This is a genomic window from Streptomyces sp. NBC_00083, from assembly GCF_026343295.1.
Classification (GTDB): domain Bacteria; phylum Actinomycetota; class Actinomycetes; order Streptomycetales; family Streptomycetaceae; genus Streptomyces.
This window is the reverse complement of sequence record NZ_JAPELY010000004.1, coordinates 229,574-343,450: the sequence shown is the minus strand read 5'-3', so window position 1 is coordinate 343,450 and position 113,877 is coordinate 229,574. Positions and strand designations below refer to the sequence as shown.

At 71.4% G+C, this 113,877-nt stretch carries 94 protein-coding genes, 6 tRNA genes, 3 rRNA genes and 1 riboswitch (2 of these 104 only partly in view); of the genes, 49 read left to right on the top strand and 54 right to left on the bottom strand.

Annotated elements, in window-relative coordinates; genetic code table 11:
- On the top strand, window positions 1–313 hold the 3' portion of the coding sequence (locus OOJ98_RS31665) for an MFS transporter (RefSeq protein WP_267058543.1). It extends 980 nt beyond the left edge of the window; only the last 313 of its 1,293 coding nucleotides appear in the window; its start codon lies beyond the left edge, outside the window; the stop codon is at window positions 311–313.
- Between the two features lie 49 nt (window positions 314–362).
- On the opposite strand, the gene OOJ98_RS31660 is transcribed toward OOJ98_RS31665, so the two are convergent.
- A complete protein-coding gene (locus OOJ98_RS31660) occupies window positions 363–872 on the bottom strand; it encodes a YbjN domain-containing protein (RefSeq protein ID WP_267058542.1) in 510 nt (169 codons plus the stop codon).
- Window positions 873–920: 48 nt separating this feature from the next.
- Entirely contained in the window at window positions 921–2,264 is a 1,344-nt protein-coding gene (gene mshA / locus OOJ98_RS31655) for a D-inositol-3-phosphate glycosyltransferase (protein ID WP_267058541.1), read from the bottom strand.
- Window positions 2,265–2,542: 278 nt separating this feature from the next.
- Between mshA and OOJ98_RS31650 the strand changes: the two genes are divergently transcribed.
- The 3 genes from OOJ98_RS31650 to OOJ98_RS31640 all read left to right on the top strand — a co-directional run bounded on the left by OOJ98_RS31650 (window position 2,543) and on the right by OOJ98_RS31640 (window position 6,103).
- On the top strand, window positions 2,543–3,340 hold the full coding sequence (locus OOJ98_RS31650; protein WP_267058540.1) for a class I SAM-dependent methyltransferase: 798 nt from the start codon (window positions 2,543–2,545) through the stop codon (window positions 3,338–3,340).
- Window positions 3,341–3,614: 274 nt separating this feature from the next.
- Entirely contained in the window at window positions 3,615–4,667 is a 1,053-nt protein-coding gene (locus tag OOJ98_RS31645) for a C40 family peptidase (RefSeq protein WP_267058539.1), read from the top strand.
- Window positions 4,668–4,852: 185 nt separating this feature from the next.
- Window positions 4,853–6,103 (top strand): PP2C family protein-serine/threonine phosphatase, encoded by a 1,251-nt coding sequence (locus OOJ98_RS31640; RefSeq protein ID WP_267058538.1) that lies wholly within the window; start codon window positions 4,853–4,855, stop codon window positions 6,101–6,103.
- Window positions 6,104–6,130: 27 nt separating this feature from the next.
- Here the strand turns inward: OOJ98_RS31640 and OOJ98_RS31635 are convergent, their stop codons facing one another.
- The 4 genes from OOJ98_RS31635 to OOJ98_RS31620 form a co-directional block, all read right to left on the bottom strand.
- Window positions 6,131–6,475, bottom strand: coding sequence for a DUF2516 family protein (locus OOJ98_RS31635; protein WP_267058537.1), 345 nt, complete (start codon window positions 6,473–6,475; stop codon window positions 6,131–6,133).
- Window positions 6,476–6,646: 171 nt separating this feature from the next.
- On the bottom strand, window positions 6,647–7,273 hold the full coding sequence (locus OOJ98_RS31630) for a hypothetical protein (protein WP_267058536.1): 627 nt from the start codon (window positions 7,271–7,273) through the stop codon (window positions 6,647–6,649).
- Window positions 7,274–7,295: 22 nt separating this feature from the next.
- Window positions 7,296–7,733 carry a helix-turn-helix domain-containing protein gene (locus OOJ98_RS31625; protein WP_267058535.1) on the bottom strand — a complete coding sequence of 146 codons (438 nt, stop codon included), beginning with the start codon at window positions 7,731–7,733 and terminating at the stop codon, window positions 7,296–7,298.
- A gap of 134 nt (window positions 7,734–7,867) precedes the next feature.
- The gene (locus tag OOJ98_RS31620) at window positions 7,868–8,836 is read right to left on the bottom strand and encodes an Lrp/AsnC family transcriptional regulator (protein ID WP_267058534.1); all 969 of its coding nucleotides are present in this window, start codon (window positions 8,834–8,836) and stop codon (window positions 7,868–7,870) included.
- Between the two features lie 116 nt (window positions 8,837–8,952).
- Here OOJ98_RS31620 and OOJ98_RS31615 point away from each other — a divergent pair, with 116 nt between their 5' ends.
- On the top strand, window positions 8,953–10,470 hold the full coding sequence (locus tag OOJ98_RS31615) for an FAD-dependent monooxygenase (protein ID WP_267058533.1): 1,518 nt from the start codon (window positions 8,953–8,955) through the stop codon (window positions 10,468–10,470).
- A gap of 41 nt (window positions 10,471–10,511) precedes the next feature.
- Here OOJ98_RS31615 and OOJ98_RS31610 read toward each other — a convergent pair whose 3' ends face one another.
- The 3 genes from OOJ98_RS31610 to OOJ98_RS31600 are packed head-to-tail and all read right to left on the bottom strand — an operon-like array spanning window position 10,512 to window position 13,414.
- Window positions 10,512–11,771, bottom strand: a complete 1,260-nt coding sequence (locus OOJ98_RS31610; protein WP_267058532.1) for a GNAT family N-acetyltransferase — start codon at window positions 11,769–11,771, stop codon at window positions 10,512–10,514.
- Between the two features lie 25 nt (window positions 11,772–11,796).
- A complete protein-coding gene (locus OOJ98_RS31605; RefSeq protein WP_267058531.1) occupies window positions 11,797–12,762 on the bottom strand; it encodes an asparaginase in 966 nt (321 codons plus the stop codon).
- A gap of 58 nt (window positions 12,763–12,820) precedes the next feature.
- Window positions 12,821–13,414 (bottom strand): ABC transporter substrate-binding protein, encoded by a 594-nt coding sequence (locus OOJ98_RS31600; protein ID WP_267058530.1) that lies wholly within the window; start codon window positions 13,412–13,414, stop codon window positions 12,821–12,823.
- Between the two features lie 169 nt (window positions 13,415–13,583).
- Here OOJ98_RS31600 and dtd point away from each other — a divergent pair, with 169 nt between their 5' ends.
- Entirely contained in the window at window positions 13,584–14,009 is a 426-nt protein-coding gene (dtd, locus tag OOJ98_RS31595; protein ID WP_267058529.1) for a D-aminoacyl-tRNA deacylase, read from the top strand.
- A 54-nt stretch (window positions 14,010–14,063) separates the two neighbouring features.
- On the opposite strand, the gene OOJ98_RS31590 is transcribed toward dtd, so the two are convergent.
- The 3 genes from OOJ98_RS31590 to OOJ98_RS31580 are packed head-to-tail and all read right to left on the bottom strand — an operon-like array spanning window position 14,064 to window position 16,066.
- Window positions 14,064–15,029: a folate-binding protein YgfZ gene (locus OOJ98_RS31590; protein ID WP_267058528.1), complete on the bottom strand. Its 966-nt coding sequence runs from the start codon at window positions 15,027–15,029 to the stop codon at window positions 14,064–14,066.
- A 10-nt stretch (window positions 15,030–15,039) separates the two neighbouring features.
- On the bottom strand, window positions 15,040–15,477 hold the full coding sequence (locus OOJ98_RS31585; protein WP_267058527.1) for a Fur family transcriptional regulator: 438 nt from the start codon (window positions 15,475–15,477) through the stop codon (window positions 15,040–15,042).
- Between the two features lie 16 nt (window positions 15,478–15,493).
- Complete coding sequence (locus OOJ98_RS31580; RefSeq protein ID WP_100577809.1) at window positions 15,494–16,066, bottom strand: FABP family protein; 573 nt, start codon at window positions 16,064–16,066, stop codon at window positions 15,494–15,496.
- Between the two features lie 351 nt (window positions 16,067–16,417).
- Between OOJ98_RS31580 and OOJ98_RS31575 the strand changes: the two genes are divergently transcribed.
- The 3 genes from OOJ98_RS31575 to OOJ98_RS31565 all read left to right on the top strand — a co-directional run bounded on the left by OOJ98_RS31575 (window position 16,418) and on the right by OOJ98_RS31565 (window position 18,035).
- Entirely contained in the window at window positions 16,418–17,284 is an 867-nt protein-coding gene (locus OOJ98_RS31575) for a helix-turn-helix transcriptional regulator (protein ID WP_267058526.1), read from the top strand.
- Window positions 17,281–17,601 carry a DUF397 domain-containing protein gene (locus OOJ98_RS31570; protein ID WP_267058525.1) on the top strand — a complete coding sequence of 107 codons (321 nt, stop codon included), beginning with the start codon at window positions 17,281–17,283 and terminating at the stop codon, window positions 17,599–17,601. The genes OOJ98_RS31575 and OOJ98_RS31570 overlap by 4 nt, the downstream gene beginning before the upstream one ends.
- 68 nt (window positions 17,602–17,669) lie before the next feature.
- The gene (locus tag OOJ98_RS31565) at window positions 17,670–18,035 is read left to right on the top strand and encodes a DsrE family protein (protein ID WP_267058524.1); all 366 of its coding nucleotides are present in this window, start codon (window positions 17,670–17,672) and stop codon (window positions 18,033–18,035) included.
- An 18-nt stretch (window positions 18,036–18,053) separates the two neighbouring features.
- On the opposite strand, the gene OOJ98_RS31560 is transcribed toward OOJ98_RS31565, so the two are convergent.
- From OOJ98_RS31560 to OOJ98_RS31530, 7 genes are all read right to left on the bottom strand, one after another.
- Complete coding sequence (locus OOJ98_RS31560) at window positions 18,054–18,314, bottom strand: DUF3099 domain-containing protein (protein WP_267058523.1); 261 nt, start codon at window positions 18,312–18,314, stop codon at window positions 18,054–18,056.
- Window positions 18,315–18,463: 149 nt separating this feature from the next.
- Window positions 18,464–18,751 carry a DUF1416 domain-containing protein gene (locus OOJ98_RS31555; RefSeq protein ID WP_030362227.1) on the bottom strand — a complete coding sequence of 96 codons (288 nt, stop codon included), beginning with the start codon at window positions 18,749–18,751 and terminating at the stop codon, window positions 18,464–18,466.
- A gap of 51 nt (window positions 18,752–18,802) precedes the next feature.
- Window positions 18,803–19,648, bottom strand: coding sequence for a sulfurtransferase (locus tag OOJ98_RS31550; protein ID WP_267058522.1), 846 nt, complete (start codon window positions 19,646–19,648; stop codon window positions 18,803–18,805).
- A gap of 945 nt (window positions 19,649–20,593) precedes the next feature.
- Entirely contained in the window at window positions 20,594–21,343 is a 750-nt protein-coding gene (locus OOJ98_RS31545) for a DUF2993 domain-containing protein (protein WP_267058521.1), read from the bottom strand.
- A gap of 104 nt (window positions 21,344–21,447) precedes the next feature.
- Window positions 21,448–22,785, bottom strand: a complete 1,338-nt coding sequence (locus OOJ98_RS31540) for a hypothetical protein (RefSeq protein ID WP_267058520.1) — start codon at window positions 22,783–22,785, stop codon at window positions 21,448–21,450.
- 10 nt (window positions 22,786–22,795) lie between these two features.
- The gene (locus OOJ98_RS31535; protein ID WP_100577815.1) at window positions 22,796–23,050 is read right to left on the bottom strand and encodes a MoaD/ThiS family protein; all 255 of its coding nucleotides are present in this window, start codon (window positions 23,048–23,050) and stop codon (window positions 22,796–22,798) included.
- Window positions 23,051–23,083: 33 nt separating this feature from the next.
- Window positions 23,084–23,902 carry an alpha/beta hydrolase gene (locus tag OOJ98_RS31530; protein ID WP_267058519.1) on the bottom strand — a complete coding sequence of 273 codons (819 nt, stop codon included), beginning with the start codon at window positions 23,900–23,902 and terminating at the stop codon, window positions 23,084–23,086.
- A gap of 243 nt (window positions 23,903–24,145) precedes the next feature.
- Here OOJ98_RS31530 and OOJ98_RS31525 point away from each other — a divergent pair, with 243 nt between their 5' ends.
- The 5 genes from OOJ98_RS31525 to OOJ98_RS31505 all read left to right on the top strand — a co-directional run bounded on the left by OOJ98_RS31525 (window position 24,146) and on the right by OOJ98_RS31505 (window position 29,703).
- The gene (locus OOJ98_RS31525) at window positions 24,146–24,910 is read left to right on the top strand and encodes a response regulator transcription factor (RefSeq protein WP_267058518.1); all 765 of its coding nucleotides are present in this window, start codon (window positions 24,146–24,148) and stop codon (window positions 24,908–24,910) included.
- Between the two features lie 100 nt (window positions 24,911–25,010).
- Window positions 25,011–26,033 (top strand): LacI family DNA-binding transcriptional regulator, encoded by a 1,023-nt coding sequence (locus OOJ98_RS31520; RefSeq protein WP_267058517.1) that lies wholly within the window; start codon window positions 25,011–25,013, stop codon window positions 26,031–26,033.
- 120 nt (window positions 26,034–26,153) lie between these two features.
- Window positions 26,154–27,455, top strand: a complete 1,302-nt coding sequence (locus OOJ98_RS31515) for a S1C family serine protease (protein ID WP_267058516.1) — start codon at window positions 26,154–26,156, stop codon at window positions 27,453–27,455.
- A gap of 122 nt (window positions 27,456–27,577) precedes the next feature.
- Window positions 27,578–28,309: a response regulator transcription factor gene (locus tag OOJ98_RS31510; RefSeq protein WP_267058515.1), complete on the top strand. Its 732-nt coding sequence runs from the start codon at window positions 27,578–27,580 to the stop codon at window positions 28,307–28,309.
- A 26-nt stretch (window positions 28,310–28,335) separates the two neighbouring features.
- A complete protein-coding gene (locus OOJ98_RS31505) occupies window positions 28,336–29,703 on the top strand; it encodes a cell wall metabolism sensor histidine kinase WalK (protein WP_267058737.1) in 1,368 nt (455 codons plus the stop codon).
- A gap of 593 nt (window positions 29,704–30,296) precedes the next feature.
- Here the strand turns inward: OOJ98_RS31505 and OOJ98_RS31500 are convergent.
- Entirely contained in the window at window positions 30,297–32,111 is a 1,815-nt protein-coding gene (locus OOJ98_RS31500; protein WP_267058514.1) for a bifunctional UDP-sugar hydrolase/5'-nucleotidase, read from the bottom strand.
- Between the two features lie 182 nt (window positions 32,112–32,293).
- On the opposite strand from OOJ98_RS31500, the gene mshD reads away from it, so the two are divergent.
- The 8 genes from mshD (at window position 32,294) to pstB (ending at window position 42,087) form a co-directional block, all read left to right on the top strand.
- Entirely contained in the window at window positions 32,294–33,217 is a 924-nt protein-coding gene (gene mshD / locus OOJ98_RS31495) for a mycothiol synthase (protein ID WP_267058513.1), read from the top strand.
- 680 nt (window positions 33,218–33,897) lie between these two features.
- Entirely contained in the window at window positions 33,898–36,123 is a 2,226-nt protein-coding gene (locus OOJ98_RS31490) for an RNA degradosome polyphosphate kinase (protein ID WP_267058512.1), read from the top strand.
- A gap of 4 nt (window positions 36,124–36,127) precedes the next feature.
- Entirely contained in the window at window positions 36,128–37,129 is a 1,002-nt protein-coding gene (locus tag OOJ98_RS31485) for a CHAD domain-containing protein (protein ID WP_267058511.1), read from the top strand.
- A complete protein-coding gene (locus OOJ98_RS31480) occupies window positions 37,126–37,554 on the top strand; it encodes an NUDIX hydrolase (RefSeq protein WP_267058510.1) in 429 nt (142 codons plus the stop codon). Before OOJ98_RS31485 ends, OOJ98_RS31480 begins: the two co-directional genes overlap by 4 nt.
- A gap of 277 nt (window positions 37,555–37,831) precedes the next feature.
- Window positions 37,832–38,977 carry a phosphate ABC transporter substrate-binding protein PstS gene (gene pstS, locus OOJ98_RS31475; protein WP_267058509.1) on the top strand — a complete coding sequence of 382 codons (1,146 nt, stop codon included), beginning with the start codon at window positions 37,832–37,834 and terminating at the stop codon, window positions 38,975–38,977.
- A 137-nt stretch (window positions 38,978–39,114) separates the two neighbouring features.
- On the top strand, window positions 39,115–40,113 hold the full coding sequence (gene pstC, locus OOJ98_RS31470; RefSeq protein WP_267058508.1) for a phosphate ABC transporter permease subunit PstC: 999 nt from the start codon (window positions 39,115–39,117) through the stop codon (window positions 40,111–40,113).
- A 43-nt stretch (window positions 40,114–40,156) separates the two neighbouring features.
- Complete coding sequence (gene pstA / locus OOJ98_RS31465) at window positions 40,157–41,233, top strand: phosphate ABC transporter permease PstA (protein ID WP_267058507.1); 1,077 nt, start codon at window positions 40,157–40,159, stop codon at window positions 41,231–41,233.
- 77 nt (window positions 41,234–41,310) lie between these two features.
- A complete protein-coding gene (pstB, locus tag OOJ98_RS31460) occupies window positions 41,311–42,087 on the top strand; it encodes a phosphate ABC transporter ATP-binding protein PstB (RefSeq protein ID WP_267058506.1) in 777 nt (258 codons plus the stop codon).
- A 725-nt stretch (window positions 42,088–42,812) separates the two neighbouring features.
- Here the strand turns inward: pstB and OOJ98_RS31455 are convergent.
- Together OOJ98_RS31455 and OOJ98_RS31450 are read right to left on the bottom strand one after the other, a co-directional pair.
- Entirely contained in the window at window positions 42,813–43,811 is a 999-nt protein-coding gene (locus OOJ98_RS31455) for an inorganic phosphate transporter (protein ID WP_267058505.1), read from the bottom strand.
- Window positions 43,812–43,818: 7 nt separating this feature from the next.
- The gene (locus OOJ98_RS31450; RefSeq protein ID WP_053729022.1) at window positions 43,819–44,439 is read right to left on the bottom strand and encodes a DUF47 domain-containing protein; all 621 of its coding nucleotides are present in this window, start codon (window positions 44,437–44,439) and stop codon (window positions 43,819–43,821) included.
- Between the two features lie 296 nt (window positions 44,440–44,735).
- Here OOJ98_RS31450 and OOJ98_RS31445 point away from each other — a divergent pair, with 296 nt between their 5' ends.
- Window positions 44,736–45,107, top strand: a complete 372-nt coding sequence (locus OOJ98_RS31445; RefSeq protein ID WP_267058504.1) for a metal-sensitive transcriptional regulator — start codon at window positions 44,736–44,738, stop codon at window positions 45,105–45,107.
- A 408-nt stretch (window positions 45,108–45,515) separates the two neighbouring features.
- On the opposite strand, the gene OOJ98_RS31440 is transcribed toward OOJ98_RS31445, so the two are convergent.
- A complete protein-coding gene (locus OOJ98_RS31440; RefSeq protein WP_267058503.1) occupies window positions 45,516–45,707 on the bottom strand; it encodes a hypothetical protein in 192 nt (63 codons plus the stop codon).
- A 155-nt stretch (window positions 45,708–45,862) separates the two neighbouring features.
- Entirely contained in the window at window positions 45,863–46,654 is a 792-nt protein-coding gene (locus OOJ98_RS31435; protein ID WP_267058502.1) for a hypothetical protein, read from the bottom strand.
- A gap of 113 nt (window positions 46,655–46,767) precedes the next feature.
- On the opposite strand from OOJ98_RS31435, the gene OOJ98_RS31430 reads away from it, so the two are divergent.
- Window positions 46,768–47,061 (top strand): hypothetical protein, encoded by a 294-nt coding sequence (locus tag OOJ98_RS31430; RefSeq protein WP_267058751.1) that lies wholly within the window; start codon window positions 46,768–46,770, stop codon window positions 47,059–47,061.
- Between the two features lie 109 nt (window positions 47,062–47,170).
- Window positions 47,171–48,742 carry an FAD-binding oxidoreductase gene (locus tag OOJ98_RS31425; protein WP_267058501.1) on the top strand — a complete coding sequence of 524 codons (1,572 nt, stop codon included), beginning with the start codon at window positions 47,171–47,173 and terminating at the stop codon, window positions 48,740–48,742.
- 58 nt (window positions 48,743–48,800) lie between these two features.
- Here the strand turns inward: OOJ98_RS31425 and OOJ98_RS31420 are convergent, their stop codons facing one another.
- From OOJ98_RS31420 to OOJ98_RS31410, 3 genes are all read right to left on the bottom strand, one after another.
- Window positions 48,801–49,505, bottom strand: a complete 705-nt coding sequence (locus OOJ98_RS31420) for a phosphatase PAP2 family protein (RefSeq protein WP_267058500.1) — start codon at window positions 49,503–49,505, stop codon at window positions 48,801–48,803.
- 202 nt (window positions 49,506–49,707) lie between these two features.
- The gene (locus OOJ98_RS31415; RefSeq protein WP_267058736.1) at window positions 49,708–50,700 is read right to left on the bottom strand and encodes a bifunctional lytic transglycosylase/C40 family peptidase; all 993 of its coding nucleotides are present in this window, start codon (window positions 50,698–50,700) and stop codon (window positions 49,708–49,710) included.
- Between the two features lie 196 nt (window positions 50,701–50,896).
- On the bottom strand, window positions 50,897–51,838 hold the full coding sequence (locus tag OOJ98_RS31410) for a serine protease (protein WP_267058499.1): 942 nt from the start codon (window positions 51,836–51,838) through the stop codon (window positions 50,897–50,899).
- Window positions 51,839–52,254: 416 nt separating this feature from the next.
- Here OOJ98_RS31410 and OOJ98_RS31405 point away from each other — a divergent pair, with 416 nt between their 5' ends.
- The 6 genes from OOJ98_RS31405 (at window position 52,255) to OOJ98_RS31380 (ending at window position 59,600) form a co-directional block, all read left to right on the top strand.
- A complete protein-coding gene (locus tag OOJ98_RS31405) occupies window positions 52,255–52,563 on the top strand; it encodes a hypothetical protein (RefSeq protein WP_053729027.1) in 309 nt (102 codons plus the stop codon).
- A gap of 174 nt (window positions 52,564–52,737) precedes the next feature.
- Window positions 52,738–53,601, top strand: coding sequence for a hypothetical protein (locus OOJ98_RS31400; protein WP_267058498.1), 864 nt, complete (start codon window positions 52,738–52,740; stop codon window positions 53,599–53,601).
- Window positions 53,591–54,958: a hypothetical protein gene (locus tag OOJ98_RS31395; RefSeq protein ID WP_267058497.1), complete on the top strand. Its 1,368-nt coding sequence runs from the start codon at window positions 53,591–53,593 to the stop codon at window positions 54,956–54,958. Before OOJ98_RS31400 ends, OOJ98_RS31395 begins: the two co-directional genes overlap by 11 nt.
- A complete protein-coding gene (locus OOJ98_RS31390; protein ID WP_267058496.1) occupies window positions 54,955–56,502 on the top strand; it encodes an SCO6880 family protein in 1,548 nt (515 codons plus the stop codon). Before OOJ98_RS31395 ends, OOJ98_RS31390 begins: the two co-directional genes overlap by 4 nt.
- Before the next feature lie 19 nt (window positions 56,503–56,521).
- Window positions 56,522–57,949 carry an ATP-binding protein gene (locus OOJ98_RS31385; RefSeq protein WP_267058495.1) on the top strand — a complete coding sequence of 476 codons (1,428 nt, stop codon included), beginning with the start codon at window positions 56,522–56,524 and terminating at the stop codon, window positions 57,947–57,949.
- A 1-nt stretch (window position 57,950) separates the two neighbouring features.
- Window positions 57,951–59,600 carry a type VI secretion protein gene (locus OOJ98_RS31380; RefSeq protein ID WP_267058494.1) on the top strand — a complete coding sequence of 550 codons (1,650 nt, stop codon included), beginning with the start codon at window positions 57,951–57,953 and terminating at the stop codon, window positions 59,598–59,600.
- Between the two features lie 27 nt (window positions 59,601–59,627).
- Here the strand turns inward: OOJ98_RS31380 and OOJ98_RS31375 are convergent, their stop codons facing one another.
- From OOJ98_RS31375 to OOJ98_RS31355, 5 genes are all read right to left on the bottom strand, one after another.
- On the bottom strand, window positions 59,628–60,179 hold the full coding sequence (locus OOJ98_RS31375; protein WP_267058493.1) for a GNAT family N-acetyltransferase: 552 nt from the start codon (window positions 60,177–60,179) through the stop codon (window positions 59,628–59,630).
- A gap of 138 nt (window positions 60,180–60,317) precedes the next feature.
- A 5S ribosomal RNA gene (gene rrf, locus OOJ98_RS31370) occupies window positions 60,318–60,434 on the bottom strand.
- 89 nt (window positions 60,435–60,523) lie between these two features.
- Window positions 60,524–63,651 (bottom strand): 23S ribosomal RNA (locus OOJ98_RS31365).
- A 284-nt stretch (window positions 63,652–63,935) separates the two neighbouring features.
- A 16S ribosomal RNA gene (locus OOJ98_RS31360) occupies window positions 63,936–65,461 on the bottom strand.
- Together the 16S, 23S and 5S rRNA genes form the textbook arrangement of a ribosomal RNA operon.
- A 712-nt stretch (window positions 65,462–66,173) precedes the next feature.
- Complete coding sequence (locus OOJ98_RS31355; protein ID WP_267058492.1) at window positions 66,174–66,740, bottom strand: MarR family winged helix-turn-helix transcriptional regulator; 567 nt, start codon at window positions 66,738–66,740, stop codon at window positions 66,174–66,176.
- Between the two features lie 195 nt (window positions 66,741–66,935).
- On the opposite strand from OOJ98_RS31355, the gene OOJ98_RS31350 reads away from it, so the two are divergent.
- A complete protein-coding gene (locus OOJ98_RS31350) occupies window positions 66,936–68,216 on the top strand; it encodes an MFS transporter (RefSeq protein ID WP_267058735.1) in 1,281 nt (426 codons plus the stop codon).
- A gap of 25 nt (window positions 68,217–68,241) precedes the next feature.
- Here OOJ98_RS31350 and OOJ98_RS31345 read toward each other — a convergent pair whose 3' ends face one another.
- Together OOJ98_RS31345 and OOJ98_RS31340 are read right to left on the bottom strand one after the other, a co-directional pair.
- Window positions 68,242–69,885 carry a SpoIIE family protein phosphatase gene (locus tag OOJ98_RS31345; protein WP_267058491.1) on the bottom strand — a complete coding sequence of 548 codons (1,644 nt, stop codon included), beginning with the start codon at window positions 69,883–69,885 and terminating at the stop codon, window positions 68,242–68,244.
- Between the two features lie 137 nt (window positions 69,886–70,022).
- Window positions 70,023–71,381 carry an NAD(P)/FAD-dependent oxidoreductase gene (locus OOJ98_RS31340; RefSeq protein ID WP_267058734.1) on the bottom strand — a complete coding sequence of 453 codons (1,359 nt, stop codon included), beginning with the start codon at window positions 71,379–71,381 and terminating at the stop codon, window positions 70,023–70,025.
- Between the two features lie 338 nt (window positions 71,382–71,719).
- Here OOJ98_RS31340 and OOJ98_RS31335 point away from each other — a divergent pair, with 338 nt between their 5' ends.
- Window positions 71,720–72,550, top strand: a complete 831-nt coding sequence (locus OOJ98_RS31335; RefSeq protein ID WP_267058490.1) for a TetR/AcrR family transcriptional regulator — start codon at window positions 71,720–71,722, stop codon at window positions 72,548–72,550.
- A gap of 213 nt (window positions 72,551–72,763) precedes the next feature.
- A complete protein-coding gene (locus tag OOJ98_RS31330; protein ID WP_267058489.1) occupies window positions 72,764–74,848 on the top strand; it encodes a sigma-70 family RNA polymerase sigma factor in 2,085 nt (694 codons plus the stop codon).
- Between the two features lie 15 nt (window positions 74,849–74,863).
- Here the strand turns inward: OOJ98_RS31330 and OOJ98_RS31325 are convergent, their stop codons facing one another.
- Window positions 74,864–78,034 (bottom strand): BTAD domain-containing putative transcriptional regulator, encoded by a 3,171-nt coding sequence (locus tag OOJ98_RS31325; RefSeq protein WP_267058488.1) that lies wholly within the window; start codon window positions 78,032–78,034, stop codon window positions 74,864–74,866.
- Window positions 78,035–78,105: 71 nt separating this feature from the next.
- Window positions 78,106–80,244 (bottom strand): asparagine synthase-related protein, encoded by a 2,139-nt coding sequence (locus OOJ98_RS31320; protein ID WP_267058487.1) that lies wholly within the window; start codon window positions 80,242–80,244, stop codon window positions 78,106–78,108.
- Between the two features lie 795 nt (window positions 80,245–81,039).
- On the opposite strand from OOJ98_RS31320, the gene OOJ98_RS31315 reads away from it, so the two are divergent.
- From OOJ98_RS31315 to OOJ98_RS31300, 4 genes are all read left to right on the top strand, one after another.
- Window positions 81,040–82,455, top strand: coding sequence for an MFS transporter (locus OOJ98_RS31315; protein ID WP_267058486.1), 1,416 nt, complete (start codon window positions 81,040–81,042; stop codon window positions 82,453–82,455).
- A 110-nt stretch (window positions 82,456–82,565) separates the two neighbouring features.
- On the top strand, window positions 82,566–83,771 hold the full coding sequence (gene lhgO, locus OOJ98_RS31310; RefSeq protein WP_267058485.1) for an L-2-hydroxyglutarate oxidase: 1,206 nt from the start codon (window positions 82,566–82,568) through the stop codon (window positions 83,769–83,771).
- A gap of 316 nt (window positions 83,772–84,087) precedes the next feature.
- A complete protein-coding gene (gene trmB, locus OOJ98_RS31305) occupies window positions 84,088–84,915 on the top strand; it encodes a tRNA (guanosine(46)-N7)-methyltransferase TrmB (protein WP_267058484.1) in 828 nt (275 codons plus the stop codon).
- A 47-nt stretch (window positions 84,916–84,962) separates the two neighbouring features.
- A complete protein-coding gene (locus OOJ98_RS31300; protein WP_267058483.1) occupies window positions 84,963–86,435 on the top strand; it encodes a PrsW family intramembrane metalloprotease in 1,473 nt (490 codons plus the stop codon).
- Here OOJ98_RS31300 and OOJ98_RS31295 read toward each other — a convergent pair.
- The 7 genes from OOJ98_RS31295 to arsM all read right to left on the bottom strand — a co-directional run bounded on the left by OOJ98_RS31295 (window position 86,427) and on the right by arsM (window position 93,322).
- A complete protein-coding gene (locus tag OOJ98_RS31295; protein WP_267058482.1) occupies window positions 86,427–87,371 on the bottom strand; it encodes an aldo/keto reductase in 945 nt (314 codons plus the stop codon). The two genes, OOJ98_RS31300 and OOJ98_RS31295, sit on opposite strands and share 9 nt — an antisense overlap.
- Before the next feature lie 306 nt (window positions 87,372–87,677).
- Window positions 87,678–88,727, bottom strand: a complete 1,050-nt coding sequence (locus OOJ98_RS31290; RefSeq protein WP_267058733.1) for a M23 family metallopeptidase — start codon at window positions 88,725–88,727, stop codon at window positions 87,678–87,680.
- 94 nt (window positions 88,728–88,821) lie between these two features.
- A riboswitch (cyclic di-AMP (ydaO/yuaA leader) is annotated at window positions 88,822–88,959 on the bottom strand.
- Window positions 88,960–89,349: 390 nt separating this feature from the next.
- Window positions 89,350–90,471: a PP2C family protein-serine/threonine phosphatase gene (locus OOJ98_RS31285; protein WP_267058481.1), complete on the bottom strand. Its 1,122-nt coding sequence runs from the start codon at window positions 90,469–90,471 to the stop codon at window positions 89,350–89,352.
- Window positions 90,472–90,890: 419 nt separating this feature from the next.
- Window positions 90,891–91,676: a MerR family transcriptional regulator gene (locus OOJ98_RS31280; RefSeq protein WP_267058480.1), complete on the bottom strand. Its 786-nt coding sequence runs from the start codon at window positions 91,674–91,676 to the stop codon at window positions 90,891–90,893.
- Between the two features lie 109 nt (window positions 91,677–91,785).
- Window positions 91,786–91,859: transfer RNA gene (locus tag OOJ98_RS31275), tRNA-Met, on the bottom strand.
- Window positions 91,860–91,905: 46 nt separating this feature from the next.
- The gene (locus tag OOJ98_RS31270; RefSeq protein ID WP_267058479.1) at window positions 91,906–92,127 is read right to left on the bottom strand and encodes a hypothetical protein; all 222 of its coding nucleotides are present in this window, start codon (window positions 92,125–92,127) and stop codon (window positions 91,906–91,908) included.
- Window positions 92,128–92,461: 334 nt separating this feature from the next.
- Complete coding sequence (gene arsM, locus OOJ98_RS31265; RefSeq protein WP_267058478.1) at window positions 92,462–93,322, bottom strand: arsenite methyltransferase; 861 nt, start codon at window positions 93,320–93,322, stop codon at window positions 92,462–92,464.
- A gap of 106 nt (window positions 93,323–93,428) precedes the next feature.
- On the opposite strand from arsM, the gene OOJ98_RS31260 reads away from it, so the two are divergent.
- The 3 genes from OOJ98_RS31260 to OOJ98_RS31250 are packed head-to-tail and all read left to right on the top strand — an operon-like array spanning window position 93,429 to window position 95,330.
- Entirely contained in the window at window positions 93,429–93,833 is a 405-nt protein-coding gene (locus tag OOJ98_RS31260) for a helix-turn-helix transcriptional regulator (protein ID WP_267058477.1), read from the top strand.
- Entirely contained in the window at window positions 93,830–94,921 is a 1,092-nt protein-coding gene (gene arsB, locus OOJ98_RS31255; protein WP_267058476.1) for an ACR3 family arsenite efflux transporter, read from the top strand. Before OOJ98_RS31260 ends, arsB begins: the two co-directional genes overlap by 4 nt.
- Window positions 94,914–95,330, top strand: a complete 417-nt coding sequence (locus tag OOJ98_RS31250; RefSeq protein ID WP_267058475.1) for an arsenate reductase ArsC — start codon at window positions 94,914–94,916, stop codon at window positions 95,328–95,330. The genes arsB and OOJ98_RS31250 overlap by 8 nt, the downstream gene beginning before the upstream one ends.
- 186 nt (window positions 95,331–95,516) lie before the next feature.
- On the opposite strand, the gene OOJ98_RS31245 is transcribed toward OOJ98_RS31250, so the two are convergent.
- Window positions 95,517–96,518: an SGNH/GDSL hydrolase family protein gene (locus tag OOJ98_RS31245; RefSeq protein WP_267058474.1), complete on the bottom strand. Its 1,002-nt coding sequence runs from the start codon at window positions 96,516–96,518 to the stop codon at window positions 95,517–95,519.
- Between the two features lie 344 nt (window positions 96,519–96,862).
- Here OOJ98_RS31245 and OOJ98_RS31240 point away from each other — a divergent pair, with 344 nt between their 5' ends.
- Window positions 96,863–97,363 carry a peptidylprolyl isomerase gene (locus OOJ98_RS31240; RefSeq protein ID WP_323177954.1) on the top strand — a complete coding sequence of 167 codons (501 nt, stop codon included), beginning with the start codon at window positions 96,863–96,865 and terminating at the stop codon, window positions 97,361–97,363.
- A gap of 559 nt (window positions 97,364–97,922) precedes the next feature.
- Here the strand turns inward: OOJ98_RS31240 and OOJ98_RS31235 are convergent.
- The 5 genes from OOJ98_RS31235 to OOJ98_RS31215 all read right to left on the bottom strand — a co-directional run bounded on the left by OOJ98_RS31235 (window position 97,923) and on the right by OOJ98_RS31215 (window position 103,386).
- Window positions 97,923–97,995 (bottom strand) — tRNA-Lys (locus tag OOJ98_RS31235).
- Between the two features lie 135 nt (window positions 97,996–98,130).
- The gene (locus OOJ98_RS31230) at window positions 98,131–99,642 is read right to left on the bottom strand and encodes an amino acid permease (protein WP_267058473.1); all 1,512 of its coding nucleotides are present in this window, start codon (window positions 99,640–99,642) and stop codon (window positions 98,131–98,133) included.
- Window positions 99,643–99,825: 183 nt separating this feature from the next.
- A complete protein-coding gene (locus OOJ98_RS31225; RefSeq protein ID WP_267058472.1) occupies window positions 99,826–102,126 on the bottom strand; it encodes a DEAD/DEAH box helicase in 2,301 nt (766 codons plus the stop codon).
- A 198-nt stretch (window positions 102,127–102,324) separates the two neighbouring features.
- A complete protein-coding gene (locus OOJ98_RS31220; protein ID WP_267058471.1) occupies window positions 102,325–102,867 on the bottom strand; it encodes a hypothetical protein in 543 nt (180 codons plus the stop codon).
- 168 nt (window positions 102,868–103,035) lie between these two features.
- Window positions 103,036–103,386 (bottom strand): metallopeptidase family protein, encoded by a 351-nt coding sequence (locus OOJ98_RS31215; protein WP_267058470.1) that lies wholly within the window; start codon window positions 103,384–103,386, stop codon window positions 103,036–103,038.
- Between the two features lie 157 nt (window positions 103,387–103,543).
- On the opposite strand from OOJ98_RS31215, the gene OOJ98_RS31210 reads away from it, so the two are divergent.
- The 3 genes from OOJ98_RS31210 to OOJ98_RS31200 all read left to right on the top strand — a co-directional run bounded on the left by OOJ98_RS31210 (window position 103,544) and on the right by OOJ98_RS31200 (window position 103,832).
- Window positions 103,544–103,616, top strand: a tRNA-Glu gene (locus tag OOJ98_RS31210).
- Between the two features lie 38 nt (window positions 103,617–103,654).
- A tRNA-Asp gene (locus OOJ98_RS31205) sits at window positions 103,655–103,729 on the top strand.
- Between the two features lie 26 nt (window positions 103,730–103,755).
- Window positions 103,756–103,832 (top strand) — tRNA-Phe (locus OOJ98_RS31200).
- Window positions 103,833–104,244: 412 nt separating this feature from the next.
- Here the strand turns inward: OOJ98_RS31200 and OOJ98_RS31195 are convergent.
- The 3 genes from OOJ98_RS31195 to OOJ98_RS31185 form a co-directional block, all read right to left on the bottom strand.
- Window positions 104,245–105,084 carry a cytochrome c biogenesis CcdA family protein gene (locus OOJ98_RS31195; RefSeq protein ID WP_267058469.1) on the bottom strand — a complete coding sequence of 280 codons (840 nt, stop codon included), beginning with the start codon at window positions 105,082–105,084 and terminating at the stop codon, window positions 104,245–104,247.
- Complete coding sequence (locus tag OOJ98_RS31190) at window positions 105,081–105,884, bottom strand: thioredoxin domain-containing protein (RefSeq protein ID WP_267058468.1); 804 nt, start codon at window positions 105,882–105,884, stop codon at window positions 105,081–105,083. The genes OOJ98_RS31195 and OOJ98_RS31190 overlap by 4 nt, the downstream gene beginning before the upstream one ends.
- 85 nt (window positions 105,885–105,969) lie before the next feature.
- Window positions 105,970–106,392 carry a hypothetical protein gene (locus tag OOJ98_RS31185; protein WP_267058467.1) on the bottom strand — a complete coding sequence of 141 codons (423 nt, stop codon included), beginning with the start codon at window positions 106,390–106,392 and terminating at the stop codon, window positions 105,970–105,972.
- A gap of 84 nt (window positions 106,393–106,476) precedes the next feature.
- On the opposite strand from OOJ98_RS31185, the gene hrpA reads away from it, so the two are divergent.
- From hrpA to OOJ98_RS31170, 3 genes are all read left to right on the top strand, one after another.
- Window positions 106,477–110,397, top strand: a complete 3,921-nt coding sequence (gene hrpA / locus OOJ98_RS31180) for an ATP-dependent RNA helicase HrpA (RefSeq protein ID WP_267058466.1) — start codon at window positions 106,477–106,479, stop codon at window positions 110,395–110,397.
- A 90-nt stretch (window positions 110,398–110,487) separates the two neighbouring features.
- Window positions 110,488–110,562, top strand: a tRNA-Asp gene (locus OOJ98_RS31175).
- A gap of 218 nt (window positions 110,563–110,780) precedes the next feature.
- Window positions 110,781–110,954, top strand: coding sequence for a DUF6274 family protein (locus tag OOJ98_RS31170; protein WP_267058465.1), 174 nt, complete (start codon window positions 110,781–110,783; stop codon window positions 110,952–110,954).
- A gap of 390 nt (window positions 110,955–111,344) precedes the next feature.
- On the opposite strand, the gene bldC is transcribed toward OOJ98_RS31170, so the two are convergent.
- Together bldC and OOJ98_RS31160 are read right to left on the bottom strand one after the other, a co-directional pair.
- Window positions 111,345–111,551, bottom strand: coding sequence for a developmental transcriptional regulator BldC (gene bldC / locus OOJ98_RS31165; protein WP_003949541.1), 207 nt, complete (start codon window positions 111,549–111,551; stop codon window positions 111,345–111,347).
- Window positions 111,552–112,037: 486 nt separating this feature from the next.
- Window positions 112,038–112,880: a hypothetical protein gene (locus tag OOJ98_RS31160; protein ID WP_267058464.1), complete on the bottom strand. Its 843-nt coding sequence runs from the start codon at window positions 112,878–112,880 to the stop codon at window positions 112,038–112,040.
- Window positions 112,881–113,046: 166 nt separating this feature from the next.
- Between OOJ98_RS31160 and OOJ98_RS31155 the strand changes: the two genes are divergently transcribed.
- Window positions 113,047–113,877 carry the 5' portion of a Glu/Leu/Phe/Val dehydrogenase dimerization domain-containing protein gene (locus OOJ98_RS31155; protein ID WP_267058463.1) on the top strand. Its footprint extends 258 nt past the window's final position, so only the first 831 of its 1,089 coding nucleotides appear in the window; the start codon lies at window positions 113,047–113,049; its stop codon lies beyond the right edge, outside the window.

The following is a 113,877-nucleotide window of genomic DNA, read 5'->3' as shown; positions in this document are numbered from 1 at the left end:
GACCCAGACCGGCCTGATCGTCCGCCTCTCCCCCACCCACGGCCGCGGCCGCTACCAGGGCGTGTACACGATGTCGTGGTCGGTGGCGGCGCTGGTCGCTCCGCTGATGTCGGGTTACGTCATCGACCACTTCGGCGCGGCGTGGCTGTGGGGCGCGTGTGCGGTGCTGGGGACGGGAACGGCGGTGGGGTACTGGGCCCTGATGCGGGGCCTGCCGACCGACCCCCAGGTCACCAAGGCCTCGCTGCCGGCGGTGAGCGAGGACGCGGAGAGCGCGGGGGCGGCGGAGCGCCGTACGGGTTCAGCGGTGTGACCCCGGGGAGCTGGGCAACTCCGCCCCGGGCAAGGGGGCGGGGCCCCGCTCAGCCCTGGCCCGCACCCTCCGCGGAGCCCTCCCCCGTCAGGTGCCCGAACGCGTCGAGGTTCCGCGTGGACTCCCCCCGCGACACCCGCCACGCGTACTCCCGCCGAATGGCAGCCGCGAACCCCATCTCCAGCAGGGTGTTGAAGGAGCCGTCCGCCTCTTCCAGGACGACACCGAGCAGGCGGTCGAGCTCCTCCGGGGTGACCGAGGCGAGGGGGAGTTTGCCCGCGAGGTAGACGTCGCCGAGCCTGTCGACCGCGTAACTCACGCCGTACAGACGGAGGTTGCGTTCGAGGAGCCAGCGGTGGACGGCCGGCGCGTTCTCGTCGGGGTGGCGCACCACGAACGCGTTCACGGAGAGGGAGTGCCGCCCGACCCGCAGCGAGCAGGTCGTGGAGAGTTTGCGGGTGCCCGGCAGCGTCACCACGTACGCGCCGGGTTCCGGGGACTCCCACGAGAGCTCCGCGTCCTTGAGCGCCGCTTCGATGACCTGCCGCACGTCAGCCATGCCGCGAGCCTACGCGAACCCCCGCCCCGCCCCGGGCGGACCCGGCGCTCACCCGTGGTGGGACCGCACCCGCCGCCGGTGCTCCTGCATCGCCGCCATGTACACGTCCGCCGTCGCCGACGCCGCCGTGCCCCAGCCGAAGGACCGCGCGTGCCGGGCCGCCGCGCCGCCCATGCGCTCCACCAGCGCGGGCTCCGCCACGAAGCGGTGGAGCGCGGTCGCGTAGTCCCCGGGGTCGTGGCCCTGGACGAGGAACCCGGTCGAGCCGTCCCGTACCGCCACCGGAAGCCCTCCGACGGACGCCGCGACCACCGGTGTGCCGGCCGCCTGTGCCTCTATGGCGACCAGACCGAACGATTCGCTGTACGACGGCATGACCAGCACGGACGCTGCCCGGAACCAGTCCGCTAGCCGGTCCTGGCCGACGGGCGGCTTGAACCGTACGACGTCGCTGATGCCGAGCTTGGCCGCGAGCTTCTGCAGCCCTTCCGGCTTCGCCAGGCCGCTGCCGGAGGGCCCGCCGACGACGGGCACGATCATCCGCGAGCGGAGCGACGGGTCCCGTTCGAGGAGGTCGGCTGCCGCGCGCAGCAGGATGTCCGGCGCCTTGAGGGGCTGGATGCGGCCCGCGAAGAGCGGTACGAACGCGTCGTGCGGCAGCCCCAGCCGGTCGCGCGCGGCGGCGCGGCCGTCCGCCGGGCGGAACCGGTCGAGGTTCACACCGGGGTGGACGACGGCGACCTTGCCGGGGTCGGCCTCGTAGAAGCGGACCAGTTCGTCGGCCTCTTCGGCGGTGTTGGCGATGAGCCGGTCCGACGCGTTCACGATCTGCGTCTCGCCGATGACCCGCGCGGCCGGCTCGGGGGTGTCGCCCTCGGCGAGCGCCGCGTTCTTGACCTTGGCCATGGTGTGCATGGCGTGGACGAGCGGCACTCCCCAGCGCTGCGCGGCGAGCCAGCCGACGTGGCCGGAGAGCCAGTAATGGGAGTGGACCAGGTCGTAGTAGCCGGGCCGGTGGCGCGCCCAGGCCGTCATGACCCCGTGCGTGAAGGCGCAGAGCTGGGCGGGCAGCTCCTCCTTGGCGAGGCCTTCGTACGGGCCCGCGTCGATGTGCCGGACCAGCACGCCGGGCGACATCTCCACGGTCGGGGCGAGCCCGCCCGTGGTGGCCCGCGTGAAGATCTCGACCTCGATGTTGATCGCGGCGAGGCGCTTGGCGAGCTCGACGATGTAGACGTTCATGCCGCCCGCGTCGCCCGTGCCGGGCTGGTGCAGCGGGGAGGTGTGGACGCTGAGCATGGCGATCCGGCGCGGCTTGCGGTGGCCGCCGGGCAGCCGGAGCCGGGGCGGCCCCGCCAGGGTGCCGGTGAACCGGGACACGTACTGGCTCACGTCGGGGCCCTCCTCGGCTCGGGGCGCTGCCTCTGGACGCGGAGCGGGCATGCGGGCACGCCACTCCAATGCCCCGAACATCGGAACCCGTCCATTCATTTCCACTTTGCCAAAAACTTGCCGGACACGCCGAACGGGGTGCCCGGCACGAGGCTCCCCGCCGGCGCGTGGGCCTTGCCCCGGCCGGCCCGGCGGGTGAGCGGGCCGTGCCGCCGCGCCGGCTCCGGCGGTGTCCCGCCCCGGCTCGGCGGGCCCGTACCGCCGCCTACTCTCGTCCTATGGCTCCACCCGCCCCGCCCGCGAAGCGCCCCGTCGGCACCGTCACCCGCGGCACCACCAACCCGAACCGGCTGCGCCGCATGGACCGCTGGATCGCCGACGCGCACGGGGCCGCGCTGCGCCGCGCGGACGCCCCGCTCGCCGTCGACCTCGGGTACGGGGCCGCCCCCTGGACCGCCGTCGAGCTGCTCCAGCGGCTGCGTACCGCCGCGCCGGCCGTCTCGGTGGTCGGCATCGAGATCGAGCCCGCCCGGGTCGCCGCCGCCAAGCCGTACGAGCGCGACGGGCTCACCTTCCGCCACGGCGGCTTCGAGGTGCCGCTGGACGGGCCGCCGGCGCTGATCCGCGCGGCGAACGTGCTCCGTCAGTACGACGAGGGCGAGGTGGCCGCCGTCTGGGCCCGCCTGTGCGCGCGGCTCGCGCCGGGCGGGCTGCTCGTCGAGGGCACCTGTGACGAGATCGGGCGCCGCCACGTCTGGGTCGGGCTCGGCCCCGAAGGCCCTCGCACGGTCACCTTCGCGACCCGGCTCGGCTCCCTGGAGCACCCCTCCGACCTCGCCGAGCGGCTGCCCAAGGCGCTGATCCACCGCAATGTGCCGGGCGAGCCGGTCCACGCCTTCCTGCGCGACTTCGACCGGGCGTGGGCGACGGCCGCCCCGTACGCCTCGCTCGGCGCGCGCCAGCGCTGGATCGCGTCGGTGCGCGCCCTGTCCGCCGACTGGCCCGTCATCGACGGCGTACGACGCTGGCGCCAGGGCGAGGTCACGGTGGACTGGGCGGCGCTCGCGCCGCGTTGAGGCCTGTCAGCGTCGTCCAACGAGTGAACTCCCGTGGCGGGCGGAACGCGTGGCGCTCGCGGTTCGTCAGACGGGGCGGGTCGGACGGAGGAACGCATCAGCGCGCGTGCCCCTTCCGGTGTCCGGTGCCTCTGTCGTTTTGGCCGGGGCCGTGGCAGCATCGCGGACATCGGTGTGATGTTACTGACGGTAAATCACATCTGGAGTGCCCGGTGTTCCGGTATGGGTCCGGAGTTGGCTGGAGGGGGAGTTCTCAGTGCCGAAGCAGCGCCGCTTGGCTGCCGCGATCACCTTGGTGTGCGCCTTGACCGCATGGGCCGCGCCGGGCACGGCGTTCGCCGCGCCCGCGCCGAACCCGACACCGACCCCGTCCGCCACCGCGTCCGGCGCTCCCCCGACCCTGGAGGAGGTCGGCGCGCAGATCGACGACCTGTACCGGCAGGCCGCCGTGGCCACCGACGCGTACAACCTCGCCGAGGAGCAGACCAAGGCGCAGTCCGAGCAGATCGTGAAGCTGGCCCAGGAGATGGTGAAGGGCCAGGAGAAGATCAAGCGCCTGAAGGACCAGGCGGGCGCCACGGCACGGATGCAGTACCGCAACGGCGGCCTCCCGCCCGGCGCGCAGTTGATGCTCAGCGGCGACCCCGACGGCTTCCTCAACGGCGCCGATCTGCTGCGCCAGGGCCAGCAGGCCGCCCAGGGCCTGCTCGGCGAACTGAACAGAACCCAGGCCGACTTGGCGGCGTACAGCAAGGACGCCACGGCCCAGTGGAAGAACCTGGAGGCCAACCGGGTCAAGAAGGAAGCCGCGAAGAAGGACATCACGGCGAAGATCGCGGCGGCCGAGAAGCTCCAGGCCGACCTGAAGGAGCAGGAGCGCGAGCGCCTGGCCGAGCTGGAGCGCAAGAAGGAGTTCGACGCGCAGACGGCCTGGCTGAGCACGGGCGTCCTGAAGGACATCAGCACCTCCGCGAGCGAGCAGGGCAAGAAGGCCGTGAAGTTCGCCACCGACCAGATCGGCAAGCGGTACGTGTGGGGCGCGGCCGGCCCCGACACCTTCGACTGCTCGGGCCTGACCTCCCAGGCGTGGATCGCGGCGGGCCGGGGCATGCCGCGCACCTCGCAGGAGCAGTGGGCCCAGCTGCCGCACGTCGCGATCAAGGACATGCGCCCCGGCGACCTCATCATCTACTTCGCCGACGCCAGCCACGTCGGCATGTACATCGGCGACGGAGCGATCGTGCACTCCCCGCGCCCCGGCCGGACGGTGACGATCACCGGAGCGGGCACCATGCCGATACTCGGCGTCGTCCGCCCCGACAAGTAGCCCACGGAGCAACTTCCTGGGGCCCCGACAAATCGGGCATGCGGCATATGCCAACCGGCTGCCAGTGATGAACGACCCATCGCCATTCCGCCGCGCGGGTGGATGACGCTAGGGTCCCGGCTGGTGGGGCGCCGACCGGCGTCCCTCCGCGCCCTCGGGGGGAGGGAAGGAATCCGGAACCGACGATGCCCGCATCCCAGCACGTACCCGTACCGCACCAGCGAGCCGCCCCGGAGGCCCAGACGGGCAGCGCCGACAGCCCGCTCAACCTGCTGGTCATCGAGGACGACCCGGCGGGCACCTTCACCGTGCACGAACTCCTCGACGAGGCCGGCACCCGGGTCCGTATCCGCACCGCCCGCAACCTCACCGAGGCCGAGCGGCTGCTCACCGACGACATCCACTGCATACTCCTGGATCTGGCGCTGCCCGGCCGCGACCCCGACGACGAGCTGGCCGCCCTGCGCCACCTGCTCCGCCTCGCCCCGCGCCACGCCGTGCTCGCCCTCACCCCGTCCACGCACGCGGAGCGCGCGGCGGAGGCGGTCCGGGTCGGCGCGCAGGACTACCTCTTCCGGGACGAGCTGGACGGCAGGCTGCTGAGCCGCGCCATCCGGTACGCGGTGGAGCGCAAGCGCGCGGACACGGCCCAGTACAAGCTGGCCGAGTCGCGGCTGCGCGCGCAGGAGAACGCCCGCCTGGAGCGTGGGCTCCTGCCGACACCGCTGCTCGACGGCTCGGACCTGCACTTCGCGGCGCGCTACCGCCCCGGCCGCTCCCGCGCGCTGCTCGGCGGCGACTTCTACGACACGGTGCGCACGCCCGACGGAACGGTCCACGCGATGATCGGCGACGTCTGCGGCCACGGCCCGGACGAAGCGGCCCTCGGGGTCGAACTCCGCATCGCCTGGCGGGCGTTGACCCTGGCGGGGCTCTGCGGCGACGAGCTGCTCTCCACCCTCCAGGAGGTCCTGGAGCACGAGCGCGACAGCGAGGAGATATTCGCGACGCTGTGCACGGTCGACATCGCGCCCGACGGCCGCAGGGCCGGCCTCTGCCTGGCCGGCCACCCCTCGCCGCTGATCGCCCTGAACGGCCGCGCCCAGCTGCTCCCGTACGAGAACAGCGGCCCCGCCCTGGGCCTGCTGCCGCGTGCCCGCTGGCCGCGCCGCCAGGTCGAACTGGGCCGGGAATGGGGCCTGTTGATGTACACCGACGGCCTGATCGAGGGCCGCACCGGCGAGGGCAGCGGCCAGCGCCTCGGGCAGGACGGCATGCTGGAGATGATCAACGGTCAGCTGGCGTCCGGGCTGCGCGGCGACGCGCTGCTGGAAGCGGCGGTCACCCGGGCCCGCGACATGAACGGCGGCGAGCTGACGGACGACGTGGCGGTACTCCTCCTGGAACGCAAGCGCCCCGAGGCCCGGGAGGCCTGAGCCGCCCCGGGCGGGCTGCCCGGCGGTTCAGCGGCCGCCGTTGTACGGCCCGTACGGTCCGTCGCTGCTGGAGCCGCCGCCGCGGCGGCCGCCCCGGCCGCCACCGGAGACCTGCCGCAGCGCGGGACGCACGTCGACCATGAACACGATCGAGGCGACGAGCCCGGCGAGCTGCAGGAAGAGCATGGGCACGAACAGGTTCACCACGACGGTGATGCCGAGGATGACCAGCCAGAACGGCTTGGTCTTCTTGTCGGCCGCGCGGTAGGCGTCCTCGCGGGCCAGGGCGGCGAAGACCAGCGCCACCACGGCGATGACGAGCATCGCGAGATAGAGCAGCGAGGTGAGAAGGCTGAATCCCGTGAGCAACATGCCGTGCACCGCCTAGTGAGTCCTGCTGGATAACGGTCGGATCGTGGATGTGAAGAGCGTGGAGAGCGCCTCGCGGCCAAGGTACTAGGACAACGGGGCGAGCACCGAGAAGGTGCCCGCCCCGCAATCCGCCCTGCCGCTGGGCCGCTCCAGGGCTGTCCCGCTACTCCACTATTCCGCGGACTTGGGCGCGGCCTTCTTCGCCGTGGTCTTGCGCGGGGTGGCCTTCTTGGCGGGCGCGTCCGCGGCGACGGCGGGCTCCGCCGGCGACGGGACCGGGGCCGCGGCCGCGGCCGGGGTCACGTCCTTGACCAGGGGCTCGCGCGGCGCGGCCGGGGTCTCGCTCGTGGGCTCGACGGCGCCGGCGAGCTCGACGATCTCGTCGGCGGCCTCGCCGCGCCACTGCTTGAAGACGTCCTGGCCGTGCTCGGCGACGGAGTCGTAGCCCTCGCGCGCCTTGACGGCGTACTCGGCGAGGACGCCGACGCCGCGCAGTGCCAGGTCCTGGGCGTTCTCGCCCAGCTTCTTGAAGTCGCCGTCGATGGCGCCGAAGAAGTCGGTGGCGCGGGTCGTGACGGCGGCCTGGACCTCCTTGACGCGGGCGGCGGCCTTCTCCTGCACGGCCTTCGGGTCGGTGCGGCGCACGGCCTCGATGCGCTCGGGCGCCTCGGACTGGATCTTCTCGATCAGGGCCGGAACCTTCTTGGCCTGCTGCCCCGCGAGGTCCGCCGTACCGGCGAGGAAGTAGAGGGGGGTGGGGTCGGTGAGGGTCTTGCGCAGGTCATCGGTGATGGCCATGTCTGTCCTCCCGGATCAGTACTCAGTTGCTCGCTTGAGGGTGGTCGGCATCGCTGCCGCCGGCGGCGCCTTCGGTGCCCGTGTCCGTACCGGCGTCGGTGTCCGCGGCCGTGTCGAGCCCGTTCTCCTTGCGGAAGGACTCGTAGATCTGGAGCAGGACCTGCTTCTGACGCTCGTTGAGCGAGGGGTCGGCGAGGATGACGCTCCGCGTCTCCGCGGCCTCGGGCGACCTCTCGTCGAGGATCCCGGCCTGCACGTACAGCGTCTCGGCGGAGATCCGCAGCGCCTTCGCGAGCTGCTGCAGAATGTCCGCGCTCGGCTTGCGAAGGCCGCGCTCGATCTGACTCAGATACGGATTGGACACCCCGGCGGCATCGGCGAGCTGCCGCAGCGACAGCTGCGCGGTGCGCCGCTGCTCGCGCAGGTACTCGCCGAGATTGCCGACGTTGAGCGATGCCATGCCCCGAGAGTGCACCATCCCCGCTAACTTTTGCAAGCAGACGCTTGCAAAAGTGTGCCACGCCACGAAGCCCCGTCCCCGCTGCGGCCCGCCCGCGGGGACGCCGTGCGAGCCCGCGGCGCCCCGGCCCGCACCTACCGGTGATGGCCCGCCTGTTTGACCGTCTTGATCACCGGGGCCGTTTCGATGTGGGTGATGGCCGGGAGCGCGGCGATCCGGGTGGTCAGATAGCGGTACAGCTCCCGCTGGCCGGCGCAGAGCACGCTCGCGTACAGGTTGGTCCTGCCGGTCGTGGCGGCGGCGAACGCGACCTCCGGGTGCTCGGCCAGCGCCCGGCCGGTCTCCTCCAGGTGGGCCGGGGCGACCGAGAGCCACAGCAGGGTCCGGGTGGTCACGCCGAACATGCGCCAGTCGACGTCGAGGTCGAGGTAGAGCAGGCCGTGTTCGCGCAGCTCCCGCATCCGGCGCCGGACCGTCGTCGGCGACCAGCCCGTCGCCTCGGCCAGCTCATCCAACCCCGCCCGGCCGTCGGTGGCGAGCACGGCCAGGAGTCTGCGGTCGCCGTCGCCGAGCCGCACCGGGCCCTCCCTGTGCGGCAGCGCGGGCGGGGTCAGCCGCTCGATCGCCGCCGCGTCCAGTGAGCCGAGCTTGCCGATCAGGCTGTCCGGGCCGCCGTAGAAGGCGTGCAGCACGCAGTGCGCGGTGACGCCCTCCACGCGCGGGGTGCGCGGGAGTTTGGCGAGCAGGAGCTCCTCGCTGTCCGCCTCGGTCGCCGTGCGGACCACGGCGGTGAGTTCGGTGCCGCCCGAGCTGAGGCTCACCCACGACGTGTCGGGCCGCCGGGCCAGCGCCTCGGCGACCGCGAGCGACGCGGCGGGTGCGCAGCGCACCCGCAGCATCCAGGGGACGGAGCCGAGCACCTCCGGGGCGATGCCCCCGAGCACCCGGACCGCGCCGGCCGACCGGAGCCGGGCGTACCGGCGGGCGACGGTGCGATCCGACACCCCGAGAGCCTCGGCGATGGTGCTGAACGGAGCGCGGCCGTCGATCTGCAGGGCGTGCACGAGCCGCCGGTCGAGATCGTCGTAGTCGTCGGATTCCACCGGACCGAGGCTATCCGGTGTCAAGTCCCGGCGGAAACAGGTGAGTTGCTGGCCGCGGCCGACCGGCCGGCGCGAGCGTTGCCCTTGCCCCGATCGGGACGAACAGAGGAGAACCCATGGACACCCCGGGCACCCCGGGCACCCCGAACGCCCAGGACGCCGAAGGCACCCCCGCACCGATCGACGTCCTCGTCGTCGGCGCAGGCCCCACCGGCATGACGCTGGCCAATGAACTCCTGACCGCGGGGGCGTCCGCCGTCCTCGTCGACAAGCTGGCGCGGCGCAGCGAGTTGTCCAGGGCGGGCGGCGTGCAGTCGCGCACCCTGGAGGCTTTCGACCAACGCGGGCTTCTGGAACCGCTGTTGGCCACCGGCGACCATCCCACCGCCACGAGCCACTTCGCCGGCATCCCGCTCCCGGACGTTCCCGACCGGCACCGGCTGCCCTGGCGGTCCGTTCCGCAGGTGACGATCGAGGGCTTCCTCGAGCGCCATCTTTCCGCGCGCGGCCTGCGCGTCCGGCGCGACCGGGCCCTGGTGGGCCTCGCCCAGGACGACGACGGGGTCACCGCGGCCTTCGCCGACGGCGCCACCCTGCGCGCCCGGTACCTCGTCGCCGCAGACGGCGCCCACAGCACCGTACGGTCGCTGCTGGGCGCCGCGTTCCCCGGCGAGCCCGGCACGCTGACGATCGTCGCCGCCGATGTGCGGCTCGGCGGCGACGAACCCGCCGCGTCCCACACCTGGGCCGAGGGCGGGCACTGGGCGGCGCTGTTCCCGCTCGGCACCGACACCGAGGGCAGGCCGCTGCGCCGGCTGGTCCTGGGCGGGCCGGAGCAGTCGCTGCTGCCCCGGGAGACACCGGTCACCGAGGACGACGTACGCCGGGGCCTGCACACCGTGTTCGGCGCGCGCACGCACCTGGTCGAGCTGCGCTACGCCCGCCGCATCACCAACGCGTCGCGGCAGGCGGAGCAGTACCGGCACGGGCGGGTCTTCCTCGCCGGGGACGCCGCCCACGTGCACCTCCCGCTCGGGGCGCAGGGCATGAACACGGGCATCCAGGACGCGTTCAACCTGGGCTGGAAGCTCGGCGCGGCGGTGCGCGGCCGGGCCCCGGCCGGCCTGCTCGACACGTACCACGCGGAACGCCATCCGGCCGGGGCCGCGGTCCTGCGCAACGTGCGGGCGCAGAGCCTCCTCATGGACTGGGCCGGCACCCGCGACCCCGGGGTCGTCGCCACCCGCGCGATCTTCACCGATCTGGCCCAACTGCCGGACGTACGGCGCCATCTCGCCGACCTCATGTCCGGAATGGCCACGCGCTACCCGATGCCCGGCACCGAACTCCACCCGCTCATAGGCCTGCCCGTACCGGACCTGGACCTCGGCGCGGGCGGCCGGCTGCACCCGCTCCTGCGCTCGGGCCGCGGCATCCTGCTGGACGCGGACGGCAGGTACGCCAAGGCCGCCGCCCCCTGGTCGGACCGGGTGGACCACGTCGCCCCGGCCGAGGGATCCCACCGGGGTGCCGACGTCGAGCCGGTGCTCGTCCGCCCGGACGGATACGTGTGCTGGGCACCCCCCGCCGCCCTGGAGCCGACCCTCACCCACTGGTTCGGCCAACCCCACTGAGGCAGGGATTCAGCGCGCCGCCCCGCCCGAACCCGCCCCGCTCAGAACATGTCCGGGCACCATGGGCGGGCGTTCGTGCGGAACAGGGTGTCCAGGTGGGCCGCCGCGCCGGGCCGCTCCTCGGTGAGCCGGTCGAGCGCCAGCAGCCTCGTCGCCGATTGGTCGCCGAGGTAGAGGGAGGACAACTCCCTTATGTGCAGGGTGAGTTCGGCGGTGCGGGTAGTGGGGGTGCAGCTCGCGCCCGCGGGGTTCGCCTCCAGGAGGTAGCGGCCCCCCGCCGGGCCCGATTCGTCCTCGATCTCCAGGACGAGGGCGCCCTCGGCGGCGTACGTGCGTGCTTCCAGGGCCCGCACGACGTCGAGCAGCCGCAGCCACAGGAAGTCGGCGTGGGTCACGATCCCGGCGGCCCGCGGGTTCGGGAGGTAGTGCGGGAGCAGGTCGTCGGGGGCGCGGTAGCCGGTGCGCACGCGGCGGATCCAGTCGATGGAGCACAGGTAGTGCCACAGGGCGCGGTCGGCCTCGGGGGTCAGCCCGATCAGGCCCTGCACCGTCGCCGTGTTCTCGGACAGCTTGGCGTCGCTCCACCGGTCGTCGGCCGTGTACGCGACGAGGCCGGCCGGGTCGCCGTCGGTGGTGCGGTACACGGCGAAGAAGGGCTCGGTCCAGGGGCCGTCGCGGCGGGAGGCGCCGGTGGCCAGGTCCCACCAGCGCCGGTCACGGCTGATCGCGCCCGCCCGTGTTGGCCGGAACTGTTCGAACACCTCGGTGCCGATCTTCGCGGCGTCGGCCGGGCTCACCAGATCGATGCGGCCGCCGTCGGCCGGGCGGGACCACTTCGGGTCGAGCCCGGCGCGGGCCACGTCGATCTCCCACTCGGTGAGCCAGGTCGCGGGACCGAACCCGTACCGGCCGTAGATCGGGTACTCGGCGGCGATCAGCGTGGACGCCACCTCGCCGCGCTCCCGGGCCGCCGCGAGGTCGGCCGCCATCATGCGGGTGAGCAGGCCGCGCCTGCGGTGCGTGGGCGCGACGGTGACCGCGCTGACCGCGCTCACCGGCAGCGCGGCGCCGCCCGGCACGGTCAGCTCCTGCGCGAAGGACCGGTAGGTGGCCACGCACCGGCCGTCGTCGAAGCCCGCGAGCACCCGCCCGAGATCGCTGTTGGCGCGCAGGTCACGGGTGTACTGCTCGCTCACCACCGGCGGCCGCAGGAACCCCAGCTGCACCGCCTTGATCCAGTCGGCGAACTCGGCTTCGGTGACGGCGCGGACGTCGACGTCGGGCGCGGCGGGGGTGCTCATGGCGGTCACGCTAGGCGGGCCGCGCTCAGAATGTCGCGCGAATTTCGCCGACCTCTGCGGCCCCGCCGAACAGCGGCGCGCGGCCGATCCGGTCCACCACGGGAGCGTCCACCCCCATCAGCCGCAGCGCCCGCGCCAGGATCGGGCCGAGCGAGCGGATCGCGCCGTCGTCGACCTTGAAGGCGAGCGCGCGGCCGTCGGCGAAGGCCACCGCCTGCACGGCCTCGGCGCCCATCTTCGACAGCGTCCCCGGCACCTCGCGCATCAGCCAGGTGTCGGGCCGCCGCGTGCCGGCCACGTACTCGGGGTGGGCGCGCATCGCCTCCGCGACCCGGCCCTCGACCGAGCCCGGCTCCGCCGTCGCGAAGGTACGGAACGCGCGGGCGAGCCCGGTGAGACTGATCGCCATCAGCGGCGCCCCGCAGCCGTCGGTGCCGACCGAGGCGACCGGCTCGCCGGCCGCGGCCTCGACGCTCTCGTGGACCAGGCGCTGCAAAGGGTGCGCCGGGTCGAGGTAGCCGGCGAGGTCCCAGCCGTTCTGCTTGCAGGCCGCGAGCATCGCCGCGTGCTTGCCCGAGCAGTTCATCGTGAGCCGCTCGCGGACGTGGCCCGCGGCCAGGTACGTCTCGGCCTCCGCGGCGTCGAGCGGCAGGTCGGGCGGGGTCTGGAGGTCGTCCACGGTCAGGCCGTGCTCGGCGAGCATCTTGCGGACGAGGTCGAGGTGGAAGCCCTCGCCGGAGTGGCTGGCCGCGGCGATGGCCAGGCGCTCACCGGACAGGTCGAGCCCGGCGCGCAGCACGGCGGCGGCCTGCATCGGCTTGTTGGACGAGCGGGGGAAGACGGGCGCCGCCGGGTCGCCGAGCGAGAACTCGACGCTGCCGTCGGCCGCCAGCACTACCAGCGAGCCCCGGTGATGGCCCTCGACGAATCCGGAACGGACGACTTCGGCGAGGACCGGGGGTATCGGGGACGTCGAGGACACGGCGGTCATGGGGTGCGGCCTTCCGGACGGGAGCCCCGCCCCGGAGGGATCGCTTCCGGTCGGCGGGTCAGATGAGCAAATCGTCTACTTGTGCTTCCCCATCACGGTACCTGCGGGCGATCTCCGCGCTGCAATCGTCGGCGGTCCGCTGGACCTCCTTGCGGCGCCGCGAGACCTGCTGTTCGTAGCGGATCAGGCGCCCCGTCGCGGTGTGCAGCTCTTCGTCCGTACGGGCGGACAGGTCGGACAGCTCGACCTCCGCGTCCATCTCGGCGGCGAGGACCCGGTACTCCTCGTTGCGCGGCGCGGACAGCGTGACGTGGCGGGCCGACGCCCGGTGCGAGGACGGGGCGTCGGTGAGGATCTCGGCGAGCCGCTCCACGACCGGCGCCTGCGGCCCGGTGCGCCGGGCCAGCTCGGCCCGCAGGATGTCGATCCGGCCGTGCAGGAGCCGCCGTACGTAACTGAGGTCGGCCTCGTCGCTCTGCGACTGCCGGCGCACCGCGCGCAGCTCCGCGAGCCGGAGCGCGGCCAGGTCGTGGGCGCGCTGAGGCGGCAGGGCGCCGCCGGCCCACCGCACGGCGGGTCGTACGGCGGTACGCGGGCTGGTCCGGGTCAGCGATACGGGACCGGGCGACTGCCCGGCGCCTGGTGCATTCATGCGTCTTTCCGTCCCCTCGACCGGTGCATGGGGTCTCCCCCGGGCCCGAAGGGCGTGGGGGAAGCACCGCCTGTACGCATCGTGCCACTCCCGGTACGGCACGTGCAGGTGCACTGCACCCGTTCAGCCGCTCGGAATCCGGACGCACCGGTGGCATAAGTTGGGGCCCATGCGAGCGGTGGTGCAGAGGGTGGACGGCGCGAAGGTCGTCGTGGCGGGCGAGACGGTCGGGGAGATCATCGGCGAGGGGCTCTGCGTCCTGGTCGGGGTCACCCACGGTGACACTCCCGAGAAGGCGGCACAGCTCGCCCGCAAACTGTGGTCGGTGCGCATCCTGGAGGACGAGAAGTCCTGCTCGGACCTGGCCGCGCCGCTGCTGGTGATCTCGCAGTTCACGCTCTACGGAGACGCCCGCAAGGGCCGCCGCCCCACCTGGAACGCGGCCGCGCCCGGCGAGGTCGCGGAGCCCCTCGTCGACGAGGTGGTGGCTCAGCTGCGCGCCCTTGGCGCCCACGTGGAGACGGGCCGCTTCGGCGCGGACATGCGGGTGTCCCTCACCAACCACGGCCCGTTCACGCTGCAGATCGAGGTCTGAGCAGGGGTCGAGCAGAGATCCGAGCACCCGGCGACGAGGCCGGGCGCCCCGCCCCTACGGCTCGACCACGACCTCCTGGGCCGCCGCCGTGTTCCCCGCGAGCAGCGCCGCGTCGACCGGCACGTTCCGCTTCACCAGGGCCAGCGCGATCGGGCCCAGCTCGTGGTGGCGGGCCGACGTCGTGATGAAGCCGAGCTGACGCCCCTCGGCCCCGTCCGCCGCGAGCCGCACCGGCGTACCGGAACCGGGCAGCAGCACCTCGCTGCCGTCCAGGTGCAGAAAGACCAGGCGGCGCGGCGGCTTCCCCAGGTTGTGGACGCGCGCGACCGTCTCCTGGCCCCGGTAGCAGCCCTTCTGGAGGTGGACGGCCGGGCCGATCCAGCCCACCTCGTGCGGGATCGTCCGGTGGTCGGTCTCGAAGCCGAGCCGGGGCCGGTGCGCCTCGACCCGCAGCGCCTCGTACGCCAGGATCCCGACGAGCGGCCCCGCCTGCGCCGCGTACTCCTCCAGATCGGCGCGCGGCAGGAACAGATCACGGCCGTACGCCGTCTCGCGCACCGCCACGCCGTCCGGCACCTCGGCGATGGAGCCGGCCGGCAGGTGCACGACCGCGAACTCCTCGGTGCGGTCGGCCACTTCGACCCGGTAGAAGAACTTCATCGACTCCAGGTAGGCGATCAGCTCGCCCTGGGTGTCGGGCTCGACGTGGATCCACACCGTGGTGCCGTCGTCCACCAGGTACAGGGCGTGCTCGACGTGTCCGTTCGCGGACAGGATCAGTGCCTCGGTGGCCTGCCCGGCGGGCAGGTCGCTCACGTGCTGGGTGAGGAGCAGGTGCAGCCAGCTCAGCCGGTCGTCACCGGTGACCGTGAGGACCCCGCGGTGCGAGAGGTCGACGAGACCGGTGCCGCCGGCGAGCGCGCGCTGCTCACGGAACAGGTCGCCGTAGTGCGCCGCGACACCTTCGTCGCGCCCTTCGGCGGGGACGGCGCCGGCCTGGGACAGCAGAGGGCTCTTCATGCAGGCAAGCCTACGACTCGGCGCCCGAAGCCTTCTTGGCGCACTGCGCACAGCGACCGAAGATCGCGAAGTGCTTCATGTCCGTCTCGAAGCCGAAGGTGTCCCGCAGCTTCGCCGTGAAGTCGGCGGCCACGGACACGTCGGCCTCGATCACCTCGGTGCAGTCCCGGCAGACCAGGTGGATGTGGTGGTGCCGGTCGGCCAGGTGGTAGGTGGGGGCGCCGTGGCCCAGGTGCGCGTGCGAGACGAGACCCAGCTCCTCCAGGAGCTCCAGGGTCCGGTACACGGTGGAGATGTTCACGCCGCCCGCCGTCTTCCGCACCTGGGTGAGGATGTCGTCGGGCGTCGCGTGCTCCAGTACGTCCACGGCCTCCAGGACGAGCTGTCGCTGGGGCGTCAGGCGGTAGCCGCGCCTGCGGAGGTCGCTCTGCCAGTCGGTGGTCACCACGCCCCCAGCGTAAGACCTACTTGAAGAAGGCGATCCCGTCGTCCGGAAGATCACCGAGTCCGCGGGCCATGTCCGCGACCTCTTCCGGCGTGACGACCTTCTTGAGGTGCGCCGACATGTAGGGGCGCAGCTCGACCTCGGGGGTCGCCTTCTCGCCGACCCACATCAGGTCGCTCTTCACGTAGCCGTACAGCCGCTTGCCACCGGTGTACGGGCCGGAGGCGGCGGTGCGCGCCACGGCGTCCGTCACGAGGTCGATCTGCGGCTTCTGGTGGGCGAGCTCGCCGTACCAGATCTCGACGATGCCCTGGTCACGGACCATGACGACCTCGACCTTGCGGTCCTTGTCGATGCGCCAGTAGCCCGACTCGGACTCCAGCGGCTTCACCTTGTTGCCCTCGGCGTCCAGGATCCAGGAGTGCGAGACGTACTCCAGGAAGTCACGGCCGTCGTGGGAGAAGGTCACGGACTGCCCGAAGTTCGCCTTCTCGGCACCCGGGAAGTCGGTGACGCCGGCGCCCTCCCACGTACCGAGGAGGAAGACCAGGGGAACCAGGTCGGGGTGGAGGTCGGACGGAATCTCGATCATGAGGCTGCGATCTCTTCGTTAACGACGGAGGGGGGTCAGCGCTGGCCCTGGTACAGCTTCTTCACGGTCAGGCCGGCGAAGGCGAGGACGCCGACGCAGACCAGGACAAGGAGGGTGGAGAAAACAGCCTCAAGCACGGGGGGCTCCTCGCATGAGCGGTATAGGGCGGTCAGGGCCGCCCCCCAGCCTAATGGGTGGGGACGGCCCGCTCTCTGTGAGGTAGGCCGCCGGTGGCACGGGCGCGTGCCGGGGGTGGTCCGCCCCGGCCCCGTCACTCGTTGTACGCGTACGAGTGCGGGCTGTACGCACAGGATCCGTGACCGTCGAGGGCGCCGGGGCAATGGGGTGGGCATGAGCGAAGAAGCTGAGACGGAAGAGCCGGAGACGGGGACGGAGCCGGAGGAGGGGGAGGGGGCCGAGTCGGGTTCGGGCGTACCGCACATCTTCGGGCGGCAGCTGAAGCGGTTCCGGGTGCGGTCCGGCATGGATCGCGCCCAACTCGGCGTCCGCACCGGGTACTCGGCGTCGACGATCGCCTCGTACGAACAGGGCCGACGCATTCCATCGGGGCAGTTCATCACGCTGGTGGACCAGGTGCTCGGCGCGGATGGGGTGCTGGCCGAGCTGATCGAGGAGATGGAGAGGGCGCAGTATCCGGCGTTCTTCCAGGATGCGGCGGCGCTGGAGAAGAAGGCGGTTGAGTGGCATGTGTACGACACGCTCGTGATCAACGGCCTGTTGCAGACCGAGGACTATGCGCGGGCGGTGTTCGCCTCCTGGCGGCCCGTGCTGGACCACGAGACAATCGAACAGCGCGTGGCGGCACGACTTGTTCGACAGCAAATCTTCGCGCGGAAGCCAGTGCCCACCATCAGCTTCGTGATGGAGGAGTCAGTGCTGCGTAGGCGGCTGGGCGGATTGAGCGTCTGGCGGGGCCAGTTGGAGCAGATCCTGCTCGTTGGGCAGCGGCGTAATGTGGAGATGCAGGTCATGCCGAACAATCGCGAGGAGCATGCCGCGCTCTCCGGTCCGTTCACCTTGATCGAGACGGCGAAAGGACGGAGGATCGCCTACGTACCGGCGTACAAGGCCAGCCGCCTCTTCACCGACCGGCCGACGGTCAGGGAACTGGAGGACCAGTACGGGCTCTTGCGCGCCCAAGCGCTTACACCGCGCGAATCACTGGCCTTCGTAGAGCAGTTGCTGGGAGAGACATGAGCGTCGAAAAGTCGACCGAGCTGACGTGGTTCAAGAGCAGCTACAGCACGGGCCAGGGAGGCGAGTGCATCGAGATCGCCCTCACCTGGCGCAAGTCTAGCTACAGCAGCGGCGACGGCGGGCAGTGCGTCGAGGTCGCCCTCCCTTGGCGCGCGTCCAGTTACAGCAGTGGCGACGGCGGCGAATGCGTAGAGATCGCCGCCTGCCCCACCACCATCCACATCCGTGACTCCAAGCAGCCCCCCGCCACCGCCCCCACCCTCGCGGTCCCTGCCGCCGCCTGGGAGTCGTTCGTCGGGTTCGCCGCTCGGACGTGATCCCGACCGGTGCGCACAGCTGTCCCGCTGAGCGCACGCCCGTCATCGCTCGGCATACAGTTCCGCATATGCCCAACCAGAAGCTCGTGATCAAGGTGACCGCGGGGGCCGACGCGCCCGAGCGGTGTTCGCAGGCCTTCACCGTGGCGGCGGTGGCCGTCGCCAGCGGGGTGGAGGTGTCGCTGTGGCTGACCGGTGAGGCGTCCTGGTTCGCCCTGCCGGGGCGGGCCGCGGAGTTCGCCCTGCCGCACGCGGCGCCGCTGCCCGACCTCATCGAGTCGGTCCAGGCGGGCGGCCGGATCACGCTGTGCACGCAGTGCGCGACCCGCCGCGAGATCACGGAGGGGGACGTCCTGGAGGGCGTGCGCATCGCGGGGGCGCAGGTCTTCGTGCAGGAGATCATGGCGGACGGCGTGCAGGCGCTGGTGTACTGAGCCGCTTCCGGCCGGGGTTCAGCGGCGGCGCTTCTTGCCGTCCAGCTCGTCCCACCACTCGTCCGACTTCGGGTCGCCCGACGGGTCGTCCCACCAGCGGTCGTCGGGGCCGCGCCGGTTGGCGACCATCGCGGCGACCGGCGGGATGACCATGGCGACCACGCACATCGCGACGGCCGCGGGGACGGACCACAGGCGCACGAATCCCCAGGCGGACACGAAGAGCAGGATGCAGCCGCCCATCATCCAGAAATAGCCGCGCCGACGCCGGGCCAACATGAATCCAGCGTACGGCCAAGGGGCCCGGCCCGATACGCCGGAGCGGGCCCGGTCCCGCACGGCGCGGAGGGCCGCACCCCATCTCCAAGGCGTCCAACCCCGGGGTGCGGCCCTCCGGCCGGTACAGCGGTGGTGCGGTGTGCCGTCGGTCAGACGGCGATGGCGACCTCGGCGAGGCCACCGGTCTGGGCGACGACCGTACGGTCCGCGCTGCCGCCCGGCACCAGGGCGCGCACGGTCCACGTGCCCTCGGCCGCGTAGAAGCGGAACTGTCCGGTGGCCGAGGTCGGGACCTCGGCGGTGAACTCGCCGGTCGAGTCGAGCAGGCGCACGTAGCCGGTGACGGGCTCGCCGTCGCGGGTCACCTGGCCCTGGATCGTGGTCTCACCGGGCTTGATCGTCGAGGCGTCGGGGCCGCCGGCCTTCGCTCCACACATGGGTTCTTCCTTACGGTCTACGGTCTGGTGGGGTGTGCGGGCTGTGCGGAACTACTTGTTGGCGCCGAGCTCGATCGGCACGCCGACGAGGGAGCCGTACTCGGTCCACGAGCCGTCGTAGTTCTTGACGTTCTCCTGGCCGAGCAGCTCGTGCAGCACGAACCAGGTCAGGGCCGAGCGCTCACCGATGCGGCAGTACGCGATGGTGTCCTTCGCCAGGTCGACCTGCTCGGCCTCGTAGAGGGCCTTGAGCTCGTCGTCCGACTTGAAGGTGCCGTCGTCGTTGGCGTTCTTCGACCACGGGATGTTGCGGGCCGACGGGACGTGGCCCGGACGCTGCGACTGCTCCTGGGGGAGGTGGGCCGGGGCGAGCAGCTTGCCGGAGAACTCGTCGGGCGAGCGCACGTCGACGAGGTTCTTGGTGCCGATCGCGTCCACGACGTCGTCGCGGAAGGCGCGGATCGAGGCGTCCTGCGGCTTGGCCTTGTACTGCGTGGCCGGGCGGCTCGGGATCTGGTCGCCGTCGACGAGGTCGCGGGAGTCGAGCTCCCACTTCTTGCGGCCGCCGTCGAGGAGCTTGACGTCCTGGTGACCGTAGAGCTTGAAGTACCAGAAGGCGTACGACGCGAACCAGTTGTTGTTGCCGCCGTACAGGACGACGGTGGTGTCGTTGCCGATGCCCTTGCCGGAGAGGAGCTTCTCGAAGCCCTCCTGGTCGACGAAGTCGCGGCGGACCGGGTCCTGGAGGTCCTTGGTCCAGTCGATCCGGATCGCGTTCTTGATGTGGTTCTTCTCGTAGGCCGAGGTGTCCTCGTCGACCTCGACGATGGCGACCTTCGGGTCGTCGATGTGGGCCTCGACCCAGTCGGCGTCTACCAGGACGTCACTGCGGCTCATGTTCTTCTCCTCCGGGGCAGTCTGCGGGGGCGGCGATGCAGGGTGCGGGTACGCGTCACTGCGGCTCGCGTACGCGGCGCGGGGTGGGCCGGGGCGGCCTTCGGGCGGCCAAGTGGCCCGGGAAACGCGGGAGTTGAGCGTCCCGCTCAGAAGGGGCGACAGAGCATGGCGGCGACGCGGCACAGGTCTACTGCCCGCCGCTTCGTGAGGTCCGCCTGTCGCTTCATGCGTCCGATCGTAGGGACGCGTGAGGGGTGTGTCACCGGCGTGTCGCATGCTGAGACTCGATCATCCGCATGCTGATACGCATCCCGCTTCCAGGGGCTGTCCGTCTCCGCCGGGGGCGCCCCTCGCCCACCCCGCATCTACGGACCGGACACCCCTGTCTCACCATCCGGTCCCAGCCCCCCGAAAACCCCCTGGGCTCCGCCCCGGACCCCGGAGATCCGGCCCCACCCCGCCCCTTCCTGAAACCCTCCGGGGCCAAGAAAGACCTCCTGGGGACGCGCATGCCGCCCGGCACCGATCCCGCCAGGGGCGCGGGCACGGTCCGCAGCCGAAGGGGGGTTGCTGGGGCTAGTCCTCAATCGCCGGACAGGCTGGCTATGCCAGTACCGGGCGGCACCAGTGCCGCTGAGGGGCGCGGGGAACTGCGCGAGACGCGGGCACGGTCCGCAGACGAAAGCGGGGTTGCTGGGGCTCCGCCCCAGACCCCGTTCGCGCCTGAAGGGCGCTCGTCCTCAAACGCCGGACGGGCTGAGGTGGCCCGCACGGGCCGGGGGCGAGCAGCCGAACATGCTGAGGTGGCCGCAGGGGCCGGGGTCGAGCAGCCGAACAGCCTGAGGTGGCCGCATGGGCCGGGGTCGAGCAGCCGAACAGGCTGAAGAGGCCGAGACTCGGCACCCTGCCAAGGGCAGCCCACCCAGGGGCGCGGGGTGGTGGGGGTCAGCCCGCCAGGCGGACGTCCGTGCCCTTGCCCGAGAAGCGCAGCCCCGTCTCCGACGCCGTCACCTTGTCCAGCTTGATGCTCGACGGCATCCCCTCGATCTTGAGGTCGTAGTCGACCGCCTTGCGCAGCCGCTGGTCGAACCCCGGCACCGGCAGCTTCGGCAACGCCTCCGCGCGCAGCTGCACCGCCCCCGACCCGTTCAGCGCGACCGTGCTGTACGCCGACACCGTCCGCCCCTGGAGCAGCGCCTTGACCGCGGACGGCAGCGCCACGCCCTGGCCCTCCAGGAGGTCGGTGAGCGGGCCCGATACCTTCACCTGGCCCTTCGCGGCGCGCTCGGCGCCGGCGTAGCCCACCGTCGCCCCCTTGGGCGCCGCCTTCGACAGGTCCGCGTACGAGATGTTCGCCGCGCCCTCGCCGCGCCCCGCCACCACCGACGAGAAGCTGCTGTCGATCCGTACCGCGTACAGCTCGGCCGTCACCTCGGTGACGTTGACCGAGTGGCCGCCCGCCGTCGCCGTGACGCCGGAGAGCGACACGTCGACCTCGTCCAGCTCCTTGGCGAGGACCTGCGTCAGGAAGGGGAAGCCCTTGATGTCGACGTCGGGGGACGAGCTCAGCCGCTGACTGCTCTGGATCTTGTCGGCGGCCTTCGACTCGGCGATGTTCACCGCGATGCGGTCCACGGCGACGAAGATGCCCCCGAGGACGATCGCGATGATCAGAAGTATTCGCAGTGCGCGCATTGCCTACGTGTCCCCCGCCAGTCGGCCGCCGACTCTCGATGTCATCGTTGTCACGCTCGTCATGGATCTTCATCCATGACGAGCGCGAGCCTAGCTCCGGTTCCCTACGCCACGGCCCGCCCGATGAGATACAGCACAGGAACCGCCGCGGTGAGCGGCAGCGCCACACCCGCCGTCATGTGCACGAACCGGGACGGATAGTCGTACGAGGCCACCCGCAGCCCGATCAGCGCGCACGCGCCGGCCGCCAGGCCGAGCAGCGCGCCGGACGCGCCGATGCCGGTCAGGCCGCCGACCGCGATGCCGGCGCCCGCAGCCGCGAGCAGCGCCACCGCCACGGAGGCGGGCGCCGGCAGGGGCAGCGCACGGGCGAGCACGGCGACCGCGACGGCCGCGGCGCCGACCGAGACCGCGTGCGGCGGCGCGGCGAGGGCGCCGCCGGCCAGGATCGCGAGCGCCGCGGAGGCGACCGTCGCCATCAGGCCGTACATCCGCTCGTCGGGGTCGGCGTGCGAGCGGAGTTGCAGCACGAGCGTGAGCAGCACCCAGGCGCCGAGCGTGCCGAGGATCGCGGCGGGACCGTTCTCCCGGCCGAGCGCCAGCAGCGCGACGTCGGCGACGAGGCCGCCGGCGAAGGCGAGCGCGATGCCCTGCCGGGCCGGCCACATGCCGTTCAGGCGGAACCAGCCGGCCGCCGTCACGGCCTGGAGCAGGACCACCGGCACCACCAGGGCGTACGGGCCGACCGGTGCCGCGACGGCGAGGAGCAGGCCCAGCACGGCGGTCAGCGCGGCGGGCCGCATGCCGGGCGCGATGATCGGCGAGCGCCCCTCCGCGCGGGCCCGCTGGGCGTCGGTGATCCGCGCGTTGCCGACCGTGGTGGGCGGGTTGTACGCGGGCCCGGCGGCGCCCCCGGCCGGTGTTCCGGCGGATGCCTCGGCCAGGTACGGATTCGGGTTCGCCTGCGGGGCCGCAGGAGAGGCCGAGTGCGCGGCCGGGTTCGGCGTCGCCGCGGGCTCGTACAGCGGAGCCGCGGCCTGCGCCGACGCCATCGGCATCTCGGGCGGCAGCGGCACGGACGTCGTCCCGTACGGCTCACCCGAGCCGGACGCGGGCGTCCCGTACGGAGCCCCGCCGGGCGCGTCGTACTGCGCTCCCCCCTGCGGCGGCAGGTACGCCGTCTCCGGCGCGCCCTCCTGCCACGGCTGGGCGTGGCGCGGCCGGTAGGGGGCGGGCTCCGGCGGCCGGTGCTCGGCGGGCGGGATGGTGGGCTGGTACTGGGTGTCCCAGGTCTGGCCCTCCCAGGTCTGCGTGTACTGCTGCTGGTCCTGGTACGGCTCGTACGGGAACGGCGGCTGCGGCTCGGACGGCTGCGGCACGGGCTGCCCGTACTGGTCGTACGGGGGCTGCTGCTGATGGTGGTACGGGTACTGCTCGCTCATGACGTGGGGGTCACCCTCCTGCGAACGGCGGGAGCACCTCGACCGTGCCGCCCTCGGCAAGCCGTACGGTCTCATGCTTCCGCTTGCCGACGGGGTCACCGTCGACCAGGAACGAACACCGCTGGAGTACGCGCGTCAGCTCGCCGGGGTGCCGTTCGCGCACCGCGTCGAGCGCCTCGGCCAGCGTCCGGGCGGCGTACGGTTCCTCGGCGACGCCCGCCGCCGACTTGGCCGCGGCCCAGAAGCGGATGGTTCCCGCTGCCATGGTGGGGCTCCTTTCCTCGCCCTCCATGATGGGCTACGCGGCGGGCCGCGCGGCGATCAGCCAGTCGCCGATGCGCCCCAGGAGCGCGTCCCCGGCCGCGTTCTCGGCGTGGCCCATGCCCTCCTCCAGCCACAACTGCGCAGGTCCGGCCGCCGCCAGCATCAGCGGATGGTCGACCGGGAAGTACGGGTCGCGGTCGCCGTGCACGATGAGCAGCGGCGTGGGCGCGATCAGCGGGACCGCCTCGACGGGCGAGAGCGGCACCGGGTCCCAGTCCTTGGTGTGGATGCGGGTGGCGAAGCCGAGCCGGCTGACCAGGCGACCGGTACGCCGGGTCACCAGCCAGTGGACCCGGCGCATCGCGGGCGTGCCCCGGTAGTACCAGCGGGCGGGCGCGCTGACCGCCGCCACTGCTTCCGTGCGCCCCCGCCCGCTCCCCCGGTGGGTCGCGGCGTGCCGGAGGACCACCGAGCCGCCCATCGAGAAACCCACCGTCACCACCCGCTCGTACCCGAGTGATCTCGCCCACTCGACGGCCGCCGCGAGGTCGAGCACCTCGCGGTCGCCGACGGTCGAGCGTCCGCCGGACTTTCCGTGCCCGCGGAAGGAGAAGGTGATCACGGCCGCGTACTGGGCGAAGACCCCCGCCGCCCGGCGTACGGCGGGCTTCGTGGCTGCTCCGGTGAAGCCGTGCGCGACCACGATCGCGGTGTCCGCCGGCCCCTTCGCGCAGGGGTCGTGAACCGCCTCGATCCGGACACCGTCGGCGGTACGCAGGGTGGCGCGCCGGGGGCCCGGAGTGATCGAGGAAACATCCGGAGTGTGAAATCGGCCCTCTGTCTCGCCCTTCATGTGGGCTATTCTCCAGGGCAGAGGATCCGGGCAACGTAGCCCCCGGGTCCTTTTGTGTTTTCCCGTCGTTGTTACGGACGGGTGAACAAACGCTCACGAAAGGGCCCGCGCCGCGGGCCCCGGCCGGACCGTACGAAGCAGTGCCGCAACACCCCCGAGCTCTCACCGAGCAGGAGGAAACGACGTCATGGGCCAGCGAACCGGACACGATACGAAGCGGACCATCCGGGTAGGAGGAGAGCGATGAGCTCCCTACTGCTCCTGACCAATGCCCTCCAGCCGTCGGCGGAGGTGCTCCCCGCCCTCGGCCTGCTCCTGCACAGCGTGCGCGTGGCGCCCGCCGAGGGCCCCGCCCTCGTCGACACCCCCGGCGCCGACGTCATCCTGATCGACGGCCGCCGCGATCTGCCGCACGTGCGGTCGCTCTGCCAGCTCCTGCGCTCCACCGGCCCCGGCTGTCCGCTGGTCCTGGTCGTGACCGAGGGCGGCCTGGCCGCCGTCACCGCGGACTGGGGCATCGACGACGTGCTGCTGGACACCGCGGGCCCGGCCGAGGTCGAGGCCCGGCTGCGGCTCGCCACCGGCCGCGCGCAGGCCGTCTCCGACGACTCCCCGATGGAGATCCGCAACGGCGACCTCTCGGTCGACGAGGCGACGTACAGCGCCAAGCTGAAGGGCCGGGTCCTCGACCTGACCTTCAAGGAGTTCGAGCTCCTGAAGTACCTCGCCCAGCACCCGGGCCGCGTCTTCACCCGCGCCCAGCTGCTCCAGGAGGTGTGGGGCTACGACTACTTCGGCGGCACCCGCACGGTCGACGTCCACGTACGGCGGCTGCGGGCCAAGCTCGGGCCCGAGCACGAGTCCCTGATCGGCACCGTACGCAACGTCGGCTACCGCTTCGTGACGCCCGAGAAGCCCGAGCGTTCCAAGGAGGACGCCAAGGCGAAGGCGGTCGTGGACGCGGCGACCGCCGAGACGAAGGAAGCGGCGGCCCGCTCCCAGCGGTAGGCCCCGGCCGGCCTCTGGGCCATGCGGGTACATCACGCATGGGGCACGACCTGCGATATGCCCTGCCCAGAGGCAGGTCACCCCGCGTAGACTGCCGCGCGTGGCCAAGGTGACGCGGGACGACGTGGCACGACTTGCGGGTACTTCGACCGCCGTCGTCAGCTATGTCATCAACAACGGACCCCGGCCGGTCGCCCCGGCCACGCGCGAGCGTGTCCTCGCCGCGATCAAGGAACTGGGGTACCGGCCCGACCGGGTGGCCCAGGCGATGGCGTCGCGGCGCACCGATCTCATAGGAATGATCGTCCCGGACGCGCGCCAGCCGTTCTTCGCGGAGATGGCGCACGCCGTCGAACAGGCGGCGTCCGAGCGCGGAAAAATGGTCCTGGTCGGCAACTCCGACTACGTCGACGACCGTGAGGTCCACTATCTTCGGGCCTTCCTCGGCATGCGGGTCTCCGGGCTCATCCTGGTCAGCCAGGGCATGAGCGAGCGCGCGGCCTCCGAGATCGAGGCCTGGGACGCCCGCGTGGTGCTGCTGCACGAGCGGCCCGAGGCCATCGACGACGTCGCGGTGGTGACCGACGACATCGGCGGCGCCCAGCTCGCCACCCGCCACCTCCTGGAGCACGGCCATGCGTACGTGGCCTGCATCGGCGGCGTGGAGAACACCCCGTCCGTCGGCGACCCGGTCGCCGACCACGTCGAGGGATGGCGGCGGGCCATGCTCGAATCCGGGCGCTCCATCGAGGGCCGGCTCATCGAGGCCCCGTACAACCGGTACGACGCCTACGAGGTCGCCCTCGGGGTGCTGGCCAGGCCCGACCGGCCGACGGCCATCTTCTGCGCCACCGACGACCAGGCGATCGGCGTGCTGCGGGCCGCCCGCGAGCTGCGCATCGACGTGCCGGGCGAGCTGGCCGTGGCCGGCTTCGACGACGTCAAGGAAGCGGCCCTGACCGACCCGCCGCTGACCACGATCGCCTCCGACCGGCCGGCGATGGCGCGGGCCGCGGTGGACCTGGTCCTCGACGACGGGCTGCGGGTCGCGGGCTCGCGCCGCGAACGCCTCAAGCAGTTCCCCTCGCGGCTCGTCGTGCGCCGGTCCTGCGGCTGCGGCTGACCCGCCGGAGTCGTCGTGCCGGACGCCGCGAGGCGTCTTTATTTCGGGCAAACGAGGTTCTGCCGGGCTTCTTACCCCGTCCTCAGGCTGCTCTCATCAACGGTGGCGAAGGTCATAGACATGACCGAGAGCCCCCGCCACAGCGGCGAGTACCCCGAGCAGCAGCCGATCCACTCTGACGAGTCCTGGCAGCGAGCCAAGGACGACGCCCGGCGAGAGGCCGAGGCCCACGCGGCCGCCTATCCCCCGCCTCCCCCCTACCAGCCGGCCACCCCGCCCGCCCCGGCGGCCACGGGCCCCGGCACCACCGGATGGCCGGGCGCCCAGGCCGAGCCCGCGACCGGTGCCTTCCACGACGGCGGTCACGGCGGCGGATACGGCGGCGGTCACGGCGGCGCCCACCTCGCCGGCGGGGAGGCGGACGCCCCGAAGCCGCGCCGCGCCAAGCGTTCGGTCGGCCTCGTCGCCGCCGTCGCCATCATCGCCGCGGCGATAGGCGGCGGCACCGCGAGCCTCGTCGAGCACTACGTCGGCAGCGACACCGCCTCCGTCAGCTCCGGGGTGAGCGGCACCAACGCCTCCAACAGCACCAACGGCACGGTCTCCGGCGTCGCGAAGGCCGTCATGCCGAGCATCGTCGAGATCAACGCGACGTCGGGCTCGGGCGAGTCGACCGGCGCGGGCGTGATCGTCACCGCCGACGGCCAGATCATCACCAACAACCACGTCATCTCGGGCTCGACCTCCGTCAAGGTGAAGCTCAGCAACGGCAAGAGCTACACCGCGAAGGTCGTCGGCACCGACCCCGACAAGGACCTCGCGCTGATCAAGCTGAACGGTGCGAGCGGCCTGAAGCCCGCGTCCCTCGGCGACTCCAGCAAGATCGCCGTGGGCGACCAGGTCGTCGCCATCGGCTCCCCCGAGGGCCTCACCGGCACCGTCACCTCCGGCATCGTCTCCGCGCTCGACCGCGACGTCACCGTCGCCAAGGAGCAGGGCGACCAGGGCCAGGGCCAAGGACAGGGCCAAGGACAAGGGCAGGGACAGGGGCGCGGCAGTGGCGGAGGCGGCTGGCCGTTCGAGTTCGGCGGGCAGCAGTTCAACGGCGACACCGGCTCGTCGAAGACCACGTACAAGGCGCTCCAGACCGACGCCTCGCTCAACCCGGGCAACTCCGGCGGCGCGCTCATCGACATGAACGGCAACATCATCGGCATCAACTCCGCGATGTACTCGCCCAGTTCGAGCAGCGCGAGCGGTTCGTCGGCCGGCAGCGTCGGGCTCGGCTTCGCCATCCCGGTCAACACCGTCAAGTCCGACCTCGCCAGCCTGCGCAGCGGCGGCAGCGGCGGCGCCGACACCGGCGGCAGCGCCAACCAGGGCGGCGACAGCTCGGGCGGCGCCTTCAGCGGCAGCTACTGACCGGCAGTCACCGACACCGATGACACCGCACGGCGCGGGACCGCGAGCCGTCCCGCGCCGCACCGTCCGCGTGCGAGGCTGAGGGTCCGAGCCGGCAGAGAGACAGAAGAAGGAACCCGCTCATGAGCCCCGCCGAGGACGAACCGCAGCGCATTCTGATCGTCGACGACGAACCCGCCGTCCGCGAGGCGCTGCAGCGCAGTCTCGCCTTCGAGGGATACGGCACCGAGGTCGCCGTCGACGGCCTCGACGCCCTCACCAAGGCGGAGGCCTACCGGCCCGAGCTGATCGTCCTGGACATCCAGATGCCGAGGATGGACGGTCTCACCGCGGCCCGCCGGCTGCGCGCGGCCGGCTCCACCACGCCCATCCTCATGCTGACCGCGCGCGACACGGTCGGCGACCGCGTCACCGGGCTCGACGCGGGCGCCGACGACTACCTGGTCAAGCCCTTCGAACTCGACGAACTCTTCGCCCGCATCCGGGCGTTGCTGCGCCGCAGCTCGTACGCGGCCGACGCGGGGGCCGCCGGCCAGGACACCGGGAACGTGCTGACCTTCGCCGACCTGAGGATGGACCTGTCCACGCGTGAGGTCACCCGCGGCAACCGGCTCGTGGAGCTGACCCGCACCGAGTTCACGCTCCTGGAGATGTTCCTCGCCCACCCCCGCCAGGTCCTCACCCGCGAGCAGATCCTCAAGGCGGTGTGGGGCTTCGACTTCGAGCCCTCCTCCAACTCCCTCGACGTGTACGTCATGTACCTGCGGCGCAAGACCGAGGCGGGCGGCGAGCCGCGGCTCGTGCACACGGTGCGGGGCGTGGGGTACGCGCTCCGGCCGGGCGGCGCGGAGTGAACCGACTGGTCCGCCGCTACCGCGCGATGCCGCTCCGCTCCCGCCTCGCCATGCTCGTCGCCACGGCGGTCGCGGTGGCGGTGGCGGCGGTCTCCGTCGTGTGCTGGCTGCTGACCCGCGCCCAGCTGGGCGCCGAACTCGACACGACGCTGCGCAACACCGGCGCGCCCAGCAGCCTCGTCCAGGGCGCGCTCCAGTCCTGCGTGTCGGAGAGCAACCTCCCGCCGGGGCAGAAGCCGTTCGCGTACATCCAGGTCGTGCTGCCCGACGGAACCCGCTGCGTGGCCCCGGACTCGCCGCCGGTACGGGTCACTCCGCAGGACATCGCGGTGGCGCGCGGGACCAAGGCGGAGAGCCTGCACAGCAGCACCACCGACGGCGGCATGGACGTACGGGTGCACACCCAGCGCCAGGAGTTCGCCGGCCGCTGGGCCACGGTCTCGCTCTCCCGCCCGCTCACCGAGGTCGACTCCGCCCTCAACCGGCTCGCCCTGCTGCTCACCGGGCTCGCCGGCATCGGTGTCCTCGCGGCCGGCGCGGCGGGCCTCTGGGTCGCGCGGACCGGGCTGCGGCCCGTCGACAAGCTGACCGGGGCCGTCGAGCACGTGGCCCGCACCGAGGACCTGACGGTCCGCATCCCGGTCGAGGGCGAGGACGAGATCGCCCGGCTCTCCCGCTCCTTCAACGCGATGACCGCGGCGCTCGCCTCCTCGCGTGACCGGCAGGCACAGCTCATCGCGGACGCCGGGCACGAGCTGCGCACGCCGCTCACCTCGCTGCGCACCAACATCGAGCTGCTCGCCCGGAGCGAGGAGACGGGGCGGGCCATTCCGCCCGCCGACCGGGCGGCCCTGATGGCGTCCGTCAAGGCGCAGATGTCCGAACTGGCCGCGCTCATCGGGGACTTGCAGGAGCTGTCCCGGCCGGACGCGGTGCGCGAGGGGCCGTTCGAGGTGGTGGGCCTGCACGACATCACGCGGGTCGCGCTCGACCGGGCCCGGCTGCGGGGGCCCGAGCTGACCATCACGGCGGACCTCGCGCCCTGGTACGTACGGGCCGAGCCGGCCGGGCTGCAGCGGGCGGTGGTGAACGTCCTGGACAACGCGGTGAAGTTCAGCCCGCCGCGCGGGGCGGTCACGGTCGTCCTCGACCGGGGGGTGCTGACCGTACGCGATCAGGGGCCCGGCATTCCCGCGGAGGACTTGCCGCACGTCTTCGAGCGGTTCTGGCGTTCGCCGTCGGCGCGGGCGTTGCCGGGGTCGGGGCTCGGGCTCTCGATCGTGGCCCGCACGATCCGCCATGCGGGGGGTGAGGTGGGGCTCGCCCCGGCGGAGGGCGGCGGCACCCTGGCCACCATCACCCTCCCGGGCGCCCCCACCCCACCCCCGGCGTGACCTCCTGGGGCTCAGCCCGGACCCCGTTCGCGCCTGAAGGGCGCTCGTCCTCAAACTCCCCCAAGGCCTTAAGGGCCAGGGGGGACCCCCATGACGGGCTGAACATGTGCATGCCGCCCGGCACCGATCCCGCCAGGGGCGCGGGCCTGTGTCTTCTGCGCGGCTCCGTCGCGGTGGGCGCGGGTGGCGGGCTCGGTGCCGGGTCACCTACTAGGGGCGCGGGGCTGTGCCCTCTGCGCGGCTCCGCCGCGGTGGGCGCGGGTGGCGGGCTTGGTGCCGGGTCACCTACTAGGGGCGCGGGGAACTGCGCGACCAGCCCCGCACGGTCCGCACCCGACGGCCGGGGGCCGGGAGGATGCCCCCACCCCGCCCCTTCCCTAAACCCTCCGGGGGCGGGAAAGGGGGGCTGGGGTTCAGGACCTGGGGCTCCGCCCCAGACCCCGTTCGCGCCCGAAAGGCGCTCGTCCTCAAACGCCGGACGGGCTGAGGCGGCCGCGACCAGGCGCCCTGCCAAGGGCACGCGAGGATGCCGAGACTGGGCACCCCGCCAAGGGCAACCCGCCCAGGGGCGCGGGGAACTGCGCGGGGTCGTTCTACTTCAGGACCGTGATCCGGCCCGGGGCCGGCGGCTGGAGCGGGGTGGACGCCGAGGAGTTCGACGCGAGGTACGCGTCGAAGACGTCCAAGTCCGACGCCCCGACCAGCTTGTTCGTGCCGACCAGCGCCGGGAACCCGTCCCCGCCCCCCGCCAGGAACTCGTTCATCGCCACGCGATACGTCGCGGCGGGATCGATCGCCGCCCCGTTCAGCCGCACGGAGTCGACGAGCACCCGCGCCGCCCCCGACTTCGTCAGGTCCAGCGTGTACGTGAGGCCCTTCGAGACCTGGAGGATCTTCGGGTCGGCCTCGTTGGGCCCGCTCACCTGCTGCTGGAGTGCGGTCAGCAGCTGCGCCCCGGTCAGGTCGACCACGTTCATCATGTTGGTGAACGGCTGGACGGTGAACGCCTCGCCGTACGTCACCACCCCGTCCCCCTCGCTCCCGCTCGCCTTGTACACGAGGTCGGAGCGGATGCCGCCGGGGTTCATCAGGGCGAGCTGCGCCCCGCCCTTGTCGGGTGCGGACAGGCCCGCCAGCTGCGCGTCCGCGATCAGGTCGCCGAGCGGCTTCTCGGGCGCGTCCGAGCCGCGCCCGTTGATGTCACCCGCGATGTAGCCCTGCGGCCGGCTGGACACCGGCGCCGCCAACGCGCCCCAACGGGCGATCAGCCGGGTCATGTCGGGGGCCTTGGCCTGGTCCCGGCTCACGATGTGGTTCGCGGACTTCGGCGACCGTACCGCCGTACGCACGATGTCGTTGGTGCGCCGGTCGTACGTCAGCGTCGTGTCCGTGTACAGCTTGCCGAACGACGCCGCCGAGGTGACCATGCGCGGATTGCCCGCCGGGTCCGGGATGGTGCAGACGTACGCCTGGTGGGTGTGGCCGGTGATCAGCGCGTCGACCTTGGGCGTGATGCCCTTGGCTATGTCGACGATCGGGCCGGAGATCCCGCTGCCGGGGCCCTGGCTGTCGCACCTGTCGTTGTACGCACCGCTGGAGGGCATGCCGCCCTCGTGGATCAGGGCGACGATGGACTTGACGCCCTGGCGGTCCAGCTCCTTGGCGTACTTGTTGATCGTCTCGATCTCGTCGGCGAACTTGAGGCCCTTGACGCCGGACGCGGTCACGACGTTGGGGGTGCCTTCGAGCGTCACCCCGATGAAGCCGATCTTGACGCCGTTCTTCTTCCACACCGTGTACGGCTTGAGGATCGGCTTGCCGGTCTTCTCGTTCGTCACGTTGGCCGCGAGGTAGGGGAAGTCCGCGCCGGGGAACTTCCTGCCCTTCTCGTAACAGCCCCCGGTCGGGTGGCAGCCGCCGTTCTGCATGCGCGCCAGCTCGGTGGTGCCCTCGTCGAACTCGTGGTTGCCGACGGCCGTGACGTCCAGCTTCAGCTTGTTGAGCGCCTCGATGGTCGGTTCGTCGTGGAAGAGCCCCGACAGCAGCGGGCTCGCCCCGATCATGTCGCCGCCGGCCGCGGTGATCGAGTACGGGTGGCCCTTGCGGGCGGTACGCAGCGAGGTGGCGAGGTACTCCATGCCGCCGGCCGGCACGGACTTGGTGGTCCCGTCCGCCTGACGCTCCGTCACCGCGCCGGCCGAGCCCGCCGGGGGCTCCAGGTTGCCGTGCAGGTCGTTGAAGGAGAGCAGCTGCACGTCGACGGTCGGGTCCGGCTTCGGGTGGTGTCCGTGACCGCGGTCGTGCGCGGTGGCGGGCATCGCGGCGACGAGCGCCCCGACCGTGGCAAGTCCCGCGGCGCCCGCCCATATCCGGGTGGCGGCACGCTTCCTGTGGGGTTTCGCTGGCATGGCGTCTTTGAGTCCCCTGTGAGGTTCCGGTGAGGTTCCGGCGCAGCCTATGGTCAACGCGCGTAGCGCAACAGGGGTCCGCGGGTTACGAGCTGGTTGCCGTGGCCCGGCCGCGGACGGCTCACGGCACCCCGGTCCGCGTGCGGCCGGGCTCGCGGGGTGCCCGCCGTACCCTCGTATCCATGACAGACGCAGCCGCCCCCACTCCGTCCTCCCGCTCCATCCAGACGCTCGACGAGCTGAGCCCCGCCCAGGCGCAGGCCGTCCTCGACCTCATCGCCGAAGCAGCCCGCACCGACGGGCAGCAGGCCGTGTCCGAGCAGGGGCGGCTGCGGCTGCGCGGGGGCCGGCGCGAGGGTGTGCGGCACTTCCTGCTGACCGTGGACGACACGCTCACCGGGTACGCGCAGCTGGAGGACACCGACCCCGTCGAGGCGCCCGCGGCCGAACTCGTGGTGCACCCCGCGCGGCGCGGCCACGGGCACGGCCGCGCCCTGGGCAGCGCGCTGCTCGGCACGACCGGCAAGCGGCTGCGGGTGTGGGCGCACGGCGGGCACTCCGCCGCCCGCCACCTCGCGCAGGTCCTCGGGCTCACGCTCTTCCGCGAACTGCGGCAGCTGCGGCGCCCGTTGAGCGGGTCGGGCATCGCCGAGCCCGTCTGGCCGGCCGGTGTCACCGTGCGCACCTTCACGCCGGGCGAGGACGACGCGGCGTGGCTCGCGGTCAACGCGGCGGCCTTCGCGCACCACCCCGAGCAGGGCTCGCTCACCCAGCACGACCTCGACGACCGCAAGGCCGAGCCGTGGTTCGACCCCAAGGGGTTCTTCCTCGCGGAGAGGGACGGCGAGCTGATCGGCTTCCACTGGACGAAGGTGCACGCCGAGGAGCGGCTCGGCGAGGTGTACGTCGTCGGGATCCGGCCCGACGCGCAGGGCGGCGGCCTCGGCAAGGCGCTCACCGCGACCGGCCTGCGCCACCTCGCGGCGGAGGGACTGCCGACGGCGATGCTCTACGTCGACGCGGACAATCCGGCGGCGCTCGCGGTGTACGAGCGTCTCGGCTTCACCACGCATGAGGTGGACCTGATGTACCGCGCCGAGTCCTGACCGAGCCCCGGCCGGCCCCGGCCGGCTTACGGCTGCGGGCCGTGCTCGCTTCTCGCGCAGTTCCCCGCGCCCCTGACTGCTCGGTGCCGGACGCGTGCGCAGCCTCAGCCCGTCCGGCGATTGAGGACGAGCGCCCTCAAGGCGCGAACGGGGTCTGGGGCAGAGCCCCAGGATCCTGAACCTCAGCCGTTCATCACCCCCGGAGGGTTTCGGGAAGGGGCGGGGTGGGGCATCCCCCGGGGTCTGGGGCGGAGCCCCAGGCAACCCCCCGGACTTCGAGTGCAGACCGTGCTGGGGCACCCGCGCAGTTCCCCGCGCCCCTAGTAGGCGACCCGGCGTCGCACCCACGCCCCGCGCCCACCGCGGCGGAGCCGCGCAAAGGGCACAGCCCCGCGCCCCTGTAGGGCACCCGGCACCCCAGAGCCACCCGCGCCCCCAAGACGCAGGGCACCCGGCACACCCAGGCAGACGCCCCCACCCCCGGCGGAGCCAGTTCGCTCTCCCGCACGCCATGTCCTCGTAACCAGCCATTCAGACACGCTTGCGACGCTCACGCAATGAAGCCGCCGGCGCCCGCCACCCGGAACGGACCCGTTCCCCCGCCCCCCAGAGCCCCCCGGGCGCTCACTCCCGCCCGCTCCGACGCGCTGGACGGGGCCGGTGCGCGGAACAATGGGGACATGAGCCAGCAGCCCAGCGCCGAGGACACGCTCAAGCCCGCCCAGCCGTCCGTGGCCTCCATAGCCGCGCACCGCCCCCACACGCTCGCCGCCGTCGCCTCCGATCTGGAGCCCGACCTCGACGCGGACCTCGACGCGTACGAGGACGAGAGCGAGGGCGACGAGCTGCCCTCCGGCCGCTTCCTCGACCGCGAGCGCAGCTGGCTCGCCTTCAACGAACGCGTCCTGGAGCTCGCCGAGGACCCGGCGACGCCGCTCCTGGAGCGGGCGAACTTCCTCGCGATCTTCGCCTCGAACCTGGACGAGTTCTTCATGGTCCGGGTGGCAGGACTCAAGCGCCGCATCGCCACCGGCGTCGCCACCCGGTCCGCCTCCGGCCTCCAGCCCCGCGAGGTCCTCGACCTGATCTGGACCCGCTCGCGCGAGCTCATGGCCCGGCACGCCGCCTGCTACCAGCAGGACGTCGCCCCGGCCCTCGCCGACGAGAACATCCACCTGATCCGCTGGCCGGAGCTGACCGAGAAGGAGCAGGCCCGCCTCTTCACGCTGTTCCGGCAGCAGATCTTCCCGGTGCTCACGCCGCTGGCCGTGGACCCCGCGCACCCCTTCCCGTACATCTCGGGGCTCTCGCTCAACCTCGCCGTGGTGGTGCGCAACCCCGTCTCGGGCCACCGCCACTTCGCCCGCGTGAAGGTGCCGCCGCTGCTCTCGCGGTTCCTGGAGGCCTCGCCGCAGCGCTACGTCCCGCTGGAGGACGTCATCGCCGCGCACCTGGAGGAGCTGTTCCCCGGCATGGAGGTGCTCGCGCACCACATGTTCCGGGTGACCCGCAACGAGGACCTCGAAGTCGAGGAGGACGACGCCGAGAACCTCCTCAAGGCGCTGGAGAAGGAGCTCATGCGGCGCCGCTTCGGGCCGCCGGTGCGCCTGGAGGTCGAGGAGTCCATCGACCCGTACGTACTCGACCTGCTGGTACGGGAGTTGAAGGTCTCCGACGCCGAGGTCTACCCGCTGCCGGGCCCCCTCGACCTGACCGGTCTGTTCGGGATCTCCGCGCTCGACCGGCCGGAGCTGAAGTTCCCCAAGTTCATCGCGGGCACCCACCGCGACCTCGCCGAGGTCGAGTCGGCCTCCGCGCCCGACATCTTCGCCGCGCTGCGCGAACGCGATGTGCTGCTGCACCACCCGTACGACTCCTTCTCCACTTCGGTGCAGGCCTTCCTGGAGCAGGCCGCGTCCGACCCGGACGTGCTCGCCATCAAGCAGACCCTGTACCGCACGTCGGGCGACTCGCCGATCGTGGACGCCCTGATAGACGCCGCCGAGTCGGGCAAGCAGGTGCTCGTCCTGGTGGAGATCAAGGCGCGCTTCGACGAGCAGGCCAACATCAAGTGGGCCCGCAAGCTGGAGGAGGCCGGCTGTCACGTCGTGTACGGGCTCGTCGGCCTCAAGACGCACTGCAAGCTCTCCCTCGTGGTGCGCCAGGAGAACGACACCCTGCGGCGCTACTCGCACGTCGGCACCGGCAACTACCACCCCAAGACGGCCCGCCTCTACGAGGACCTGGGGCTGCTCACCGCCGACCCGCAGGTCGGCGCCGACCTCTCCGACCTCTTCAACCGGCTGTCGGGATACTCGCGCCGCGAGACCTACCGACGTCTGCTCGTCGCCCCCAAGTCGCTGCGGGACGGCCTGATCGCGCGGATCAACAAGGAGGCCGCCCACCAGCACGCCGGGCGCCCCGCCTACGTCCGCATCAAGGTCAACTCGATGGTCGACGAGGCCGTCATCGACGCCTGCTACCGGGCCTCACAGGCCGGCGTGCCCGTCGACATCTGGGTCCGCGGCATCTGCGCGGTACGCCCCGGGGTCGCCGGGCTCTCGGAGAACATCCGGGTCCGCTCCGTCCTCGGCCGCTTCCTCGAACACTCCCGGGTCTTCGCCTTCGGCAACGGCGGCGAACCCGAGGTGTGGATCGGCAGCGCCGACATGATGCACCGCAACCTCGACCGACGCATCGAGGCACTGGTCAGGGTCGCCGACCCGGCCCACCGCGCGGCCCTCGGCCGACTCCTGGAGACCGGCATGTCGCCGACGACCGCCTCCTGGCACCTGGGCGCCGACGGCAGCTGGACCCGGCACGCGGCCGACGCCGACGGACTGCCGCTGCGCAATGTGCAGGAGATGCTGATAGACGCCCGGAGGCGCCGGCGTGCAACGCCCTGAGAACGTGACAGGACAGGACCCGGCCGGCGAACTCCTCGCCCACTACCTCCACGCCCAGGCAGGCGCGTTCCTGCGCGGTCTGCGCCTCCACCGGGAGGCGGGACCGGACAGCGACCTCGCCGAGGGGGCCGCCCGCGCGATGCGCGCCGCCGCCCGTCGCATCGGCGCCACCCTCGCCACCTTCCGCCCGCTCCTGGATCCGGCCTGGGCCGACCAGCTGCGCACCGAACTCGCCTGGCTGTGCGCCACGTTGGGCGGTGAGCACATCTGCTCCGCCCGGCTGACCCGGCTCCTCGACGCGCTGCACCGGCTCTCCGGCAGCCGGGTCGCGCCGGCGCGCGGCGAGGGCGGCACCCTCACGGTGGGCGCGGCCCGCGCGGGCGCGCTGCTCGAACGGCAGCTGACGCCGGCCCGCACCCGGGCCCACTCCGCGGCGCTCCAGGCGCTCGGCTCCTCCCGGTTCCACGCCGTGGCGGACGCGGTCGCGCTGCTCGCCAGCGAGGCGCCGCTCGCGACGGCCGCCGCCGCGCCCGCGGCCGAGGTCCTGGTGCCCGCCGCGCTCGCCGCGGAGGAACGGCTGGAGCACGCGGTGGCCGCGCTGCCGCTGGCGCGCGCGGCGCGCCCGTACAACTCCGAGGCGCTGGTCCAGGAGAGCGAGAGCCAGGACCAGCCCTGGCATCAGGTACGGCGGCTGCTCCGGCTGCACCGGTACGCCCAGGAAGTGCTGCACGCGCGCCCCGCCGGCCTCCTGCCCGACGAGCCCTCCACGAGTCAACTGCCGGGCGCGGGAAGGGCGCTGGACCGGCACCGCGACGCCGCCGAGGCCGCCGCCGCCGCGTCGGCCGCCGCCCGCACCCCCCGCATCGCCCCGGCGACGGCGTACGCGCTCGGTGTGCTCCACGCCGACCAGCGCCACGAGGTGGAGGCGGCCCGCTTCGCCTTCCAGCGGATCTGGCAGCCTGTGGCGGTGACGACAGCACCCGCGGCGACGACGGCCGCGTCATGAGCACCGCACCCGACGGCACCGTCCTCGCGGCGGGCTGTGTCCTGTGGCGCCGCGCCGACTGGGGCGACCGCGGCCTGGAGATCTGCCTCGTGCACCGGCCGAAGTACGACGACTGGTCGCACCCCAAGGGGAAGCTGAAGCGGGGCGAGGAGCCGCTCGCCGGCGCGCTGCGGGAGGTGCTGGAGGAGACCGGGTTCACCTGCGTGCCCGGGGTGCGGCTGCCCACCGCCCACTACACCGACCACCTGGGCCGCCCCAAGCGCGTGGAGTACTGGGGCGCCGAGGCGGGCGAGGGGCGCTTCACCCCCACCGACGAGGTCGACCGGCTCCTTTGGCTGACCCCCGCCGCCGCCCACCACCGCCTCACTGAGCCCCGCGACCGCCAGTTGCTGCTGGCGCTGCTCGACGCGCCGCGTCTGGTCTGAACCCGCTCGGCCCCGCTGACCTCGGGCAACGCGTCCGCCCCTGACGTCCCACGGGCAGAACCGGTTCTGTACGCCGCCTGAACACGAACGGGTAACGGTCGGCACCGCACTGCCCGCCATGGTTCACCTTCCGTTAACTCTTCCCCGCCGACGGCTTCACCTGTTCTGCCTAATTTCGGCCTTACACGGTGAACGGCATCCCGCCCACACCGCTCATCCAACGCACGCCGCCGTAGAACGAACGGAACCCGGCGGCTCCCGGAAGGAACACCCGAAAGTGAAGCTTCAGCGCAAGAACCGGCTCCGCGCCACCGCCCTCGGCGTCATCGCCGTGTCCAGCGCCCTGGCCCTCACGGCGTGCGGCAGCGACAACAACAGCGGCAGCGGGAGCACGGGCGGTACGGGTGGCACGGCCTCCGGTGCCGCGTCCAACGTGAAGTGCGACGGCGCCAAGGGCCAGGTCCTGGCGTCCGGCTCCTCCGCGCAGAAGAACGCCATGGACCTCTGGGTCAAGAACTACATGGCGTCCTGCAAGGAGGCGCAGATCAACTACAAGTCCTCCTCCTCCGGCGAGGGCATCGTCGCCTTCACGCAGGGCACCGTCGCCTTCGCGGGCTCCGACTCGCCGCTCAAGCCCGAGCAGGTGGCGGACTCCAAGAAGGTCTGCACCGGCGGCGGCCAGGGCATCAACCTCCCGATGGTCGGCGGCCCGATCGCGATCGGCTTCCACGTCGAAGGCGTCGACAGCCTCGTCCTGGACGCCCCGACCCTCGCCAAGATCTTCAACGGCAAGATCACCAAGTGGAACGACGAGGCGATCGCCAAGCTGAACCAGGGCGCCAAGCTGCCCGACCTCGCGATCCAGGCGTTCCACCGCTCCGAGGACTCCGGCACCACCGAGAACCTCACCAAGTACCTCAGCGCCACGGCCAAGTCCGACTGGACGTACGCGCCCGCCAAGAAGTGGGCCGCCCCCGGCGGTCAGGCCGCCTCCGGCTCCGCCGGCGTCGCCGCCCAGGTCAAGCAGACCAACGGCGCCATCGGCTACTTCGAGCTCTCCTACGCCTCGTCCCAGTCGATCAAGACCGTCGACATCAACACCGGCGCCTCCGCCCCGGTCAAGGCCAGCTCCGCCAACGCCTCCACCGCCATCGCCGCCGCGAAGATCGCCGGCACCGGCAAGGACCTGGCGCTGAAGCTGGACTACACGACCAAGGCCGACAACGCCTACCCGATCGTCCTCGTCACGTACGAGGTCGCCTGCGACAAGGGCAACAAGGCCGCCACCCTCCCCGCGGTCAAGTCCTTCCTCTCCTACGCCGCGAGCGCCGACGGGCAGAAGCTGCTCACCGACGCCAGCTACGCGCCGATCCCGGCCGAGATCAACGCCAAGGTCATCGAGACCATCAACTCCCTCTCGTAGCAACACTGTTGAGCCGCCGGGCCGAAGACCCGGCGGCTCTCGTGGGGCGGGGGCCCCGATCCGGCCCCCGCCGCACACCATCCGGTGCACCGCCGCCAGGGGGCCCGACAGGTCCCCGCCCACAGACCGGAAAGATCATGGCCTCTTCCATAGCAACGGACACACCTCCGCCACCCGCTCCCGCCCCGGCAGCGCGCCGCAAGCAGTCCACCGGCCGCGCGGGCGACAAGATCTTCCTCGGGCTCTCCCGGGGCTCGGGCATCTTCCTGCTCGTCGTCATGGCGGCCATCGCCATCTTCCTGAGCATCCGCGCCGGCATCGCGATCTCGAAGGACCAGGGCAACTTCCTGACCACCTTCGACTGGAACCCGGCGGGCGACCCCCCGGCGTTCGGCATCGCCGTCCTGCTCTTCGGCACCGTCGTCAGCTCGGTCGTCGCGATGGCCATCGCCGTCCCGGTCGCCGTCGGCATCGCCCTGTTCATCTCGCACTACGCGCCGCGCAAGCTGGCCGCACCCCTCGCGTACGTCGTCGACCTGCTCGCCGCCGTACCGTCGATCGTCTACGGCATCTGGGGCGCCCTGTTCCTCGTGCCCTACCTCGGCGGCCTCAACGACTGGCTCGACACCTACCTGGGCTGGACCGTCATCTTCGAGAAGACCGAAGTCGGCGTCGCCCGCTCCATCTTCACCGTCGGCATCCTGCTCGCGATCATGATCCTGCCGATCGTGACCAGCGTGAGCCGCGAAGTCTTCCTCCAGGTCCCGCGCATGAACGAGGAGGCCGCCCTGGCCCTCGGCGCGACCCGCTGGGAAGTCATCCGCCTCTCGGTGCTGCCCTTCGGCCGCTCGGGCGTCATCTCCGCCTCGATGCTGGGCCTCGGCCGCGCGCTCGGCGAGACGATGGCCGTCGCCACGGTCCTCTCCCCGAGCTACGTCCTCTCGCTGCACCTGCTCAACCCGGGCGGCGGCACCTTCGCGCAGAACATCGCCGCGAAGTTCGACGAGGCCAACCAGCTCGGCCGCGACGCCCTGATCGCCTCCGGGCTCGTCCTCTTCGTCCTCACCCTGCTGGTCAACGGCGGCGCCCGCATGATCATCGCCCGCCGCAAGGAGTACTCGGGGGCCAACGCATGAGCCCGCTGACCTCCTTCGACCTCCGCCCCGAAGGGAGCCCGGCATGAGCCACGCAGCCGTTCAGGAAGCCCGGCCCGCCACCCCGGTCCCCCGCAAGGGCAGCCTCAGCCACCGCTCCCTGCCCCGCTGGGCGGGCGCCGGCTTCGCGGTCGTCGCGATCGTCCTCGCGGTGGGCATCGGCCTCGCCTTCGACCTGCACAGCAAGGTCCAGTGGGGGCTCATAGCGGCCCTGCTGTTCATCCTCGTCTCGTACACGGTCACCACGGCCGTCGAGAACAAGCGGCAGGCCAAGGACCGGGTGGCGACCTCCCTGGTCTGGGTCTGCTTCATCCTCGCCGTGATCCCGCTGTTCTCCCTGCTGTGGACGACGATCAGCCGCGGCACCAAGGTCCTCAACGGGTACTTCCTCACCCACTCGATGGCCGGCGTGCCCGCCTTCGAGCAGGGCGGCGGCATCTACCACGCGCTGATCGGCACCCTGGAGCAGATCGGCATCGCCACCCTGATCTCCGCGCCGCTCGGCCTGCTCACCGCGGTCTACCTCGTGGAGTACGGCAAGGGCGCGCTCGCCAAGGCCGTCACCTTCTTCGTCGACGTCATGACGGGCATCCCGTCCATCGTCGCCGGCCTGTTCATCCTGACCCTGATGCTCATGTTCGACCTCCAGCCCTCGGGCTTCATGGGGTCGCTGGCGCTCTCGATCCTGATGATGCCGGTCGTGGTCCGCTCCACCGAGGAGATGCTCAAGCTCGTACCGAACGAGCTGCGCGAGGCCGCCCTCGCCCTCGGCGTCCCGAAGTGGCGGACCATCCTGAAGGTGGTCATCCCCACCGCGATCGGCGGCATCACCACGGGCTTCATGCTCGCGGTCGCCCGCATCGCCGGCGAGACCGCCCCGATCATGCTGCTCGTCTTCGGCAGCCAGCTGATCAACACCAACCCCTTCGAAGGCGCCCAGTCCTCGCTCCCCTTCTACATCTGGGAGCAGTACCGGGTCGGCAGCGACGCGTCGTACGACCGCGCGTGGGCGGCCGCCCTCGTCCTGATCGCCTTCGTCATGATCCTCAATCTGGTGGCTCGCGGCATCGCCCGCTGGAAGGCCCCCAAGACCGGTCGCTAGAGCGACACTCTCCGGCTCCGCCGGGCGGGGCCACGCAGCGACCGATCTCCCCTCTACAGAAGCAGTGAGTAAGTGACATGGCCAAGCGAATCGACGTATCGGGCCTCTCCGCCTACTACGGCGCCCACAAGGCGATCGACGACATCTCGATGACGGTCGAGCCGCGCTCCGTGACCGCCTTCATCGGCCCGTCCGGCTGCGGCAAGTCCACGTTCCTGCGCACCCTGAACCGTATGCACGAGGTGACCCCGGGCGGGCGCGTCGAGGGCAAGGTGCTTCTCGACGACGAGAACCTGTACGGCTCCGCGGTCGACCCGGTGGCGGTGCGCCGCACGGTCGGCATGGTCTTCCAGCGCCCCAACCCCTTCCCCACCATGTCGATCTTCGACAACGTGGCGGCGGGGCTGCGTCTGAACGGCTCGTACAAGAAGAACGAGCTGGCCGACGTCGTCGAGAAGTCCCTCAAGGGCGCGAACCTCTGGAACGAGGTGAAGGACCGCCTCAACAAGCCGGGTTCGGGTCTGTCGGGCGGCCAGCAGCAGCGACTGTGCATCGCGCGGGCGATCGCGGTCGAGCCGGACGTCCTGCTCATGGACGAGCCCTGCTCGGCGCTCGACCCGATCTCGACCCTGGCGATCGAGGATCTGATCGGGGAGCTGAAGGAGCGCTTCACGATCGTGATCGTGACGCACAACATGCAGCAGGCCGCGCGGGTCTCGGACCGTACGGCGTTCTTCAACCTCGCGGCGGTCGGGCAGCCCGGCAAGCTCATCGAGATCGACGAGACCGAGCGGATCTTCTCCAACCCCTCCGTGCAGGCCACGGAGGACTACATCTCGGGCCGCTTCGGCTAGGTCCGACCTCATGCCGTCTGCGGTGCTGCATGGCGGTGCCACCGCAAGACGAAGGGCCCGCCCTCCCCAGGGCGGGCCCACCCCAACCCCCTGGGGCCCCGCCCCAGACCCCGATCGCGCCTCAAGGGCGCTCGTCCTCAATCGCCGGACGGGCTGGGTATGCCAATGCTGGGCATACCGCCTAGATCGACCCACCTAGGGGCGCGGGGAACTGCGCGGGTGCCCCAGCACGGTCCGCAGACGAAAGCCAGGGCTCCTGGGGCCCCGCCCCAGACCCCAATCGCGCCCGAACGGCACTCGTCCTCAAACACCGGACGGGCTGAAGACACACATGCTGCCCGGCACCGAGTAGTTGAGGGGCGCGGGGAACTGCGCGAGACGCGAGCACGGTCCGCACCCGAAAGCGGGGTTGCCTGGGGCCCCGCCCCAGACCCCGATCGCGCCTGAACGGCGCTCGTCCTCAATCGCCGGACGGGCTGAGGCGGCCTGGATTGCGCACCCTGCCAAGGGCAAACCCACCCAGGGGCGCGAGGAACCGCGCGGGTGCCCCAGCACGGTCCACACACGAAAGCCGGGGCTCCTGGGGCCCCGCCCCAGACCCCAATCGCGCCCGAACGGCGCTCGTCCTCAAACGCCGGACGGGCCGAGGCGGCCTGGATTGCGCACCCTGCCAAGGGCAACCCACCCAGGGGCGCGAGGAACCGCGCCAACGGGACCGGGGCCGGTCAGCCGAAGGCCAGTTGCACCACGAGATAGCTCAGCGCAGCGACCAGCGCTGCCGCCGGCATCGTGATGAACCACCCCAGGATGATGTTCTTGGCAACCCCCCACCGCACCGCGTTGACCCGCTTGGTCGCCCCCACACCCATGATCGCCGAAGTGATCACATGCGTCGTGGAGATCGGCGCCTGGAACAGGAACGACGATCCGAACATGATCGACGCCCCCGTCGCCTCCGCGGCGAACCCCTGCGGCGGATCCAGCTCGATGATCTTCCGCCCCAGCGTCCGCATGATCCGCCAGCCACCCGCGTACGTACCGAGCGACAGCATCGCCGCGCACGCGATCTTGACCCAGATCGGGATCTGCCCGCCGGCGTCCTGCACATCCGCGATGACCAGCGCCATCATCACGATGCCCATCGTCTTCTGCGCGTCCTGAAGGCCGTGGCCGAGCGCCATGCCGGCCGCCGAGACGGTCTGCGCGATACGGAATCCGCGCTTCGCCTTGTGCGGGTTCGACTTGCGGAACAGCCACAGGATCGCGCACATCACGAGGTAACCGACGACCAGACCGACCACCGGCGACACGAACATCGGGATGACGATCTTGTCGAGCACGCCGGACCAGTACACGGTCGTACCACCGGCGAGCGCCGCCCCCACCATGCCGCCGAACAGGGCGTGCGAGGACGACGAGGGGAGCCCGAAGTACCAGGTGACCAGGTTCCAGATGATCGCGCCGACCAGCGCCGCGAACAGGATGCCCATCCCCTTGTTGCCCTCGGGCGTGGAGATGAGCCCTTCGCTCACGGTCTTCGCGACACCGCTGCCGAGGAAGGCACCGGCGAGGTTCATGACCGCGGCCATCGCCAGCGCCGCCCGCGGGGTCAGCGCCCGCGTCGACACCGAGGTCGCGATGGCGTTGGCGGAGTCGTGGAAGCCGTTCGTGTACGTAAATCCGAGCGCGACGCCAATGGTCACGATCAAAGCAAAGGTGTCCATGACTGGGTCAGGACTCCTTGACGGCGATGGTCTCCACCGTGTTCGCCACGTGCTCGAACGCGTCCGCCGCCTCTTCGAGTACGTCCACGATCTGCTTCAGCTTGAGCACCTCGATGGCGTCGTACTTGCCGTTGAAGAGGTGGGCGAGCAGCTTGCGGTGGATCTGGTCGGCCTGGTTCTCCAGACGGTTGACCTCGATCCAGTACTCGGTCAGATTGGACATCGTCCGCAGGTTCGGCATGGCCTCGGCGGTCAGCACGGCCGCGCGGTTGAGGACCTCGATCTGCTGCTCGACGCCCTTGGGCAGTTCCTCCACGTTGTAGAGGACGACCAGGTCGACGGCCTCCTCCATGAAGTCCATGATGTCGTCGAGGCACGACGCGAGGTTGTAGATGTCCTCGCGGTCGAACGGCGTGATGAAGGAGGAGTTCAGCTGGTGGAAGATCGCGTGGGTGGCATCGTCCCCCGCGTGCTCCGCTGCCCGCATGCGCTCCGCGATCTCGGCCCGGGACGCGGAATCCGCTCCGAGCAGTTCCATGAGGAGCTTCGAGCCCGTGACGATGTTGTCCGCGGATGCGGAGAACATGTCGTAGAAGCTCGTCTCCCTGGGGGTCAGACGAAAGCGCACGTGGGGTCCTCGGAGTGCTTGGGATTCGGTCAGGCTGATGCTAGGCGCATCATCCGGCCACGGCTAACCGGCGTTCTTCAGTGTCGCCCATCAGGCACAGTGATCAGCACGGGCCCCCGCCCGGGACTCGAAAATTCGTTACCCTATACCCACGAGGGGTATCGAAGCCCTTGCCCCGCACGGCAGATCAGTACGCGAGTCAGCACGCAGACCAGCACGTAGACCAGCACGTAGATCACCGGCAGCCCACTGGGCACATGGCCGCACAGACATGCAGCAGACAACGGGAGGACGCGATGACGACCACCGAGGCGGCCGGCCCCCCGGTCGAGGACCCTTCGGCCCCGCCGGCCTCCGCGGCCCCGGTGACCGATCACGACCACGGGGTGCACGGGTACCACAAGCAGAAGGACGAGCACCTCAAGCGGCTGCGGCGGATCGAGGGTCAGATCCGGGGTCTGCAGCGGATGGTCGACGAGGACGTCTACTGCATCGACATACTCACCCAGGTCTCGGCGTCGACCAAGGCGCTGCAGTCCTTCGCGCTCCAGCTCCTGGAGGAGCACCTGAGGCACTGCGTGGCGGATGCGGCGGTGAAGGGGGGCGATGAGATCGACGCGAAGGTCGAGGAAGCGACGAAGGCGATCGCCCGCATGATGCGCACATAACACCCCGCCCCCGCCGGGACCACGCCCCGTCCTCCCCGATGGACCTCGCGCCCCCCAACCCCCCTTCAGCCTGCGGGAACCTCGCACTCTCGCCCCCACTCAACGCCTGCGGCGCCCCGCACCCTCAACCCCCGCTGCCGCCTGCGGCGCCCAGCACCCTCAACCCCGTTTCCGCCTGCGGACCGTGCGCCCTTCCCGCGCAGTTCCCCGCGCCCCCAGTAGGGCACCCGGAGCCCCCGGCCCCGCCCCACCTCCTGAGGGGCGCGGGGAACTGCGCGGCCGGCCACCCACGGCCCGCACGCCAAGCACAAACCCAGACCCCCCAGGGGCGCGGGGAACTGCGCGAACGGCGCCGCACCCCCGCACCCCCGCACCCGGAAAACCGCACGCAGGCGGACCGCGCGCCCGCTACCGGGACGGCCAGAGCGCGTCGGGGGGCGGGGTGAAGTGGACCACGTTCAGGACCTCGTCGATCAGGTCGGGGCTGAGCCGGTCCCCCTCCGCCGCAGACGCCGCGATCATCAATTCCCCGCACAGCTCGATCTCGACGAGGGCCACGTGGTCCTGGACGGTCACACCGCGAAGCGAAGCCACGCACATCACCCCTTCCTCGACCTCTTCCCGCCGTCAGTCGGTCGGCCGCCCGCTCGCCGTCGTCGGCTTCCTAGCGTAGGGAGAGGGGTACGCACCGCGCATGGCACGGACGGACCATTTCCGCCACCACCGCCCCACCTGAGGGGGCCATATCTGGCTGATTACGGCTGGATCTTCCCGTCGAAGATGTCCCGCGCCGCGGGAAGCCGGACCGGCGCGGCCGCCCCGAACCCGTACAGGAGCGTCGTCGACGCCACCGCCACGGGCCGCCCCCGGTTGACGTAGCTGAACCGGTGGCGCACCTTGCACAGCCGCCCCGCCGCGTCGAGGTACGCGTCGAACGGCACCGCGCCCTTGGAGAACCCTTTCGCCACCGACGCCGGCAGCGCGGCGCTTCCCCGGTAGTGGCGCACCTCCACCCCGGCCAGCTGCTCCTCGCCGACGTACGTCACGTCCTGGGCGCCGCGCAGGAGTACGGCCGCCGCGTACGGGTCGGTGACGCCGCCCGTGACGAGGTTGCCGTCGGCCAGCGAGGCCGTGTCGACGCGTACCCACTTGTCGGCGGGCACCCCGGCACCCCGGTTCTTCATGTAGAGCGCGCCCGGCGCGAGGAGCTCGGTGATCGGGCGGCGTTCGTCCACACCCTTGGCGTCCTGGGGCAGCGTCACCGTCAACTGTCCGGTCCGGTGCCGGAAGTCGTACGTGCCCTCGCCGCGGATCGTCACACGGGTGCCCCCGGTGGCCATCTCCATGGAGGTCGTGACCCGTGAACCGCCCGCCGCCACCAGCCGGTCCGCGGCCGACCGCACCGTGACCGCCGGGTCGGCCGGGGCGCCGCTCGCGCTCTCCGCGCTGTCCGCGCCGCACCCGGCGACCGTCGCGAGCACCCCGCCGACCACCACGGCGGCCACCATCGCGCCCGCTCGCCCGGCTCCGTTCCGCTGCACCACCATCGCCGCCAAACCCCCAACGCCCACTGGCCCGGTCCGCGGGAGACGGCCTGGCCCCGCCCTCCTAACGACCGCGGTGGGGCCCCCGTCACGCACGCCCGCAGTACCGTGGTGCGGTGCCCCACCAGACGACCGTCACGGAACGCGGAAGCTTCGCGATCGCCCGCTGCGGCTGTGGCTGGGTCGGCCCCGCCCGCCGCAGCCGCGACAGAGCCCGCACGGACGCCGACACCCACTCGACCGACACCCCGGTCCCCGACGCGCACCTCTCCGACGCCTCACCCGCCCGTACCGGCGACACCCGCCTCCCCGACACCGCGCCCATCCCCGCGCAGCCCGGCCCCCCGTCCCCCGGCCCCGCCCCACACGGCCCCGAACGATCCCGTACCGACGGGCCGGCCCGCGCCTGAGGTTCCGGGTCCGCGGGCCGGGCCCGAAGGCCAGGCCCGCGCTCCGGTTCGGGGAGGGGCGGCGCGGGAAGGAGCCTGCGCAGCGCCCCACACGCCCCCGGGAGCCCCCATGCGCCGCCGCACCCTCCTCACCGCGACCGCCGGCACCGCCGCGACCGCCCTCGCCACCTCCGCCTGCGGCGGCGCCGCACACCCCGGGCCCGCGCCGAGCTCCACCGCGACGACCCGCTCCCCCGCGCCGAGTTCGTCCGCGGCCCCGGCGCCCGCCGACTGGACCGCGCTCGGCCACTCCCTCGAAGGCAAGCTCGTCCGCCCCGGCGACGCCGACTACGCCACCGCCCGCCAGCTCTACAACACCCGCTTCGACGGCCAGAAGCCCGACGCCGTGGCGTACGCGGCCCACGCGGCGGACATCCAGGAGTGCCTCGCCTACGCCCGCGCGCACCACACCCCGATCTCCGTACGCAGCGGCGGCCACGACTACGCGGGATGGTCGTCCGGGACCGGACGCCTCGTCATCGACGTGTCCCGGCTCGACTCCGTGTCGTCCGACGGCACGATCGGCGCGGGCGCCCGGCTCCTCGACGTCTACACCGGGCTCGCCAAGAGCGGCCGTACGATCCCCGGCGGCTCCTGCCCCACCGTCGCCGTCTCCGGTCTGACCCTGGGCGGCGGGCACGGCGTCACGGCCCGCGCGTACGGGCTCGCCTGCGACAGCCTCACCTCCGTCGACCTCGTCACCGCCGACGGCCGGAAAGTGACGGCGAGCGCGAAGCAGAACCCCGACCTGTTCTGGGCCCTGCGCGGCGCGGGCAACGGCAACTTCGGCGTGGTCACCGGCCTCACCTTCCGCACGCACCCCGCGCCGCAGGGCGTCACCGCCTACCTGACCTGGCCCTGGCGGCAGGCGCAGGCGGTGGTCGGCGCGTGGCAGGAGTGGGGGCCGGACCAGCCCGACGAGATCTGGTCCGCGGCGCATCTGGCCGGAGCGGCCGGCGGCGGCAACCCGACCGTCACCATCGCCGCGTTCTCGCTCGGCTCGTACGGCGATCTGCAGAACGCCCTCGACCGTCTCGCCGACCGCGCGGGCGCCGCCGCCTCCTCGGTCACCCTGCACCGCACCGGGTTCCAGGACGCGATGCTGCTGTACGGCGGGTGCTCCACCTACAGCCAGGCCCAGTGCCACCTGCCCGGCACGACCCCTGGCCGCTCCCCGCAAGGGGCGCTCCAGCGCGAGACGTACGCCGCCAAGTCCGACTTCTACGACAAGGCGCTGCCCCCCGACGGCATACGTCAACTGATGGGCAGCGCCGAGCGGTTCACCCGCATCGCGGCGTCGGACAACGGGGGCGGCGGCACCATCGTGCTCACCGCGCTCGGCGGCGCGGTCAACCGGGTGGCCCCGGATGCCACCGCCTTCGTCCACCGCACCTCACGGGTGCTCGTCCAGTACGTGGCGTCCTGGCGGCCGGGCACGTCGGGGGCGACGCAGCAGTCCTGGCTGACCCGCACCCATGACGCGATGCGCCCGTACGCCTCGGGCGCGGCCTACCAGAACTATCCGGACCCCTCGCTCACCGACTGGCGTACCGCCTACTACGGCACGGCCGCACCGCGTCTCGCGCAGCTGAAGAAGCAGTACGACCCGGGCAGGCTCTTCGACTTCCCGCAGGCGCTCTGACCGCGGGCGCTCCGACCGCGGGCGCTCCGACCGCCGGAACCCGCTCGCTGACGCACCGTCAGGCCGCGAGGTCGCGCTCCGCGGAGCCGGGCCGCTCGACCGCGCCGCCGGCCGCGGCCGGAACCACCGTCAGGGCCCGGCGCGAGTGGACGAGCAGACCGAGCCGGCGCGAGCGGGCCACGGCCGCCACCACCGGGGTGAGGAGCAGCTGGGCGAGCGGGGCGAGGAGCAGCGCGACGGCGGTGCCGAGCGCGAAGCCGCCCACGACGTCGGTCGGGTAGTGGACGCCCATGTAGACCCGGCAGAACCCTTCGAGCAGGGCGAGCCCGAGCGCGATCAGGCCGAACTTGCGGTGGGCGACGAAGAGTCCGGCGCCGATCGCCATGGCGAGGGTGGCGTGGTCGCTGACGAACGAGAAGTCGCTCTTCCCGCCGACCAGGACGTCGAGCCCCTTGTGGTCGAGGAAGGGCCGCGGCCGGTGCACGAAGTCGCGGATGGGGATGTTGACGAGGACGGCGATGGAGGCGGCGAGCGGCGCCCAGACGATCCCGGCGACGGAGACGACCGCGGACTGCCGGTCCTCCGCGCGCCGCACGCTCCACCAGCACCACAGCACGACGAGCACGAGGCCGAGCAGGATGCCGTACTCCCCGACGAAGGCCATGGCGCGGTCGAACCAGGACGGGGCGTCCTTGGCGAGTCCGTTGATGTCGTAGAGCAGGCCGACATCGGGATTCGCTCCGTCGAATGCGAGTCCAGCCATGCTGCGGCCCCTTGCCTTGTTGCGTCCTGCTACCAACCCCCGTGGTCAGTACGTACACCAGTCACTGTCCAGGGAACGCCCTCCGCGGCCGCCACGTTCCACTCTCCACTGAATGATCACGCCGACGTTATCGAAGAGAGACTCATCGTCGCAGCTCAGGGCCTTGGCTTCACGGAGAGTTCAAGCCACCGCAGAGCCTCGTTCAGGCTCCCGGCTGCGGCGTCGGCAGGGCCGCCGCACCGTCCTTGGTGACGCGGGTCGCCCCGAAGTAGTCCGGTGCGTCGATCTTGTCGAAGCGGATGACGGCGCCGGTATAGGGAGCATTGATCATGTAGCCGCCGCCCACGTAGAGCCCGACGTGGTGGATGGCCCGCGAGTTGCCGAGGTCGGTCGAGAAGAAGACCAGGTCACCGGGGAGCAGCTCGCTGCGCGCGGGGTGCGGGCCCGCGTTGTACTGGTCGTTGGCGACGCGCGGCAGCGTGATCCCCACGCTCTGGTACGCGGCCTGCGTCAGCCCGGAGCAGTCGAACCGCCCGCCCTGCTCGGCCGTCCCCTCCCCACCCCAGAGGTAGGGCGTACCGAGCTTCTGCTGCGCGTAGTAGATGGCCCCCGCCGCCTGCTGCGAAGGCTGCACCCGCCCGACGGGCGCGGCGAAGCTCTTCTCCAGGGAGCGGATGGTCTTCACATAGCCCCGGGTCTCGCTGTACGGCGGAATCCCGCCATATTTGATGACGGCGTACGCACCGGCGTTGTACGCGGCGAGCATGTTGTCGCTCGCGTCGCCGGGCACGTCCTTGACGTACTTGGCCAATTCGCAGTCGTACGAGGCGGCTGACGGAATGGCATCCGCGGGATCCCAGATGTCCCGCTTGCCGTCGCCGTTGCCGTCGATGCCGTGGGTCGCCCAGGTGGCGGGCATGAACTGGGCGATCCCCTGCGCGTTGACCGGGCTGACGGCGGTGGTCTTCCAGCCGCTCTCCGAGTAGAGCTGGGCGGCGAGCATCGCCGGGTTGAGGCTCGGGCAGTAGGTGCCCCACTTCTGCACGAGGGGCTGGTAGAGCGACGGCACGGCACCCTTGGCGAGCCCGACCGCGTTGCCCGCGGCGGAGGCGAGTCCCGCGGCGGCCGAGTACGTACCGACAACGAGCAGCGCGATGAAGCTCAGGCACACCCCGAACCCGATCCCGCCCACCATCCAGACTCTGCGCACCCCTCAACCCTCCCCCATCGAGGCGCGGTTCACCGCCACTTCGCCCGCACTCGTGTCGCACCCTCGCTCATTCAGCCACGAACCCGGCGCGCCGTCACGTGGGGGATACCCGGGAAGGAGCGCTTCAAGGCGCCACGGGCGGCCCCCCGGCCCGGCCATGACAACCCGTGGGGCCGCCGCGCTAGGGCAACAGGCAGGCGCAGACCAGCGCCTGAATCTTCGTCACCTCGGCGATGGCGGCGGCCGCGTCGTCCCCGCCGGCCCCTGCGCTCCCCGCGGCCCCGCCGCCGGCGGACGTGCCGGCCGCGGGCGTGGGCGCCGCCGAGGGCGCGGGCGCCGGCTTCGGCGTGCCCGCCGACTCCGCGAGCTTGTAGAGCGACTTGGTGACCGGCCCGAACACGACGCTGTACGAGACGTCGGGGTCGTCGCCGCCGAACTCGTACCCTCCGATCACCCCCGCCACCGCCCCGCCCTCCACGACCCAGGGGCTGCCGCTGGTCCCGCCGGGGTAGCCGGGGCAGTCGATGCGCTGCTGGGAGTCCCCGTACGCGACCGACGTGTTGGTGCAGACCTGCGGGACCTCCGTGTCGGACGGGTACCCGGTGACGGTCACGGGCCCGCCCGTCGCGCGGCCCGTGAAGAGCGGGGCGCCGCCCACCACGTCCTCGACCTGCTTGCCGCCGTCCGAGCCCGGCCCGAGCACCGCGAAGGCGACGTCGCTGTCCTGGTCGCCGTCCTCGTTCCAGCTGTCGTCCGCGTAGACCGACTCCACCGGCCAGGTCCCGTACGGCGCCGAACCGTCCCGGTAGGCGGGCGCGAACACCGTCCTGCCGTCCTGCGACCCGTCCGTGGACAGGCAGTGCGCGGCGGTCACGATGAGATCGTGCCCCGCGCTGTGCACCACCGACGCGGTGCAGAAGTGCCCGCCGTCGAGGTCCTCCTTGAACAGGGCGCCCACCCGGGCGTCGGCCGCCGACGCGGGCGCCGTCGTGGTCTGGCCCCTTGACGCCGTGTCATGGTCGCCGTAGGTAGGTATGGCCAGGAGAACGGCCGCCGCCGACAGGGCGCTGAACCTTCCGCGCCGCGTCGCGAACTTCCTCCCGGAGATGCCAGTGCGCTTCATACGGGCGGCTCCTGGTGGTCGGCGGGCCTGCTTGCGGGGACTGCGAGACACTCTGACTCTTGCCTGCCCCGCTGAGAACGACCATGAAGCTTTTCTGAGAAGTTTCTATGAACCGGCCCGGCCCTTTTGACCCGCGCCGACCAGCCGCGTCCCCGCCGACACGACAAGCGGCCCAAGGGTGTAACAACGACAGTCATTGCCCGGAGTCACCCTCCGTGATACACAGAGTGACCATACGCGTTTCCGCACACACCGGTTCACCGCAGGTCAGGGCGGTGCAACCGGTACTGGCATGCGGGGGCGGGTAAAGAGAGGCGTGAAGGCGTCCTCCTCCGGCGGTTTCATCAGCGAAGATAGAACCTGACCCATGCCGTGCGGCAAGGGCTTCGAACTACCCGACAGGGGCGGTGAGTTACATGTACCTGGCAGCCGGAAAAGGCGACATCACCACCATCATCGGCGGAATCGCCCCCAACTGGGGGCCGTTCGGGACGCTCGGAAACGAGGCCCGCATCATGGTCGAGGTGGTGATGGCGGTCGCCATCCTCCTCTGCCTCGGCATCGCGGTATGGGGTGCGGCCAAACAGCGGATCGGAGCGACGGCGCTGCGCGACACCTTCAGCGCCGAACAGGGCAAGGGCCTCATCGTGGCCGGCCTGACCGGAGTCTTCATCATCGGCTCGCTCGGCACGCTCTTCACCATCGTGTACGGAATGGCGGTCTGACCCCCAGTCAGCCCCGCCGCTGTCCCTTCCGTACCTCCCACACCATCCGTCCGTCGTGCCCACCGGCAGAGGTTGCGTCCCCCTGATGTCGAGTCACCACACCGCGCCCGCGCGGGAACCAGCACGGCTACCGTCGTACTACGCGGAACCGCACACGGTCGAGGGGGCGCAGGCATGAGTTTCGATGACGAGCCGGGCCACGGCGGGGCCGACCCCGGTCACGCCGACGACCGCTTCAGCACGCTCGGCGGCACCCGCCAGACCCGTACCCGCCTCCCGGAGGCCCCGGGCGACACCTACGGCGGCACCCGCCGCCCACCACGGACCTCCCGCTCCCTGGTGATGGTGGTCGGCGTCGTGGTCCTCCTCATCGCGGCGATCGCCTTCGCGAACCGCGGCGGCGACGACACGGGCACGTCCCCCGACCCCGCCGCGAAGCCCGGCGCCGCCGGCGCGACAGCAGCCACCGGCACGAAGCCGGTCCCGGGCAAACAAGCGGGCATCGCATCGGGCTTCCCCCAGAGCGAGCAGGGGGCGCAGTCGGCGGCGGCGAATTACGCGGTGGCGTTGGGTTCCGAGGGCATGTTCCACGCCGGGACCCGTAGCGACATCATCCGGGCCACTCACGATCCGTCCGTCGTGGACGGCTTGCTGAACAGCCTCAACCAGGCGTACAGCCCCGGGTTCCTCAAGAACGTCGGCCTGAACGACGACGGCACCGCGCCCGCCGGCCTGACCTTCGTCTCACGCACCGTGCCGGTCGGCACGAAGGCGACACAGCAGGACGCCGCCTCCGCGTCGGTCGAGGTCTGGTGCACCGGCCTCGTCGGCCTCGCGGGCCCCGGGTCCACCAAGCCCGTGACGCAGACCTGGTTCACCATCACCGAGAAGCTCAAGTGGGTCGAGGGAGACTGGAAGGTCGCGTCCTCTTCGCAGACGGAGGGCCCCACCCCCGTCAGCGGTGACAACCGCGCCTCCACCGCCGACGACATCGCCAAGGCTGTACAGGGATACGGAGGCTTCACCTATGCCCGGTAGCCGACGCCCTCTGTCGTACGCCCTGCTGGCCGTCCTGCCGTCCACCGTCGTGCTGTTCGCCTCCGGCGCCTGGGCGGCACCCAGCCCCACCCCCACGCCCAGCGGAACCCCGAGCCCCAGCCCGAGCAGCAGCAACAACCCGTGCGACCTCATTGTCGGCCTCGCCCGGGACTACTGCGAGAGCGGCGGCAGCAAGAGCGGGTCCAAGTCCTCCATCGCCCCCTCCGACGCCGGCGCAGCCGACCCCCTCACCTCCCTGGCGAAGGGCTGCGCCAACGCCGCCGTCTGGGTCGTCGACACGCTCTCCAAGTTCGTGAAGACCGCCGCCAAGGTGGACTTCACCGACCCCGCCTTCCTCGCCCGCTACGCCATCGTCTTCGCCGCCGCCACGATCCTCACGCTCGTCCTGTGGCTGCTCGCCGTCGCCAAGCGCGCCATCCGCGGGGTACCGCTGTCGACCGCGATCTCGGAAGCCGTCGGCTTCCTGTGGCTGACCGTGCTCGCCTCCGCGTTCACCCCGCTGATCCTCTACACCGTCGTCAACGCCACCGACGCGGTCACCGACGTCATCGCCGCCGGCACCGGCGACCAGACCGACGTCTTCTTCGGCTCGTTCTCGGCCGCGCTCAAGAAGGGCACGGACATCGGCGGCGGCCCGATCATGCTGATCGTCGTCTCCCTCGTCACCATCCTCGCCGCCGGCATCCTCTTCCTGGAGCTCTACATCCGCGCCCTCCTGCTGTACGTGGGCGCGCTGCTCGGCGTCGTCGTGTACTCGGGACTCGTCGACAAGAACATGTGGGGCCACGTCCGGCGCTGGGCCGGAATCATGATCGCGATCATCATGGTGAAACCCATCATCGTGATCGTCCTGAGCCTCGCCGGCGCGCTCTCCGCCGGCAAGGGACCCGACTCGTTCTCGGCCGTCGTCTCCGGCCTCGCCATCATCCTCCTCGCGATCTTCGCCTCGGGGATGATCTACCGCTTCGTGCCCGGCTTCGGCGACGAGATCGCCTCCGCGCGCTCCAACCACAAGCAGGCCACCAGCGGCGCCCAGGCCGCCGCCATGGTCTCCTCGCCCGCCGCCCTCGTCTCCCAGGGCATCAAGACCCACAGCAGCCGGGGCAACCAGGGCGGAGGCGGCGCCGCCCAGGCCCGCCCGGCCAACCCCCTGTCCGGTGGCGTGGCCGCACACAGCAGCCGGGGCTCCGGCGGCGGAGTCGGCGGCGGAACTGTCCCCTCCGCCGCACCTCCGCCGCGCAGCGGCAACGGCCCCACGTCCGGCACGCCGCACACCCACCGCCGCAACTCCGGCGGTGCCGCAGGTAACAAGAACACTGGAGGTGGAGGGCGTTGACGACCCAGTCCCAGCCGGTCGCGCCCCGCCGTACGTATCTGATCGGCCGCGCCCGGCCATCGGCCGTCGTCGGCAAGAACCGGGAGACCGGCGAGATCGCACTGATCATCGGCGGCGCCTTCCTCGGCATGATGTGCGGGCTGCTCGTCCCGGTCCTGTCCCTGCGCATCGTGCTCCTGATGGGCTTCCCGTTCCTGGCGCTCGCCGCGGTGTACGTGCCGTACAAGCACCGCACGTTCTACAAGTGGTTCGAAATCAACCGCAGTTACAAGCGTTCGCTACGCCGCGGCACCGCCTACCGCTCGGGCTCGCCCGAAGCCGGCGTACGTCTCGACGGACGCGAGGTCGAGGTCGGGCCGCCGCCCGGCATCGGCCACATCACCTGGCTCGCGGCACCCTTCGGGCCCGACGAGATCGCCGTCCTGCTCCACGCGGACCGGCGCACCGTCACCGCCGCCATCGAGATCGAGGGCCCCGGCGTCGGCCTGCGCGACAGCGAGGACCAGGAGGCCCTCGTCGACCGCTTCGGGACCCTGCTCAAGCACGTCGCCAACGGCGACGGCTTCGTGACGCGCCTCCAGATGCTGGCCCGCACCCTGCCCGCCGACCCCGACGCCCACGCCAAGGACGTCGCCCAGCGCGGCGACACCAAGGCCCCGGACTGGCTCCAGGAGTCGTACGAGCAGCTCCAGTCGATGGTGTCCACCTCCAGCGAGCAGCACCGCGCCTACCTCGTCGCCTGCATGCAGTACAGCCGGGAACTCGCCGCCGAGGCCAACGCGATGGCCCGCGCCGCCAACCCGCACGGCCGCAAGCTCGACCGCGACGCCGGCCTCGCCGTGGTCATGGCGCGCGAACTCACCGACATCTGCGCCCGGTTGGCCGAGGCCGACATCCGCGTACGCCAGCCCCTCGGCCAGAGCCGCCTCGCCTCGCTCGTGCACTCCATGTACGACCCGGACCACCCCATCGACCACATCCAGGCGATGACCAAGCGCAACGCCTGGCCGGCCGAGCTCGACGCCATGGAGCCCACCTTCCTCCAGGCCAAGACCCGCGAGTCCTCGACGCGGGCGCCCTGGTGCCACGCCACGGCGTGGGTCAAGGAGTGGCCGATGACCCCGGTCGGCGTCAACTTCCTCGCCCCGCTGCTCGTCCACACCCCGGACGTGATCCGCACCGTCGCCGTCTGCATGGACCTGGAGCCCACCGAGGTCGCCATCGAGCGCATGCTCACGGAGAAGACCAACGACGAGGCCGAGGCGTCCCGCGCGGCCAAGATGAACCGTACGGTCGACCCCCGCGACATCGCCGCCCACGGCCGCCTCGACCAGCGCGGCGAGGACCTCGCGAGCGGCGCCGCCGGCGTCAACCTCGTCGGCTACATCACGGTCTCCTCGCGCTCGCCGGAGGCGCTCGCCCGCGACAAGCGGACCATCAGAGCCTCCGCAGGCAAGTCGTATCTGAAGCTGGAGTGGTGCGACCGCGAGCACCACCGGGCCTTCGTCAACACCTTGCCGTTCGCGACCGGAATCCGCCGCTAGTTGAGAGGCAGTACCCGCCATGCGAGATCCGCTGTCTCTCGTCTCCGACGCCTTCACCGCCCTGCTCTTCGGCAAGGTGGAGACCACCCGGCTGCCCGTCCGCACCTCCACGGGCCAGGCCCAGGCCGTCTACCTGCCGACCGCCGCGCCCGGCCTCGGCGACTCCGGCGTGATCATCGGACGCGAGGTCTACAGCGGCAAGGGCTACATCTACGACCCCTTCCAGCTGTACGGACAGCAGCTCCCCGCCCCGCACTGGCTGGTCCTCGGCGAGTCCGGCAACGGCAAGTCGGCCCTGGAGAAGACGTACGTCCTGCGCCAGTTGAGGTTCCGCGACCGTCAGGTCGTCGTGCTCGACGCCCAGGGCGAGGACGGCGTCGGCGAGTGGAACCTCATCGCCCGCGAGCTGGGGATAACCCCCATCCGGCTCGACCCGATGACCGCCATGGACGGCGGCATCCGGCTCAACCCCCTGGACCCGGCGATCACCACGACCGGCCAGCTCGCGCTGCTTCGAACGATCATCGAAGTTGCGATGGGCCACGGCCTGGACGAACGATCGGGTTTCGCTCTCAAGGTGGCGCACGCCTACGTCAACACGACCATCACTGACCGCCAGCCCGTCCTCACCGACATCGTCGAACAGCTCCGCCACCCCGAGGCCGAATCGGCCGAGGCGATGAACGTCGACATAGAGGACGTACGAGCCTGGGGCCTGGACGTCGCCCTCGTCCTGGACCGCCTGGTCGACGGCGACCTGCGCGGCATGTTCGACGGCCCGACGACCATCGGCATCGACCTGGACGCCCCCCTGATCGTCTTCGACCTCTCGCACATCGACCGCAACTCGATCGCGATGCCGATCCTGATGGCGATCGTGGGCGTCTGGCTGGAGCACACCTGGATCCGCCCCGACCGGAAGAAGCGCATCTTCCTCGTCGAGGAGGCCTGGCACATCATCAACAGCCCGTTCGTCGCCCAGCTCTTCCAGCGTCTGCTGAAGTTCGGCCGCCGCCTCGGCCTGTCCTTCGTCGCGGTCGTCCACCACCTGAGCGACGTCGTGGACGGCGCGGCCGCACGCGAGGCGGCCGCGATCCTGAAGATGGCCTCGACCAGGACGATCTACGCCCAGAAGGCGGACGAGGCGAGGGCGACGGGCCGGGTCCTCGGCCTGCCCCGCTGGGCGGTGGAGATCATCCCCACGCTCACCCCCGGCATCGCGGTGTGGGACGTGAACGGCAACGTCCAGGTGGTCAAGCACCTGATCACCGAACGCGAACGCCCCCTGGTCTTCACCGACCGCGCCATGACGGAGTCCGCGGCCACCGACGACATCCTCGCCTCGGAGCTGGACTCCCAGCTCGAATCGGAGACGGAACGCCGAGCCGCCATGATCGAAAAGCAGCTGTCCGCCGCCCCCGACTCCTCCGAGTCCACGGTGGCCTGACATGAGCGGAACCGGAGCACCGAGAACCAACCAGCGCGGCATCCCGGACTCACTCCTGGTCGGCCTGCTGGCCTTCCTGCTCGGCCTGACCGTACTGGTCTGGACGGCCACGGGCCTGGGTGGCCTCTTCACCCACGGCGCGTGGCCGCCAGGCGTATCGTTCACGCACAGCCCGATGGCCCTGCGCGCCCTGGTCACCGCCCCGCACGACCTCCCCGGCGCGTGGCCCGACACCCCTCCGCCCTCGCTCTCGGGCTACGGCCTGTTCTGGGGCCTGCTCATCGGCGAGCTGCTGATCGCGGTCGTCCTGATCGTCTTCGCACTCGGCACGTTCACCCGGTGGCGAGCGGTACGCGCGAGAGCGAGGACCGCCGGTCACCCCACCGGCGCGAGACCCGTCGCGCAACCGGCCGCGGGCACGGACCCGTACCCGGCCCACGGGTTCGGCGCGCCCCCGCTCACGGCTCCCTACCCCGCCCAGCCGGTACGGCCCGCGTACCCCGCGCAGCCCGTCGGGCACCCCGTCCCCGCCGAGCACCCGCAGAGCCCGTACGCCCCGGTCCCCCCGCACCCGGAGCACGTACAGGCCCCCCAGGACCCCCAGCCCGTACGGTCCCAGCACCTCCCCGAACCCGCACCACTGGCCCAACTGCCGTCCCCCTCAACCGGGTTGACGCCCGCCCCGGTGGAACACATCCCGACCCCCCGCGCCGAACAGCCGCCAGCCTCCCGCCTGTTCTTCGGCTCGCCCGACACCCGGAGGCCCAGGGCGCTCCAGGCGATCCAGGACGCCGAGGGCGCGGCCCTGGTCGTCACGTCGGACCCCGTTCTGTGGGCGGAGACGAAGGACGCGCGCGCCAAGCTCGGCCCCGTCCACGTCTACGACCCGACCCACCGCTGCGACACCCCGGCCCGCCTGCACTGGTCGCCCACCGCCGGCTGCGAGGACCCGGAGACCGCGGCCGCGCGGGCGATCGCGCTCCTCGCCCCCGTACGCCCGCAGGCCCGCGTGGACGCCGCCATGGCGGACACCGCCGAGACCCTCCTGCGCTCCTGGCTGCACGCCGCCGCCCTGGAGAGCCGCGACGGCCGCGCGACGAAACAGCTGCACCGCTGGGCCCAGGGCACCGCCGCCCACGAGCCGGTACGCATCCTGCGCACCCACCCCAAGGCGCAGAGCGGCGGGGCGGGGCTCCTGGAGTCCGCGCTCACCGCGTATCCCGAACGCCGGGAGATCGCCCGGGAGTTGACGGCGCGGGCGCTGGCCTGCCTCTCCTCGATCCACATCCGGGAGGCCTGCACACCGAACCGAGCGGATTCGCTCGCCCTGGAATCATTTGTGAACGAGGGGGGCACCCTCTATGTGGTGGGCGAAGCCATCGAGGATCCCCGGTCCGACCCCGCCGCGATGCCGCTGCTCACGGCGCTCGCATCAGACGTGGTCGAGCGCGGCCGCCGCATGGCCGAACGGTCATCTGACGGTCGCCTCGACCCACCAATGACGCTCGTCCTGGACGATGTCGCGGCCGTGGCCCCGCTGCCGCGCCTCCCGGAGCTCCTGTCGTCCGGCCAGGACCGGGGCATGCCGCCCCTGGTCCTGCTCCGCTCCCCCGAACAGGCACGCGCCCGCTGGTCCGAAGCCCTCGCTTGAGGGCGCACGTGGGGGCGTACGGCACGGTCAGGCGCGGAGGAGTTCCATCTCCAGGTCCACGCCGCCGGCCTCGTTGTCCAGGGGCGCGGTCAGCCCCGTAGGCACGAAGCCGATCTTGCGGTAGAAGCCCTGGGCCCGCGGGTTGTCCTCGTGGACGTAGAGCCGGATCCGCTCGACGGGCGGCGCGTCCAGCGACCACGCCCAGTCGACGGCGGCGTCGAAGAGCCGCTCGGTCAGGCCGAGTCCACGGTGTTCGGCGCGCACGAACACCCCCACCAGGTGCGCCTGCGGTGCGGTGATCTCCGTGCCGAAGATGTCCTTCGCCCCGACGGCCTCGACGAGCACGACGACCGTGCCCACCAGCTCGCCGTCGGGCGCCTCGGCGACGAACTGCCGGGCCGAGGTGCCGTGGGAGACCCCGGCGGTCCGCTCCTGCCAGAACGAGTCCGGGCGGGCCAGCGCCTGCTCCGTGGTCTCGAGGAACGCGACGGGGGCAGCCGGGTCGGCCAGCGCGACCAGACGCAATTCCTTCATCCGCAGCCATTCATCGGCGCGGACAGGGCGAATCGAAAAGTCCATGCGCCCATGCTGACCAGGCCTTACGCGGCCCGCAAGGTGTTTTGCCCCTCACCGGCCGGCGGCCTCCCTTGCGCCGCGATCGCCCCCAGAACGCGAAAAAGCCCCGCACCAAAAGGTGCGGGGCTTTTCCCAAAATTTGTTCGGCGGCGTCCTACTCTCCCACAGGGTCCCCCCTGCAGTACCATCGGCGCTGAAAGGCTTAGCTTCCGGGTTCGGAATGTAACCGGGCGTTTCCCTAACGCTATGACCACCGAAACACTATGAAGTTGAACTCGACCAGCACACACCCAGAGGGCATGCGGGAGTTCATTGCTTCAGAACAAACACAGTGGACGCGAGCAACTGAGGACAAGCCCTCGGCCTATTAGTACCAGTCAGCTCCACCCGTTACCGGGCTTCCACATCTGGCCTATCAACCCAGTCGTCTACTGGGAGCCTTACCCTCTCAAGGAGGTGGGAACACTCATCTCGAAGCAGGCTTCCCGCTTAGATGCTTTCAGCGGTTATCCTTTCCGAACGTAGCCAACCAGCCATGCCCTTGGCAGGACAACTGGCACACCAGAGGTTCGTCCGTCCCGGTCCTCTCGTACTAGGGACAGCCCTTCTCAATGTTCCTGCGCGCGCAGCGGATAGGGACCGAACTGTCTCACGACGTTCTAAACCCAGCTCGCGTACCGCTTTAATGGGCGAACAGCCCAACCCTTGGGACCGACTCCAGCCCCAGGATGCGACGAGCCGACATCGAGGTGCCAAACCATCCCGTCGATATGGACTCTTGGGGAAGATCAGCCTGTTATCCCCGGGGTACCTTTTATCCGTTGAGCGACGGCGCTTCCACAAGCCACCGCCGGATCACTAGTCCCGACTTTCGTCCCTGCTCGACCCGTCGGTCTCACAGTCAAGCTCCCTTGTGCACTTACACTCAACACCTGATTGCCAACCAGGCTGAGGGAACCTTTGGGCGCCTCCGTTACTCTTTAGGAGGCAACCGCCCCAGTTAAACTACCCATCAGACACTGTCCCTGATCCGGATCACGGACCGAGGTTAGACATCCAGCACGACCAGAGTGGTATTTCAACGACGACTCCACAACCACTGGCGTGGCCGCTTCAAAGTCTCCCACCTATCCTACACAAGCCGAACCGAACACCAATATCAAACTGTAGTAAAGGTCCCGGGGTCTTTCCGTCCTGCTGCGCGAAACGAGCATCTTTACTCGTAGTGCAATTTCACCGGGCCTATGGTTGAGACAGTCGAGAAGTCGTTACGCCATTCGTGCAGGTCGGAACTTACCCGACAAGGAATTTCGCTACCTTAGGATGGTTATAGTTACCACCGCCGTTTACTGGCGCTTAAGTTCTCAGCTTCGCAACCCCGAAAGGTCACTAACCGGTCCCCTTAACGTTCCAGCACCGGGCAGGCGTCAGTCCGTATACATCGCCTTACGGCTTCGCACGGACCTGTGTTTTTAGTAAACAGTCGCTTCTCGCTGGTCTCTGCGGCCACCCCCAGCTCAGAGAGTAAATCTCATCACCGGTGATGGCCCCCTTCTCCCGAAGTTACGGGGGCATTTTGCCGAGTTCCTTAACCATAGTTCACCCGAACGCCTCGGTATTCTCTACCTGACCACCTGAGTCGGTTTAGGGTACGGGCCGCCATGAAACTCGCTAGAGGCTTTTCTCGACAGCATAGGATCATCCACTTCACCACAATCGGCTCGGCATCAGGTCTCACCCTTATATGTGCGATCCGGATTTGCCTAGATGCACGGGCTACACCCTTACCCCGGGACAACCACCGCCCGGGTTGGACTACCTTCCTGCGTCACCCCATCGCTTACCTACTACAAGTCTGGGTCACCGGCTCCACCACTTTCCTTTCCCCGAAGGGTCCGGAACGGCTTCACGGGCTTAGCATCGCCTGATTCAGTATTGGGCGTTTCAAAGCGGGTACCGGAATATCAACCGGTTGTCCATCGACTACGCCTGTCGGCCTCGCCTTAGGTCCCGACTTACCCTGGGCAGATCAGCTTGACCCAGGAACCCTTAGTCAATCGGCGCACACGTTTCTCACGTGTGTATCGCTACTCATGCCTGCATTCTCACTCGTGAACCGTCCACCACTAGCTTCCGCTGCAGCTTCACCCGGCACACGACGCTCCCCTACCCATCCCAGCAGGCGTTGGCCCTATATGCTGGAATGACACGACTTCGGCGGTACGCTTGAGCCCCGCTACATTGTCGGCGCGGAATCACTTGACCAGTGAGCTATTACGCACTCTTTCAAGGGTGGCTGCTTCTAAGCCAACCTCCTGGTTGTCTCTGCGACTCCACATCCTTTCCCACTTAGCGTACGCTTAGGGGCCTTAGTCGATGCTCTGGGCTGTTTCCCTCTCGACCATGGAGCTTATCCCCCACAGTCTCACTGCCGTGCTCTCACTTACCGGCATTCGGAGTTTGGCTAAGGTCAGTAACCCGGTAGGGCCCATCGCCTATCCAGTGCTCTACCTCCGGCAAGAAACACACGACGCTGCACCTAAATGCATTTCGGGGAGAACCAGCTATCACGGAGTTTGATTGGCCTTTCACCCCTAACCACAGGTCATCCCCCAGGTTTTCAACCCTGGTGGGTTCGGTCCTCCACGACCTCTTACAGCCGCTTCAACCTGCCCATGGCTAGATCACTCCGCTTCGGGTCTAGAGCGTGCAACTATGTCGCCCTATTCGGACTCGCTTTCGCTACGGCTTCCCCACACGGGTTAACCTCGCTACACACCGCTAACTCGCAGGCTCATTCTTCAAAAGGCACGCAGTCACGACGCACTGAGTAAACTCAATGCGGCGACGCTCCCACGGCTTGTAGGCACACGGTTTCAGGTACTATTTCACTCCGCTCCCGCGGTACTTTTCACCATTCCCTCACGGTACTATCCGCTATCGGTCACCAGGGAATATTTAGGCTTAGCGGGTGGTCCCGCCAGATTCACACGGGATTTCTCGGGCCCCGTGCTACTTGGGTGTCTCTCAAACGAGCCGTTGATGTTTCAGCTACGGGGGTCTTACCCTCTACGCCGGACCTTTCGCATGTCCTTCGCCTACATCAACGGTTTCTGACTCGTCCTGTCGCCGGCAGACGACAGAAGAGAGATCCCACAACCCCGCATGCGCAACCCCTGCCGGGTATCACACGCATACGGTTTGGCCTCATCCGGTTTCGCTCGCCACTACTCCCGGAATCACGGTTGTTTTCTCTTCCTGAGGGTACTGAGATGTTTCACTTCCCCTCGTTCCCTCCACATACCCTATGTGTTCAGGTATGGGTGACAGCCCATGACGACTGCCGGGTTTCCCCATTCGGAAACCCCCGGATCAAAGCCTGGTTGACGGCTCCCCGGGGACTATCGTGGCCTCCCACGTCCTTCATCGGTTCCTGGTGCCAAGGCATCCACCGTGCGCCCTTAAAAACTTGGCCACAGATGCTCGCGTCCACTGTGCAGTTCTCAAACAACGACCAACCACCCATCACCCCCACCATTCAGTGGAGTTCACTGGGGCCGGCACTAGAAGGCAGCCTCTCGGCCGTACCTTCAGATACCCAACAGCGTGCCCGGCCCTCTCCATCGCCCCGATCCGCTTTCCACGCTCCGAAGAGCAGTACTGGCGGCCCGAGTTGACCAAGAGTGCCGAATAGTCAACGTTCCACCCATGAGCTGACCGTGCAGAACATTTGTCTGCAGACGGTGCTGTGCTCCTTAGAAAGGAGGTGATCCAGCCGCACCTTCCGGTACGGCTACCTTGTTACGACTTCGTCCCAATCGCCAGTCCCACCTTCGACAGCTCCCTCCCACAAGGGGTTGGGCCACCGGCTTCGGGTGTTACCGACTTTCGTGACGTGACGGGCGGTGTGTACAAGGCCCGGGAACGTATTCACCGCAGCAATGCTGATCTGCGATTACTAGCAACTCCGACTTCATGGGGTCGAGTTGCAGACCCCAATCCGAACTGAGACCGGCTTTTTGAGATTCGCTCCGCCTCGCGGCATCGCAGCTCTTTGTACCGGCCATTGTAGCACGTGTGCAGCCCAAGACATAAGGGGCATGATGACTTGACGTCGTCCCCACCTTCCTCCGAGTTGACCCCGGCAGTCTCCTGTGAGTCCCCATCACCCCGAAGGGCATGCTGGCAACACAGAACAAGGGTTGCGCTCGTTGCGGGACTTAACCCAACATCTCACGACACGAGCTGACGACAGCCATGCACCACCTGTATACCGACCACAAGGGGGCGACTATCTCTAGCCGTTTCCGGTATATGTCAAGCCTTGGTAAGGTTCTTCGCGTTGCGTCGAATTAAGCCACATGCTCCGCTGCTTGTGCGGGCCCCCGTCAATTCCTTTGAGTTTTAGCCTTGCGGCCGTACTCCCCAGGCGGGGAACTTAATGCGTTAGCTGCGGCACCGACGACGTGGAATGTCGCCAACACCTAGTTCCCAACGTTTACGGCGTGGACTACCAGGGTATCTAATCCTGTTCGCTCCCCACGCTTTCGCTCCTCAGCGTCAGTAATGGCCCAGAGATCCGCCTTCGCCACCGGTGTTCCTCCTGATATCTGCGCATTTCACCGCTACACCAGGAATTCCGATCTCCCCTACCACACTCTAGCTAGCCCGTATCGAATGCAGACCCGGGGTTAAGCCCCGGGCTTTCACATCCGACGTGACAAGCCGCCTACGAGCTCTTTACGCCCAATAATTCCGGACAACGCTTGCGCCCTACGTATTACCGCGGCTGCTGGCACGTAGTTAGCCGGCGCTTCTTCTGCAGGTACCGTCACTTTCGCTTCTTCCCTGCTGAAAGAGGTTTACAACCCGAAGGCCGTCATCCCTCACGCGGCGTCGCTGCATCAGGCTTTCGCCCATTGTGCAATATTCCCCACTGCTGCCTCCCGTAGGAGTCTGGGCCGTGTCTCAGTCCCAGTGTGGCCGGTCGCCCTCTCAGGCCGGCTACCCGTCGTCGCCTTGGTAGGCCATTACCCCACCAACAAGCTGATAGGCCGCGGGCTCATCCTTCACCGCCGGAGCTTTTAACCCCTCAAGATGCCCTGAGGAGTGTTATCCGGTATTAGACCCCGTTTCCAGGGCTTGTCCCAGAGTGAAGGGCAGATTGCCCACGTGTTACTCACCCGTTCGCCACTAATCCACCCCGAAGGGCTTCATCGTTCGACTTGCATGTGTTAAGCACGCCGCCAGCGTTCGTCCTGAGCCAGGATCAAACTCTCCATGAATGTTTACCCGTAATCGGGTGCACACATCACGTAAGAGCGGGACGGAACCACCGGAATAAGGCGGCCCGTCCACAGCGTCCTCGCTGTGTAATTGCCTGCCCACCACAAGGGCGTGCAGGACTTTTCAAAGGAACCTCGTCCCACCGAAGTGGAGACGGGGTTGTCAATCTGGCGTTGACTTTTGGCACGCTGTTGAGTTCTCAAGGAACGGACGCTTCCTTTGTACTCACCCTCTCGGGCTTTCCTCCGGGCGCTTCCCTTCGGTATTTCGTGTTTCCGACTCTATCAGACTCTTTCGTGTCCGATTTCCTCGGTGCCTTCCAGGTTCTCCCTTGCGGGTTTCCCTTTCCGGCGGCTCCGACTCTATCAGATCCTTTCGGTCCTGATTCCCGGTCTCCCGGGGCCAAGTCGGCTTGTCTTCCCGGCTGTTGGGCCGTTCGGACTCCCGAACCCTAGCGGATTTTTCCGGCAACCCGTAATCGGGGCTTCCGGTCCCATCGAAATGAATTCGGCATGCCGAAAACAATCCCGGTCGGGAGATCGTGCTGAGTTGGGTGGCCGCAGAGTCTGCGGCGGACGGTCGTTGCAGAACCGTATCGGCCCCGCGACAACTCGAAGAACCTTACGGATCGGGGCGGGTCGTGTCAACCCCGGCCCCGGCTCCTGTCCACTGGTTTTTCAGCGGAGCCCGCGAGGTGCCTCGGTCGGGGTCTCAGTCGAGGTCGGTGAGGCGGCCGCCCGCGTCCGGCTGGGCGTGCTCCACCCTGCGCAGCAGGCGGATCAGCATGTCGCCGAGCTGGCCGCGCTCCTGCCCGGAGAGGTCCTGGAGCAGGTCCTCCTCGAAGTCGCTGGCCATGCGCATCGCCTCGAGCCACTTCGTGCGGCCCTCGTCGGTCAGCTCGACGATGACGCGTACCCGGTTGTTCTCGTCGCGGTCGCGCGTGACCAGGCCCTCGCCGGCCATGCGGTCGATGCGGTGCGTCATGGCGGCCGGTGTGAGGCCGAGGCGCTTGGCGAGTTCGCCGGGGCCCAGGCGGTAGGGCTCGCCCGCGAGCAGCAGGGTCTTGAGGACCTCCCACTCGGCGTTGCTGATGCCGAGTGCGGCGACCTGGCGGCCGTACGCCACGTTCATCCGCCGGTTCAGGCGGCCGAGGGCCGAGACGACCTTCTCCACCTGCGGGTCGAGGTCGCGGTACTCCCGCTGATACGCGGCGATCTGCTCGTCGAGGGTCGGCTCCTGGGGGCCGTCGGGCTCGTCGGGCTCGGTGGTCTCAGCCATGTCGCGAGTATGGCACGGCGTTCGTTGGCTTCTAAGTCCTTGAGTGTGTATTGTTAAGGATCTAATTTTAGTATTGAAGTCTTCAGATCTGAGCCCTTCACGTTCGAGCCCTTCCGCTCACGTCGCCGTGCCCCGGCACGCCCCGGCTCAGGCCCACGGACTTCCCGACTCAAGGTGGTGAGTGTGACCAAGGCGATGGGTGCAGCGATGCGCCGGATCCAGGCGGGGAACGCGCTGAGCGCGTTCGGACTCGGGTTCACCGTTCCGTACCTCTATGTGTACGTGGCCCAGGTGCGGGATCTGGGTGCGACCACGGCCGGTGTCGTGCTCGCCGTCTTCGCCATGGCCGCGCTCGTGGTGCTGCCGTTCACCGGCCGGGTCATCGACCGGCGCGGCCCGCTGCCCGTCCTGGTCGGCGCCGCGCTGCTCGCCTCGGCCGGCGCGCTGGGCCTCGGCTTCGCCTCGAACGTGCCCGCCGCCGTGGCCTCGGCGACGCTCCTCGGCGCCGGTACCGCCGTGATGCAGCCGGCGCTCGCCACGATGATCGTCTGGTGCTCGGGTCCCGCGACCCGCACCCGCGCCTTCGCCCTGCAGTTCTTCCTCCAGAACCTCGGGCTCGGCATCGGCGGGCTCATCGGCGGCCAGATCGTCGACGCGAGCCGGCCGTCCAGCTTCACCCTGCTGTTCTCCATCGAAGCGGTAATGTTCCTGGTGCTCGCCGCCGTGGCCGGCTCCGCGAAGATGCCGCGCTCCGTGGGTGTGCCGGACGCGCGTCCCCAGGGTGAGCAGGGCGCGGGCGGCGGGATCCGGGCGATCCTCAAGCACCGGGCGATGGTGCAGCTGTGCGTGCTCGGGTTCGTGCTGTTCTTCGCCTGCTACGGCCAGTTCGAGTCGGGTCTTTCCGCGTACGGCACCGAGGCCGCCGGGATCGAGCCCTCGACGCTGGGTGTCGCGCTCGCCGCCAACACCGCCGTCATCGTGGTCGCTCAGTTCCTCGTCCTGAGGTTCGTGGAGCGCCGCCGGCGCAGCCGCGTCATCGCGTCCGTCGGTCTCATCTGGGCCGTCGCGTGGATAGCGGCCGGTTACGCCGGCCTCGGGCACGGCAGCCAGGCCATGGCGACCGCCGCGTTCGTCTCGACGTACGCGCTGTTCGGGCTGGGCGAGGCGATGCTGTCGCCGACCGTGGCGCCGCTGGTCGCCGATCTGGCGCCGGAGTCGATGGTCGGGCAGTACAACTCGGCGTTCGCACTGGTCAAGCAGCTGGCGCTGGCGATCGGGCCGGCCGTCGGCGGGCCCATGGGCGCCGCGCTGCACGGCCCGTACATCGTGACGTTCGTGCTGTTCTCGCTCGGGATCACGGTGCTCGCGCTGCGGCTGGGCAAGAAGCTGACGCTCGCGCAGGACCATCCGATGCTCGCCGCGAAGTCCCGCGTGGTGGCGGTGCACCTGCCGGAGCAGGCGCCCGCCAACGCGTGAGGCCCGCGTCCGCACCGGGCCCGCTCTATCCCGGCAGGGCGAACTCGCACCACACCGCTTTGCCGCCGCCCGGCGTGCGGCGCGAACCCCAGGACGAGGCGATCGTCGCGACGATCGAGATGCCTCGTCCTGCTTCGTCCCCGGGGTCGGCGCGGCGCCGGCGCGGCAGGTGGTCGTCGCCGTCGGTCACCTCGATGATCAGGCGGCGGTCGGTGCGGCGGAGCCGCAGGCGCATCGGCGGGGTGCCGTGCTGGAGCGAGTTGGCCACCAGTTCGCTGGCGGCGAGGACCCCGAGGTCGCGCAGCTCCATGGGGAAGCGCCAGGAGGCGAGGACGCCGGAGGCGAACGCGCGGGCGCGGGGCGCCGCTTCGATGCCGCCGAGCAGATCGAGCGCCGCGTTGTGGAACAGCTCCGCGGCCGGCCCGGTGCGGGCCGGGTGCTGGCAGACCAGGACCGCGACGTCGTCGTCGTGTTCGGCGGTCACCCCCAGCGAGCGCAGCAGCCGGTCGCACACCACCTGCGGGGTGCCGACCGCGCCGGACAGCGCCCGCGCGAGCGCGGCCACGCCTTCGTCGATGTCCTCCCTGCGGCGCTCTACCAGGCCGTCCGTATAGAGGACGGCGGTGGCGCCGGGCGGCAGGTCGATCGTGCCCGAGGTGTGCAGCCAGCCGCCGGTGCCGAGCGGTGGGCCCGTGGGGTCCTCGGCCTGGTGGACGGTGCCGTTCTCGTGGCGTACGAGGATGGGCAGGTGGCCCGCCGACGCGTACACCAGGCGGCCCTCGTTGGGGTCGTGCACCGCGTAGACGCAGGTGGCGATCTGGCTGGCGTCGATCTCGGCGGCCAGGCCGTCCAGGAGCTGGAGCACCTCGTGCGGCGGCAGGTCGAGGCGTGCGTACGCCCGCACCGCGGTGCGGAGCTGGCCCATGACGGCGGCGGCGCGCACGCCCCGGCCCATCACGTCGCCGATGACGAGCGCGGTGCGGCCGGCGCCCAGGGTGATCACGTCGTACCAGTCGCCGCCGACCGCGGCGTCGGTGCCGCCGGGCTGGTAGGTGGCGGCCACCCGCAGGTCGTCGGGCTGCTCCAGCTCTTGCGGGAGCAGGGAGCGCTGGAGGGTGACGGCCGTTTCGCGGTGGCGGCGCTCGCTGGCGCGCAGCCGCTCGGCGGCCTCGGCGTGGTCCGTGACGTCGGCGGCGAAGACGAGGACGCCGCCTTCGTCCTGGCCGGGGACCTCGACCGGGCTGCACGTCACCGTGTAGGAGCCGGCGCCCTGGATCCGGCGGGACTTGACCGTGCGGGGCTTGCCGCTGCGCAGCACCTGGTCCATGAGCGGGAGCAGGCCGAGCTCGGCGAGCTCGGGCGAGACCTTGGCGGCGGGCGCGCCCAGCGGGCGGGTGCCGAAGGCCGCCGCGTACGCGTCGTTGACGTACGCGACGCGGTGCTCGGGGCCGGTCAGGAGCGCGACCAGGGCGGGGAGCTGGCCCAGGATGTCGCGCACCGACAGGTCGTCGAGGACCGGGGGCTCGGTCACATCGTCCGGCCAGGGCTCCGGCTGCGGCCCGGATGCGCCGCGGGCCGCGGGCACGGAGCCCCGGTCGGCGCGGTCGGTCCGTGCTGCGGCGCGGCGTTGCGTACCGGGGAGCCGGGCGCTCCAACGCGTGAAGTTCACGGTGTTCCAAGCCTCGTGTGTTGCTGCGGGTGCGGTGCTGCCGGTGCTGGTGCGGGGGTGGTCCGCCGGATCACTCTGTGCAGGTGTGGGCCCACCTATGGTCACACGCCCAGTGTGACGGACCGCACTGACAACCGTCAGTTGTCGTGCGGGGCGGGGCCCTTGGCGGGCGGGCCGCCGCCCGCGGCGATCTCGAACTCGGCGCGCGGGTGTTCCAGCGAGCCGAGCGAGACGATCTCGCGTTTGAAGAGCCCGGCGAGCGTCCATTCGGCGAGCACGCGGGCCTTGCGGTTGAAGGTGGGGACGCGGCTCAGGTGGTAGGCGCGGTGCATGAACCAGGCGGGGTAGCCCTTGAGCTTGCGGCCGTAGACGTGGGCGACGCCCTTGTGCAGGCCGAGGGAGGCGACCGAGCCCGCGTACTTGTGCCGGTACTGCGTGAACTCCCCGCCCTTCACGGCCGCCGCCACGTTCTCGGCGAGCACCTTGGCCTGGCGCACGGCGTGCTGCGCGTTGGGCGCGCACTCGGCGTCCTTGGCCGCGGCCGTCAGGTCGGGCACGGCGGCCGCGTCGCCGGCCGCCCAGGCGTGCTGGACGCCCTCGATCCGCAGCTCCGCGGTGCAGCGCAGCCGGCCGCGCTCGGTGAGCGGCAGGTCGGTGGCGGCGAGCAGCGGGGCGGGCTTGACGCCGGCGGTCCACACGACGGTGCGGGTGGGGAAGCGGGCGCCGTCGCTGAGGACGGCGATCCGGTTCTCGCAGCTGTCGAGGCGGGTTTCCAGGCGTACGTCGATGTTGCGGGCGCGCAGCTCACGGATCGCGTACGTGCCCATCTCCTCGCCGACCTCGGGCAGGATCCTGTTGCTGGCCTCGACGAGGATCCACTTCAGGTCCTCGGGCTTGATGTTGTGGTAGTACCGCGCGGTGTAGCGCGCCATGTCCTCCAGCTCGGCGAGCGCCTCGACGCCCGCGTAGCCGCCGCCGACGAAGACGAAGGTGAGGGCGGCGTCGCGGATGGCGGGGTCGCGGGTGGAGGAGGCGATGTCCATCTGCTCGATCACGTGGTTGCGCAGGCCGATGGCCTCTTCGACGGTCTTGAATCCGATGGCGTAGTCGGCGAGTCCGGGGACCGGCAGGGTGCGCGAGATCGAGCCGGGCGCGATGACGAGTTCGTCGTACTCCAGCTCCACCGCGCCGGTTCCGTCCTCGGGCGAGGCGAGGGTGGTGACGGTGGCGGTGCGCCGGTGGTGGTCGACGCGGTCGGCCTCGCCGATGACGATCCGGCACTTGTCCAGGACCCTGCGCAGCGGGACCACGACATGGCGCGGCGAGATGTTCCCGGCCGCCGCCTCGGGCAGGAACGGCTGGTACGTCATGTACGGGTCGGCGGCCACCACGGTGATCTCGGCCGTCCCGCTCCTCAGCTCCGTCTTGAGGGCGCGTTGCAGACGCAGCGCCGTGTACATCCCGACGTATCCGCCGCCGATCACGAGAACGCGCACAGGTTCTGTCACCACCCCATGACGCAACGGGCCCCGGGCTTTGTCCACAGGCCTGACAAATTGTGTGACCGGAAGGCACTCCCGGGGCGGGTGGCCCATTCCACCCACCGGAACGGAGAAAGCGCAGGCCAGTCGATGGGTGACACGTGCTGGGCAGGGCCGATCCGGTCGAGCGGAGGCCCTTGGTCCGATCGGGGGGCACGCCACGCGGAAGAACCCCTTCTGAATTGAGTCCGGCTCAACTATGTTCGTTACTCGTCGGGGTTTCGGGTGAGGGACCCGTCCCCGGCTGTCAGGGCGGGGAGTCTCCGGGGGGAGACGTAATAACCGGGGGATCAATGCACATTCAGGACTCTCATTGGCAGACGGCCGTCGTGGCCTCATCCGACGGAAACAGCCGGCTGGGCACGGGTCCGGGCGTCGGCGGGTCGCGTTCCGCGCCGCTGCGGGTGGATGCCCAGCGCAACCTCGAGCACGTGCTGCGCGCGGCGCGCGAGGTGTTCGGCGAGCTCGGTTACGGGGCGCCGATGGAGGATGTGGCGCGCCGGGCCCGGGTGGGGGTGGGCACCGTCTACCGGCGGTTCCCGAGCAAGGACGTCCTGGTGCGCCGGATAGCCGAGGAGGAGACCTCGCGCCTCACCGACCAGGCGCGTACGGCGCTCGGTCAGGAGGAGGAGCCGTGGTCGGCGCTCTCCCGGTTCCTGCGCACCTCGGTGGCATCGGGCGCGGGCCGGCTGCTTCCGCCGCAGGTGCTGCGGGTCGGTGTGGACGGCGAGGAGGCCGAGGGCGCACGGCCCGAGGACGCGCGCTCCGAGGGCGTACGGGCCGAGGGGCCGCGCGACGGGCTCGACGAGGCGCGGGTGCCGCAGCAGCGGCAGGTCGGCGGGGCCGAGCAGGCGTCCGGCTGGGGCCGGGTCGTCGAGCAGCGCGCGGCGCCCGAGCTGGAGCTGGGTGACACGGGCGCGGCCGAGCTGCTCGACGTGGTCGGGCAGTTGGTGGACCGGGCGCGGGCCGCGGGTGAGCTGCGCGGCGATGTGACCGTCGCCGATGTGCTCCTGGTGATAGCCACGGCGGCGCCTTCGCTGCCGGACGCCAACCAGCAGGCCGCCGCCTCCGCGCGGCTGTTGGACATCCTGCTCGAAGGGCTCCGTTCGCGCCCGTCGTCCTGACGGTCAACCCGTGCGGGCGCGACCGGAGTTGACGGCGGCCCGGCGGGCCGTCATCACGGCGCCGAGCCTTACCCGAAAGGGTGATGGCTAGTGCCCGGGTGCGGTAACTCTCCCCGGATGAGTGGTTGCCGCGCCTGAGGCTCGGCTCCGCTTGTGCTCTGTGGCACGCTTGCCCGGTGGTCGGGTCTGGGCGTGCTTACGGGAGCTTCCGCTATGGGCGTTGAAGAGCGGGACGAGTCGCGCTCGGGCGGCGGCGGCCCGGATTCGGGCGGCTCCGACGGGGCGCGTCCGCCACGGCAGGTGCCGAACCAGGGCGGCCCCGGGCACATCGCTCCGAGCGGTCCCGGCCAGGTCTCGTCAGGTGGTCCCGGGCATCTCGCGCCGGGTGGTCCCGTGTCCTTTCCGGGGCAGGCCGTGGGCGGTTCAGGTCCCGAGCAGCCGGGTGCGGGCGAGCCGTCCCCGCCCGACCTCGGCGGCACCGTACTGCCCGGCCCCTGGGGGCCCATGGACGGTGTGGGGGATCCCGGCGCGAGCGTGCCGCCGCAGCGCGAGGGCGGGCTGCGCGAAGGCATGGCCCTGGAGATCGCCGACGCCGGGCAGTCCGACGCCGGTCTCATCCACGCGATGCGGGCCGGCGACGACAGCGCGTACGAGGAGCTGTACCGCCGCCACTCCGACGCGGTGCGGCGCTACGCCCGCAGCTGCTGCCGTGACGCGCACACCGCCGACGACCTCACCGCGGAGGTCTTCGCGCGGACGCTGCAGGCGGTGCGCGGCGGCGCCGGGCCCGAACAGGCCGTGCGCGCCTACCTGATGACCACCGTGCGGCGGGTCGCCGCGTCCTGGACGCGGACCGCCAAGCGGGAGCAGCTCGTCGACGACTTCGCGGTCTTCGCCCAGCAGTCCGCCCGCTCGGCCGAGGTGTCCGACGACGACACCATCGACCTGGGCGCCGATGTGCGGGCCATGCACGAGGCCGAGCAGACGCTCGCCATGCAGGCGTTCCGCTCCCTGCCCGAGCGCTGGCAGGCGGTGCTGTGGCACACCACCGTCGAGGAGGAGTCGCCCAGCGAGATCGCGCCGCTGTTCGGGCTCACCGCCAACGCCACCGCGGTGCTCGCGAGCCGCGCCAGGGAAGGGCTCAAGCAGGCCTACCTCCAGGCGCACGTCTCCACCGCGCTGACCTCCGGCGGGTACTGCGCCCGATACGCCGACCGGCTCGGCGCGTACGCGCGGGGCGGGCTGCGGATGCGGGCCGAGCGGGGCCTCAGCAAGCACTTGGAGGAGTGCGCGAAGTGCCGGGTCGCGGTCGTCGAGCTCAAGGACGTCAACGCCGGGATCCCCGCGCTGCTCCCGGTCGCGGTCATCGGCTGGTTCGCCGCCGGGTTCTCGCTCAAGGCGGCCGGTGTCGTGGCGGGCGGCGCGGCCGGTGCCGCGGGCGCCGGGGCGGCTGCCGCGGCGACGGGCGGCGGCTCATCGGGCGGCGCGGCGGGAGGCGCCGCGGCGGAAGGTCTCGGCGCGCCGGCGAAGGCCGGCATCGCGGCGGCGGTCGCCGTGGCGGTCGCGGCCGGTGTCGTGTTCGCGCTGACCGGCAACGACGCCCCGGCGCCCAAGCCCGACGCGAAACCCCCCGCGGTCGCGCCCGCCGTGCCGCACGAGCAGCCGCCGCCCGCGCCCGAACCGCCCGCACCTCCCGCGCCCGCGCCCACCCCGCCGCCCAAGCCGGCCGCGCCGAAAAAGCCGGTGGCCCGGCCGGCCCCGCCCCGGCCGCCGACGCACCCGAGGCCCACGCCGCCGCGGCCGGTGCCGCCGCCCAAGCCGGCTCCGCCGAAGCCCACCCCTCCCCCGCCGCCACCGCCCGCCCCGACCGTGTACCAGGTCAACCGCCTGCAGTACGGCGTCCTCGGCGACGGCACCAAGCCCGAAGTGCGGCTCGGCGACTCCAGCTGGCTGTGGCAGCGCTCGGGCATGCGCATCGGCGACCGTCGCTTCCCGCACGGCGTGACCGTGCACGGCCGCTCCTCGGTCACCATCGACCTCAACCGCCAGTGCCGCACCTACGACGCGTACGCGGGCGTGGACCATCTGTCGATGGGACTCGGGGTGGTGCGCTTCTCGGTGTACGGCGACGGGGTCCTGCTGTGGCGCTCGCCCGTGCTGCACGGCGGTGACCCGGCGGTGCCGGTCCACGCCGACCTCGCGGGGCGCCGCACGATCCGGCTCGTCGTCGAGCCGGAGGGCCCGTTCGGGACGGCGGCGCTCGCCGACTGGGCGCAGTCGCAGATCAGCTGCCGGTAGCCGGGCCGGGGCGGTTCAGGCGCCGGTCACCGCGTCCAGGAGGGGCGGGATGCCGGGCGGGGTCAGGGCCGCCCCGGCCGCGCTCTCCGTGGCGTACTGCCCGGGGCTGAGCGTGCGGCGGGCGCCGTCGACGATGGACCGCTCGATCGCCGCCTCCGGTACGGAGCGCGGGATGTCGGCGCGCCAGGCGTTGGCCGCGCCCAGGATCCGTACCGCGAGGGCGGGTTCGCCGAGCGCGACCAGCAACTGGGCGGCGCGTTCGGCGAGATGGGCCAGGACCAGCTCGGTGCACTGGGCGCCCGCCGCCGTGCGCAGCCCGTCCGCCAGGCGGACGAGGCCCGCCCGCGGGCCCGACTCGACGGCGACGACGCGGGCGTCCAGCGCGTCGAGCAGCGCGGTGAAGTGCGGGGGCTGGCCCTGCGGCCCCGCCGTGGAGAAGTCGAGGGCCTGGGTGCGCAGGCGGACGGCGGCCTCGATGTCGCCCCGGTCGAGGGCGATGGTGGCGAGCAGCGAGTGGATGTACGGCAGCGCGTCGGCCACCCGGTAGCGGTGCGCGTCCGTCGCCGCTTCAAGCAGGGCCTTCTCGGCCGCGTCCAAGTTGCCCTCGCGGTAGCAGAGTTCGCCGACGCGGGCGGTGAGGAAGGGGGCCTCCTGGTGGGCGCCGACCTCGCGGGAGAGCTGGAGCGCCTCCTCGTAGGCGGGGCGGGCCAGCTGGGGCAGGCCCCGGGTCATCGCGGCTTCGGCGGCGGCGCCCGCCACCTGGGCGCGCATCCAGCGGTCGCCCACGCGGCGGCCGAGGTCGCGCAGTTCGGCGAGGTCGTCGTCGACGCCCTCGAAGCCGCCGGGCATGTCGATGGCCATGTGCGTACGGAACATCAGGCTCACCGCGGTCGCCCAGTCGTCGCCGTGGCGGCGGCAGTTGGCGACGACGGCGTCGATGGACTCGCGCACCATGCCCGGCGGGTCGGTGCGGAACGTGGCGAACGGCCAGAGCAGGCCCGGGAAGCGGGCCGCCTGCGGGCCGCCGGTCTCGAAGGCGCGGCGGATCTCGGTGAGGCGCTCCTGCACGGCGGGGTCGGCGAACCCCTGGTCGCGGTCGACGTCGGAGAGCAGGAAGAAGCGGAGCAGGTCGAGGTGGAGCCGCGGCCAGTACCGGGGATGCGACGGGTCGTCGGGGGTGGGCGAGAGCTTCGCCACGTCGTGCGCCCAGTCGGCGCCCTCGGTGCGGTAGTTGCGCAGCCACCAGAACCAGCCCATGTCCAGCGCGAGCCCGGTGGCGGTGTCCTCGTCGGCGGTGGGCGGGGTCGTGGTGCGGCGCAGCACGGACCGGATGTTGTCGAGCTCGGTCTCCAGGCGGCGGATCCAGGGGAGCTGGTCGTGCGAGCGGACCAGGGGTTCCGCCCGGCGGACCAGGGCGCCGTAGTACGCGGTGTGCGCGTCGGCCGCCTCGCGCAGGCGGTCGGGGGTCTCGGCGGCCCGCTCGGCGGCGTACTCGTGGATGGTCTCCAGCATGCGGTAGCGCATGCCGCTCCCGTCGTCCAGGGGGACGGCGATGACCAGGGACTTCTCGACGAGCGCGGCGAGGTCGTCGGTGGCGCCGCACACGGCCTGGGCCGCGGCGAGGTCCCAGCCGCCGGCGAAGACGGAGGCGCGGCGCAGCACGTCGCGCTCGGAGGTGTCGAGCAGGCCCCAGGACCAGTCGACGACGGCCCGCAGGGTCTGCTGGCGCGGCAGGACGGTGCGGCTGCCGCCGGTCAGGAGGCGGAAGCGGTCGTCGAGGCGGTCGGCGATCTGGCGCGGGGTGAGCAACCGCAGTCGGGCGGCGGCCAGTTCGATGGCGAGCGGCAGGCCGTCGAGACGGCGGCAGATCTCGGCGACCGCCCCGGGATCGGCCTCGGGGTCGAAGTCGGGGCGTGCGGTGCGGGCGCGTTCGGCGAACAGGCGGTGGGCCGGGAGCGGCGGCAACGGCTCGACCGGGCGGACCGCCTCGCCCGGCACGCCCAGCGGCTCGCGGCTGGTGGCGAGGATGCGCAGCCGGGGGCAGCGGGTGAGGAGCGTCTCGGCTAGGCGGGCCGCTGCGTCGATGACGTGCTCGCAGTTGTCGAGGACGAGCAGGGTGTCGGGGCGGCGCGACAGGTCGTCGACGAGGCGGGTGGTCGGGTCGTTGTGGGTGGGCTGGCCCTCGCGCGCCAGGAGCGTCGTCTCGCGCAGGCCCAGCGCGGAGACCACGGCGCCGGGCACGGCCCCGGGCTCGTCCAGCGGGGCGAGTTCCACGAGCCAGGCGGCGGCGTCGGAGGCGGCCGCGGCCTGCTCGGCGAGGCGGGTCTTGCCGGTGCCGCCGGGTCCGGTGAGGGTGACCAGGCGGGACGCGGCCAAGTCGGTGCGGATCAGGGCTAGTTCGGGTTCGCGTCCCACGAACGAGGTCAGGCGGGGACGGATGTTTCCCCCGGCGAGGCCGGCGGGCACGGGCTCGTCACGGAGCAACTCGGCGTGCAGCGCTGCCAGTTCGGGGCCCGGATCGGTGCCGAGGGAGTCGGCCAGGGTGCGGCGGGCCTTGTCGTACGCGGCGAGCGCGTCGGCCCGGCGGCCCTCGGCCCGCAGCGTACGGATCACCTGGGCGTGCAGCGTCTCGTCGTAGGGGTGCGCGGCGAGCAGCTCCATCAGCTCGGGCAGCAGCCCCTCGGCGGCGCCGCGCCGCAGGTCCGCCTCGATGCGGTGGCGCAGCGCGGTCAGGCGCCGCGCTTCGGGGCGTACGGCCGCGTGGCGTTCGGGCAGGTCGGCGAGGGCGGGGCCGCGCCACAGGGCGAGGGCGGCGCGCAGGGTCTCGGCGGCGGCCTCGGGGTCGCCCGCGGCGAGCTGGTCGGCGCCGTGCGCCGCGCGCTCCTCGAACGCGTACAGGTCGATCGCCTGCGGCGGCGCGGCGAGCCGGTAGCCGGCCGGCCCCGACTCCACGGCCTGCTTGCCGATGGCGCGGCGCAACCGGCCGACCAGGGCCTGGAGGGCGGCGGGCGCGTCCTGCGGCGGATCGTCGGCCCACACCTCGTCGATGAGGGCCGGCACGGGGACGGGGCGCGACGGGCTGAGGGCGAGCGCGGTCAGCAGGGCGCGCACTTTGGGCCCGCCCAGGGGTATGGCGGTGCCGGTGTCGTCATGCGCCTCCGTGGCGCCCAGGATCAGGTACCGCACGCGTTCATTATGGCGGGGCCGCCCGCTCCCGCGCCGCGCCCGCCGCCCAAGGGCGTGGCACCGGGGGCGTTTCAGGACCGCAGCGTGGGGCGCCTGGGCGGGGTGACGCCGCCCGCGACCGCGCGTTGTCTCGGCGCCGCCGTCCCCGTCCAGCAGGTGCCCCGCCTGGCGAGCAGGCGGCGCAGCCACAGCTCCGTGGAGATGAGGTCGGCGAGGCCGTCCAGGGGCAGGGGTTCGCCGGCCGCCGCCGCGCGGACCGCCTTGCGTACGGTGCGGGCCTCGATCAGGCCGGCGTCGGCGAGCAGCGGCGCTTCGAAGAGGACGACCAGCGGGTCGGCGGCCTGGCGCAGGCCCGCGCGGGCCGCGGCCGTGGAAGGCGCGTGCGAGGGGGCGCCCCAGCCGGGCGGCAGGTCGCGCACCCCGGATGCCGAGAGCACCGTACGCAGGATGTCGGCGCGGGCTCCGGGCTGGACGCGCAGGGATTCCGGCAGGGCCCGGCAGGCGCGGACGACCTGGTTGTCGAGGAACGGGGCGTGCAGGCGCTGGCTGCGTACCTCGGCGGCCTGTTCGAGGATGCGGTGGTCCGACGCGTAGCGGGCGAGGGCGGCCGACGCGCGGGCCTCGCCGGGGCGTTGCGAGGGGGCGGGGCGGGTGGCCGACGCCATCAGGCGAACCGATACTTCCGCGAGCGCTTCCCCGGTGAGCCAGCGGGCCGCAGGCCCCGGGCGGGTCCATGACAGGGCGGCCAGGGAGATCGACAGGGGGCTCGCCGCATCGTCGAAGCGGGGCTCGCGCAGGGCGTCCGCGGCCGATTCGATGCCGGTGCGGTAGGGGGTGCGGGCGAGGCGGCGGGCGGCCCGGTAGACGGTGAGCGGGACGAAGAGGGAGTTGGCCGAGGGGCCGCCCGCCTTGGCGAGGGCGGTCGCGGGGCGGAGCAGATGGCGACGCTGACGGTCCATCAACAGATCTGCCAGGCGCGCCGGATGGGCGTCGAGGACCTGGCGGGCTCCGCTTCCGGTGAAGTGGTCGGCGCTGCCCGACAGGAGGCGTCTGCGGTGGCGCGGGGCCGCGACGAGGGAGGGGCCCGGTTCGTCCGTGAGGGGCCCTTCGAGGTCGGCGTAGGGGAGGGACTCCTCGGCGCCGGTCACCACCACGTGGTGCAGGCGGGGGTTGGCGGCGATCGCGCCCGCCCGTTCCAGTTCGGGCCGGCGGCCGGGCACGGTGAGGTCGTTGAAGGTGACGGCGAGCAGCCGTTCGCCCGCCCCGGTGCCGTGGCCGAGCACGGTGCCGGGGACGCCGGGCAGACCGGCCGCGAGGAGGGCGAGGGTCGCGGAGGCGGGGCCGCCGGAGAGATCGGCCCCTATGCCGGGGGCGGGGCCGCCACGGGCCGCGCGCCGCTCCGCGGGCCCCATGCCGGGGACCGGGCCGGGGTCGGGGGGCAGGGTCTCGGGGGCGTGCCGGGGCGCGGTGAGCCGGGCCCGTACCGCGCCGACGAGGGCGTCGCGGACCCCGTCCACGGCCGCGGCGGGCGCCAGTTGGGGCGCGGCCACGGCGAGCGAGGCGAACGGTTCGTACCCGGTGATCTCGCGCGAGCCCTCCCGCAGGACCAGGGCGTGGCCGGGCGGGATGCGGCGTACGCCCGCGTAGGGCGTGGAGTCGCCGAGCGCCTCGGGCACGTCGGGGCAGGCGAGCAGGGCGGCGAGGTGACCGATGTCGAGCTGGGCCTCGATGAGGTCGGCGAGCGGAAGTGCCGCCGTGCCGTAGGCCGTTCCGCCCGCCCACGGGGTGTAGAAGACGGGGCGCGCGCCGGCCAGGTCGCCGACGACCGTGATGCGGCGGGCCACTTGGGCGACCGCGGTGTAGCTGCCGGGCCAGGCGGAGAGGTGGCGCAGCGCGCCGCCGCGCGCGGCGAAGAGGCCGACCCGGAGCTCCTCGTCGGTGGCGGCGCAGCAGCCGAGGACGGCGAGCCGGGTGTCGGCGCCGACGGCGACCGTACGGATCTCGTCGGGCCGCCAGTCGCCGACGGCCCACAGCGGATCGGGGTCGCCCCACAGGAGCTGGGCGCCGACCGGGTGGACGGTGCGGCCCTCGTCGGGCTCGCCGACGGCGCCCGCCGTGCCGTAGGAGCCGGGCCCGTAGGCGCCGCCCGCCCCGTAGGCACCCGTGCGGAAGCTTGCGGCGACGCTGCTCCACCCCACCAACCATCGCATCGCGCCTCCACAGGCTGTGGACAACTCGTGGACAACCCCGGGCCGGACCTTTGTGTGACGCTCCGTCAGAAAAGCCCGCGACGGCATCCCGTCAGGGCGCTTCCCACGGATCCGAGGAGGCCGGGACCCCATGCTGTCACGACAACCGCGCCCACGAGGGGCTCCGGGGGACAGGCGGGACAAGTGAATTCACCCCGGAGGGTGGCCGATTGGCACCGTTCCCGGGACGTACGGGGCGAGTCCGTGGTGATCGCCCAGGGCCGCCCAACCCCGTGGACAGGGGGCGATATTCAGCCATTCTCGCGGCGCCCGGCCGTCGTCACAGCCGTCTCCGGGGGCCCACAACACACAGTCCGGGAGGCGCCGTTCGCCTCCCGGACCGGTCCGCCGCCCGCGGGGATTGAGGCGGCGGTGTCCCCCAGCCCGCTGGATCCATGCAGCGGGCCGACCCACGCACCACACATGGAAGCGTCCCCCTGGGGGCCCTGCGAGAGCGCACGGCCGGGCGCACGGCCGCGCGCCGGGAGCGCGGCGGCGGCCATCGCCGCCGCACCCCCGGCGCAACGGCCCGGCGCCCCCGCCGCCCGCGCGGACGCCGGCACCGGTCCGTACGGAAAACAATCTCGCCATACGGAAGACCACCCCTTAACGGTAGGGATGCGGCGAACTACGCTGTGTTTACTGCTGTTCCTCACGGGTGGCATATTCCCGAGGGCTCGGCCACATGCTTTTGCGGCCGACGAACCGGACATCCACACCGCCCGGGGGAACGCCGTCTGTGTCGAGGGGTGGCGCATGTCCAGGGAGCAACGCGGGCCGAACGAGAAGCTCGGCACCGTTCTCGCCCTCGCGGGAATCAGCAACGCGGGCCTCGCCCGCCGGGTCAACGACCTCGGCGCGCAGCGGGGCCTGACCCTGCGCTACGACAAGACCTCCGTGGCCCGGTGGGTCTCCAAGGGCATGGTGCCCCAGGGCGCCGCGCCCCACCTCATAGCGGCGGCGATCGGTGCCAAGCTGGGCCGGCCCGTCCCGCTGCACGAAATCGGCCTCGCGGACGCGGACCCGGCCCCCGAGGTCGGGCTCGCCTTCCCGCGCGACGTTTCGGAGGCGGTGCGCTCGGCGACCGACCTGTACCGGCTGGATCTGGCCGGGCGCCGGGCCGGTGGCGGCATCTGGCAGTCCCTCGCGGGCTCCTTCGCGGTCAGCGCCTACGCCACCCCCGCGTCCCGCTGGCTCATCACGCCGGCCGACTCCTCGGTGGCCCGCAGCCTCGACCTGACCGACCTGCCGCCGCTCAAGGTCGGCCACAGCGACGTCGCCAAGCTCCGCGAGGCCGCCGAGGACGCCCGCCGCTGGGACTCCAAGTACGGCGGCGGCGACTGGCGTTCGTCGATGGTGCCCGAGTGCTTACGCGTCGACGCGGCCCCGCTGCTGCTCGGCTCGTACAGCGACGAGGTGGGGCGCGCCCTGTTCGGCGCGACCGCCGAGCTGACCCGGCTCGCCGGGTGGATGGCCTTCGACACCGGCCAGCAGGAGGCGGCGCAGCGCTACTACATCCAGGCCCTGCGGCTCGCGCGCGCCGCGGCCGACGTGCCGCTCGGCGGTTATGTGCTCGCCTCGATGTCGCTCCAGGCCACCTACCGCGGTTTCGCCGACGAGGGCGTCGACCTCGCGCAGGCCGCCGTCGAGCGCAACCGCGGGCTCGCCACCGCCCGCACCATGTCCTTCTTCCGCCTCGTGGAAGCGCGCGCCCACGCCAAGGCCGGCGACGGGCACCCCGCCGAGGGCGCCCTGAAAGCCGCCGAGGCGTGGCTGGAGCGCTCACGCGACGGCGACAGCGACCCGTCCTGGCTCGGCTTCTACTCCTACGACCGCTTCGCGGCGGACGCGGCCGAGTGCTACCGCGACCTGAAGGCGCCCCGCCAGGTGCGCCGCTTCACCGAGCAGGCGCTCTCGCGGCCCACCGAGGAGTTCGTCCGCTCGCACGGGCTGCGGCTCGTGGTGAGCGCCGTCGCCGAACTGGAGTCGGGCAACCTGGACGCGGCGTGCGCCGCCGGCACCCGGGCCGTCGAGGTCGCGGGCCGCATCTCGTCGGCCCGCACCACCGAGTACGTACGCGATCTGCTGCACCGCCTGGAGCCCTACGGGGACGAGCCGCGCGTCGCCGAGCTGCGCGAACGGGCCAGGCCCCTGCTCGTCACGCCCGCGTAGGGCCTCCACCGGACGTTTACCGGGATTGTCAGTGGGTCAGTGCAGTATGTGGTGAGGGGGTCCGGGGCCGTCCTCCGGGAAAGACACGACCGGGGTGGGAGGTGCCTGGGGTGACGACGACGTACGACTGCGATGTGCTGGTGGTCGGCGGCGGGATCGTGGGCCTGTCGACGGCGTACGCGCTGACGCAGGCGTCACCCGGCACGCGTGTGGTGGTCCTGGAGAAGGAGAGCGGCCCGGCCCGCCACCAGACCGGGCGCAACAGCGGGGTCATCCACAGCGGCATCTACTACAAGCCCGGCTCCCTCAAGGCACGGTTCGCGGTGCGCGGCGCGGCCGAGATGGTCGAGTTCTGCGCGCGGCACGGCATCGCCCACGAGGTCACCGGCAAGCTGATCGTGGCCACCGAGCGCGCCGAGCTGCCCCGGCTGCACGCCCTGGTCCAGCGCGGCCGCGAGCACGGCATCCCGGTGCGCGAGCTGGGCCCGGCCCAGATAGCGGAGTACGAGCCCGAGGTGCGCGGCCTCGCCGCGATCCACGTCGGCACGACCGGGGTGTGCGACTACGGGGCGGTCGCGGCGCGCCTCGCCGAGCTGTCCGGCGCCGAGGTGCGCTACGGCGCGGAGGTCGTCCGCATCGACCGGCGCGCCTCCCTCGGCGTCGCCGTGCGCACCGCCGACGGTACGGTGCTGCGCGCCCGCGCCCTGGTCAACTGCGCGGGGCTGCACTGCGACCGGGTGGCGCGGCTCGCGGGCGACGACCCCGGGGTGCGGATCGTGCCGTTCCGCGGCGAGTACTACGAGCTGGCCCGGCCCGGCCTGGTCAAGGGCCTGGTCTACCCGGTGCCCGACCCGGCGTTCCCCTTCCTCGGCGTCCACCTCACCCGGGGCGTCGACGGCTCGGTCCACGTCGGGCCCAACGCGGTGCCGGCCGCGGCCCGCGAGGGCTACGACTGGCGCACGGTCCGTCCGCGCGAGCTGGCCGGCACGCTGGCCTGGCCCGGCTCGTGGCGGATAGCCCGGCGCCACTGGCGGTACGGGGCGGGCGAGGTGCACCGCTCCCTGTCCAAGCACGCCTTCACCGCGGCGGTCCGCCGCCTGCTGCCCGCCGTGGACGCGGGCGATCTGCGTCCCGCTCCGGCGGGCGTCCGGGCCCAGGCGGTCCTGCGGGACGGGACCCTGGTCGACGACTTCCTGATCCGCGAGACCCCGCGGCTTGTCCATGTCCTGAACGCCCCGAGCCCGGCGGCGACGGCGTCCCTCCCCATCGGCAGGGAGGTGGCCCGAAGGGTCCTGTCCACGATGCCGCCCGCCTGACGGGCTCCGCCCCAGACCCCGTTCGCGCCTGAAGGCCGCTCGTCCTCAATCGCCGGACGGGCTGAAGATGCCTGGACCAGGCGCCCTGCCAAGGTGGACCCACCTGGGGGCGCGGGGAACTGCGCGAGACGCGGGCACGGCCCGCACCCGAAAGCAGACCGACATCAAGGGGCGCGGGGAACTGCGCGACCAGCCCCCACCGGCCCGCACCCGAAAGCAGACCGGAAAACGCACCCCGCAACACCCCTCTACCGGCCCGGGGCAGAGCCTCGGCGGGAGGGAGTCGCGGCGGCCGGGGTCGTAGAATCGATGCATTGTGTCTGAGCAACCGCCCCGCACCCCAGAAGCCCCCGCCCCGGCAAACCGCGTCCTTCCGCGCGACAAAGCGCCCCGCTTTCCCGGCGGCCCCGCCGCCGACCCCGCGGGCTCGCACCACGAACGCCGCATCCGCAGCTTCCAGCCCCGCCGCAGCCGCGTCACCACCGGCCAGGGCGAGTACCTGGAGCGCCTGTGGCCGGTGTGGGGCTTCGACATCGACGGGCTCGGCAAGGTCGACCTGGCCGACATGTTCGACGGACTCCCGGTCGTCCTGGAGATCGGCTTCGGCATGGGCGAGGCCACCGCGCAGATGGCCGCCGACGACCCCGCCACCGGCATCCTCGCCGTCGACGTCCACACCCCCGGCCAGGGCAACCTCCTCGGCCTCGCCGAGCGGGGCGGTCTGAGCAACATCCGCGTGGCCAACGGCGACGCGATCATCCTGCTCCGCGAAATGCTGGAGCCGGACGCCCTCGACGGGATGCGCGTGTACTTCCCCGACCCGTGGCCCAAGAAGCGGCACCTCAAGCGCCGCCTGATCCAGCCCGAGTTCCTCTCGCTCGCCGCGACGCGGATGAAGCCCGGCGCCGTCCTGCACTGCGCGACGGACTGGGAGGACTACGCCGAGCAGATGCTGGAAGTCCTCGACGCGCACCCCGACTTCGAGAACACGGTGGAGGGCGGCGGCTACGCGCCCCGGCCCGCGTTCCGTCCGCTGACCCGGTTCGAGGGGCAGGGCCTCGACAAAGGCCACGTCGTGCACGACCTGCTGTTCCGCCGCGCCGAGCGCTCCGGCCCCGCCGCCACCGGCGCACACAGCGGGTAGTGCGGGCGCCGTCGCGCATTGTCAGTGACGCTCGTTAGGGTCGTCTCGTGTCCTTCGAGTCGCTTCCGCACCGCCCGCACCCCGGGCAGGCGCCCCAGCAGCCGGGCCAGGCCGTCCCGGCCCGGCCGGTCCCGGCGTGCGCGGACGACCCCCGGTTCGACGCGGTCCCGCCGGACCGGGCGAAGTGGCGCTACCGGCCGCGCCGCGACTTCTGGCGCTCCAAGGCCGTCCGCGCCGGCGCGCTGATCACCCTGCTCGCCCTGTGCGGCCTGGTCATCTTCGCGCTCGTGCGGGAGCAGACGGGCACCGAGGGGTTCCTGGTCGGGCTCGGCCTCGCGGTGCTCCCGGTGCCGCTGCTCGGCGCCGCGTTCCGCTGGCTCGACCGCGTCGACCCCGGCCCGTGGCGCAACCTGTTCTTCGCCCTGGCGTGGGGCGCCTGCGCCGCCGCCCTGGTGGCGATCATCGCCAACTCGTTCGCGACGCGATGGATAGCCACCGCCACCGCCGACCCGTCCTCGGCCGACCATCTGGGCGCGAGCGTCATAGCGCCGATCGTCGAGGAGAGCGCGAAGGCGGCGGCCGTCCTGCTGCTCTTCTGCTTCAGGAGACGCGACTTCCACGGCATCGTCGACGGTGTCGTCTTCGCCGGCTTCACCGCGACGGGCTTCGCCTTCACCGAGAACATCCTGTACCTGGGCAACGCGTTCGGCGAGGACCAGGCGAGCCACAGCGAGGGCCTCACCTCGACGACGGCCGCCACGTTCTTCGTACGGGTCGTCATGTCGCCGTTCGCGCACCCCCTGTTCACGGTGCTCTCCGGCATCGGCTTCGGCTTCGCCGCGCTCTCACCGCCCGGCCGGCGGCTGCGCCGCGTCGCGTTCCCGCTGCTCGGCCTGGTGCTCGCGATGGGCATGCACGCCCTGTGGAACAGCTCGGCCCTGTTCGGGACGTACGGCTTCTACATCGTGTACGGGGCCGTGATGGTGCCGGTGTTCGGGCTGCTCACCTGGCTCGCGGTGTGGAGCCGCCAGCGCGAGTTGCGTACGGTCGCGGCGGAGCTGCCCGCGTACGCGGCGGCCGGCTGGCTCGGGCCCGCGGAGCCGCTCGCGCTGTCCTCGATGCGGGCCCGCGCGACGGCACGCGACTTCGCGCACCACCGTTTCGGAGGGAAGGCCGCGGCGCGCGCGGTCGCCGAGTACGAGGCGTTCGCGACCACGCTCGCGTTCCTGCGCCACCGCGCGTACCGCAGCGCGGGCGCCACCGGCCCCGGGCCCGATTTCGCGGCCCGCGAGCAGGAACTCCTCCACCATCTGTGGGAGCGCAAGCCGGTCGCAGCCCCGGCGCTGCTGTACGCGGCGGGAGCGACCGGCCGCATCTGGCTGCCGCCCCAGCCCGGCCCGCCGCACCCCTACACCCAGCACGCGCAGTACGCCCCGCAGCCGCGGTACGCCCCGTACGGACAGCCGGGTCCGGCCGCGGGCCCGGCGCCGTACGGGGCCCACAATCCGTACCTACGCTGAAGCGGCCGTCAGCTCGGAGATCTGCGCGTCCGTCAGCTCCAGGTCGGCGACGGCGAGCAGCGCGGGGAGCTGCTCCACCGTGCGGGCGGAGGCGATGGGCGCGGCGACGGTGGGCCGGGCGGCGAGCCACGCCAGCGCGACGGTGGCGATCTCGGCGTCGCGCTCCTGGGCGATCCGGTCGAGCGCGGCGAGCACCTTGCGGCCCCGCTCGCTCTCCAGGTGCTTGCCCGCGCCCGCGGCCCGCGCGCTGTCCACGCTGTGGCCCGGACGGTACTTGCCGGTGAGGAAGCCGGCGGCGAGCGCGAAGTAGGGCACGGCGGCGAGGCCCCCGCGCGAGGCGGTGTCCTGGAGCGCGCCCTCGTAGGTGCCGCGGGAGACGAGGTTGTAGTGGGGCTGCAGTGCCGAGTACTTGGCGAGGCCCTCGCGGTCGGAGAAGTCCAGGGACTCCTGGAGCCGCTCGGGGGAGATGTTGGAGGCGGCGAGCGCCCTGACCTTGCCGTCCCGCACCAGCTGGTCGAGGGCGGTGACGATCTCCTCGACGGGGACGGAGGTGTCGTCGAAGTGCGTGTAGTACAGGTCGATGTAGTCGGTGCCCAGGCGGCGCAGCGACTCCTCGGCGGCGGCCTTGATCGTGGTCGCGGCGAGCCCCTCGTACCGGGGGTGCGAGCCGACCTTGGTGGCGATGACCATGTCGGCCCGGTTGCCGCGGGCGGCCAGCCACTTCCCGATGATCGTCTCGGACTCGCCGCCGGAGTTGCCCGGGGCCCACTTCGAGTAGGCGTCGGCGGTGTCCACGAAGTTGCCCCCGCCGGCGGCGTAGGCGTCGAGCACGGCGAACGACTGGTCCTGGTCGGCGGTCCAGCCGAAGACGTTGCCGCCGAGGGCGAGGGGGAAGACGGAGAGGTCCGAACTACCCAGCACACGTAGAAAACTCATGCCGCCCCCAACCCCCCAGCCCCACCCCGTATTCCACCCGGCCCCACCCGAGCCGGTAGCGGCTCCGCCGCGGCTTTCAGGGGCGCGGGGAACTGCGCGGGTGCCCCGGCACGGTCCGCAGACGAAAGCCGGGGTTGCTGGGGCTCCGCCTCAGACCCCGTTCGCGCCTGAAAACCGCTCGTCCTCAAACGCCGGACGGGCTGAAGATGCCGAGACCAAGCACCCTGCCAAGAGGGGAGGGATGCCGATGCCGCGCACCCTGCCAAGGGCAAGCGCCCCAGGGCGCGGGGAACTGCGCGGGTGCCGCTAGGGGGTGAGCCCCTTCGACTGGAGCCAGGCCATCGGGTCGATCCCCGTACCGCCCGGCGTATGCACCTCCAGGTGCAAGTGCGGCCCCGTCACATTGCCCGTCGCCCCGACCCGCCCGATGACATCCCCCGTGGACACCTTCTGCCCCACAGTCACCGCGAGCGACGACTGGTGGCAGTACCAGAGCTCACTGCCGTCCTCCAGCTCCAGCACCGTCCGGTACCCGTACGCCCCCGCCCACCCCGCCGACTTGACCGTCCCGGAGTGGATCGCCTTGAGCGGCGTGCCCGTCGGGGCCGCGAAGTCGAGGCCCGTGTGGTGGCCCGAGGACCACATCGAGCCGGCCTCGCCGAAGGTGGAGGTCAGCGTGTACGACCCGACCGGCAGGGAGTACGCCGCGGCCAGCTTCGCCAGCCGCTCCTCCTCCGCCTTCTTCGCCGCGGCCGCGTCCGCCGCCTTCTTCTCGGCGGCGGCCTTCGCCTCGGCCGCGTCCTGCTTGGCCCTGGCCTCCGCCGCCGCCTTCTCCTCCGCGGCCTTCTGGGCGACCGCCTTCGCCTCGGCGATGGCTCCGGCCTTCTGCTGCTCGGCCTGCTGCAGGATGCGGGCGCGCAGCGCCTCGCCCGCGTCGGTGGCGCCCGCCTCGGCCTCGGAGGTGGAGAGCCCGGCCATGGTCAGCGGCGCCGCCGCGATCTTCCGGTCGGCCCGTGCCGCCGAGGACCCGTCGGCCTCCGCGTCCGCAGCCGCAGCGTCGTGCGCCGCACCGCCGTGGGAGACCAGTTCACCCACGCCCGGCAGCGAGCCGAGGTCGGGCAGGTGGTCGGTGAGGGAGTCGGGCAGGGATATGGAGACCGGCGGCTTGGTCTGCGCCGTGGCCATGCCGCCCGCGCCGACCGCCGCGATCACGCCGACGCCGAGGACGGTGGAGCTGCGGGCGAGTCCGCCGCGCTGTCTGGCGACTCTGTGCCGGCCGCGGACCGCGCGTACGGACTCCTCGGTCGGGTCCCACTCCTCCCAGCTCTCGTTCTCGCCGGGCGCGTCCCCGTACAGGGAGACAGGAGGAAGTGGGGTGCCGAGGCCGGGCTCGTTGGACGCCACTGAGGCGCGCTCCTTTCCGTCCTTCTCGCCTACCGGTTGGCGATGGGGGTCCCCCCTGGCCGTCAGGCCCGAGGGGGCGGATTCGGAGCAGGAAGTTCTCCTACGAGCGCCCATGACGGACGTCCGATTCACCCCAAGTTGGTGGTTCCCCGGTTCCCCGAAGGGGATTCGGCGCAGGCGCGCGGTGCCGCCTTGGCGACGGCTGGTACGGCCGCGCTGCGTTATCGAACGTTAATAGACAGCGGGGGCGGATTCCAAGCTGTTCCCACTGATCGTTAACGCCCTTGGCCCGGACTTAGCGGCGGCTGTCGGGGCAAACCGGGCGAGTTGACGGCCCCTCACCATCTCCTCCGTCACACCCGCTCAAACATCAAGCTTCTGACGGTGTGTCAATTGTTATGCGGAGCGAGACCCTTCGGCCACGCACCGTGAAGCCCGAACCCCGGCCCCCCGCGCCCCGCCCCCGCGCCCGCGCCCGCGCCGCCCCACCTCCTACCTCTCCTCTCCTCTCCTCTCCTCTCCTCTCCCCTCACTTCACTTCACTTCACTTCACTTCACTTCACTTCACTTCACTTCACTTCACGATCTTGATCGTGCGGCGCCGGTCCGGCTGGCCCTCGGCGGGACGCGCCACCGCGAGCAGCGCCATGTCGTCGCTGGTGCCGCCGCCCGTGTAGCGGCGTACGTCGTCGACCAGCGCGTCCAGGACCTCGTCCGGGCCCGGGAAGATCGCGCCGCGCAGCCGGGTGGCGGGCTTGTAGAAGGCGCCCGTCCCGTCGCGCGCCTCGGAGAGCCCGTCCGTGTAGAGCAGCAGCGTGGAGCCGGCGGGGAAGGCCCGTACGTCCGAACGGTCCGGCCACACCCCGAGGTCGGCCATGCCGAGCGGCAGCGCGGGCTCGCTCGGCGCGAGCACGTCGAGCGACCCGTCCCGGTGGAGCATGAACGGCTCGGGATGGCCCCGGTTCACCAGGCGTACGGTGCCGTCGCCGCGCGGGATCTCGGCGAGCAGCGCCGTCGTGAACCCCTCGACCGCGTCGAGCCGGTCGCGCCGGGTGCCCTCGCGGGCCAGCGCCCGCTCCAGACGCTCGGTCACCGCCTCCAGGGACGACTCCTGCTCGGCGGCCTCCCGGAACGCGCCGATCACCACGGCGACGGCCTCCACCGCCTGGAGCCCCTTGCCCCGGACGTCACCGACGATGAGCCGCACCCCGTACGGGGTCTCCTGCACGGCGAAGAGGTCCCCGCCGATGAACGCGTCCGCCTGCGCGGCCTCGTACCGCGCGGCGACGTGCAGTCCGCCGATCCGGGCGGCGGGCGTGGGCAGCACGGCGCGCTGTGCGGTCTCCGCGATGACCCGGGCGGAGGCGAGCTGTTCGCCGCTGCGGCGCAGGATGCGGTTGATGACGAGGGCGAGCGCGCTCACCGTGAGCACGGTGAACAGCTCGCTCGCGCCTTCGCCGAGGTTGGGGAGGTCGTGTATGAACCAGAGCGCCACCACGGCGAGGACCGAGCCGAGGCCCACGGCGGCGGTACCGCGCTCCGAGTAGAACGGCGCGGCCGCCACCGGCGCGCCCGCGAACAGCGCGGCGGCGGTCAGCTCGGGCGGTGTGGAGGCGTCGAAGGCGAAGCCGACGACGACCAGGAGCACGGGTAGCACCCGTACCAGGCGCCCTTCGCCTTCCGCTCGCTGCCGCACCAGTCCAGACTGGCCCCTGACAGGCCCGGCGTCGACTCGGACGCGCCCAACGGGGTCACCGCGTTTCACCGGCGCCGGCGGCTCAGCGCCTTCGGCACCGATGGGGTCCCGGGCGGCCCCGCGCGCAGCTCCCCAGGGTGTGACGGTGGTGGGTGCCCTGATCGGGTACGCAGGGCAGCTCGGCCCAGCCGCCGCGGTTGAGCCGGCACCCCGCGGGGCCCGGCGAGGGCCGGGTCGTCGCCTCCTTGACGGGGCGGGGCACGGCCGCGGGGACGAGCCCGGCACTCCGTCCCTGGCAGCCGCTCAGGACGAGCGCGGAGAGTACGCAGAACACGAGCGGGAGCAGCGCCGCAGGCACCTTCCGCCGCGCCGCCCGTCGTCGCCCCGCGCCTCCGCACTCACTCATCGTGCACGCGAGACTACTCCGGGCACGCGCCCCCGGTCGCCGGGCCGTCCGTGAGGTGGCGCTCCGCGTACACCGCGAGGGCGTCCCGTACGAAGACCGCCGTGCCCTCGCCGTGCTCGTCGTAGGTGGCGGCGAAGCGCGGGTCGTCGACGTACATCCGGCCGAGCCCGGTCACGTACGACCTGCCGACGTCGGTCGTGGTGGACAGCCAGGCGACATGGCGCCGGGCGATGTCCTGGGCCACCTCACCGTCGACGGGCGCCCCGTCGGCGCGGGCCCGCCCCCAGTCGCGGGCGATGTCGTCGTGCTCGCGCCGGAACCCCCGCTTCTGCTCGTCGGTCAGCGAGCGCCACCAGCGGTCGCCCTTCTCGTACGCGGCCCTCCCCCAGCGCCGGCTCACCTCCTCCTCGTACCGCGTGTGGTCGAACCCGTCGAAGACTTCCTCGGCCATGAGCTCCGCTCCCTCCTCGGTCTTGTGCAAGGTGGTCCGTACGGAGGCGATCTGCCGGGCGATGCGCTCCCGCTCCTGTTCGAGCAGGCGCAGATGGGTCCGCAGGGCGGCGGCGGGATCGCGTTCGCCCTCCAGGACCTCGCCGATGACGGGCAGCGAGAGCCCCAGCTCCCGAAGGAGCAGGACGCGCTGGAGCCGGACGAGGGCGGCCTGGTCGTAATAGCGGTAGCCGTTGCTTCCGATCCGGCTGGGGACGAGCAGGCCGAGCTCCCCGTAGTGGCGCAGGGTGCGGCTCGTCGTCCCGGCCTTCTTGGCGATCTCCTGGATCGACCATTCCTTGCCGTTCACGACGACCACGCTAGATCTTGACGCTACGTCAAGGTCAACCGTCGCCCGGAGGCTCCGGGAACGCGAAGAGGCCCGGCACTTGAAACAAGTGCCGGGCCTCTTCGTTCAGTAGCGGGGACAGGATTTGAACCTGCGACCTCTGGGTTATGAGCCCAGCGAGCTACCGAGCTGCTCCACCCCGCGTCGGTAAACACAACTGTACGCCATGGCGAGGGGTGCTCTGAACCATTTACCCGGCGGTCCCGGCCCCGCCGAGGAGCCCGAGGGCCGTGAGGAGGGTGACGCAGAACGTCATCACCAGGAGGAACGCGCCGCCGCCGTAGAGCACCGAGGCGGCGATGCCCGAGCCGGCCGCGAAGCTCAGCACACCGGCGACACCGGCGACGAGCGTGGAGGAGACCACCGCCAGGAGGAGGACGAGCACCTGCGCGGCGAGGGGGGAAAGTTTCACCGGTCCGCATCCCTTTCGAGAGGGCGGCCGAACCGATGACAGGGTCGCCTCAGCTCGGCCACATGAATATGGCCCAACTGAGGCTTTGGACGCTCAAAGCGCTCACAAGTAAACAGCTCCACCCGCGGCGCCCCCGTGCGTCCACCGGTCCTGGGAGAGCTCAGCCGGGCGGCCTCTTGAGACGGTCCTCGTTGCCGTCGTCCCACCCGACTTTCACGCGAGACACCCCGTCTCGCTCGTACGAGCGTAGCGCGGCCAACTCGCTGATCGCCAGGCCCAGTTGGCCGCGAACTGAACTCGCACACCGCCGCACGGAGTGGGCGGGCGCATCGGGTCAGACGCAGCCGCAGCCCGCCGCGGTCTTGGCTTCGGTCACGCTGGTGGACGCGTCCTCGGCCTGCTCGGTGGGCGTGCAGCACGCCTTGACGCCGCAGCAGGCGTCTTCGGCGGCCGGCTTCGTGGCCCGGACGATCGCGGAGTGCATTCCGTCCGCGACCGCGTGGGTGGGGGTGATCACGACGTCGACGAATCCGGCGGCTTCCAAGCCGCTGCGGTATTCGGTGAAGGAGAGGGCGCCCGCGATGCAGCCGACGTAGTCGCCGCGCTCCGCGCGCAGGCCGGGGGTGAGGGTGTCGTCCGCGACCACGTCCGAGACGCCGATCCGGCCGCCGGGGGCCAGTACGCGGAAGGCCTCGGCGAAGACGGCCGGCTTGTCGGTGGACAGGTTGATCACGCAGTTGGAGATCACCACGTCGATCGTGCCCGCCGGGAGGGGAATGGCTTCGATGGTGCCCTTGAGGAACTCGACGTTCGTGGCCCCCGCCTTCCGCCGGTTGGCCAGGGCCAGGGCCAGCATCTCCTCCGTCATGTCCAGGCCGTACGCCCTTCCCGTGGGGCCGACCCGCCGGGCGGAGAGGAGTACGTCGATCCCCCCGCCCGATCCGAGGTCGAGTACGCGCTCGCCCTCGCGCAGATCGGCGACGGCGGTGGGGTTTCCGCAGCCCAGCGAGGCGGCGACGGCCTCTGCGGGGAGGGTGTCGCGCTCGTCGGCGGCGTACAGGGCGGAGCCGAAGGTGTCGTCGATCTCGATGGCCCCCGGCCCGCAGCAGGCGCTCCCACCCTGCGTGACCTGCACGGCTGCGGCGGCGTAGCGCCGACGGACGGTCTCACGCAGCTCACTGGACGGCTCGCTCATGGCCTTCACTCCTCGATGACAGGGCCTGGCGAGGCCCGGATCAGGCTGCATTGACATCCCTCGATTCAAGGTTGCGCCTTGAATCGAAAAACGTCAACATAGAGCCATGTCGAATCAAGAGCTTGCGGTGCTCGGCCAGGACGGGACGGACGAGTGCTGCCCCGGCCTGCTGACGGCCCCCCTCGACGAGGAGCAGGCCGGAGAACTGGCCAAGGTGTTCAAGGCACTGGGCGACCCGGTGCGGCTGCGCCTGCTGTCGATGATCGCCTCGCGTGCCGGCGGCGAGGTCTGTGTCTGCGACCTGACCCCGGCGTTCGACCTGTCGCAGCCGACGATCTCGCACCATCTCAAGCTGCTTCGGCAGGCCGGTCTCATCGACTGCGAGCGGCGCGGTACGTGGGTCTACTACTGGCTGCTTCCCGAGACGACCGACCGCCTGGCGGGCGTCCTGACCCGCCCCGGCACCGACCTGTCGGCCACTCCCGCCCGGTCGGCCGGGGCGACGTCGTGACCACCGCACCCGAGAGAGCGGTCGCGGGCCGCCTCTCGTTCCTCGACCGCTACCTCGCCCTCTGGATCCTCGCGGCGATGGCCGTCGGCCTCGGCCTCGGGAGGGTGGTGCCGGGGCTCGGGGACGCGCTCGCCCGGGTGACCGTGACCGGGGTATCGCTGCCGATCGCGCTCGGCCTGCTGGTGATGATGTACCCAGTGCTCGCCAAGGTGAGGTACGACCGCCTCGGCACGGTCACCCGCGACCGCCGCCTGCTGCTGCCCTCGCTGCTGCTGAACTGGATCGTCGGTCCGGCGCTCATGTTCGCGTTGGCGTGGCTGTTCCTGCCCGACCTGCCCGAGTACCGCACCGGCCTGATCATCGTGGGCCTGGCGCGCTGCATCGCCATGGTGATCATCTGGAACGACCTCGCCTGCGGAGACCGCGAGGCCGCCGCCGTCCTGGTCGCGCTGAACTCGGTGTTCCAGGTGATCGCGTTCTCGGCCCTCGGCTGGTTCTACCTGTCCGTACTGCCCGGGTGGCTCGGCCTGGAGCAGGCCGGCCTCGCCGTGTCCGTGCGGGAGATCGCCCGGAGCGTGCTGATCTTCCTCGGCATCCCGCTCGCCGCCGGTAACTTCACCCGGCGGATCGGCGAAAAGGTCAGGGGCCGCGCCTGGTACGAGGCGAAGCTGATCCCGACGATCGGTCCGTTCGCCCTCTACGGGCTGCTGTTCACGATCGTCGTGCTCTTCGCCCTGCAAGGCGACGCGATCACCTCGCGGCCGCTCGACGTCGTACGCATCGCGCTGCCGCTGCTCGCGTACTTCGCGATCATGTGGGCCGGCTCCATGGCGGCCGGGCGCGCTGTGGGCCTCGGCTACCCGCGCGCGACGACGCTGGCGTTCACCGCTGCGGGCAACAACTTCGAGTTGGCCATCGCGGTGGCCATCGCGACGTTCGGCGCCACGTCCGGGCAGGCGCTCGCCGGAGTCGTCGGCCCCCTCATCGAAGTACCGGTGCTGATCGGCCTCGTCCACGTCGCCCTGTACGCCCGCCGCTTCTTCACCGCTCCCGCGCCCTCGACCGAGGAGGCCCCCGCCCATGTCTGACGCCGCCCCGCCCTCCGTGCTGTTCGTCTGCGTCCACAACGCCGGCCGCTCCCAGATGGCCGCCGCGTTCCTCACCCACCTCGCGGGCGACCGCGTACAGGTGCGCTCCGCGGGGTCCGCCCCCGCCGCCACGGTGAACCCGTCCGTCGTAGCCGCGATGGCCGAGGTGGGCATCGACGTGTCGGCCGAGGTGCCCAAGGTCCTCACCGTCGACGCCGTGCGGGCATCCGACGTAGTGATCACGATGGGCTGCGGCGACACCTGCCCCGTCTTCCCCGGAAAGCACTACCTCGACTGGCAGTTGCCCGACCCCGCCGGGCAGGGCGTCGAGGCGGTCCGTCCGATCCGCGACGAAATCGAGGCCCGGATCCGCGGGTTGATCGGCGAAATCGCCCCGCGGCGAGCGTGAGCGCGGTCGCCCGCGCGGGCACGGCGCGGGGATGGGCAGCGGCCGTGCCCGTGTCCAACGGATCGCGCTCGTCACCGAGGCCCGTCCCGCCCTCACCCTGAACAGCGGTGCGCTGTGCGGTCGTCGGCCAGGTTGCCCCGGCACCCGCGCCACTTCTGCGGCGCGGGTGCCGGGGCATCCGTACGGTCAGCGTTCGAGCAGGGCGATGCGGATGGCTCGTTCGACGTGGGCGGCGGTGTTGGCGTAGCCCGCGGCGTTGGGGTGGACCAGGGTGACGCGCTTGCCGAGGAGACCGCAGTTCACCAGGGTGCCGGGGAGCTTGGAGGGCCAGTAGTCCTCGGCGTCGCCGCAGATCCCCTCGACCCACTTGGTGGCTGCGGGCTGGCAGGCGTCGTGGCCGACGCTGGAGGAGTAGACGTCGACGTAGCGGTCGCCGAAGAATTCCGAGACCCGCTGGATGGTGCTGTTCAGCTGCTTGAGGACGTCGTCGCGAAGCCAGTCGACGTCGGCGTGCGTGATCGGGCCGAGTTCGGTGAACAGGAGGCGGTTGCACTCGCTGCCCTGCTCGGGCAGGACTGCCGGATAGCCGACCGTGATCACCTTGGCGTTGGGCGCCGCCTGGTGCACCTGGGCCAGCATCTCGATGTACTCGTCCTGGACCCGGGCGAGCTTGTCCTGGATGCTCTCCTCCCCCTCGGGGGGATTGGTGTAGTGCTCGCGGCAGGACTTCCCGTCCTTGCCGTCTTCGAGGCACTTGAGGAGCATGCCGCCGAAGGGGAGGCTGTTCCCGCCGACTCCGATCGTGACGACGTCGGTCTCGTCGTTGAGGTTGGCCCGCTTGATCTGCGGATCCACCTCGTGCCAGCCGCCGGCCGGGGGCTGGACCAGGCTGATCGGCTTCTGCTTGTCCTTGGCGATGTGGGCGATGGCGGCGTTGCCGCAGCTGACATTGGTCAGGTGGACGGACTTGCCCGGGGGGAACTCTTGGAGTTCCCGGTCGACCACGTCGGGATAGGAGTTGGTGGTCCGGTCGCAGCCGTCGCGGTCCGGGTCGCCGAGCGCGGGCTGCGGGTCTCCGACGAACCCGCCGGCGGTGTACGAGTCGCCCAGCGCGGCCCACTCGTACTGGTCGGCCGCACCGGCGGAGGCCGAGGGCAGGAGCGTGGCCGCTGTCAGCGTGAGCCCCACGGCAAACGCTCGCGTGCGCAGACGGGAGACGGGGTGTCGCATAGATCCTCCAGGATCTGCAAATGACGCCCTGGGCCGGATCGTGCCCCAGGACGGAAGGCACCTCGCCCAAGAGCGTCCACGCCGGAGGTCCGTTTCTTTGCCAAATCAGGACTATCGCCCCCGATCGAGCTAAATGGTCAGATCTTCTCGCGCCGCCATCTGTCGCGCCCTGCCCCCACCCCCGCCTGGACAGCCGAGGACCGTCGTGTCCGTGCCGGGCGGCCTGCCACGCTGGTCACGCTGTGACTACGCTCCGGCTCCCTAGGATGATCGAACCGACCCTCGGAGAGATGGAGAACACCGTGAGCGACACGACGCCGCACGTTCTGCTGGACACCAGCTTCGGACAGATCGAGATCGAGCTGAACGCCGAGAAGGCGCCGATCTCGGTGAAGAACTTCCTTGAGTACGTCGACTCGGGGTTCTACGACAACACGATCTTCCACCGCGTGATCCCCGGCTTCATGGCACAGGGCGGCGGCTTCACCGACCAGATGGTGCAGAAGCCCACCCGCGACCCGATCCGCAACGAGGCCAGCAACGGACTGTTGAACACCCGCGGCACCCTGGCCATGGCCCGCACCTCCAACCCGAACTCGGCGACCTCCCAGTTCTTCATCAGCGTCGCCGACAACGACTTCCTCAACCCCGGCCGGGACGCCGGCTACGCCGTCTTCGGGAAGGTCACCAAGGGGATGGAGGTGGCCGACCAGATCGTGAACAGCCCCACCACCGTCAAGAAGGGCATGCGGGACGTTCCCGCCGACCCGATCTCCATCAAGTCCGCGAAGCGCATCGACTGACCGTCGCTCGAACCGATGCCATGGAGAGGACCCTCAGCGCTGCCGCCCGCCGAGGGCCTTCTCGTCGCGAACGTCACCCCGTCGCGGACGTCACCGTGAGGGCGGACCTACGCGGCCACGGGCACGGGAGCTATGTCCCCCCTCCCTTGCGCAGTCCTCCTCCACCGAGGCGGGCGAGGGACTGCGGGAGCCTAGGGACGGCTGGTCAAGGCGGGCGTGCCGCGCACACGCGAACAGGCCGAGCCGATAGTCCAGTTCATAGATCGTCATCATCCCCAAGCCGAAGGCGTGACCCCCAGCCTGTGAGGCAGGAGGTAGTCATGGACAACCAGGAGTGGACGGACCCTCGGTACGCCGAGCTGGTCGAGGACTGGCGCCGGGCCCGGCCGGACGGCGGTACGAGGAGACCCCGACCGGGAATGCGGACCCGGTCGGGGCCTTCGTGCGGCGGACCATGATCCATGTCACTTCGGCCGGGCATCGGCCGAGCCGCCGATCCTCAGACCCCTGAAAACGACCGGAGCCCCAGCTCGGATCCTTCTGAGCTGGGGCTTCGCGGTAGGCCATGTCGGACTCGAACCGACAACCAACGGATTAAAAGTCCGCTGCTCTGCCAATTGAGCTAATGGCCCTTGGCGAGTCACCCCCGAGCATAGCCGGACGGCGCCCGGCAGCCGATCGGGTATCGGTTGTCGGGCCCGTCGCGGGGTGGGCGGGGCCCGACAGCACCCCCCACAGTCGGGCAGAGCGGGATGAACAGGGCGCGGTCACTCCTTCGGCGCGCCCCCCGCGTCCCGCAGGAACCAGTGCCGGGCCGAGGCCACCCACCACACCGTCGCGAAGCCCAGGACCGCCAGGACCGCGATCGGGGCGTAGTTGAAGGTCTCCCAGGTGACCGGGGAGACCTGCGGCAGCATGAACAGGACGGTGATGACCGCCACCCACGCCACCGCCACGATGCCGATCGGGCGGGACCAGCGGCCCAGGTGCCAGGGGCCGCGGGCGAACGCGTCGCCGCGGAACAGGCGCAGCAGGGTCGGGATGACGTACGCGATGTAGAGGCCGATCACCGCGATGGAGGTCACCGCCGCGTACGCCGTCACGTTGATCAGGTACGGGAGGCCGAGGACCAGCGCGGCGCCGGCCGCCAGCCAGACCGCCGCGACGGGAGTGCGGGTGCGCGGGCTCACCGTGTGCCACAGGCGGGAGAAGGGCAGCGCGCCGTCGCGTGAGAAGGCGTAGATCATGCGGGAGTTGGCGGTCACCGACGCCATGCCGCAGAAGAGCTGGGCACCGATCACGACCAGGAGCAGGAGCTTGCCGCCCGTCTCGCCGAGGGAGTCCAGGAGGATCTGGGCGGGGGGCGCGCCGGTGTCGGAGTTCAGTTGGGTGTCGTACGAACCGATCGCGTACGTGAAGCCGAGGAGCAGGACGAAGCCGGCTATCCAGGACGTCCAGATGGAGCGGACGATGCCGCGCGGCCCGGCCGTCGAGGCGTCGTGGGTCTCCTCCGTCATGTGCGCGGACGCGTCGTACCCCGTGAAGGTGTACTGCGCCATCAGGAGGCCGATCAGGACCACGTACACGCTGTTGGTGAAGCCCGTCTCGTTGACGAAGTCGGTGAAGACGAACGACGTCGAGCGGTGCGTGTCCGGGACGAGGGCGAGGGCCGCCACGATCGCCGCCACGCCCAGCACGTGCCACCACACGCTGACGCTGTTGAGGACCGCCACGATGCGTACGCCGAAGGTGTTCAGGAGGCCGTGCAGGAGCAGGATCGCCGCGAACAGCAGGATCGTGCGGGCCGGGGTGACCCCGAAGCCGAACTGGAGGTTCAGGTACGCCCCGAGGAACGACGCCGCCCCGAAGTCGACGCCCGCGGTCACCGCGATCTGGCCGAGCACGTTGAACCAGCCCGTGAACCACGCCCACGCGGCGGCGTGCCGGGGCGGGGCGAGGCGGTGCGCCCAGAAGTACAGGCCGGCCGAGGTCGGGTAGGCGGAGCAGATCTCGGCCATCGCGAGGCCGACGATCAGCGTCATCAGGCCGACCGCCACCCAGCCCCAGGTGATGAGGGCCGGGCCGCCGGTCTTCATGCCGTACGCGTACATCGTCAGGCAGCCCGAGAGCACCGAGATGATCGTGAACGAGACGGCGTAGTTGGAGAACGCCGACATGCGGCGCGCGAGGACCTGCTTGTAGCCGAGCTGCGCCAGGCGTTCCTCGTCCGAGTCCGGCCCCGGGACTCCCCCGCTGGTGGTGCCGACGTCATTTGTCATGCCCCCAGCGATTCCCAACCGGCGGGTACGGCATGCGCCGACGGGCGGCCGGAATCGAACGGTTCCTGGACCCCTCGGGGGCGAGGACACGCAAAAGGGCCCGTACGCCACCGGGCAGGTGGGGTACGGGCCCTGATGAGCCGTCAGCCGTCAGGCCTCAGGCGGGCGGAACGGGCTGGACGATCAGCCGTTGCGCTTCCAGCGGGGCTTGTCGTCGCGACGGCCGAAGGAACCGGTGTTGGTACCGGTGCCGGTGCCGGCGCCACGGTGGTCGTCACGGCGGCCCTGGGGGCGGTCGTGGCCGGAGCGGAAGCCGCCGCCGGAGGGACGGTCGTCACGACGGTCGCGGTTGAACGGACGGTCGCTGCCACCGCGGTTGAAGCCGCCCGAGGGGCGCTCGTCACGACGGTCGCGGTTGAAGCCGCGGTCGCCGCCACGGTCGTCACGGTTGAAGCCGCCCGAGGGACGGTCATCGCGACGGAAGCCGCCACGGTCGCCACCGCGGTCGTCACGGTTGAAGCCACCCGACGGGCGGTCGTCACGGCGGAAACCACCGGAGGGACGGTCGTCACGGCGGAAGCCGCCACGGTCGCCACCGCGGTCGTCACGGTTGAAGCCACCCGACGGGCGGTCGTCGCGACGGAAACCACCGGAGGGACGGTCGTCGCGACGGAAGCCGCCGGAGGGACGGTCGTCACGGCGCTGGAACCCACCGCGGTCGCCGCCGCGGTCGTCCCGACGGTCACGGTTGAAGCCGCCCGAGGGACGGTCGTCGCGACGGAAGCCGCCACGGTCGCCACCGCGGTTGTCGCGGTCGCCGCCACGGTTGTCGCGACGGTCGAAGTTGCCCCGGTCGTCACGGCGCTGGAAGTTGCCGCGGTCGTCGCGGGCCTCCGACTGGGCCGGTACGGCAGCGGCGGCAGCAGCAGCCGCGACCTCGGCCTCGGCCTCGGCGACGACCTCGGCGACCGCGGTCTCCGGGTCCTCGCCGCGCTCACGGGCGGCACGCGCCACCAGGCGGTCGGCCTCCTCGCGCAGCTCGCCGGCGCGACGGGTCAGACGCTCCAGCTCCTTGGTCAGCTCGGCGACCTCGCGCTCGGCCTGCTTGGCCGAGTTGTTCGCGGAGTCGGCCTGGACCTCGGTCAGCGAACGGGCGCCGGTGATCTCGGCGACCTCCGGGTCGAACGCGCCGGCGCTCTGGATGATGTGGCGCGAGGCGTCGACGCCCGCGTCCTCCATCAGCCGGAAGATCTGGCGGCGCTGGTGCGGCAGCGAAAGCGACACGACGACACCGGACTTGCCGGCGCGGGCGGTACGGCCCGAGCGGTGCAGGTAGTCCTTGTGGTCACCGGCCGGGTCCACGTTGAGGACCAGGTCGATGCCGTCGACGTGGATGCCGCGGGCGGCGACGTCGGTGGCGACCAGGGCGTTGACGTAGCCCTTCTTGAAGTCCTCGAGGACGCGGGTACGGGCGCCCTGCGTCATGCCGCCGTGCAGCGCGTCGGCCTTCACGCCCGACTCGCAGAGCTGCTCGGCGATGCGGTCCGCGCCCAGCTGGGTGCGGACGAAGATGATGGTGCGGCCCTTGCGGGCGGCGATGGCGGCGGTGACCGGCGCCTTGTCCTTCGGCTTCACGACGAGGACGTGGTGGGTCATCGTCGAGACGTTGCCCTGCGCGCTGTCGACTTCGTGCGTGACGGGGTTGGTCAGGTAGCGCTTGACCAGCGTGGAGATCTCGTTCTCCATGGTGGCGGAGAAGAGCATCCGCTGGCCGCCGCCGGGGATCTGGTCGAGCAGCTCGGTGACCTCGGGCAGGAAGCCCAGGTCGGACATCTGGTCGGCCTCGTCGAGGACGGCGACCTGGACGTTGGCGAGCGAGCAGGCGCCGCGGTTGATGAGGTCGCGCAGACGGCCCGGGGTGGCGACGAGGACGTCGACGCCGCGCTCCAGGGCGTAGATCTGGTTACTCATCGACGTACCGCCGCAGACGACCTTCATCTTCAGGCCGAGCACGTCGCCGTAGGGCTGGAGCGCGTCCGCGACCTGCATCGCGAGCTCACGCGTCGGCGTGAGGATGATCGCGCGGGGCTTCTTCTTCTCGGTGTGCCCGCCGGCCAGCGTGGCCAGGGTCGGCAGACCGAAGGAGAGGGTCTTGCCGGAGCCGGTGCGGCCACGGCCGAGGATGTCCTTGCCGGCCAGGGCGTCCGGGATGGTCGCGGCCTGGATCGGGAAGGGGGAGGTCACACCGTTCTGCGCGAGCTTGCGCACGACGCCCTCGGGCAGACCGAGGTCCGCGAAGGTGACGGTCGGCTCGGCGTTCTCGTCCGCCTCGGAGACGGCGTCCGCCTCGGCGTCGACGATCTCGACGACCTCGATGACGTCGGAAGCCGCTACGGCCTCGACGACGTCGTTCTCGACGGCCTCGACGGAGTCGTTGTTCTCGTTCTCGGGCAGGACGGAGTGGTCAGTGCTGGAAATGGACATGCGAAATGCGAAACCTTCCGGAGTCTCGGCACGCGCCCGTCAACTCCGTGAATTCGCAATTCGACCGCCTCAATGCGGTCAGCCACGGCTAGGGAGAGTACGCGCCACACGGCGCTCTTCTGTGTCGGCGCCGGGCAATGGGATCAAACGATCTACTACCATACGCACCCCCACCCCCCTAAGGCAAACCGAGTCCGTCTAAACCGGTCCCACCTGCGGTGATGCGGTCGGCTCCTGATCAATCGGAGCCTGGTTCCTGCGCAGCGCGCTGTTGTGCGTGTCGGCTCCCGGCGTGGTGGACGGCGACGCCGGCGGCGGGGGCGAGACCGGGGGCGGGGTCGGCGAGGCCGGCGGCGGAGGCGGGTCGGAGCGGGTGGGCGTCGCGGCCGGCTGCGAGGCACCCTGCGAGGGCTTGGCGGGGCCGCCCGCGCCGCCCGGCTTCGGGTGGACACCCGCAGAGGGCGCGGCCGACCCCGGCGCGGACGACCCGCTCGGCCTGGCCGTGCCTGCCGCCGTGCCGGTCGCCTTCGGGTCGCGCTTGCCGGTACGCCCCTTGCCCTCGCTCACCCCGCCCTTGCCCTCGTCGGGCCTGGCCGCCGCCTCGCCGTGCTGCCCGGCGGAGGTGGAGGGCCTCGGCGTGCCCTCGTCGTCGCTCACGCTCATGCAGCCCGCCGACGCCGTGAGCACCAGGACGGTCACGGCCAGCTCGGCCAGGCGGGCAGGGGTGGTCAACTGGCGCACGGGGGCACCTCCGGAACACGGGAGCAGCGGGGTCACTCGTTCCAACTCCCGCGCCCCCACGGGGGACACGCCCGGCGCGCACCCGGCTTGCGCCCGACATCCGTCCGAGCGGGATGCCGCGGGCGGCACTCGGGCCACGAAGGGGCTCCAAAGGGGCTCCCGAGGGGCTCAGCCGTAGCCGAGGGCGTGGAGGCGGGCGTCGTCGATGCCGAAGTGGTGGGCGATCTCGTGCACCACGGTCACTTCCGTCTCGGCGACGACCTCTTCCCTCGTCCCGCACATGCGCAGCGTGGGTCCCCGGTAGATGGTGATGCGGTCGGGGAGGACACCGGCGTACCACTCGCCGCGGTCGGTGAGCGGGGTTCCCTCGTAGAGGCCGAGCAGTTCGGGATCGTCGGGGTCCGGCTCGTCCTCGACGAACACGGCGACGTTGTCCATCAGCCGCGTCAGCTCGGGCGGGATGCGGTCCAGCGCCTCGCCGACCAGTTCCTCGAACTCCTCGCGCGTCATCTCCAGCACCCGACCATTGTCGGTCAGGCACGGGGATACGGCCGTGCGGCGGGGTGTTCAGCGGGGCTCCGGCAGGGTCCCGGGTAACCGTTTTGGCGAAACCCTCCGCATCCCATATGCTTCTCACGTCCCCGACGCGCTGCGAAGCGCCCAGGCGGGCCAATTAGCCCTCATCGTCTAGTGGCCCAGGACGCCGCCCTTTCAAGGCGGTAGCACGGGTTCGAATCCCGTTGGGGGCACGCACAATCCTGTGCGAGACTTGGTCTCGCGCAAGCTTGGTCCTGTGGAGCAGTTTGGAGTGCTCGCCACCCTGTCAAGGTGGAGGCCGCGGGTTCAAATCCCGTCAGGACCGCTGTAGTTCACCTCGGTGAGCTACGTGGCTGGGTAGCTCAGTTGGTACGAGCGATCGCCTGAAAAGCGATAGGTCGCCGGTTCGACCCCGGCCCCAGCCACCAGAGAAAGCCCCAGCCTTCCGGCCGGGGCTTTCGCCGTTTCCGGCCCCGCACCCACCTCCCGTTCAGTTCCCCGCGCCTCTAAAGGGGCTCCCCCGTGGCAGGGTGCTTGGCCGGGGCCCCCTCAGCCCGCGCACTTCCCCGCGCCCCTAGGTAGGCCGGCGCCGGCAGGGTGCCCAGCATGGGCATCCTCAGCCCGTCCGGCGATTGAGGACGAGCGCCTTTGGGCGCGACACGGGGCCTGGGGCGGAGCAGCCCCAGCAACCCCTGCCTACGTCTGCGGACCGTGCTCGCTTCTCGCGCAGTTCCCCGCGCCCCTAGCGGCACGGGTGCCGGGCGGCACGGACATCCCCAGCCCGTCCGGCGTTTGAGGACGAGCGCCCTTCGGGCGCGGACCGGGCTGGGGCGGAGCCCGCTACTCCTCCTCCCTCGGGTGGGCCCGCGCGCGGCGGCCGCGTACGCCGAGCGTCACCCCCGCCACCGCCACCAGCGCCACGAGCAGCGCCCAGTTCGGCACCGCGTCGCCGATGCCCCGCGTCCACTCCTCCACCGCGTACGAGTCGTCCACGTCGAGCAGGCCCGGCAGCCCCGTCGCCCCGTCGTACGCCAGGAACAGCGCGCCCAGCGCGATGAAGAACAGGCCCGACAGGAGGGAGGTGGTGTGGAGTTCGAGGCAGCCCAGCCGCAGGACCCGGCCGCGCAGCCACCCGCGCCGGCCCAGCTCGAAGCGCTCCCACAGCAGGGCCAGGAGGAACAGCGGGACCGCCATGCCCAGCGCGTACACCGCGAGCAGCAGGCCGCCGTAGACCGGGCTGCCGCTCACCGCCGCCACCGTCAGGACGCTCCCCAGGATCGGCCCCGCGCAGAACCCGGCCAGGCCGTAGACCGCGCCCAGCGCGTACACCGAGAGCGCGGTCGTGGGGCGGATCTTCCCCGACAGCTCCGTCATGCGCCGGCTCGCGAAGCCCATGCCGACGATCTGGGCGACGCCGAGCGCGATGATCAGCCAGCCGCCGAACAGCACCAGTTGGTCCCGGTGGCCGTAGAAGAGGCGCCCCGCGTACGAGCCCGCCGCGCCCAGCGGCACCAGGGTCGTGGCGAGCCCGGCGTAGAAGATCCCGGTGCGCGCGAGGAGCTTGGTGGGGCTGGAGATCGAGTACGCGAAGAACGCGGGCAGCAGCAGCGCGCTGCACGGGCTGAGCAGGGCGAGCAGACCGCCCAGGAACGCCGCGAGGTAACCGACGTCCGGGGTCACTTCTCCGCCGCCCCGGCCGGCCCCGCCGCGCCGGCCGACCTCGCCGCCCGCGTCGCCGCCGCGTCGATGACCTGCGCGAAGGAGTCCGCGGGCTGGGCGCCCGCGAGCGGCGTGCCGTTGATGAGGAAGGAGGGCGTGGAGCTCGCGCCGAGCCCGTACGCCTCCTCCTGGTCCTTCTTCACCGCCGCCTTCGCCGCGTCACCGGCGAGGTCCCGCTCGAAGCGGCCCACGTCCGGCACGCCCGCCTCCTCGGCCAGCGCCCTCAGACGGTCGCCGCCGAACCCCTTCTCCTTGGCGCCCTCCGCGTACGCCGCCGCGTGGAACTGCCAGAACCGGCCCTGCTGACCCGCCGCCCACGCCCCGCGCGCGGCCGCCTCCGACTCGGCGCCGAAGATCGGGTAGTTGCGCCACTCGATGCGCAGGGTGCCCTCGTCGACGTACTTCTTCACGAGCGCGGGCTCGGTGTCGCGGGCGAACTTCCCGCAGTACGAGCACTTGAAGTCGGCGTACTCGATCATCACGACCGGCGCGTCCGGCCGGCCCTGGGCGAGCGGGTCCTTGGCATCGCGCCGGGCCAGCTTCGCCAGCTCGGGGTAGCCGCCGCCCGTCGGCTCGGAGGCCGACGCGGCGTCGTTGACGGTGGGCTTCGGGCCGGGCGACGTCGCCTGGTAGGACGCCATGCCCAGCACGCCGGCGGCGACGAGGACGGCCGCCCCGATGAGGAACGGCTTGCGGGACCTGGCGGGCGTGGCGGCGGACTTGGAGCGCTCGGGCGCGGTCTTGGGCGTGTTCTTGGGCATGCGGAACTCCGGTGCGTACGAGACGTACAAAGGAAGGAGGAGTACGAGAAGGGGACGGGCGGTCGCCAGGGGCGGGGCCGGTCGTCTAGACCCTGAGCACCGAGAGTTCGACGGGGGTGGGCGCGCCGGGCGCGGGCCCGCGCACCGGCGGGTTGCGGTGGGCCGCGTACAGCGCGCCGAGCGCGGCGGGGGCGACCCGGTCCTCCAGGACCGGGGCCTGTTCGTGGGCGGTACGGACCCGGACCGGCGCCGCCGGGTCGGAGTCCTGGTGCCGGCCGCCCTGCTTGCAGCCGGGCGGGCCCGAGTGGTCCCGGAAGACGGGCGGCGTACCGCGGTCGGAGGCGTCCGCCGCCGGTGACGCGGCCGACGTGCGCGTCAGTGCGGAGACCGGCGCGGCGGGCGCGGCCGAGGCCGCCTGAACCGGCCCGCACAGCGCCACCGCGAGCACCCCGAGCACCCCGAGCAGCACCGCGGTGAGGCGGCGGCGCGGGGCTCGGGTGCGGGGCATGCCCGAAATGGTACGGGGTGGGGCCCGCAGCGCGGCGAAATGCGTTCGCCACTCGTCCTCGGCGGGTGAGATCCTGAACCAGGTATGTCTACTTCCTTCGCCGATCTCCAGACGCTGCTCGACGGTGCCTCGCTGCGCGACGCCCACCGCCTGGGCCGCCGTCTCGAAGGCGCCCGCCGCATCCGCAAGCCCGAGGCCCGGCAGGCCGTGCTCGACGAGATCGCCGCCGAGGCCCAGAAGTCCGCCGAGCGCGTCACCCGGCGGGCCGCCCGCGTGCCCGAGGTCACGTACCCCGAGCAGCTCCCGGTCAGCCAGAAGAAGGACGAGATCCTTCAGGCGATACGCGACCACCAGGTCGTGATCGTCGCGGGTGAGACCGGCTCCGGCAAGACCACCCAGATCCCCAAGATCTGCATGGAGCTCGGCCGCGGCGTGCGCGGCATGATCGGGCACACCCAGCCCCGCAGGCTCGCGGCCCGCACGGTCGCGGACCGCATCGCGGAAGAGCTGAAGACCCCGCTGGGCGAGGCGGTCGGCTGGAAGGTCCGCTTCACCGACCAGGTCGACCAGAACGCGACCTTCGTGAAGCTGATGACCGACGGCATCCTACTCGCCGAGATCCAGACCGACCGCGAGCTGCGCGCCTACGACACGATCATCATCGACGAGGCCCACGAGCGGTCCCTCAACATCGACTTCCTGCTCGGCTATCTGGCCCAGCTGCTGCCTAAGCGCCCCGACCTGAAGGTCGTCATCACCTCGGCGACCATCGACCCCGAGCGGTTCTCGCGGCACTTCGGCAGCGCCCCGATCGTCGAGGTCAGCGGCCGTACGTATCCGGTCGAGGTGCGGTACCGGCCGCTCCTCGAAGAGGACTCCGAGGACAGCGACCGCGACCAGATCACCGCGATCTGCGACGCCGTGGACGAGCTCCAGGCCGAGGGCCCCGGCGACATCCTGGTCTTCCTCTCCGGCGAGCGCGAGATCCGTGACACCGCGGACGCGCTGATCAAGAAGAGCCTCCGCTCGACCGAGGTGCTCCCCCTCTACGCACGCCTCTCGCACGCCGAGCAGCACCGCGTCTTCCAGCAGCACAGCGGCCGCCGGATCGTGCTCGCGACCAACGTGGCCGAGACCTCGCTGACCGTCCCCGGCATCAAGTACGTCATCGACCCCGGCACCGCCCGCATCTCGCGCTACAGCCACCGCACCAAGGTGCAGCGCCTGCCGATCGAGCCGGTCAGCCAGGCCAGCGCCAACCAGCGCAAGGGCCGCTGCGGCCGTACGTCCGACGGCATCTGCATCCGGCTGTACAGCGAGGACGACTTCGTCACGCGGCCCGAGTTCACGGATGCCGAGATCCTCCGCACCAACCTGGCGTCCGTCATCCTCCAGATGACCGCGGCCGGCCTCGGCGACATCGAGAAGTTCCCCTTCATCGACCCGCCGGACCACCGCAACATCCGCGACGGCGTCCAACTCCTCCAGGAACTGGGCGCGTTGGACCCGGCGGAGAAGGACCCGAAGAAGCGCCTCACCCAGCAGGGCCGCAAGCTCAGCCAGCTTCCGGTCGACCCGCGGCTGGCCCGCATGGTCCTGGAGGCCGACAAGAACGGCTGCGTGCGCGAGGTCATGGTGATCGCGGCCGCGCTCTCCATCCAGGACCCGCGCGAGCGCCCCAGCGAGAAGCAGACGCAGGCCGACCAGCAGCACGCCCGCTTCAAGGACGAGACCAGCGACTTCCTGGCCTTCCTCAACCTGTGGCGCTACGTACGGGAACAGCAGAAGGAGCGCGGCTCCTCCAGCTTCCGCCGGATGTGCAAGCAGGAGTACCTGAACTTCCTGCGCATCCGCGAGTGGCAGGACATCTACTCGCAGCTGCGCACGGTCGCCAAGACGATGGGCATCCACCTCAACGAGGAGGACGCTCCCGAGCAGTCGGTGCACACCTCGCTGCTCGCCGGCCTGCTCTCGCACATCGGCATGAAGGACACCGACAAGAACGAGTACCTGGGTGCCCGCAGCGCCAAGTTCGCGATCTTCCCGGGTTCGGCGCTCTTCAAGAAGCAGCCCAAGCTCGTGATGTCGGCGGAGCTGGTGGAGACCTCCCGGCTCTGGGCCCGGGTCAACGCGAAGATCGAGCCCGAGTGGATCGAGCCCCTCGCCGAGCACCTGGTCAAGCGCACCTACAGCGAGCCGCACTGGGAGAAGGACCAGGCCGCGGTGATGGCGTACGAGCGCGTCACCCTGTACGGCGTGCCGATCGTGGCCAACCGCAAGGTCAACTACGGCCGCATCGACGCCGAGGCCTCGCGCGACCTGTTCATCCGCAACGCCCTGGTCGAGGGCGACTGGCGCACCCACCACAAGTTCTTCTCGGACAACCGCAAGCTCCTCACCGAGGTCGAGGAGCTGGAGCACCGCGCGCGGCGCCGCGACATCCTCGTCGACGACGAGACGCTGTTCGACTTCTACGACCGGCGGGTGCCCGACCACGTCGTGTCGGGAGCGCACTTCGACTCGTGGTGGAAGCACAAGAAGCGCGAGGAGCCCGAACTCCTCGACTTCGAGCGCGAGATGCTCATCAACGAGAAGGCCGGGGCCGTCACCAAGGACGACTATCCGGACTCCTGGCGCCAGGGCCCGCTGAAGTTCCGGGTGACCTACCAGTTCGAACCGGGCGCGGACGCGGACGGCGTGACCGTGCACGTACCGCTCCAGGTCCTGAACCAGATCACCGACGAGGGCTTCGACTGGCAGATCCCGGGCCTGCGCGAAGAGGTCGTCACCGAGCTGATCCGCTCCCTGCCCAAGCCGATCCGCCGCCATTACGTGCCGGCGCCGAACTACGCCGCGAAGTTCCTCGACCGTGCCGTGCCGTTGCAGGAGCCGCTGCCGGTGACGCTGGCCCGGGAGCTCCAGCGGATGGTGGGCGTCCCGGTCACGGCCGACGACTTCGACCTGACCCGGGTGCCGGACCACCTCAAGATCACCTTCCGGATCGTCGACGAGCGGCGCCGCAAGCTGGCCGAGGACAAGGACCTGGAGGCGCTCAAGCTCCAGCTGCGCCCGAAGGCCCGTCAGGCGCTCTCCCAGGCCGCCGCGGCGACGGCGGGCCCCTCGGGCGAGTCCATCGAGCGCTCGGGCCTCACGGACTGGACGATCGGCACCCTGACCAAGGTCTTCGAGACGCGCCGGGCCGGCCAGCCGGTCAAGGCGTTCCCGGCGCTCGTGGACGCGGGCGAGAGCGTCTCCGTACGCCTCTTCGACACCGAGGCCGAGCAGCGGCAGGCGATGTGGCGCGGCACCCGGAAGCTGATCCTGCTCAACATCCCGGTGAACCCGGCCAAGTTCGCCTCGGACAAGCTCACCAACCAGCAGAAGCTGGCCCTGTCGCGCAATCCGCACGGCTCGATCCAGGCGCTGTTCGACGACTGCGCCATGGCGGCGGCGGACAAGCTGATCGCGGACCACGGAGGCCCTGCGTGGGACGAGGAATCGTTCCGCGGGCTGTACGACAAGGTCCGCGCGGACCTGGTGGACGCGACGGTGCGCACGGTCGGCCAGGTGCAGCAGATCCTGGCGGCCTGGCAGGCCTGTGAGCGCCGTCTGAAGGCCACGAACAGCCTGACCTTGGTCGCGAACGTGGCGGACGTACGCACCCAGCTGGCGGCACTCGTGCCGCCGGGCTTCGTCACCCTGACCGGGCTCAAGCGGCTGCCGGACCTGATGCGCTACCTGGTCGCGGTGGACCGCAGGCTCCAGCAGATGCCGACGGCCGTCCAGCGCGACACCACCCGCATGGAGAAGGTCCACGAGATGCAGGACGAGTACGCGTGGCTGCTCGAACAGCTGCCGCGGGGGCGGCCCGTTCCGCAGCCGGTCCTGGACATCCGCTGGATGATCGAGGAGCTGCGGGTGAGCTACTTCGCGCACGCGCTCGGCACGGCGTTCCCGGTCTCCGACAAGCGGATCGTGAAGGCGATCGACGCGGCGGCGCCGTAGCGCGGGTATCGCTGTGAGTGAGTTCGACCTGACCGTCTGACCTGCTGTACAGTCTGTCTCGCAGCCAGGCACCAACGCGCTGCGAAACAAGGTCCTGTGGAGCAGTTTGGAGTGCTCGCCACCCTGTCAAGGTGGAGGCCGCGGGTTCAAATCCCGTCAGGACCGCAGCAGATCGAAGCCCCGCTTCCCACCAAGGGAGCGGGGCTTCGTCGTTCCCGGCCCCTGGAGCCCGCCCCCCCGTTGCGGAGCCGCGAGAAGACGCAGCCGGAGCGGGGCTCGTGGTCCGTGGGGCCGAGGCGGCCCTTCCTGGCGTCTTGACGGCGTTCGCCGGCGCCGGTACCCCTGCAAGGAAGGGGAGCGGGGGCTGCCCCAGGAGGTGGCGGATGGCGGCATCGTCGAGGCACGAGACGCGCGCGCTGCTGCGTGCCCATCTGTCGGCCGCTCTCGGCTATCGCCACCTCACCCGGCACTGCGCGGTCTGCCACCGCCTCCTGCGGCTCGCCATGGAGGTTTCCGAGCCCGTTCGGCCCGAGGACGAAAGTCCTCCCAACCGGTGACCATTGGCGGACGCGTGGCCGTCCCCGCGGTGAAAGGCTCTGAGTGGAGGGGACTTGGGGGTGTGACGGGAGTCACGAAATGAGTTTCAGGAACGGATGAACTTACACCTCTCATACAACGCCCCGATTTAATATGTGCAATTGCACCCCCTCGAAGGGCCCGCCCCGCGCGCCGGCGGAGGGCGTCCCTCCGCGGGCGCCACGAGGCGCCCGGGGGAGGTGCCGGATGTGCCGGACAAGGCCGGACATAAAAAAATCGCGCTGGACCCGGCGGAGTCCAGCGCGATCGACGACACTCCACCCGTTGGGGCGGGCGGGGCGCCGTATGGAGCCATAGGCGGGCGTGGCCGGGGTGGGGGCCCCGGAATGCCCGGATTACTGGGGTGTTGTTCAGGCCTCGCTGCGCTGCTGCGGAATACCCGCCAGCAGTGCGCGGACCTCTGCCTCGCGGTACCGGCGATGCCCACCCAGCGTGCGGATGGACGTGAGCTTGCCGGCCTTGGCCCAGCGGGTCACCGTCTTCGGGTCCACGCGGAACATCGTGGCAACCTCAGCCGGGGTCAGCAGCGGCTCGGCATCAGGGGTGCGAGCGGTCATGAGCGGCCTCCTCGGGAGAACCGAACCATCTCGGTTCTTTCCTCTAAATTCTGCACCTTGACCCGCGTTGCCCGAAATGGCGGACGCGAGCCGAGTCGGTTATAGGACGAACGGCTTGTCCTCGGCACTACAACTACACCATCCGTCCAGCCACGTCGGCCAAACCGATGGAATTGCCCTCCCAGGTGTTCATCAGCGACGGAAGCCGATGGACCATGCCATAGCGGACAGTCACGCCACAGTGACGATCAGTCACAGAGCGATCAGGAGTCGTCAGACCCCCCATAGCGAGCAATACCGAGCAATCCGCCCGTAGTTGGGCGGAAGGGATCCTCCCCGGACCCCTTGTCCTATTTTGGCACGACGGTGGGGTCTGGACGCAAGGGCGAGATAAGTGCGTTCCGTCACGCTTGGGGGAAAGGCCCGGATCAGGACCTACGTCCTGAAGCCGTGCCGCGCGGCCGCGGGAGGACCCGTCGGAGGGCCTCAGTTGGCCATCCGGCGCTCCTTGACGGCCCGCCAGCGCTCCGTGAAGCGTCCGTACGCCTCCCGCACGCCGTCGTCGTCGCCGGCCCGCAGCGCGGCGATCCCCTCGGCGACGTCCGCCGCCGAGCGGTCCGCCTCAAGACTCTCGTGCGGAAGGGCGTGCACGAGGCCGCCGTAGTCCAGCTCGACCAGCGAGCGCGGATGGAAATCCTCCAGCCACCGCCCGACATCCACCAGGCCCTCGGTCAGCGGCCCCTCGTCGATGTGCTCCCGCACCGTCCGCAGCGTCCGCGCGAGCCGGCGCCGGGCCTCGACCATCGGGGTGCGGTACCGCAGCACGGGCGCCGTCGCGCCCCCACCGGGTGCATACTCGCGCTCTTCGCCCGAAAAGACCGTGAACCAGGTCACAGGGATGTGCCAGACGCTGGTCAGGATCCACGGCCGGGCGTCCGGGTTCCGCTCCCGCCACCGCTCGTAGTCCGCCTCCGCCTGGCGGCGCACCACCGCGGGCAGCAGCGCGTCGAGGACCGGCTCGGGGAACTGTCCCGCGAGGCCGTCGAGCGCCTGCCAGCCCCGCAGCCGCGTCCGCCACGGGCAGACGCACACCTCGCCGCCGACCTCCGCCACGAACGCCTCGGCGCTCTCGTGCACCGGCACCGGGACGGGCGGGGTGGGCACCAAGTCGGCCAGCGCGCGCCGGAGTTCGTCCTGCACGTCCGGGGTGCGCCCGCGCTCCACATAGCGCTGCCAGTGGCCGCGCTCGGGTTCGGGAAAGGCGGCCAGGGGCTCGTACACCCGCAGGTAGGACGCGTACGGAACGATCACCGAAGACACCACCGCCATGCCCCGCATCGTCCCACGGGCGGGCGCCCCCGTCGTCCTCTCGGGGGTGATCCTCGGCACTGGGCCTGATCTACGGGCGCGTAGGACTTAACCTGCTCCCGAACCAGGCCCCGCCCCACCCGCAGGCGGGCCGTCAACCACCGCTTCGTACTTGGGAGTCACCACCGTGACCGATGTGACCGGAGCCGATGACGTACTGCACACCCTCTTCCGCTCCGACCAGGGCGGACATGAGCAGGTCGTGCTCTGCCAGGACCGAGCCACCGGGCTCAGGGCCGTCATCGCCATCCACTCCACCGCCCTGGGCCCGGCCCTCGGCGGGACGCGCTTCTACCCGTACGCCACCGAGGCGGAGGCCGTCGCCGACGCCCTCAACCTGTCGCGCGGCATGTCGTACAAGAACGCCATGGCCGGGCTCGACCACGGCGGCGGCAAGGCCGTGATCATCGGTGACCCCGAGACGATCAAGACGGAAGAGCTGCTGCTGGCCTACGGCCGCTGCGTGGCCTCCCTCGGCGGGCGTTACGTGACCGCCTGCGACGTCGGCACCTATGTCGCCGACATGGACGTCGTGGCGCGCACCTGCCAGTGGACGACCGGCCGCTCCCCCGAGAACGGCGGCGCGGGCGACTCGTCCGTACTGACCGCGTTCGGTGTCTTCCAGGGCATGCGCGCCTCGGCCCAGCACCTGTGGGGCGACCCCACCCTGCGCGGTCGCACGGTGGGCGTCGCGGGCGTCGGCAAGGTCGGCCGGCACCTGGTCGGGCACCTGCTCGCCGACGGCGCCCGGGTCGTGATCACGGATGTGCGCGAGGAGTCGGTACGCGCCCTCACCGAGCTGCACCCCGAGGTGACGGTCGCCGCGGACACCGAGGCGCTGATCCGCACCGAGGGGCTCGACATCTACGCCCCGTGCGCGCTCGGCGGCGCCCTGAACGACACGAGCGTGCCGGTGCTCACCGCGAAGGTGGTGTGCGGCGCGGCCAACAACCAGCTC

Bases quoted from the DNA above. Each gene is read 5' to 3' on its own strand.
- OOJ98_RS31335 (WP_267058490.1), top strand. From the start codon at position 71,720: ATGCACATTCAGGACTCTCATTGGCAGACGGCCGTCGTGGCCTCATCC.
- OOJ98_RS31225 (WP_267058472.1), bottom strand. From the start codon at position 102,126: ATGTCCATTTCCAGCACTGACCACTCCGTCCTGCCCGAGAACGAGAAC.
- OOJ98_RS31510 (WP_267058515.1), top strand. From the start codon at position 27,578: ATGAGCCCCGCCGAGGACGAACCGCAGCGCATTCTGATCGTCGACGAC.
- OOJ98_RS31640 (WP_267058538.1), top strand. From the start codon at position 4,853: ATGCCCGCATCCCAGCACGTACCCGTACCGCACCAGCGAGCCGCCCCG.
- OOJ98_RS31565 (WP_267058524.1), top strand. From the start codon at position 17,670: ATGCCCAACCAGAAGCTCGTGATCAAGGTGACCGCGGGGGCCGACGCG.
- OOJ98_RS31230 (WP_267058473.1), bottom strand. From the start codon at position 99,642: ATGACAAATGACGTCGGCACCACCAGCGGGGGAGTCCCGGGGCCGGAC.
- OOJ98_RS31355 (WP_267058492.1), bottom strand. From the start codon at position 66,740: ATGGCTGAGACCACCGAGCCCGACGAGCCCGACGGCCCCCAGGAGCCG.
- OOJ98_RS31330 (WP_267058489.1), top strand. From the start codon at position 72,764: ATGGGCGTTGAAGAGCGGGACGAGTCGCGCTCGGGCGGCGGCGGCCCG.
- OOJ98_RS31570 (WP_267058525.1), top strand. From the start codon at position 17,281: ATGAGCGTCGAAAAGTCGACCGAGCTGACGTGGTTCAAGAGCAGCTAC.
- OOJ98_RS31660 (WP_267058542.1), bottom strand. From the start codon at position 872: ATGGCTGACGTGCGGCAGGTCATCGAAGCGGCGCTCAAGGACGCGGAG.
- OOJ98_RS31445 (WP_267058504.1), top strand. From the start codon at position 44,736: ATGACGACCACCGAGGCGGCCGGCCCCCCGGTCGAGGACCCTTCGGCC.
- OOJ98_RS31530 (WP_267058519.1), bottom strand. From the start codon at position 23,902: ATGAAGGGCGAGACAGAGGGCCGATTTCACACTCCGGATGTTTCCTCG.
- arsM (WP_267058478.1), bottom strand. From the start codon at position 93,322: ATGAGCGAGCCGTCCAGTGAGCTGCGTGAGACCGTCCGTCGGCGCTAC.
- OOJ98_RS31545 (WP_267058521.1), bottom strand. From the start codon at position 21,343: ATGCGCGCACTGCGAATACTTCTGATCATCGCGATCGTCCTCGGGGGC.
- OOJ98_RS31410 (WP_267058499.1), bottom strand. From the start codon at position 51,838: ATGAAGCGCACTGGCATCTCCGGGAGGAAGTTCGCGACGCGGCGCGGA.
- OOJ98_RS31600 (WP_267058530.1), bottom strand. From the start codon at position 13,414: ATGAATGCACCAGGCGCCGGGCAGTCGCCCGGTCCCGTATCGCTGACC.
- OOJ98_RS31160 (WP_267058464.1), bottom strand. From the start codon at position 112,880: ATGGCGGTGGTGTCTTCGGTGATCGTTCCGTACGCGTCCTACCTGCGG.
- OOJ98_RS31500 (WP_267058514.1), bottom strand. From the start codon at position 32,111: ATGCCAGCGAAACCCCACAGGAAGCGTGCCGCCACCCGGATATGGGCG.
- OOJ98_RS31455 (WP_267058505.1), bottom strand. From the start codon at position 43,811: ATGGACACCTTTGCTTTGATCGTGACCATTGGCGTCGCGCTCGGATTT.
- OOJ98_RS31435 (WP_267058502.1), bottom strand. From the start codon at position 46,654: ATGGTGGTGCAGCGGAACGGAGCCGGGCGAGCGGGCGCGATGGTGGCC.
- OOJ98_RS31400 (WP_267058498.1), top strand. From the start codon at position 52,738: ATGAGTTTCGATGACGAGCCGGGCCACGGCGGGGCCGACCCCGGTCAC.
- OOJ98_RS31425 (WP_267058501.1), top strand. From the start codon at position 47,171: ATGCGCCGCCGCACCCTCCTCACCGCGACCGCCGGCACCGCCGCGACC.
- pstA (WP_267058507.1), top strand. From the start codon at position 40,157: ATGAGCCACGCAGCCGTTCAGGAAGCCCGGCCCGCCACCCCGGTCCCC.
- OOJ98_RS31555 (WP_030362227.1), bottom strand. From the start codon at position 18,751: ATGTGTGGAGCGAAGGCCGGCGGCCCCGACGCCTCGACGATCAAGCCC.
- OOJ98_RS31480 (WP_267058510.1), top strand. From the start codon at position 37,126: ATGAGCACCGCACCCGACGGCACCGTCCTCGCGGCGGGCTGTGTCCTG.
- OOJ98_RS31525 (WP_267058518.1), top strand. From the start codon at position 24,146: ATGAGCTCCCTACTGCTCCTGACCAATGCCCTCCAGCCGTCGGCGGAG.
- OOJ98_RS31440 (WP_267058503.1), bottom strand. From the start codon at position 45,707: ATGTGCGTGGCTTCGCTTCGCGGTGTGACCGTCCAGGACCACGTGGCC.
- OOJ98_RS31420 (WP_267058500.1), bottom strand. From the start codon at position 49,505: ATGGCTGGACTCGCATTCGACGGAGCGAATCCCGATGTCGGCCTGCTC.
- OOJ98_RS31630 (WP_267058536.1), bottom strand. From the start codon at position 7,273: ATGGCCATCACCGATGACCTGCGCAAGACCCTCACCGACCCCACCCCC.
- OOJ98_RS31540 (WP_267058520.1), bottom strand. From the start codon at position 22,785: ATGAGCGAGCAGTACCCGTACCACCATCAGCAGCAGCCCCCGTACGAC.
- OOJ98_RS31190 (WP_267058468.1), bottom strand. From the start codon at position 105,884: ATGCCCAAGAACACGCCCAAGACCGCGCCCGAGCGCTCCAAGTCCGCC.
- OOJ98_RS31185 (WP_267058467.1), bottom strand. From the start codon at position 106,392: ATGCCCCGCACCCGAGCCCCGCGCCGCCGCCTCACCGCGGTGCTGCTC.
- OOJ98_RS31590 (WP_267058528.1), bottom strand. From the start codon at position 15,029: ATGAAGAGCCCTCTGCTGTCCCAGGCCGGCGCCGTCCCCGCCGAAGGG.
- hrpA (WP_267058466.1), top strand. From the start codon at position 106,477: ATGTCTACTTCCTTCGCCGATCTCCAGACGCTGCTCGACGGTGCCTCG.
- OOJ98_RS31580 (WP_100577809.1), bottom strand. From the start codon at position 16,066: ATGATCGAGATTCCGTCCGACCTCCACCCCGACCTGGTTCCCCTGGTC.
- OOJ98_RS31605 (WP_267058531.1), bottom strand. From the start codon at position 12,762: ATGACCGCCGTGTCCTCGACGTCCCCGATACCCCCGGTCCTCGCCGAA.
- dtd (WP_267058529.1), top strand. From the start codon at position 13,584: ATGCGAGCGGTGGTGCAGAGGGTGGACGGCGCGAAGGTCGTCGTGGCG.
- OOJ98_RS31375 (WP_267058493.1), bottom strand. From the start codon at position 60,179: ATGGACTTTTCGATTCGCCCTGTCCGCGCCGATGAATGGCTGCGGATG.
- OOJ98_RS31635 (WP_267058537.1), bottom strand. From the start codon at position 6,475: ATGTTGCTCACGGGATTCAGCCTTCTCACCTCGCTGCTCTATCTCGCG.
- pstC (WP_267058508.1), top strand. From the start codon at position 39,115: ATGGCCTCTTCCATAGCAACGGACACACCTCCGCCACCCGCTCCCGCC.
- mshD (WP_267058513.1), top strand. From the start codon at position 32,294: ATGACAGACGCAGCCGCCCCCACTCCGTCCTCCCGCTCCATCCAGACG.
- OOJ98_RS31505 (WP_267058737.1), top strand. From the start codon at position 28,336: ATGCCGCTCCGCTCCCGCCTCGCCATGCTCGTCGCCACGGCGGTCGCG.
- bldC (WP_003949541.1), bottom strand. From the start codon at position 111,551: ATGACCGCTCGCACCCCTGATGCCGAGCCGCTGCTGACCCCGGCTGAG.
- OOJ98_RS31615 (WP_267058533.1), top strand. From the start codon at position 8,953: ATGGACACCCCGGGCACCCCGGGCACCCCGAACGCCCAGGACGCCGAA.
- OOJ98_RS31380 (WP_267058494.1), top strand. From the start codon at position 57,951: ATGAGCGGAACCGGAGCACCGAGAACCAACCAGCGCGGCATCCCGGAC.
- OOJ98_RS31405 (WP_053729027.1), top strand. From the start codon at position 52,255: ATGTACCTGGCAGCCGGAAAAGGCGACATCACCACCATCATCGGCGGA.
- OOJ98_RS31535 (WP_100577815.1), bottom strand. From the start codon at position 23,050: ATGGCAGCGGGAACCATCCGCTTCTGGGCCGCGGCCAAGTCGGCGGCG.
- OOJ98_RS31170 (WP_267058465.1), top strand. From the start codon at position 110,781: ATGGCGGCATCGTCGAGGCACGAGACGCGCGCGCTGCTGCGTGCCCAT.
- OOJ98_RS31315 (WP_267058486.1), top strand. From the start codon at position 81,040: ATGTCCAGGGAGCAACGCGGGCCGAACGAGAAGCTCGGCACCGTTCTC.
- OOJ98_RS31610 (WP_267058532.1), bottom strand. From the start codon at position 11,771: ATGAGCACCCCCGCCGCGCCCGACGTCGACGTCCGCGCCGTCACCGAA.
- OOJ98_RS31350 (WP_267058735.1), top strand. From the start codon at position 66,936: ATGGGTGCAGCGATGCGCCGGATCCAGGCGGGGAACGCGCTGAGCGCG.
- OOJ98_RS31295 (WP_267058482.1), bottom strand. From the start codon at position 87,371: ATGAGTTTTCTACGTGTGCTGGGTAGTTCGGACCTCTCCGTCTTCCCC.
- OOJ98_RS31625 (WP_267058535.1), bottom strand. From the start codon at position 7,733: ATGGCATCGCTCAACGTCGGCAATCTCGGCGAGTACCTGCGCGAGCAG.
- OOJ98_RS31320 (WP_267058487.1), bottom strand. From the start codon at position 80,244: ATGCGATGGTTGGTGGGGTGGAGCAGCGTCGCCGCAAGCTTCCGCACG.
- OOJ98_RS31395 (WP_267058497.1), top strand. From the start codon at position 53,591: ATGCCCGGTAGCCGACGCCCTCTGTCGTACGCCCTGCTGGCCGTCCTG.
- OOJ98_RS31260 (WP_267058477.1), top strand. From the start codon at position 93,429: ATGTCGAATCAAGAGCTTGCGGTGCTCGGCCAGGACGGGACGGACGAG.
- OOJ98_RS31250 (WP_267058475.1), top strand. From the start codon at position 94,914: ATGTCTGACGCCGCCCCGCCCTCCGTGCTGTTCGTCTGCGTCCACAAC.
- OOJ98_RS31575 (WP_267058526.1), top strand. From the start codon at position 16,418: ATGAGCGAAGAAGCTGAGACGGAAGAGCCGGAGACGGGGACGGAGCCG.
- OOJ98_RS31550 (WP_267058522.1), bottom strand. From the start codon at position 19,648: ATGAGCCGCAGTGACGTCCTGGTAGACGCCGACTGGGTCGAGGCCCAC.
- OOJ98_RS31490 (WP_267058512.1), top strand. From the start codon at position 33,898: ATGAGCCAGCAGCCCAGCGCCGAGGACACGCTCAAGCCCGCCCAGCCG.
- pstB (WP_267058506.1), top strand. From the start codon at position 41,311: ATGGCCAAGCGAATCGACGTATCGGGCCTCTCCGCCTACTACGGCGCC.
- OOJ98_RS31385 (WP_267058495.1), top strand. From the start codon at position 56,522: ATGCGAGATCCGCTGTCTCTCGTCTCCGACGCCTTCACCGCCCTGCTC.
- OOJ98_RS31560 (WP_267058523.1), bottom strand. From the start codon at position 18,314: ATGTTGGCCCGGCGTCGGCGCGGCTATTTCTGGATGATGGGCGGCTGC.
- OOJ98_RS31515 (WP_267058516.1), top strand. From the start codon at position 26,154: ATGACCGAGAGCCCCCGCCACAGCGGCGAGTACCCCGAGCAGCAGCCG.
- OOJ98_RS31415 (WP_267058736.1), bottom strand. From the start codon at position 50,700: ATGGTGGGCGGGATCGGGTTCGGGGTGTGCCTGAGCTTCATCGCGCTG.
- OOJ98_RS31650 (WP_267058540.1), top strand. From the start codon at position 2,543: ATGGCTCCACCCGCCCCGCCCGCGAAGCGCCCCGTCGGCACCGTCACC.